The sequence below is a fragment of the Actinomadura parmotrematis genome (assembly GCF_019458805.1).
GTDB classification, from domain to species: domain Bacteria; phylum Actinomycetota; class Actinomycetes; order Streptosporangiales; family Streptosporangiaceae; genus Spirillospora; species Spirillospora parmotrematis.
Genome location: NZ_JAIBOA010000001.1, coordinates 1 through 112622, shown reverse-complemented (window position 1 = coordinate 112622; position 112622 = coordinate 1). Strand labels below are relative to the sequence as shown.

Below are 112622 nucleotides of genomic sequence, written 5' to 3'. Positions count from 1 at the left end.
TCCAGCGGCGGCCCCGCGTCGGGGATCGCGAACAGGCGGTCGAGCGTCGGCGGCCCGGGGCGGCGCCCGGCGCGGCGGCTCATGCCCCCGCTGCCAGCCGGCGGGCGACCGTCAGGAGCCGGGCGCGGCGGTCGGCGACCGGCGGGTGGCTCGCGGTGAGGGCGGCCGGCACCACGCAGAGGGTGCTGACGGGCCGCAGCGTGCGGCGCCCGGCCGGCCCGGCGCCCGGCCCGGCTCCGGCTTTCCCGCCCGGCCGGGCGCTGATCTTGGCGAGGGCCTCGGCGAGGTCGCCCGGCCGCCCGGTGAGCAGCGTGCCCGCCTCGTCGGCGCGCAGCTCCCGGCGGCGCGACAGGGCCATGGCGGCGAGCGTCCCCGCCCCGTACAGCAGGGCCGCGACGGCCGCGAGCGGCGCCAGCAGGACGGCCGCGAGGGCGCCGAGCGGGCCGCCCCGCCAGAGCAGCGCCCAGCCGTCCAGGACGAGGCCCGCGCAGAGCGTCGGGAACGCGGCGACGCAGCCGGCCAGCACGTCCCGGCCGGCGACGTGCGCCATCTCGTGGCCGAGGACCGCGGCGAGCTCGGCGGGCCCGAGCCGCTCCCGCAGGCCCTCGGTCACGCAGACGACGGCGGAGCCGGGCCCCGAGCCCGCCGCGAACGCGTTCGGCTCCCGCGCCGCCGACACCGCGACGCGCGGCTTCGGCAGGCCGCTGGACAGGCAGAGCCGCTCGACGACGGCGTGCAGCTCGGGCTCCTCGTCCGCGCCGACGGGCCGGGCGCCGGCCGCCCAGAGCACCCACCGGTCCATGGTGCGGCAGAGCACGGCGGCGGCGGCGAGCAGCGCGGCCACCGCGGCGAGGCCCCACCAGGGGCCGAGCAGGAAGGCGGGCGCGACCGTCGCCGCGTACACGAGCAGGACGGGCGCGAGCGCGGCCGCCGTCCGGCGCGCCGTCGCCGGTTCGGGTGCGAGGTGCGGAGCCGCCATCTGGATCCCCTGCCGCCGGTGTGGTCACGACGGTAGGACGTTCCGCGCGGCCGTTCGGTGTCCTATGACACAGAGCGGCCGCGCGTCGGCGGTTCCGGTGGTCCCGGCTCAGAGGCCGGGCGCGCCCCAGACGGGGAACCAGCGGGACAGGTCGTCCTCGAAGGGCAGGTCGGCGCCGACGGCGCCCTTGACCTGGATCTCCAGGGCGTTGTCGCGCTTGTCGCCGGGCAGCGGCGCGAACGGGTAGAAGGTGCCGCGCTTGTACAGGTAGACGAGCGCGAGCCGCTGCCGCTCGGGGCCGGTGAAGCTGACCAGCGAGCAGAGCAGGTGCGGCCCGAACCCGCCGCCCTCCAGCGTCGAGTTCACCGCGTGCAGGTCGGTGACGAGCCCGGGAACGTCCTGCGGATCGTGCTGGGCGAGCAGCCAGGTGTAGCCGTAGGAGTCCTGGCTGATCTCGACCTGGGGGCCCCGGTCGGCGTCCAGGAGCTCCTGGACGTCCTGCTGGAGGCGGGCGAACGCCCCGCCCTCGGCGGCGCGGAAGCACACCGACCCGAGGCCCGTCGGGGTGAAGCCGGCGGCGGCCTCCAGCGTGAGCGCGGCGGTGGACAGCGCGAACAGCCGGTCCAGGTCGGGCGGCGCCGGCTTGGACCGGCCGAGCAGGGTGTCCAGGAACCCCATCGTCACTCCCCTCGGCCGAGCTGGGCGGAGATCTTCTGCAGCTGCGCCAGCCGCTTGTCCAGCGACGGGTGCGTGGAGAACAGGTTGGAGACGCTGAACCCCTTGGTGAACGCCGGGGCGAAGAAGAAGGCGTTGAACGGCTCGGCCGAGCGCAGGTCCCGGCTCGGGATCCGGGCGATCTCGCCCGAGACCTTGGTGAGCGCGCTCGCCAGCGCCGACGGGCGGCCGGTCAGCAGCGCCGCGGCGCGGTCGGCCGACAGCTCCCGGTACCGCGACAGGGCGCGGGTCAGCAGGAAGCTGATCGCGTAGGCGACGGCGCTGACCGCGACCACCGCGAGCAGGATCAGCCCGGTGTTCTGGTCGTTGGAGTCGCGCCGGTTGAAGCCGCCCCACAGGCCCCACTCCAGCCCGAAGCGGGTGATGAGGCCGGCGCAGACGCCGAGGAACGAGGCGATCGTCATGACCGCGACGTCCTTGTGCGCGACGTGCGCCATCTCGTGCGCGAGGACGCCCTCCAGCTCGACCGGGTCGAGGCGGCGGAGCAGCCCGGTCGTCACGCAGACGACGGCCTTCTTCTGGTTGCGGCCGGTCGCGAACGCGTTCGGCACGTCGGTGTCGGCGATCGCGACGCGCGGCTTCGGCGCGTCCGACAGCGCGATGATGCGGTCGATGACGCCGTGCAGCTCGGGCGCCTCCTCGGCGGAGACCTCCCGGCCGTGCATGGCGAACAGCGTGAGGCGGTCGCTGAAGAAGTACTGCGCGAGCAGGAACACCACGGCGACCGCGAGCGCGACCCCGCCCCACTTCGGCGCGATCACGAAGAACGCGCCGACGAAGACGACGTACACCAGCCCCAGCAGGAACATCGTCAGCAGCATGCGCGATGTCAGCCCGCGATCCGACGCGTAGCGCGTCCGGGCCATGTCGAACCCCCTGTCCCCAACCCTGAGTGAATCCACCCACTAGAACGATCTAGGCGGGGTGTTTGTGCCCGGGACGCAGGTGGCGGGCGGTGTCCCCGCCCGCTCCCCCCGCGCCGTCGCGCCCGGTCGCGCCCGTGCGTCCCCCCGCTAGTCGGGGATGAGCCCCTCGTCGCCGAGCATGTTCTTGACCTCGTCGATGTCCGCGTCCACCGGCGGCAGGATCAGCTCCGACGGCACGAGGCTGTCGGGCGCCACCGGCTTGCCGACCCGGCGGACGTCCTCCAGCAGCCCGTGCAGGGCGGCGCGGAAGGCGGTCTCGTCGCCGGTGCCGATCGCCGACTCCAGCTCGTCGTCGAGGGTGTTGAGGGCGTTCAGGTCGTCGTCGGCGACGTCGTACTGGCCCTCCCCCATGATCCGGACGATCACTGGTGGCCTCCGGGCTGCTGCGGCCACTGGGCCTGCTGGGGGGCCTGCTGCGGAGCGCCGTGGTGCTGGCCGCCCTGCTGGCCGGGGTTCAGCTCCTTGGGGGCGCCGCCCTGGCCGAGCTCGGCCTTCAGCCGCTCCAGCTCCAGGTCGACGCCGGGACCCGAGCCCATGCGGTCGAGCTCGGCCTGGATGTCGTCCTTCGGGCCGGAGAAGTCCTCCAGGGCGCCGGACGCGAGGAGCTCGTCGATCGCCCCCGCGCGGGCCTTCATGTTCTCGGTCTTCTCCTCGGCGCGCTGGATCGCCAGGCCGACGTCGCCCATCTCCTCGGAGATGCCGCTGAACGCCTCGTTGATCTTGGTCTGCGCCTCGGCGGCCGTGTAGGTCGCCTTGATGGTCTCCTTGCGGGTGCGGAAGGAGTCGACCTTGGCCTGCAGCCGCTGCGAGGCCAGGGTGAGCTTCTCCTCCTCGCCCTGGAGCTGCTGGTACTGCGCGCGCAGGTCGTTCAGCTGGGAGTCCAGGCCCGAGCGGCGGGTCAGCGCCTCGCGGGCGAGGTCCTCGCGGCCGACCTGGAGCGCCTTCTTGCCCTGCTCGGTCAGCTTGTTCTGCTGGCCCTCCAGCTGGTTGATCTGCAGCTCGAGGCGCTTGCGCGAGGTCGCGACGTCCGCGACGCCCCGCCGGACCTTCTGCAGCATCTCCAGCTGGCGCTGGTAGGAGTAGTCCAGGGTCTCGCGAGGGTCCTCCATGCGGTCCAGGGCCTTGTTCGCCTTGGACTTGAAGACCATCGACATTCGCTTCATCACGCTCATCGCGCCGGCGCCGGTCCCTTCGTGTGCTGTCGCTCAGTCGCAAACTGGGCTCAATGACCACTGCTGGGGTTCTTATCACCCTACGCGGTAACGCGCGACGGCGGCGAGATGTTGCCGGCAGGCTGTTGCACCCCGCGCGAACCCCGGTGGAGACGTCCCATTCTGTCAGTGGGACGCGCCCTCGCCCGGTCCCCGTTCCCCCTCCTTCGCGGACCTTTCCGTCCTCGCAGGTCAGCGGCGTGAGATCGTCCTACCCATCCCGGCGCGTTCCCTCACCCCCGCACCGCGCCGGGCCGCGCTAGCGTGCGGGGATGCCGTCCCGCACCGAGATCGACGGGCGTCCCCCGGACGCCGCGGACCTGCTCGTGCCCGCGCAGGTCAACCACGGCCACCTCACCGTCATGCAGGTGCGCGGCGGCGCCGCCCGCGGCCTCGGCCTGCACCTGGAGCGGCTCGACGCCGCCAACCGGGAGCTGTACGGCGAGGGCCTGGACGGCGGCCTCGTCCGCGACCGGATCCGGCACGCCCTGGACGGCGCGGCGGACGCGTCCGTCCGCCTGGTCGCCTTCCGCGACGGCGACCGGGTGCGGATCATGGTGGCGGTGTCGGCGCCGCGCGGCGCCGTTCCCGGCCCCGTCGCGCTGCGCACCGCCGCCTACCGGCGGCCGTTCCCGCACATCAAGCACGTCGGCGCGTTCGGGCAGCTCCGGCACCGGGAGCTGGCCGCCCGCGACGGGTTCGACGACGTCCTGCTGGTCGACCATGCCGGGGTCGTCGCCGAGACGGGCATCGCCAACCTGCTCTGCCACGACGGCACCGGGTTCGTCTGGCCGGACGCGCCCGCGCTCGCCGGCGTCACCATGCGGGCCCTGGACCGGGCGGGCCTCGGCGCCGCCCGCCGCCGCGTGCACCGCGACGACCTGCCCGGCTGCGCCGCCGTCTTCGTCACCAACTCCGGCGGCGTCACCCCCGTCGGCCGCCTGGACGACCTGGCGATCCCGCAGGACGGCGCTCTCACCCGCGATCTGCTGGCCCGCTACGAGGCCGTCCCCTGGGAGGCCCTCTGAGGGCCTTCGCTTCGGGGCGGTGGCCGCGATCTGGGCGGGGGGTAGGCTGAACGCGTGTTTCGACGTAACGCCGAGGACGCCCCCGCGGCTCCCGAACCGGTGGCCAAGCCCGGAGGCAAGGGGCGTCCGACGCCCAAGCGCAGCGAGGCCGAGAAGCGGCGCCGCAAGCCGATCACGGCTCCGGCCAGCCGCAAGGAGGCCTACGCGCGCATGCGCGAGCGGCAGGCGTCCGACCGCGTCAAGGTGCGCGAGGGCATGGCGCGCGGCGACGACAAGTACCTGCTGAAGCGGGACAAGGGCCCGGTGAAGCGGCTCGCCCGCGACTTCGTCGACTCGCGGCGCACGCTCAGCTCCTACCTGATGATCGTGCTGTTCGTGGTGATCGTGCTGTCGGTGACGCCGCTGCCGCCCGCGGTGCAGTTCCTGTTCACCCTGCTGCCGATGATCATGCTGGTGGTCGTGGTGGTGGAGGGCTTCTGGATCAGCCGGCGGGTGGGCCGCCTGGCCGCCGAGCGCTACCCCGACGAGGACCGGAAGGGCGCCGGCTTCTACGCGGCGATGCGCGCCGCGCAGATCCGCCGGCTGCGCCAGCCCGCCCCGCAGGTCAAGGTCGGCGACAAGGTCGGCGGCGCCGCCGCCTGAGCGGCCGCCCGGGGGCGGGCGGCGGGACGCCGGGGCGTCCCGCCCGCACCCGCCCGCGCGCTCACTGCGGGTCGTCCAGGCTCATCGGGTAGACGGTGCGCTCACCGTCGACGAGCACGACCTGCGCGATGCCCTCGGCGCGCAGCGCGCGCCAGTTCTCGCCCAGCCACGACTCCGCGTCCGCCTGGGTGGAGAACGACTCCTCGGACATGCCGGCCTCCTGGCCGCCGTCCTTTTCCAAACGCCAGATCCACGCCATGGTCCGCCCTCCTTGTCGCGGTGAGACTAGCCGGTGGCGGGTTCCCTCACCCCGCCGACTCGATCGCGGCGCGCAGCGCGTCCGCCGAGGACGTCCGGTCCGACGTCAGCCACGTCCCGTCGAGCCGCACCGACGGGGTGCCCTGGAGGCCGGACGCGACGTAGCCGCGGCTCACGTCCAGCACCGACCGCGCGTACCGCTGCGAGGTGACGCACGTGCGGAAGTCGGCGCCGGTGATGCCGAGCGGCGCCGCGTAGGACACCAGGTCCTCGACCCGGAAGCCGGGCGTGTCCAGCGTCGCGGGCTGGTGGGCGTACAGGGCGTCCTGGTAGGCGAGCCAGCGGGCGCCGTCGCCGAGGCAGCGCTGCGCGGCCGCCGCGCGGACCGAGTTGTCGTAGGCGGGCCGCTGGGAGGTCCCGAACACCACCATCGGGCGGAAGACGACCTTGGCGCGGCCCGCGACCGCCAGCTCCTTGAGCATCGGGTCGTGCATCTTGTCGAAGGTCCCGCAGTGGTCGCAGGCGAAGTCCTCGAAGATCTCCACGAGCGGGCGCTCGACGCCGGGGCGGGCCATCGCGAGGCTGCCGTCGCTGCCGGGCACGGCCTGCGCGCCGCCCGCGATCTCGCCGGTGCGCAGCTCCACGGCGGCGCCTCCCCCGCCGCCGCCGCCGTCGTCGTCGTTCTTGGTGAGCGCGACGATCCCGATGACGGCGACGGCCAGCACCACGACGCCGGCCGCGATCAGGCCGATGACCAGGCCGGGGCCTCGCTTGCGCGGCGGGACCGGGGGCGGCCCGTAGGGGCCGCCGGGCATGCCCGGGGGCGGTCCGGCGGGCGGGCCGCCGGGGTTCCAGGGGGTGCCCGGCGGCGGCCCGTAGCCACCGGGAGGCTGCTGACCGGGCCATGAGGGGTTGCCCACGTCCACTCCTCTTCGTGCGATCCCTGCGAACGTACCGCCCTGCCTGGTGAAGTGGACGTTCGCGGGCGTCCTAGAGTTGGCGCTCACGATGGACATCCACCTCTCCCCCGCCGGCCCGGTGACCGTCGAGGGCGTCCCGCTGGAGCGGCTGCCGCGCCGCGACGTCCCCGGCGGGTTCCGGGCGACGGCCCCGGGCGGCGGGCGCCTGCTGGTGGCGGGCGGCCCCGGCGCCCGGCCCGAGCCGGTCGCCGGCACCGTCTACGACGCGGTCCTGCTCGACCTGGCCGCCGCCCCCGACCACCTCGGCCTGCTGCGCCGCCGCGGCGCGGTGTCGGCCGCCACCGACGTCCGCGACCTGCACGGCGCCCTGCGCCCCGCCGAGCTGGAGCGGCGCCTGCGGCTCTGGCGGCCCGCGCCGGACGCCCCGCACCGCACGCTGCTGCTGGGCGGCTCGCGGTCGGGCAAGTCCGCCGAGGCCGAGCTGCGGCTCGCCGCCGAGCCGCACGTCACCTACCTGGCGACCGGGCCGGACGGCGCGGGCGACGCCGAATGGGCCGCGCGCGTCGCCGCGCACCGCGCCCGCCGCCCCGCCTGGTGGGACACGGTCGAGACCGCCGACGCCGCCGCCGTCCTGGCCTCCCATCGCGGGACGCTGCTGCTGGACGGCGTCGGCACCTGGCTCGCCGCCGCGATGGACCGCACCCGCGCCTGGGACGACCCGGACGCCCTCGCCCCCTGCGTCGACGAGCTCGTGGACGCCTGGCGGGCCACCGCCGCCCGCGTCGTCGCCGTCACCGACGAGGTCGGGCTGTCGCTGGTGCCCGGCACCCGGGCCGGGCGGCTGTTCCGCGACGCGCTCGGCACCGTCAACCAGCGGCTCGCCGCGCACGCCGAGGACGCCGCGCTGGTCGTGGCGGGCCGCGTGCTGGAGCTGGCGTGATCGACGGGATCCGGCTCGCGGTCAGCCTGCTGACGGTCGTCCCGGTGCCGGTGGGCGCGGTGGACCGGCGCGCGGCCCGGTGGGCGATGCTGCTGGCCCCGGCGGTCGGGCTGCTCGTGGGGGGCGCCGCCGCGCTGGTGCTGCTCGCGGCGGGCGCGCTCGGCCTGCCGGGGACGCTCGGGGCGGTCCTCGCGGTCGGGTCGTCGGCCGCCCTCACCCGCGCGCTGCACCTGGACGGGCTCGCCGACCTCGCCGACGGCCTCGGCAGCCGGAAGCCCGCCGCCGGCGCCCTGGCGATCATGAAGCGATCCGACATCGGGCCGTTCGGCGTCGTGACGCTGCTGCTGGTGCTGCTCGTCCAGGTCGCGGCGGTCGCGGGGGCGCCGCATCCGGCGCTCGCGGTGCTCGTCGCGGCGGCCGCCGGGCGGCTCGCGCTGCCGTGGGCGTGCCGGGCGGGCGTGCCGTCCGCGCGGTCCGGCGGCCTCGGCGACCTGGTCGCCGGCACCGTCCCGACCGCGGGCGCGGCCGCCGCGACGGCGGCGGTCCTCGCCTTCGGCGCCGTCGCGGGCGTGCCGGGCGTCCTCGCCGTCGCGGCGGGTCTGGCGGCGGCTCTGGCGATGCTCGCGCACGCGCGCCGCCGCCTCGGCGGCATCACCGGCGACGTCCTCGGCGCGCTGGTGGAGATCGCCGCCACGGCCGCGCTCGTCGTGCTCAGCGCGCGGTGAGCGGGGTGCTCAGCGCGCGCTGAGCGGGGCGCTCAGCGCGCGCTGAGCGGGGCGCTCGGCGCGCGGTGAGAGGGGCGCTCGGCGCGCGGTGGGCCCCGTGACCAGCCCCGGCGGCGCGCGGGCCGAAGGCAATGCTTGATCCAAAAGGGCGAAACCGGTCACCGGGAGGACTAACATCGAGGAACGTGACGACCATCAGCCTTGACAGCGCAGTCCCGGCCGGCCTCGACGCCGACGCCATCGTGATCGGGGTCGTCCCCGGCCCGGAGGGCGCCGTGCCCGCCGCGGGCGCGGACGGCGTCGACCAGGCCCTCGGCGGCACCCTCGCCGCCTCGCTCGCCGCGCTCGGCGCCACCGGCAAGGCCGGCGAGGTCGTCAAGCTGCCCACCCTCGGCGCGCTCCCCGCCAAGGTCGTCGTCGCCGCCGGCCTCGGCGCCGAGCCGGGCGCCGAGGAGCTGCGCCGCGCCGCCGGCGCCGCCCTGCGCGCCCTCGCCGGCACCGGCCGCGCCGTCGTCGCGCTGCCGATCGCCGACGCGGCCGACACCGAGGCCGTCGCCCTCGGCGCGCTGCTCGGCAACTACGCCTTCGACACCTACCGCACCGGCGAGCGCAAGGGCCTCGTCGAGGAGATCACGCTCACCGGCGCGGACGGCCACGACGCCGCCGTCGAGCGGGCCGGCGTCCTCGCCCGCGCGGTCGTCCTCGTCCGCGACCTGGTCAACACCCCGCCCTCCGACCTCACCCCCGAGGACTTCGCCGGCGTCGCCGAGCGCGTCGCGGGCGAGTCCGGCCTCGCCGTGGAGATCCTGGACGAGAAGGCGCTCGTCGAGGGCGGCTACGGCGGCATCGCCGGCGTCGGCCAGGGCTCGGCGAACCCGCCGCGGCTCGTCCGCCTCGCCTACACCCACCCCGAGGCCGCCAGGACCCTCGCGCTGGTCGGCAAGGGCATCACCTTCGACTCCGGCGGCCTGTCGCTGAAGCCCGCCGACTCCATGGACTGGATGAAGTCCGACATGGGCGGCGCCGCCGCCGTCCTCGGCGCGCTCGCCGCCATCGCCGCGATCGGCCCGAAGGTCAACGTCGTCGGCTACCTGGCGATGGCCGAGAACATGCCGAGCGGCTCGGCCCAGCGCCCCTCCGACGTGCTGCGCATCTACGGCGGGAAGACCGTCGAGGTCCTCAACACCGACGCCGAGGGCCGCCTCGTCATGGCCGACGCCCTGGTCCGCGCCGGCGAGGACGACCCCGACCTCATCGTGGACGTGGCGACGCTCACCGGCGCCCAGCTCGTCGCGCTCGGCACCCGCACCACCGGCGTCATGGCCAACGGCGACGAGGTCCGCGAGAAGGTCGTCGCCGCCGCGCTGCGCGCCGGCGAGGCGTCCTGGGGCATGCCGCTGCCCGAGGAGCTGCGCAAGGGCCTGGACTCGGCCGTCGCCGACATCGCCAACATCTCCGGCGAGCGCTGGGGCGGCATGCTCGTCGCCGGCGTGTTCCTGAAGGAGTTCGTGCCGGCCGGCGTCCGCTGGGCGCACCTGGACATCGCGGGCCCCTCCTTCCACAAGGGCGAGCCCTACGGCTACACCCCGAAGGGCGGGACCGGGGCCGCGACGCGTACGTTGGTGCAGATCGCGGAGGACGTCGCCGCCGGCGTCCTCTGACGCCGGCCGGCCGGTCCGGCCGCCCCCGCGGCGGCCGGGTCAGGCCGCACCGGTGCCGCGGGTTCGGTGCGGCGGGGGGCGGCGGCCGAATAGATTTGTGCCGGGGCGGGCGACGGGGCCCGTCCCATGGGAGGAGCGTCCAGTGGCCAACAGCGGCCCTTACGACATCGTCGTCCTCGGCGGCGGCAGCGGCGGGTACGCCTGCGCGCTGCGGGCGTCCGAGCTGGGCAGGCGCGTCGCCCTCGTCGAGGGCGCCGAGCTCGGCGGCACCTGCCTGAACCGCGGCTGCATCCCCACCAAGGCGCTCCTGCACGCCGCCGAGATCGCCGACCAGACCCGCGACGCCGCCCGGTACGGGATCCGGGCGTCCTTCGAGGGCGTCGACATCGCCGGCGTCAACGCCTACAAGGACGGCATCGTCGCCGGCACCGTCAAGGGCCTCACCGGGCTGATCAAGTCCCGGGGCATCGAGGTCGTGGCGGGCTGGGGCCGCCTCGCCGGCCCGACGACCGTGCGGGTCGCCGGCGCCGACGGGTCCGAGCGCATCCTGGAGGGGCAGCACATCGTGCTCGCCACCGGGTCGCGGCCGAAGTCCCTGCCCGGCCTGGACATCGACGGCGAGCGCGTCCTGTCCAGCGACCACGCGCTCCGCCTCGACCGCGTCCCCGCCTCGGTCGTCATCCTCGGCGGCGGCGTCATCGGCGTGGAGTTCGCCAGCGTCTGGCGCTCCTTCGGCGCCGAGGTCACCATCGTCGAGGCCCTCCCCCGCCTGCTGCCGCTGGAGGAGGAGTCCAGCTCCAAGCGGCTGGAGCGCGCGTTCCGCAAGCGCGGCATCCGCTTCGAGCTCGGCACCCGCTTCCAGGGCGTCAAGACCACCCAGGGCGGCGTGTCGGTCACCCTGGCCGGCGCGGACGGCGCCACCCGCGACGTCGACGCCGAGCTGATGCTCGTCGCCGTCGGCCGCGGCCCCGTCTCCGACGACATCGGCCTGGACGCCGCCGGCGTCGCGACCGAGCGCGGGTACGTCACGGTCGACGAGCACTGCCGTACCAGCGTCCCCACCATCTCGGCGGTCGGCGACCTCATCGCGACCCCGCAGCTCGCCCACGCGGGCTTCGCCGAGGGCATCCTGGTGGCCGAGCGGCTCGGCGGGCTGGCCCCGCCGCCGATCGACTACGACGGGGTGCCGCGGATCACCTACTCCGACCCCGAGGTCGCCTCGGTGGGCCTCACCGCCCGGGCCGCCCGCGACCGGGGTTACGAGATCAACGAGGTCGCCTACGACCTGGCCGGCAACCCCAAGAGCAAGATCCTGGGGACGCAGGGCGAGATCAAGGTGATCGCCGCCGTGGACGGTCCCGTCCTCGGCGTCCACATGGTCGGTGCGCGTGTCGGCGAGCTCATCGCCGAGGGACAGCTCATCTACAACTGGGAGGCTCTGCCGGACGAGGTCGCCCGGCTGATCCATCCCCACCCGACCCAGTCCGAAGCGGTCGGCGAAGCCCACCTGGCCCTCGCCGGCAAGCCACTGCACGTGCACGGCTGAACCACGGCCGCACGTTTCATCGTTAGAAGGAGTCGCGAGAGACATGCCGGTCTCCGTCACCATGCCCCAGCTCGGCGAGAGCGTCACCGAGGGCACCGTCACCCGCTGGCTGAAGAAGGAGGGCGAGCGCGTCGAGACCGACGAGCCGCTCCTGGAGGTGTCGACCGACAAGGTCGACACCGAGATCCCCTCCCCGGCCTCGGGCATCCTCACCAGCATCACCGTCGCCGAGGACGAGACCGTCGAGGTCGGTGCGGAGCTGGCCGTCATCGGCGACGAGGGCGACGCCCCCGCGCCGCAGCAGGACGACGAGCCCGCCCAGCAGGAGGAGCCCGCCGCCGAGCAGGAGCGGGAGGAGGCCCCCGAGCAGGAGGAGGCCCCCGCCGCCCCCGCCGCGCAGCAGGGCCCGCCGCCCTCGGCGTGGCCGCCGCCCGCCCAGCAGCAGCAGTCGCAGCCGCAGCAGCCGGCGCCCCAGCCGGCGCCCGCCGAGCAGCAGCCCGCCGCCCAGCCGCAGCAGGAGCAGCAGGAGTCCGCTCCCTCCGGCGACGGCCCGTACGTGACGCCGCTCGTCCGCAAGCTCGCCGGCGAGCACAACGTCGACCTCACCTCGATCGAGGGCACCGGCGTTGGCGGCCGCATCCGCAAGCAGGACGTCCTGGAGGCCGCCCGCGCCCAGCAGCAGGCCGCGCAGGCGCCCGCCGCCCCGGCGCAGGCCCCCGCGGCCGCCCCGGCGGCGCAGGCCCCGGCCCCGTCCGCCCCGCGGCACGCGGCGCCGGCCCCGGCGGGCGCGCCCGCCGAGCAGCTCGCGCTGCGCGGCAAGACCGAGAAGATGACCCGCATCCGGCAGACCATCGCCCGCCGCATGGTCGAGTCGCTGCAGGTCTCGGCGCAGCTCACCACGGTCGTCGAGGTCGACATCACCAAGGTCGCCCGGCTGCGCGACCGCGCCAAGGCCGACTTCCAGGCCCGCGAGGGCGTGAAGCTGTCCTTCATGCCGTTCTTCGCGCAGGCCGCGATCGAGGCGCTGAAGGCGCACCCGAAGCTGAACGCGGTCATCGACACCGAGAACAACGAGGTCACCTACCACGACGTGGAGAACCTCGGCATCGCGGTGGACGTGCCCGAGCGCGGCCTCATGGTCCCGGTCATCCACAACGCCGGCCAGCTCAACCTGGGCGGCCTCGCCCAGCGCATCGCCGACGTCGCCGACCGGACCCGCACCAACAAGGTCAGCCCGGACGAGCTGTCCGGCGGCACCTTCACGCTGACCAACACCGGCAGCCGCGGCGCCCTGTTCGACACCCCGATCCTCAACCAGCCGCAGGTCGGCATGCTCGGCACCGGCGCCGTCGTCAAGCGCCCCGCCGTCATCGACGACCCCGAGCTCGGCGAGGTCATCGCGGTCCGGTCCATGGTCTACCTCGCGCTGACCTACGACCACCGCCTGATCGACGGCGCGGACGCCGCCCGCTTCCTCGCCACGATCAAGCACCGGCTGGAAGAGGGCAACTTCGAGGCCGAGCTCGGTCTCTGAGCCCGCCGAGCCGGCGCGAAGGCCCCGCCCTTTCGGGCGGGGCCTTCCCCGTCGCGGGTCCGGGTCTCCTCTTCGGCGGCGCGGCGGCGTACGCTGGCGGCAAGGCGGTCGCGTGCACGCCCCCGTCCCTCCCGGCTCCGGCCGGCGACCGCGCGCGTCCGCGGTGGGTGATCGCCCCGGACCCGGTGGCTCCTGCGTCCCTCGATCCGGCGGGCCGAACCCTCATGCGCGACCTTCCTCTCCCTGCCGACGGGGCCGACGACCGCGCCCTCGCCCCCGACGGCGTCGTACCGATCTCCCTGACCGCCGACCAGCGCACCGTGCTCGAACGGGCCGCGGCCCTCGCGGACGTCAGCATGCAGTGCTACCTCGAACGGTCCGCGCTCGACCGCGCCCGCCGGGACCTGGCGGCCGCCTCCGGCGAGGCCCCCTCCCGCGACGGCCACCTGACCGGCGCGCTGTCCTGGCGCTGGATCCTGGACGGGCCGGAGCGGGCGCGCTACCCCTCCGAGGCGCGGCGGCTGGTCCGCGCGGCGCTGCGCGCGCGGGCCCCGGCCCTGCGCGACGACGCGAGCGCGGTGCTGGTCAGCGAGCTGGTCGGCAACGCCGTCCAGCACGGCGGGCCCGGCCCCGTCACCCTGCAGATGGCGCTGGACGGCGTCGACCTGGTGTGCGGGGTCGGCGACCGCGGCACGGCCCCGCCCATCCCGGTCCGGCCCGGCCTCGGCGACGAGAACGGGCGCGGCCTGCTCCTGCTGCTCGGGCTGTCCGACGCGTGCGGCTGGTACCCGACGCCGGCCGGCAAGACCGTCTGGTTCAGCCGGCGCCTGTTGAGGGACGGCTTCCCGGCGGGCGAGCGCGCCGGCTCCCTCCTGCCCCGCTGGTCCCACCCCTTCCTGCACGGCGGCAACGACGCGTGGTCCCCGACCCGGGAGCCCTGACGGCTCCGGGCGCGGGGCGGCCGCCCGGCATCGCGCGCCCTCGGGCATACGGTGGGTGGCGGCGCTTCTAGGTGGCGGGGGGGACGCTCGGATGATCAGCGATGACGGGGACCGGGTCTGGCGGCTGATCTCCGCCAGCGCCCGGGACCGGGGCGAGCCGATGTCGGCGTGGGACGTCTGCGCGGTCTGCGCGCGGGGGCTGCCGGCGGGCGGGGCGGGCGTGTCGCTGCTCGCCGGCGACCGGCTGGAGCCGACGCACGCCTTCGGCGCGCTCGGCCGCGGCCTGCTGGACGCCTCGATGGTCAGCGGCGACGGGCCCTGCGTGGAGGCCGTCCGCACCGGCGTCCCGGTGCTGGCGGCCGACCTGGACGGCCGCGCGGCCGGGGGCCGCTGGCCGCTGTTCAGCGCGCTCGCCCAGGCCGCCCGGGTCGCGGCGGTCTTCGCCTTCCCGCTGGTGAGCGGCCGGTCCCGGGTCGGCGTCCTGACGGCCTGCCGCGACCGGCCGGGCGGCCTCGGCGCCGCCGGGTACCGCGACGGGCTGCTCCTCGCCGACGCCGCGGTGGCGCTGCTGCTGCGGGAGCAGGAGGAGGCGGCGGCCGACCCGGCGGCGCCGGCCGACTGGCTGGCGCTCGGCGCCGAGATCCACCAGGCGGCCGGGATGGTCTCGGTGCAGCTCGACTGCACCGTCGAGGACGCCCTCGCCCGGCTGCGCGCCCACGCCTTCGCCAACGACCTGACGGTGAGCCGGGCGGCGCTGCTGGTCGTGGAGCGCGCCCTCCGCTTCTCCCCCGACCGGCGGCCCGGCGGCCCGTGAGCGCCCGCGGGACGGCACCGCGAGCGTAGGGTGAGGGGATGGCGAGGACCCCGGCTCGAGAGCCGGACCGACGGGTGGCGGCGGCTTTCATCGCGCTGGCGGACACCCTGGTCACCGACTTCGACGTCATCGAGTTCCTCCAGCAGATGGCCGAGCGGAGCGTCGACCTGCTCGGCATCGACGCCGCGGGCCTGCTCGTGACCGATCAGAACGGCCGGCTCCGCCTCGTGGCCACCTCCAACGACCAGACGCGGATGCTGGAGCTGTTCCAGCTGCAGAACCGGCAGGGCCCCTGCCTGGACGCCTTCACCACCGGCCGGGCGGTGCACTGCGCCGACCTCGGCGACCCGGCGGAGGCCGCGGCGTGGCCGCTGTTCGCCGCCCGCGCCGGGGACAGCGGGTTCGCCGCGGTCAGCGCGCTGCCGATGCGCCTGCGCGACCAGGTGATCGGCGCGCTGAACCTGTTCCGCAACGACTCCGGGCCGCTCGCCGAGGACACCGTCCGGCTCGGCCAGGCGATGGCCGACATCGCCACCATCGGGCTGCTGCAGGAGCGCACCATCCGCCACGGCCAGGTCCTCACCGACCAGCTGCAGACGGCCCTGACCAGCCGCGTGGTGATCGAGCAGGCCAAGGGGGTGCTGGCCGAGCGCCACGGCTGGACGATGGACCAGGCCTTCACCGCCCTGCGCGGCCACGCCCGCGACAACGGCCGGCCGCTCACCGCGCTGGCCCAGACGGTCGTCTCGCGTGGACTGGGCGAGGCCGAGAGCGCCGCGCTCGCCGGGCGCGTCCCGCGGTCCCCGCAGGCGGACCGCTAGCCGGCGCGCCCCCGGAACCGCGCGCGAAGCCCGCCGAAATGGGGGAACGGGTGACCTCCTGCGCACAGAGCGGGTACTTTCTGTACACGGGCGTTCGCCTTAGGTGGTCATCTCCGCCGCCGGCGGCGCCCCACCGAGAGATCTTGCGTGACGCCCAGACCTCGCGCCGCGTCGGATCCGGCTCGGCCCGCCGTGCCCGCACCGTCTCCGCGGCACGGGACCGGCGGCCGGTGACCCGACCGATCACCAGCGTGAGGACCCGCCTCATGGAAACGCTCCACCTGTCCGCCCGCCGGACCGCGGACACCGCGGTCCTCTCGGTGGCCGGCGAACTGGACATGGCCACCGCGCCGCACCTGCTGGCGCGCGTCGACGGCACGCTCGCCGACGGCCGGCTCCCCCGCGTCCTGGTCCTGGACGTCGGGGCGACGGTGTTCATCGACGCCGCCGGCCTCGGGGCGCTGCTCGCCGCGCAGCGCGCGGCGCGCCGCCTCGACGTCCCCCTGCGGCTGTCAGGGGCGTCGGAGGCGGTGGACCGGCTGCTGTCGATCACCCGCACGCGCCACTGCTTCACCTACGCGGAGGCGGACGGCGACGCCCCCGGCGCTCAGCCGGACCGGCGGTCGGAGACGGCGTAGGCCGTCCCGGCCGACAGGGCCGCCGCGCCGAGCACGGCGGGCCAGGCGCCGACCTTCTTCGCCAGCGGGTGCGACCCGCCGAAACCCGCCAGGTAGACGGTGAGCAGCCCCGCGGCGCCCGCCGGGCCGCTCGTGCGGGCCCACTCGCGGGCGCACCAGGCGCCGGCCGCGGCGAGGACGGCGCCGCCGAGCTCGCGGCGGCGGGTGAAGCGGGCGGCGGCGTACCCGCCGACCAGGCCGGACGCGGCGACGGCCGCGGTGGGGATCCTCATGGACGCATCTCCTGAGAGGCGGTGGACGTGCGGTGGGCGCGCGGCGGCGCGCCGTCCGCGCCCCGCCCCCCGATCCTACGGACCGGCCCGCCGGCCGCCGCGCCGGGACGCCCGGGGCCGCGCGGTGACGGGGGAGCACCGTAGGGTGACGGTATGAAGGTGACGGTGACGGGCTCCACGGGACTGATCGGGACGGCCCTCGTCCGCTCCCTGCTGGCCGACGGGCACGAGGTGGTCCGGCTGGTGCGCCGCGCCCCCGCGGCGCCCGACGAGGCCCGCTGGGACCCGGCCGCGGGGCACGTGGACGCCGCCGCGATGAAGGGCGCCGACGCGGTCGTCCACCTCGCCGGCGCCGGCGTCGGCGACCGGCCCTGGACGGCCGCCTACAAGCGCCGCATCCGCGACAGCCGCATCGACGGCACCCGCACCATCGCCGCGGCGCTGGCGGCGTGCCCGAGCGGCCCGCGGATCCTCGTCTCCGGCTCGGCGGTCGGCTACTACGGCGACACCGGCGGCCGCGAGGTCGACGAGTCCTCCCCCGCCGGCGCGGGCTTCCTCGCCGCCCTCACCCGCGACTGGGAGGACGCCGCCCGGCCCGCCGCCGACAGCGGCGTCCGCGTCGTGCACCCGCGCACCGGCATCGTCCTGGACGCCCAGGGCGGCCAGCTCGGCAGGACGCTGCCGCTGTTCCGGCTGGGCGCCGGGGGGCGCCTCGGCGACGGCCGCCAGTGGATGAGCTGGATCACCCTGGACGACGAGGTCCGGGCGCTCCGCTTCCTCATCGACGGCGACCTCTCCGGCCCGGTCGACCTCACCGCCCCGAACCCGGTCACCAACGCCGAGTACACCAGGGCCCTCGGCGAGGTGCTCGGCCGCCCGACGGCGCTGCCGGTGCCGGCGTTCCTGCTCCGCGCGGCGCTCCGCGACTTCGCCGACGAGGGGCCGCTCGTCAGCCAGCGCGTCCTGCCGGCACGGCTCCTCGACGCGGGCTTCACCTTCCGCCACACCGGGATCGGCGAGGCGCTGCGCGCCGTCTTCGGCCGCTGACGCCGCGCGGCCGGGGCGGGCCGCGCGGCCGATGCCAAGAATCGCCAAAATCGCGCCCGCCCGGCGGCCCGGCCCGTAGCGTGACCTGCACAGGACCTGGAAGTGGGAGATCTCATGAGCACCGACGGGCAGCCGCACATCCTCGCCATCGGCGGGGGCAGCTTCATCTCCGATCGGCGGGACGTGCGCGAGCCGTCGCCGCTGATCCGCTACGCGGTGGACCTCACCGGCCAGGACCGGCCGCGCGTCTGCTTCCTCACCACCGCCGTCGGCGACGCCCCCGACTACCTGGCCTACTTCTACGCCGGCTTCGCCAAGCTGGACGCCGACGTCAGCCACCTCGCCGTCTACCCGATGCCGAACGTCGACGACATCCGCGAGCACCTGCTCGCCCAGGACCTCGTCTACGTGTCCGGCGGCAGCGTCGCGAACCTGCTGGCGCTCTGGCGGGTCCACGGCATCGGCGACGTCATGCGCGAGGCGTGGGAGGCGGGCGTGGTCCTGTCGGGGCAGAGCGCGGGCGCGCTCTGCTGGCACGTCGGCGGCAACACCGACTCCTACGGCCCGGCGCTGCGGCCCCTCACCGACGGGCTCGCGTTCCTGCCCTACTCGTGCGGGGTGCACTACGACTCCGACCCGCAGCGCCGCGAGCTGCTGCACGCCTCGGTCGGCGACGGCACCCTGCCGCGGGGCTACGCCGCCGACGAGTCGGTCGCGCTGCACTACGTCGGCACCGAGTTCGTCCAGGCCGTGTCGTTCCGCGAGGGCGCCGGGGCGTACCTGGTCGAACCGGACGGGTCGGGCGGCGCCAAGGAGACCCGGATCGAGCCGCGGCTGCTGACCGCCCCCTGACCGGGGGCCGTAGGCTGGGCGCCGTGAGCGACGTGGACACAATCGAGGCGGGCACGCGCGAGCTGGTCGTCGTGCACGCGGGGTTCGGCACCGCGGCGGTGCCCTACGAGGCGGGCTGGGACCTGCAGCGGCGCACCCAGGAGCGCCGCATCGCCGACGAGATCGGCGACACCGTCCTGCTCCTCGAGCATCGGCCGGTCTACACAGCGGGCAAGCGCACCGAGCCGCTCGACCGGCCGGTCGGCGACCCGGGCGCGCCGGTCGTCGAGGTCGACCGCGGCGGGAAGATCACCTGGCACGGGCCGGGGCAGCTCACCGGCTACCCCATCGTCAAGCTCGCCGGCTCGACCGGCGGCGTGGCGTTCGTCCGGCTGCTGGAGCGGATGATGATGGACGTCTGCGCCGAGTTCGGCCTGGAGACCAAGTTCGTCGACGGCCGGAGCGGCCTCTGGGTGCCCGGCGCCCCCGACCGCAAGCTCGGCTCGATCGGCCTGCGGGTCCGCCGGAACGTGACGATGCACGGCTTCCAGCTCAACTGCGACTGCGACATGTCATGGTTCGACCGGATCATCCCGTGCGGGATCCGGGACGCCGGGTCGACGAGCCTGTCGCAGGAGCTCGGCCGGCCCGTCCCCGTCGCCGAGGTGGTGCCGCTCGTCGAGCGGCACCTCGCCGAGCGGCTCGGCGTGCCCGGCGTCCTGCACCGCACCGTCGCCCAGCTCGCCTGACCGCGCCGCCGGCGAGTCGCGCGGGAACCTCGGCCGTCACGCGAGTGCGCTACCTGACCGGTGGGGCGATGCCGCAGGCGAGTCCCCGCCGGTCAGATCGCGAAGCGATGTCGCACTCGCCCCAGGCGCGGCCGAGTGCGAGCCGCCAGGCGAGTGCTCGGGCCGGGGCTGCGCTCAACTGGGGATCATGGCCTTGTAGACGGTGCGGCCCTCGGCGGCGGCGTCCTGGTAGAAGCGGCCGAGCGCGCCGTAGGCGGGCCGCAGGACCCGGTCGCGGACGCCGGGGTCCATGCGGTCCGCGTCCTGGACGCCCGCCCCGGCCATCGCGGCGAGGTCGAAGCGGCCGGCGACGGCGTCGAAGGGCGTGGCCGCCAGGTGGTCGGCGGCGGTCTTGACCCGGCCCGCGTCCAGGTAGATCACGTCCAGGCCGAGCTCGGCGGCGCCGTCCTCGGTGAGCAGCCGGCCGCCGCACACCACGTCGGCCTCGGGCTGGCGGCCGTCCCAGGCGTCCCCGGTGATCAGGTAGTGCAGCGCCTGCCAGGCGCCGCCGAGGTCCAGGACGGGCCGGCCGGCCCGCCAGTCCGGCGTACCGAACAGGCCGCGGGCGATCCGGGCCGGGTCCTGCCCGCCCGCCGGCGCCATCAGGTACGACATTGCCAGACCCACGGTGGTCCTCCTGCTGAACTTGCTGCTCGCAACGACAGGGAGTCACCCTAGGAGAGATCAACCGCTACGCACGGTGGAACGGCCGAACCGCCTCCGTTTCGTCACCGAATCGTCCTCCGTGGGCCGCGCGGTCCGCCGATGTGCCGAGCCGGGTGATCCGGACGTAGGCTGGCGTCCGTGACGACGGCGACACCCGAGGGGCGCAAGCTCCTCCGCATCGAGGTCCGCAACAGCCGGACGCCCATCGAGCGCAAGCCCGACTGGATCAAGACACGGCTGAAGATGGGGCCGCAGTACCGCGAGCTGACCTCGCTGGTGAAGTCCGAGGGCCTGCACACGGTGTGCCAGGAGGCGGGCTGCCCCAACATCTACGAGTGCTGGGAGGACCGCGAGGCCACCTTCCTCATCGGCGGCGACCAGTGCACCCGGCGCTGCGACTTCTGCCAGATCGACACCGGCAAGCCCGCCGAGTTCGACCGCGACGAGCCGCGCCGCGTCGCCGAGTCCGTCGCCTCCATGGGGCTGAAGTACGCCACCGTCACCGGTGTGGCCCGCGACGACCTGCCCGACGGCGGGGCCTGGCTGTACGCCGAGACGGTGCGGCGGATCCACGCGGCGGTCCCCGGCTGCGGGGTCGAGCTGCTGATCCCCGACTTCAACGCCGTCCCCGAGCAGCTCGCCGAGGTGTTCGCGTCCCGGCCCGAGGTGCTCGCGCACAACGTGGAGACCGTCCCGCGGATCTTCAAGCGGATCCGGCCGGCGTTCCGCTACGAGCGCTCCCTGGACGTGATCACGCAGGCCCGCGCGGCCGGCCTGGTCACCAAGTCCAACCTGATCCTCGGCATGGGCGAGACGCGCGCGGAGGTCGCGCAGGCGCTGCGCGACCTGCACGCGGCGGGCTGCGAGCTGATCACCGTCACCCAGTACCTGCGGCCGACGCCCCGCCACCACCCGGTGGAGCGGTGGGTGAAGCCCGAGGAGTTCGTGGAGCTGGCGGCCGAGGCCGAGGAGATCGGCTTCGCGGGCGTCATGTCGGGCCCGCTCGTGCGCTCCAGCTACCGGGCCGGGCGGCTCTACCGGCAGGCCGTGGACGCCCGCCGGGGCTGACCCGCGCGGCCCGCCGGGGCCGGCCGGAACGGTCCGCCGGGGGTGACCGACGGACGGGTGACACCCGACTATCCTTGGCAACATGTCGAAAAAGCCCACGGACGGGGCCCAGGAGCGTCCGGGCCGCCTCAAGCAGATCCGCATGGTCGCGCAGGTCCTCAAGCAGGCGGACCCGAAGGCCCTGCCGATCGTCTTCGCCGCCGCGCTCGGTTCCCTGGTCGTCGTCATCCTCATCGGGCTGCTGATCGACCAGCTGTGGTTCTTCATCCCCCTCGGCATCCTGGTCGCGATCGCGGTGGGCATGATCACCTTCGGGCAGCTGGCGCAGCGCGCCCAGTACAAGGTGATCGCCGGGCAGCCGGGCGCCGCCGCGGCGATCATGAAGAACACGCGGGGCGGCTGGACGGTCACCGAGGCCGTCGCCGGCAACCGCAACCTCGACATGGTGCACCGCGCGGTCGGGCGCCCCGGCGTCGTCCTCGTCTCCGAGGGGCCGAGCAGCCGGGTCGGGCCGCTGCTCGGCGCGGAGAAGAAGCGGATCTCCCGCGCCGCGCAGCAGGTGCCGATCTACGACGTGCAGGTCGGCACCGAGGAGGGCCAGGTGCCCGTCGACAAGCTGCAGCGGCACCTGATGAAGCTGCCGCGCAACCTGACCAAGGCGCAGGTGTCGGAGCTGAACGGCCGCCTCCAGGCGCTCCCGCGCAACATGCAGATGCCGAAGGGCCCGATGCCGCGCGGCGCTCGGATGCCGAAGGGCCCGAAGCCGAAGACCCGCTAGGGCGCTCCGCGCCCGCACACGCGCGAAGGGCGCCTCCCCGCGCGGGGAGGCGCCCTTCGCGCGTGTGCGGGCGCGTGCGGGCGGCGTCAGCGGTTGACGACGACGGTGTCGGCGGCGCGGTCGTGCAGGCCGCGGTAGTCCCGGTCCCAGATCATCGCGGGGACGACGAGGACGAGCAGCACGGCGCGCACCAGCGCCCAGACCGGCCCGACGGGGCCGCCGCCGAGGCGCGCGACGCGGATGCCGGTGACGCCCTTGCCGATGGTGACACCGGCCGTCCCGACGAGGATCCACGACATCAGCGCGAACACCGCCAGCGTCGTCAGGCTGCGCTGGGAGGGCGTCCAGTCGAGCACCCGGGTCAGCAGCGTGGAGATGAGCAGCGCGATGACCCAGTCGATGAACAGCGCGCCGAGGCGCCGCCCGTAGCCGGCGGCGGACCCGCTGCCCTCGGCGGGCAGCCCGAGCCGCTCGCCGGGCCTGCCGAGGTCGACCCCGGCCGAGCGGGCGCCGCCCAGCCATGTCTGCGTCCACCGCTGGCCGCCCGGCCCGCCCTGCTTTCCGCTGCTCATGCGCATACGTTATCCGCTGCGCGGGTAGGGGTGTCCGTCGTGGTCTCCCCCGCCGCCCGGCCGGGTGTGAGCGACGCCACGACGTGATTCGTAACACAGGCGAAACATATGGGACACGGTCGGGAAACCGCCCCTCCATAGCCTGCCCCGAAGCCCACGAAGCGCCCCGAGGAGGCTGGATGTTCAGCAGCGCCGATGAGGTCCTGCGCTACATCGAGAACGAGAACGTCCGATTCGTCGACTGCCGGTTCGTCGACCTGCCCGGCAAGATGCAGCACTTCACCTTCCCGGTGGAGAGCTTCGGTGAGAACGTCTTCACCGACGGGCTCATGTTCGACGGGTCGTCGGTCCGCGGATTCCAGGAGATCCACGAGTCGGACATGCTGCTGCTGCCCGACCCCGCCACCGCGGTCCTGGACCCGTTCCGCCAGCACAAGACCCTGAACCTGAACTTCTTCGTGCACGACCCGCTGACCGGCGAGCCCTACAGCCGCGATCCCCGCAACGTCGCCCGCAAGGCCCAGGACTACCTGCGCGGCACCGGCATCGCCGACACCGCCTACTGCGGGCCCGAGGCCGAGTTCTACATCTTCGACGACGTGCGGTTCGAGACCAAGCAGAACGCCGGCTACTACTTCCTCGACTCGATCGAGGGCGCGTGGAACACCGGCCGCGAGGAGGAGGGCGGCAACCTCGGCGCCAAGCCCCCCTACAAGGGCGGCTACTTCCCCGTCCCCCCGATGGACCACTACACCGACCTGCGCTCGGAGATGGTGGCCCAGCTCCTCGGCGTCGGCATCCACGTGGAGATGCAGCACCACGAGGTCGGCACCGCCGGCCAGTCGGAGATCGACTTCCGCTTCGACACGCTGCTGAAGACCGCCGACAACCTGATGCTCTACAAGTACGTCGTGAAGAGCGTCGCGCGCGCCGCGGGCAAGTCGGTGACGTTCATGCCGAAGCCCATCTTCGGCGACAACGGCTCGGGCATGCACGTCCACCAGTCGCTGTGGAAGGACGGCTCGCCGCTGTTCTACGACGAGGTCGGCTACGCCGGGCTGTCGGACAACGCCCGCTACTACATCGGCGGCCTGCTGAAGCACGCCCCGTCGCTGCTGGCGTTCACCAACCCGACGGTGAACTCCTACCACCGCCTCGTCCCCGGCTACGAGGCGCCGGTGAACCTGGTCTACTCGCAGCGCAACCGGTCGGCGTGCATCCGCATCCCGATCACCGGTTCCAACCCCAAGGCCAAGCGCGTCGAGTTCCGCGTCCCGGACCCGTCCTGCAACCCCTACCTCGCCTTCTCGGCGATGCTGATGGCGGGCCTGGACGGCATCAAGAACAAGATCGAGCCGGCCGAGCCGGTCGACAAGGATCTCTACGAGCTGCCGCCCGAGGAGGCCCGCGCCATCCCGCAGGTCCCCGGCTCGCTGGAGGCGGTGCTGGACGCCCTGGAGGCCGACCACGACTTCCTGCTGGAGGGCGGTGTCTTCACGCCGGACCTCATCGAGACCTGGATCTCGATGAAGCGCGAGTTCGAGATCGACCCGATCCGCCTCCGCCCCCACCCGCACGAGTTCGAGCTCTACTACGACATCTAGGCCCCTGCCGCGGCCCCGACGAGGCCCCGCCCGCCCCGTGCGCGCGGGGCCTCGTCACGCCCGCCCGAAGCGGCGGCGGTAGGCGGTGGGGGTGAGGCCGGTCGCGCGGCGCAGCACCGCGCGCAGGTTGGCGGCGGTGCCGAGGCCGCTGCGGCGGGCGACGACCTCCAGGCGCGGCTCGCCGCGCTCGATGAGGCGGCAGGCCAGCGCCGCGCGCTCGCCGGTCAGCCAGGCGAGGGGCGTCGTGCCGAGCTCGGCGCGGAAGCGGCGGTGCAGGGTGGCGGGGCTGACGGCCGCGCGGGCGGCGAGGTCCGCGACCGTCAGCGGCTCGTCCAGGCGCTCCAGCGCCCAGGCGAGGACGGGCGCCAGGGACGCGTCGGGGACGGCGGGCACCGGCCGCTCCACGAACTGGCGCTGGCCGCCGTCGCGGTGCGCGGCGAACACCAGGCGGCGGCTCACCGAGGCGGCGATCTCGGCGCCGTGGTCGCGGCGCACCAGGTGCAGCCCGAGGTCCAGCGCGGCGGCGCTGCCGGCGGCGGTGAGGATGTCGCCGTCGTCGACGAACAGCACGTCCGCCCGCATCTCGACCTGCGGGAAGCGGGCCCGGAACTCGTCCGCCCACTGCCAGTGCGCGGTGGCGGGGCGGCCGTCCAGGACGCCCGCCTCCGCCAGCGTGAACGCGCCGCTGCAGAAGCCGACGAGCCGCGCCCCGCGCGCGTGCGCCCGCCGGACCGCGTCCAGCACCGCCGGACGCCGCGGCACCCGCACGTCGGGGCGGTTCGGCACGATCAGCGTGTCCGCTGAATCGGCCGCCTCCAGGCCCGCGACGCCCGTCAGGGTGTAGAAGCCGTCCCGCATGAGCGTGCGGGGCTCGGGCGAGCAGAGCCGGAAGTCGTACAGGTGGCCGCCGACCTCGGGGCGGTGCAGCCCGAACACCTCGGTCGCGCAGCCGAGTTCGAACGGGTTGGAGTTCTCGTCCACGATGACGACGACGCGGTGCGAGGATCCTTGCGGCATGTGCCATTCCTAGCACTCGCCGGACGGCCGCCGCCCCGCCAGGATCGGCCCGTGAACACCGAACCGATCGCTCTCGCCGACGCCCTGGCCTCCTTCGACGCCCTGTGGAGCCCGCGCATCGTCGCCCGCGTCAACGACTACGACGTCCGCGTCGCCAAGGTCGAGGGCGAGCACCTGTGGCACGCCCACGACACCACCGACGAGTTCTTCCTCGTCCTGTCGGGCGAGCTGCGCATCGCCCTCCGCGAGGACGCCGGCGAGCGCACCGTCCACCTGCCGCGCGGCGCCGTCTTCACCGTCCCGAAGGGCGTCGAGCACAAGCCGTCCGCCGCCCCGGGCACCACCCTGCTGCTGTTCGAGCCCACCGGCACCTCCACCGTCGGCGACCGCCACGCCCCCGTCCCCGCCCACGTCGACGCCACGACGGGCCACGCCCTCGAAGCCTGACTCAGGGGATGCCGGCCTCGGTGAGGATGGCGTGCACGGCCTCGGCGGGGAGGGCCGGGTTGCTCGCGGCGGCGCCCGCCAGGTCGGGATCGTGCAGGAGCTCCAGGATGCGCGGCTGCGGGAGGCGGGGGTCGGCGGCCATGGTGAGGCGGACCAGGTCGTCGGGGTCGGTCAGGAGGCGTTCGACGGTGGCCGGGGGGCAGCGCGGGTCGTGGACGATCAGCGTTCTCAGGAAGGGGTCGTCGGAGTCGGCCAGGCGGGACAGGGCCTCGCGGGGGAAGGCCGGGTGGTCCAGGAGCGTCCAGCGGGCGGGAAGCGGGGATTCGAGCAGGGTTCGCAGGAGGAGGTCGGCAGGGGCGTCCGGGTGGTGCTCGGCGAGCAGCGCGCGGACGACCGTGTCGGGGTCGCGGGCGAGCGTCTCGACGAGGTCGGGCGGCAAGCGGGGACTGCGGGCGGCGGCCTGGCGGAGGACGGGGTGCGCCGAAGTCGCGCAGCGGCGCAGGACGCCGGGGCCGGCCGTCCAGCGAGGCGGGTCGAGGACGGTGCCCGGCTCCACGGCGTAGTCGATCGCCGCGCGTTGCTCTTCGGTGAGTTCGGGGCGCAGTGACGCCGCCAGGCGGACGGCGGGGTCGGGGTCGCGGGACAGCTCGTCCGCCAGGTCGGCGGGCAGGTGCGGGTTGGCGGCGACGGCGGCGCGCAGGGACGGGTCGGGGCTGCGGGCCAGGCGGGTGGCGTCGGGGCGGTCGAGCGGGGCGTCCGCCGCGACCTCGGCGGCGCCGGGGCCGTCCAGGAGCGCCGCCGCCAAGGGCGGGCGCGTCCGGTAGCCCGCGCGAGCCGCCGCCTCGCGGACGTGCGGGGACGGGTCGGTGAGCAGAGCGTCGATGACGTCCTCCGGCGGGTCCTCCCACCAGGCGACGGCGATCGCGCGCACGTCGGGCTCCGGGTCGGTGACGAGGACGGCGCGGGCCTCGGCGGGCGTGCGGCGGCAGAGGGCCAGCTCCTCGCGCACCGCCGGATCGGGATCGCGGGCGAGCACGACGCACGTCCCAGCGGGCAGCGGCTCGAACGGGACCTCCGCGTGGAAGGGGTTCGGCCCGGCCGCGACGGCGGCGCGGACGGCCGCCGACGGGTCCGCGGCGAGAAGGGCGCGCCGCGCCGCCGGCACGTACCAGTTGTCGGCCAGCAGCAGACGGACGCCCGCGTCCGGATGGGACGCGGCGGCGGCGTGGACCTCCGCCGGCACCCCGGGACGCCACAGCAGCGCGCGCCGGACGTCGTCGTCGCCGGACGCCAGGATCCGCAGCAGGATCCCGGCCGGCGCGCCCGGGTTGCGCGCCAGCCCGTGGAGCCTCCACCGCGCGCCGGACATCCCGCCGACGCTACTCCGCGCCGGTGTGATCGGATCGAGGCGGGGAAGGGCACCGGCGCTGTCGTACTCCGGTGGCATCATGTGCTGCGGACGCGGGCGGGAGGGCACGGACGGCATGGCGCACGGCACCCTGACGGAGCGGAGCGGGCAGCGCAGGAGCCCCGGCGAGCTGCTGCGCGACGCGCACCGGCTGCTCGACGCCGCGCACGCCCTGCAGGCCGACCACCAGCGCGCGCGGGCCGGGGTGCACCGGGCGCTCGAACCGCTGCGCGACGAGCAGGCCCGCGAGCAGCTCACGGCGATCCCGCTCGGCCGGCTGAAGGACGTCACCGGCGGCCGCGTGCGGATCGCCGCCCTGGAGAAGGGCGGCTACACCAGCGTCCTCGACGTCCTCGACTCCTCCCCCTACAGGCTCCAGCTCCTGCCCGGCGTCGGCGCGCAGACCGCGCAGCAGATCCACAGCGCCGCCCGGCAGATCCACGAGGCGGCGCGCCGCGCCGCGACCGTCCGCGTCGACGTCGACCGCCGCGACGAGGTCGCCGACGGCCTGGTCGGCGCCCTCTACCCGCTCGTGCACGCCGGCAGCGACCTCGGCAAGGCGCGCCGCGCCGCCGACGGCTTCGACGAGACGCTGAGCCCGCTGCTCGCCGACGCGCGCCCCGCCCGCAACTGGTGGCGGCGCCTCATCGCGACGCGCGCGCAGCGCGACCGGGCCCGCGTCGCGCTCGGCCGGATCGCCGAGGTCATGGCGGCCGAGGACGCCCGCACGGCGCCGCTGCTGCTGAACCAGGCCTCCGCCGACCTGCTGCGCCCCGCCGCCCGCGACGAGGCGTGGATCGACTACGAGCTGCGCGCCGCCGAGTACCAGACGCTGCTCGCCGAGATCGCCTCGACCACGCCCGACCACGAGGCCGCCGAGGGGTTCCTGCCCGGCGACCTCGCCGCCAAGGTGAAGGCGCAGCCCCTCGACGACGAGCAGCTGCGGGTGTCGCTGCGCGGCTACCAGTCGTTCGGGGCGCGGTTCGCGCTCGCGCAGGAGCGCGTCGTCCTCGGCGACGAGATGGGCTTGGGGAAGACCGCCCAGGCGATCGCGGCGATCGCGCACCTGCGGGCGCGCGGCGCGACGCACTTCCTCGTCGTCTGCCCGGCGAGCGTGCTCATCAACTGGGTGCGGGAGGTGGAGGCGCACAGCGCCGTCCCGGTGAACGCGGTGCACGGCTCGGGGCGCGCGGGCGCGCTGCGCGAGTGGGCGGCCGACGGCGGCATCGCGGTGACGACGCTGGACAGCCTGCACACCTTCCGGGCGCCCGACGGCGTCGACGTCGCGATGCTCGTGGTGGACGAGGCGCACTACGTGAAGAACCCCGAGACGCGCCGGTCGGAGGCGGTCGCGGCGTGGTGCCGGCGGGTGCCGCGGGTGCTGTTCCTCACCGGCACGCCGATGGAGAACCGCGTCGAGGAGTTCCGGACACTGGTGCGCTACCTGCGGCCGGAGCTGCTGGCCGAGGTGCGGCAGAGCGACGCCGCGCTCGGCCCGAAGGCGTTCCGGACCGCCGTCGCGCCCGTCTACCTGCGCCGCAACCAGCGGGACGTGCTGGTGGAGCTGCCCGACGTGGTGCACGTGGACGAGTGGGAGGAGTTCTCCCCGGCGGACGCGCGGATCTACAAGCGGGCGGTGCGGGAGGGCAACTTCATGGCGATGCGCCGCGCCGCCTACGCCGACCCGAAGCGGTCGGCGAAGCTGCGGCGGGTCGTCGAGCTCGTCGGCGAGGCGAACGAGAACGACCTGAAGGTCGTGGTGTTCTCCTACTTCCGGGACGTGCTGGACGCCGTCGGGGCCGCGCTCGGCGGCCGGGCGCACGGCCCGATCTCGGGGAGCGTGCCGCCGGACCGGCGGCAGGAGATCGTGGACGCGTTCTCCGGCGAGCCGGGGCACGCGGTGCTGCTCGGGCAGGTCCAGGCGGGCGGCGTCGGGCTGAACCTCCAGGCCGCGTCGGTGGTGATCCTGTGCGAGCCGCAGGTGAAGCCGACGATGGAGACGCAGGCGGTGGCGCGGGCGCACCGGATGGGGCAGGTGCGGGCGGTGCAGGTGCACCGGCTGCTGACGCCCGACAGCGTCGACCAGCGGATGCTGGACATCCTCAGCGTGAAGGCGAACCTGTTCGACTCCTACGCGCGGCGGAGCGATCTCGCCGAGGCGACGGCCGACGCGACGGACGTGTCGGAGGGGGCGCTGGCCCGCCGGATCGTGGAGGCCGAGCAGGAGCGCCTCGCGGGCTGACGCGCCCGGCGGGAAGATCCGGCGGGCCGCCGGTGTTGCGCTGGCGGACCGTTACGGCGAGCGAAGGAGTGCAGATGCCCTCGGTGAACGTGGAGCGCACCGGCGACGGCGGCTTCCGGGCCACCAACGACCGCGGCGCGAGCGTGGCGATCGGCGGCGCCGACGACGAGGGGTCCTTCTCGCCCGTCGAGCTGCTGCTGGCCGCGCTCGGCGGCTGCGAGCTGGTGACGGTGGAGCCGCTGACGGCGCAGCGCGGCCACCGGATGGCGCGGCTGGCGGCGACGGTGTCGGCCGACAAGGTCGCCACCAGCAGGCTCGGGACGATCACCGTCGCCTACGACGTCGAGCTGCCCGCGGGCGACGGCAAGGCCGCCGAGGTGCTCGCCGGCGTCGCGCACCGCGTCCACGACCGGTACTGCACCGTCGGCAACGCGCTGAAGGAGCCGATGACGGTCGAGCAGGAGCTCTGACCCCGTGGCGGGAGCGGGCCGCTAGGAGCAGGACGCTCCGCGCGCCGGGACGGCGCCGTCCAGCAGGTAGGCGTTCACCGCCTTCTGGACGCAGGCGTTCCCGGTGTCGTAGGCGCCGTGCCCCTCGCCGTTCAGGGTGAGCAGGGTGGCCTTCCCGCCGATCTCCCGGGTCAGCGCGGGCGCCCACGCGTAGGGCGCGGCCGGGTCGCCGGTGTTGCCGACGACGACGATGGGCGCGGCGTCCGGTGCGGACACGTCCTGCCCGGCGTCGTCGCCCGGCACCTTCCAGTCGCTGCACGCCAGCAGGCCCCAGGCCATCGACGGGCCGAAGACGGGCGAGGCGGCGCGGAAGCGCGGGAGCTGCTCGCGCACGTCGTCGACGCTGTAGCGCTGCGGCGCGTCGGCGCAGGTGACGGCCGTGTCCGCGGCGATCAGGTTGGTGTAGCGGCCGGTGTCCTGGCGGCCGTTCTGCGCGTCGGCGAGGACGAGCAGGTCGCGGCCGTCGCCCCTGGCGGCCGCCGCCAGGGCCTGCGCGAGGTAGGGCCAGAGGTCTTCGGAGTACAGGGCGGCGCCGACGCCGGTCGTGGCGAGGCTCTGGGTGAGGGCGCGGTCGCCGCCGGCCGGCAGCGGCGCCGCGTCCAGGCGGTCCAGCAGGTCGTGCACGCCCTGCGCGACGGCGGTGCCGTCGGCGCCGAGCGGGCAGGCGGCGGCGCCCGTCTTCGCGCAGGCGTCCGCGAAGCGGCCGAGGGCGCGCTGGAACGCGGCGGCCCGCTGGAGTGCCAGGTCCATGGGGCCGGTCCCGGTGCCGACGGCGCCGTCGAGGACGGCCCGCCCGACGCGCTCGGGGAACCGGTGGGCGTAGCCGCCGCCGAGCCGCGTGCCGTGGGAGATGCCGAAGTAGTCGAGGCGGGTCTCGCCGAGGGCGGTGCGGACGACGTCCATGTCGCGGGCGGCGTTGGCGGTGCCGACGAACGGCAGGACGGTGCCGGAGCGATCCGCGCAGCCCTGGGCGAAGGCCGCCAGCGACGCCCGGTAGGCGTGCTCCTCGGCCCCGGTGTCGGGCGTGGCGTCGGCGGCGGTGATCCGGTCCATGTCGGCGTCGCTCGCGCAGCTCACCGGCGCGCTGCGGCCGACGCCGCGCGGGTCGAACGCCACGAGGTCGTAGCGGGCGCCGAGCGCGGCGTAGTCGGCGGCGGACTGCGCGAACGTCTGCAGGCCGGAGGCGCCGGGGCCGCCGAAGCCGAGCAGCAGCGAGCCGATGCGGTGCGCGGTGTCGGCGGCCTTCAGCCGGACGAGCGCCAGATCGATCCTCTCGCCGGCGGGCCGTGCGTAGTCCAGCGGCGCCTGCACGGTGGCGCACTGGAAGTCGGTGCGGCCGCCGCGCTGGCTCGGCGGCAGTCCCGCGCACGGCCCCCAGCGGGCCGCCGCGACGCCCGTCACCGCGGGCCGGACGGCGCGGGCGTCCTCGTTCCCGCACGCGGTCAGCGCGAACGCGGACAATCCGCATGTGATGATCGCCGTCATCGCGGGCACCGGACCCCACCGTGACATCGCCCCTCCTTGACACGCCCGTCGGCAGCGGTGGGGGGCGTGACGTGATCTACCCATCGGCTCATAGGCTGACTCCTGCTCGGGCCGGTCCGCGGGCGCCTCCCCCAAAGGTCCGGACGCCGGTGGCACGGCGTACTACTCAAGTCTGAGATGAAGACCATTCGTCGCGGTGATCTCAAAGAGGTGGCCGCGCGGCAAAGATAGGTAGCATGGCCCAAACCGCCCCACCAGCTCCCCGCGGCCAGAGCGAACCGGCGCCCGCGGGCGCCCGTCCCGGCTCAGGCCGATGGCCGCGCGCGCTGACCGCTCCCCCGCTGTGGCGCGAGCTCCTCCTCATCGCGCTCTTCTACGCCGGATACACGCTCACGCGCATCGTGCTGGTCCAGGACGGGACGGGCCCGGCGTTCGCGCACGCGCACACCATCCTCGGGTGGGAGCGGGCGCTCGGCATCGACGTCGAACTCGACCTCAACCACACGCTGCTGATGGTGCCGTGGCTCGCGCGCACCGCGAACTTCTTCTACGCGACGGCGCACTTCGCGGTGACGCTGGCTCTCGTGGCGTGGCTGTACCGGTACCGGCCGCAGCACTACCGGTGGCTGCGCACCGCGCTGATGGCCGCGACCGCCGTCGCCGTCCTCGGCTTCTGGCTGTACCCGCTGGCCCCGCCGCGGTTCCTGCCCGACCAGGGGTTCGTGGACCCGGTCACCGCGCTGCACTCGTTCGGCCTGTACGCCAGCGACGCGTCCGGCAGCCTCACCAACCAGTACGCGGCGATGCCGTCGATGCACGCCGGCTGGGCGCTGTGGTGCGGGGTCGTGCTGGTGCGGGTGGCGACCCAGCGGTGGGCGCGGGTGCTCGGGGTGCTGTACCCGACGACGACGGTGCTGGTGATCCTGTCGACCGCCAACCACTACCTGCTGGACGCGGTGGTCGGCATGGCCATCATCGGCGCCGCCCTCGGCCTGTCGTGGCTGGCCTACCACCGCTGCCCGGACGGGGTGCGCCGCCGGCGCGCCCGCATCGGGGAGCGGGTCGCCGAGCGGCTGCTCTGGCGCGGCGCGCCGCCCGACGGCGCCCCCGCCGGTCCGGGCCGCGCCGTGACGGTGGCCCCCGGCGCCCCGCGCCCGCGTCAGTCGGCGCCGTAGAAGAGGCGCTCGACCACCGCGCGGGCGCGGCGGGCGTGGCGCCGGTAGTCCTCCAGCAGCTCCCCGGTGGCGGGGTAGCCGAGCACCTGGGTGACGGCGCTGCGCTCGTGGTGGTGGTCGGTCGGCAGCAGGTCCGAGGGGCGGCCGCGGACGAGCATGATGGCGTTGCGGATGCGGGTCGCCAGGCGCCACGCCTCGGCCAGCACCTCGGCGTCGGCGGCGTCGAGCAGGCGCGCGCCGACGGCGGCGTCCAGGGTGGCGAGGGTGCGGGTGGTGCGGAGCGCCGGGACCTCGGCGGCGTGCCGCAGCTGCAGGAGCTGGGCGACCCACTCGACGTCGGACAGGCCGCCGGGGCCGAGCTTGGTGTGCAGGCGCCGCTCGACGCCGCGGGGCAGCCGCTCGGACTCCATGCGGGCCTTCAGGCGGCGGATCTGGCGGAGCGCGTCCTCGCCGATGCCGTCCTCGGGCCAGCGGACGGGGTCGATGAGGGCGCGGAACGCCGCGCCGAGGCCGGGGTCGCCGATCATCGGGTCGGCGCGCAGCAGCGCCTGCGCCTCCCAGGGCGCCGACCAGCGCTTGTAGTAGGCGGCGTAGGACGCCAGGGTGCGCACGAGCGGCCCCTGCCGGCCCTCGGGCCGCAGGTTCGGGTCGATCCGCAGCGCCGGGTCGGGGGCGGGCAGCGCGAGCAGGCGGCGGAGCTCCTCGGCGACGGCGTGCGCGGCGCGGCCGGCGTCGCGCTCGTCGGCGCCGGGCCGCGGGTCGTGCACGAACATCACGTCGGCGTCGCTGCCGTAGGACAGCTCGTGGCCGCCGAGCCGGCCCATCGCCACGATCGCCATGCGGGTGGGCAGCGGTGACCGCCGCTCCATCTCGATCTTGGCGGTGGCGATGGCGAGCGCGGCCTCCAGGGTCGCGGCGGTGATGTCGGTGAGGGCCTCGCCGACGGCGCGCACGTCGGTGAGGCCGAGCAGGTCGGCGACCGCGACGCGGAGCAGCTCGCGGCGCCGGATGCCGCGCACCGCCTGCACGGCGACCTCGGCGGGCGCGGCCGCGCCGGTGTCGGGCTGGGCGTGGCGGCGGACGGCGGCGAGCGTCTCGCCGCGCAGGGCGGCGGCGCCGCGCGGCTCCAGCTCGGCGGCGGTGGCGAGCATCCCGACGGCCTCGGGCGCGCGCAGCAGCAGGTCGGTGGCGTAGCGGCTGGACCCGAGCACCCACGCCATCCGCTCGGCGACGGTGACCTCGTCGCGGAGCAGCCGCAGGTACCAGGGGGTGGTGCCGAGCGCGTCGCTGACCTGCCGGAAGCCGAGCAGGCCCGCGTCGGGGTCGGGGGCGTCGGCGAACCAGCCGAGCATGACCGGCAGCAGCGTCCGCTGGATGGCGGCGCGCCGCGACACCCCGGCGGTGAGGGCCTCCAGGTGCCGCAGGGCGCCCGCCGGGTCGCCGTAGCCGAGCGCGACGAGGCGGGTGCGGGCGGCCTCGGGGGTGAGGCGGGCCTCCTCCTCGGGCAGCCGCGCGACGGCGCGGAGCAGCGGCCGGTAGAACAGCTTCTCGTGGATGCGGCGGACCTCGCGGGCGTGCCGCCGCCAGAGCGCGGTGAACTCGGCGACCGGGTCGCCGCGCAGGCCGAGGGCGCGGCCGAGGCGGCGCAGGTCGCCCTCGTCGTCGGGCACCAGGTGGGTGCGGCGCAGCCGGTGCAACTGCACCAGGTGCTCGACGCGGCGCAGGAACCGGTACGCCGAGGCGAGCGCGGCGGCGTCGTCGCGGCCGACGTAGCCGCCCTCCGACAGGGCGTCCAGGGCGTCCAGGGTGGTGGGGCTGCGCAGCGCCTCGTCGTAGCGGCCGTGCACGAGCTGCAGGAGCTGGACGGCGAACTCGACGTCGCGGAGGCCGCCCGGCCCGAGCTTCAGCTGCCGCTCGGCCTCGGCGGTGCGCTGGTGCAGGTCGGCCTCGACGCGGCGGCGCATCGCCTGGACGTCCTCGACGAAGTGGTCGGCCTCGGCGGCGTGCCAGACGAACGGGGTGATCATGTCCAGGTAGGCGGCGCCGAGCGCGGCGTCGCCGGCGATGGGGCGCGCCTTCAGCAGCGCCTGGAACTCCCACGTCTTGGCCCACCGGTCGTAGTAGGCGCGGTGGCTGGCGAGGGTCCGCACGAGCGGCCCGGCCTTGCCCTCGGGGCGCAGCGCGGCGTCGACCTCCCAGAGGGAGCCCTCGACGGTGCTGGCCGAGCAGGCCCGCATCATCGCCGACGCGAGGCGCGTCGCGGTGCGGAGCGCGGCGTCCTCGGGGCGGCCCTCGCGGGCCTCGGCGACGAAGACGACGTCGACGTCGCTGACGTAGTTCAGCTCGCGGCCGCCGGCCTTGCCCATGCCGATCACCGCGAGCCGGCAGTCGGCGTGGCCGGGGACCTCGGCGCGGGCGACGGCGAGGCCGGCGTGCAGGGCGGCGGCGGCGAGGTCGGCGAGCTCGGCGGCGACCTCGGCGACGCCGGCGGCGCCGGTGAGGTCGCGGCCGGCGAGGGCGAGCACGTGGCGGCGGTAGGCGGCGCGCAGCGCGACGAGGGTGCCGGGGCCGGCGTCGCGGGCGACCGGCTCGGCGCCGGCCGGGTCGGCGCCGACGGCGCGCAGCAGGTCGGCGCAGAGCTCGCGGCGGCGCGTCTCGCCGCCCGCGCCCGCCTCGTCCCCGTCCGCGCCCGTCTCGTCCGTCTCGTCCGTGTCCGTCTCGTCCGCGGGCTCCGCGGCGCGCAGCACCCGCCAGTGGCCGGGATGCCGGGCCAGGTGGTCGCCGAGGGCGTCGCTGACGCCGAGGACGGCGAGGAGCCGCGCGCGGGTGGCGGGCTCGGCGGCGAGCGCCGCGCGCAGCGCCTCGTCCTCGCCCGCCTCGCGGGCCGCCTCCAGCAGCCGGACGAGGCCGCCGAGCGCCAGGTCGGGGTCGGCGGCGCCGCCCGCCGCCTCCAGCAGGTCGGCGCCGGGGGCGGCGGCCGAGTCCAGCAGCCGCTCCGCGCGGGCGGGGTCGGTGAACCCGAGCCTCGCCAGGCGGCCGGTCAGGGAGGGGCGGCGGTCGGACGTCCAGGGCTCGCTCACGGCTTCCAAGCGTAATCCGCCGGAGCCGCTCCGGGGCCGGATGCGGGCACGAGAAGATCTCGATCATGGGGGCGGGGCGGGGCGGTTCGTCGCCGCGACGGCCCCGGCGTCCGGTTCGGCGGCCGGTCGCGGAACGCCGGGTAAACCACTGGTGATCAAGAAGCGTCCTCTTCCGGACACCCCCGACCGAGGAGCCGCCCATGGCCTTCCGCACCCTCACCACGGCCGCCGCGGCCGTGACCGTGGCGCTCGGCGCCCTCGCCGTCCCGGCGAGCGCCGCCGCGCCGCGCAAGCCCGCGCTGCCGGGCGACTTCAACGGCGACGGCCGGCGCGACGTCGCGACCGGCGCGCCGAACGCCGCCGTCGGCGGCCTGCGCGGCGCCGGCCTGATCGCCGTCGCCTACGGCTCCGCCAAGGGCGCGAACCCCAAGCAGCACCAGGTGCTCACGGCCGCCGGCCCCGGGCTGCCCGGCTCGCCCGAGGACGACGCCGGCTTCGGCCAGCGGCCGTCCTCGGCCGACTTCGACAAGGACGGCTACGCCGACCTCGTCGTGTCCCAGGGCAACGGCAACGGCACCGGCATCGTGTACGGCGGCCCGAAGGGCCTCACCGGGCGCACCGCCACGCTGCCCGGGACCACCTACGGCGACGGCGGCACCGTCGGCGACTTCGACGGCAACGGCACCGCCGACGTGATCGTCCGCCAGGGCGACGCGCTGCTGGTCTACCGCAACCCGGGCGCGAAGCCCGGCACGCCGCAGACCATCGCGCTCGTACCCGAGAACGGCGAGTTCGTCCGGACCAAGGCCGTCGCCGCCGACTTCAACGGCGACCACCGGACCGACCTCGTGCTGCTCGCCAACGACGACATCGACGGCGAGCCGCAGGCGCCCCGCATCGAGCTGCGGCTCGGCACCGCCTCCGGCCTCGGCGCGCGCCAGGTCGTCGCCCGCCGCATGGTGGACGGCGGCGCGGCCGGCGACGTCAACGGCGACGGCCGCGCCGACCTGGTGTACGCCCGCGACGGCGACGACGCCTCCGGCGCCCGCTCGATCGGCATCCGCTACGGCACCGCGAAGGGCCTCGGCCCCGAGCACGTGGTGACCCAGGCCGCCAAGGGCGTGCCCGGCTCGCACGCCGCCGGCGACGGCTGGGGCCGGTCCCTCGCCGTCGGCGACACCGACCACGACGGGCGCGCCGACATCGCGATCGGCGCTCCCACGGCCCCGGTCGGCAAGGTCGAGCAGGCGGGCACCGTCACCGTCCTGCGCGGCGCCAAGGGCGGCTGGACCGCCACCGGCGCCAAGCTGATCAGCCAGGCGACGGCCGGGGTGGCCGGCGCGGCCGAGAAGGGCGACCTGTTCGGCTACGACGTGGCGTTCACCGACGCCGACGGCGACGGCCGCGCCGACCTGGCCGTCGGCAACCGCGGCGAGAACAAGGCCGAGGGGCGCATCTACGTGTTCCCCGGCGCCAAGGCCGGCCTCACGGTGAAGGGCCTGGTCCAGTTCGGGCCCGACTCCCTCGGGATCGGCGGCCGCCAGGCCGAGCTCGGCGCCTACCTGCTGCACTAGGCGCGCACGCGGAAGGGGCCGCCCCGGCGTCGAGCCGCCGGGGCGGCCCCTTCCGCACGCCTACAGGACGGCGATGAGGCGCTGGCGCTCGTAGGCGCTGACCTGGCGCCGGTAGTCCTCCCACTCCTGGCGCTTGTTGCGCAGGAAGAAGTCGAACACGTGCTCGCCGAGCACGTCGGCCATCAGCTCGCTCCGCTCCATCGCGTGGATCGCCTCGTCCAGGCTCTGCGGCAGCGGCTCGATGCCGAGCGCGCGGCGCTCGGCCGAGGTGAGCGCCCACACGTCGTCCTCGGCGCCCGGCGGCAGCTCGTAGCCCTCCTCGATGCCCTTCAGGCCCGCGCCGAGCATCGCCGCGAACGCCAGGTAGGGGTTGGCGGCGGTGTCCAGCGAGCGGAACTCCACCCGCGTCGCGTGGCCCTTGTGCGGCTTGTACATCGGCACCCGGACGAGCGCGGAGCGGTTGTTGTGGCCCCAGCAGATGTAGGACGGGGCCTCGCCGCCGGCGCCCGCGGTGGACCCGACGCCGCCCCACAGCCGCTTGTAGGAGTTCACCCACTGGTTGGTGACCGCGGTGATCTCGGCGGAGTGGCGCAGGATGCCGGCGATGAACGCGCGGCCGACCTTCGACAGCTGGAACTCCGCGCCCGGCTCGTAGAAGGCGTTGCGGTCGCCCTCGAACAGCGACATGTGGGTGTGCATGCCCGAGCCGGGGTGGTCGGTGAACAGCTTCGGCATGAACGAGGCGTAGACGCCCTGCTCCAGCGCGACCTCCTTCATGACCAGGCGGAAGGTCATGATGTTGTCGGCGGTGGTGAGCGCGTCGGCGTAGCGCAGGTCGATCTCCTGCTGGCCGGGGCCGCCCTCGTGGTGGCTGAACTCCACCGAGATGCCCATGGCCTCCAGCATGGTGATCGCGTTGCGCCGGAAGTCGTGCGCGGCGCTGTGCGGGGTGTGGTCGAAGTACCCGCCGGAGTCGACCGGGGCGGGCTCGCCGCCGTCCTCGGGGCGGTCGTTCAGCAGGTAGAACTCGATCTCGGGGTGGGTGTAGAAGGTGAACCCGAGGTCGGCGGCGCGGGCCAGCGAGCGCTTCAGCACGTACCGCGGGTCGGCGAAGCTCGGCGTGCCGTCGGGCATGAGGATGTCGCAGAACATGCGGGCGACGCCGGGCGCCTCGCTCCGCCAGGGCAGCACCTGGAACGTCGACGGGTCCGGCTTGGCGATCATGTCGGCCTCGTGCACCCGGGCGAAGCCCTCGATGGCCGAGCCGTCGAAGCCGATGCCCTCCCCGAAGGCGCCCTCCAGCTCGGCGGGCGCGACGGCGACCGACTTCAGGAACCCGAGCACGTCGGTGAACCACAGCCGGATGAAGCGGATGTCGCGCTCCTCCAGCGTGCGGAGCACGAACTCCTGCTGACGGTCCAAGGCCTTCTCCCTCGTGGTGCGTGCCGACCGGCCGGCCGGTGCCGTTCGCTCGGCGCCCGCGGACGCCTCGTGTTCCGGCCCATGCCCGCCCCGGGCGTGGTCTAACGATGTCGGACCACCCGCGCGCAGGCGCCGACAGGTGCGGCTCCTCCGCAGTATGCCCCGCCGCTGTTACCGGGACGTTACGGAGGCCGCCGGGGCGCCGCGGGCGCCGCCCGCAGAAACCCCCGACATCAGGGCAAACTCTGCCATACGTCCGGCGATGCCACAGCAGCGAACCGGCGACCGGCCCCTTACTCCCCGCTCCTCACTCCCCGACGCGGGCCGCCGCCGGGTTCAGCACCCGGGACAGGAAGGCGCGGGTCCGCTCGTGCTCGGGGGCGCCGATGACGCGGGCCGCCGGGCCCTCCTCCACGACCACGCCGCCGTCCATGAACACCACCCGGTCGGCGACCTCGCGGGCGAAGCTCATCTCGTGCGTGACCACCAGCATGGTCATGCCCTCGGCCGCCAGGTCCCGCATCACCCCGAGGACGTCCCCGACGAGCTCGGGGTCCAGGGCCGACGTCGGCTCGTCGAACAGCATGACCGCCGGGCCCATCGCGAGGGCGCGGGCGATCGCGACGCGCTGCTGCTGGCCGCCCGACAGCCGGTCGGGGTAGGCGTCCACCTTGTCGGCGAGGCCGACGCGCGCCAGCCCCTCCCGGCCGATCCGCTCGGCCTCGGCCCTCCCCCGCCCGAGCACCTTGCGCTGCGCGACGGTGACGTTGCCGAGCGCGGTGAGGTGCGGGAACAGGTTGAAGGACTGGAACACCATGCCGATGCCGCGGCGGATCGCGTCGATGTCGGCGTCGGGATCGGTGACCTCGGCGCCCGCGACCCGCACCGTCCCGCCCGTCGGCTCCTCCAGCAGGTTCACGCACCGCAGCAGCGTCGACTTGCCCGAGCCCGAGGGCCCGATGACGCAGACGACCTCGCCCGCCGCCACGGCGAGGTCGATGCCGCGCAGCACCTCGTGGTCGCCGAACGCCTTGCGCAGCCCGGCGATCTCGATCGCCGGGGCGGGCGCGCCGCCCTCAGGGTCCGCCGCGCTCATCGCCGCTCCTTCCGCTGCCGGTCCTCCAGCCGCCGGGCCAGGTAGCCGAGCGGGATCGTGATCGCCAGGTAGCAGACGCCGGCGACGACGATCGGGGTGGAGTTGCTCTTCTGGTTGGCCAGGTCCTGGCCGAACTTGCTGAGCTCGCGCTCGGTCAGCGTGACGCCGATGAACAGCGCCAGCGAGGAGTCCTTGATCCGCGACACCAGCTCGTTGGTGAGCGGCGGGATCACCATCCGCAGCGCCTGCGGGACGACGATCGTGCGGAGCGCGCGGGCGTGCGACATGCCGAGCGAGCGCGCCGCCTCGGTCTGGCCGCGCGGCACCGCCTCGATGCCGGCCCGGATGATCTCGGCCATGAACGCCGCCGACACCAGGCCGAGCGCCACCGCGGCCTGCCCGTAGACGCCGCCGGGCAGCTCGCGGCCCGGGTAGGCCAGCGGCACGCCGACCGCAACGAAGATGAAGATCAGCAGCGCCGGCAGGCCGCGGAACACCTCGATGTAGGCGGTGGCGAACCAGCGGTAGGGCGCCGCGGACGACAGCCGCATGAGCGCGAGCACCAGGCCCGCGGCGAGGCCGAGCGCCGAGCCCGACAGCGCGTAGACCAGGGTGTTGAACAGCCCGACGGTGATCATGTCGGGGAACAGGCCGCGCGCCGTGGCGGGGTTCAGGAAGTTCTGCTGGATCGAGTGCCAGTCCGCCAGCAGCGCGAGGACCACGACCGCGACGACGAAGGCCGCGTACTGGCCGCCGCGCACGAGGCCGCGGCGCCGCCGCCGGGACAGCCGCGGCGCCCCGGCGGGCGGGGCGGTTCGCAGGGCCGCCACGTCAGGACCCCGCCGGCATCGGGCCGATCCACTTCTCGTAGATCCGCTTGTAGGAGCCGTCGGTCCGGGACGCCGCGATCACGTCGTTGAGGATCTTCAGCAGCCCGGGGTTCTTGCCCTTGCGCACCGCGAACCCGTACCGCTCGCCGGTGTTGAAGTTGCCGAGCATCCCGTAGGCGGCGTTCGCCGGGTCCTTCAGCCAGCCCTGCAGCACCGGGTAGTCCTCGACGATGACCTGCACCTTGCCGGTGCGCAGCCCGTTCAGCAGCGCCTGGGAGTCCTTGAACGAGACCGAGTCGATCTTCTTGGAGTGGGTGTAGTCCTCGCCGGTCGTGGACGCCTGGGTGCCGACCTTCAGCCCCGCGGCCCTGACCTCGTCCAGGCTGGCGTAGGTCTTGCCCTTGCGGCCCATGAGGCCCTGGGTGGCGTCGAAGTAGGGGGCGGTGAAGTCGATGTACTGCGCCCGGTCCGGCTTGATCGTCATGCCGGCGGCGGCGACGTCGCACTTGCCGGCGTTGAGCGCCGACCCCGTCTTGATCGTCTCGAACGGGGTGTCGACGATCTCCTGGGTGACGCCGAGCTTCCTGGCGGCCAGGTCGATCAGGTCGACGTCGAAGCCGACGACCTTGCCGCCCTGCTCGGACTGGAACGGCGGGTAGGGCAGGTGCGTGCAGGTGGTGATCTTGCCCTTCTTCACCAGCGTGGCGCCCTGCACGGTGGACGAGCCGCTGCTGCTGCAGGCGGCCGCGGCCAGGAGCAGGGCGGTGGCCGCTGCGGCCGTGAGGGTTCGGCGGGGGGTCGTCGCGGGCACGGGGGTCCTCCAGGGTCGTCCGCTCGATCATCGAGACCGCCCCATGGTGCCCTATCGCGGGCCGCGCCGGGCCGATCGGGGGCACGGTCCCGCCGTTCCCCGTTTCCCGAGACTTGACGTGGCGTTCCCCCGGCCGCCGCGCGGCGGGCGGCTAGCGTGGGCGGACCGTGGACGTCTCGCTGCTGCTCTCGCTGACCGACCGGGTGCCCCTGCTCGCCGCGCGCCCCGGCCCCGCCGCCGTCCCGGCCACCGCGCCGGACGCCGCGCCGGACGCCGCCCGCGCCGACCGGCTCGACCGCTGGGCCCGCGCGGCCGGCCTCGCGCCCGGCGCGGCCCGCTGCGACCTGCTCGCCGCCCGCCTGTTCCCCGGCGCGCCCGCCGGGCGCGTCGAGCTGCTCGCCCGCTGGCTGGTCTGGGCGCTGGCGCTCGACGACGCCCTGGACCGGCCGCCGCTCGGCGACAGCGGCACCGGCGTCCGCGCCCTGTACGACGACCTGCTGGCGGCGCTCCGGCGCGGCCGGCCGAGCCCGGGGGCGCGCCCGCTGGAGTCGGCGCTCGTCGCGCTCTGGCACGCGACCGTCCGCGCGCCGGACGGCCCCGAGCTGAGCCGCGACTGGCGGCGCCGGTTCCTCCAGCACCTCGGCGAGCACCGCGACGGGTGCGCCGAGGAGGCGGTGAACCGGCGCACCGGCACCGTCCCGGGCCCGGCGGGCTACCCGGCGCTCCGCCGCCGGGCCGCCGCGCCCTACCTGTTCGACCTGGCCGAGCCCGTCCTCGGCGCCGAGCTGCCGCCCGCGCTCGCCGCCGCCCCGGCGTGGCGGGCGCTGCTCGACGGCGTCGCCGACATCCTCGCCTGGTGCAACGACCTGGCGTCCTACGACGCCGAGCGCGAGCGCGGCGACCGGCACAACCACGTCGCGGTGCTGGGCGAGGCGTACGGCTTCGGCGCGGCGAACGCGGCCCGCTCGGTCGCCGACCGCATCGCCGAGCGGGCGGGCGACGTCGCGGCCGCCGCCCGGACCCTGCCGGCGACGCTGGAGCGGCTCCGCTTCACCGCCGCCGAGCAGGCCGTCACGGAGCGCACCGTCCAGGCCCTGCTGGACGCGCCGCGCGTCCACCTGGACTGGCTGCGCGAGTCCGGCCGGCACGCCGCCCTCGCCGGGGCCCGCTGAGCGGCCCCGCACCTGCTTATCGTCAGATTGACGATACGCGGGGGCGATCGTCTACGCTGGTGACCGTGGCACAGCTCAGGATCGCTCTCGCGCAAGTGAACCCGACCGTCGGCGACCTCGACGGCAACGCCGACCTGATCGTGGAGTGGACCCGCCGGGCCGCCGCGGCCGGCGCGCACCTGGTCGCCTTCCCCGAGATGATGCTGACCGGCTACCCCGTCGAGGACCTGGCGCTCCGCACCTCCTTCGTGCAGGCGTCCCAGCGCGCCCTGGCGGACGTCGCCCGCCGCCTCGCCGCCGAAGGCCTCGGCGACCTGCCCGTCGTCACCGGCTACCTGGACCGGCGCACCGTCAGCCTGGTGCGCGCCGGGCAGCCCGCCGGCTCGCCGCTCGACGCCGCCGCCTGGCTGCACGGCGGCGAGGTCCTGGTCCGCTCGGCCAAGCACCACCTGCCGAACTACGGCGTGTTCGACGAGTACCGCATCTTCGTGCGCGGCGACCGGCTGCCGGTCGTCCGCGTGCACGGCGTGGACGTCGCCACCGCCGTCTGCGAGGACCTCTGGCAGGACGGCGGCCCGGTCGGCGTCACCGGCGAGGCGGGCGCCGGGCTGCTGCTGGCGATCAACGCCTCGCCCTACGAGAGCGACAAGGACGACGTCCGGCTGGAGCTCTGCGCCCAGCGCGCCCGCGAGGCCGGCTGCGCCGTCGCCTACGTCAACATGGTCGGCGGCCAGGACGAGCTGGTCTTCGACGGCGACTCCATCATCGTCGGCGCCGACGGCACGCTGCTCGCGCGCGCGCCGCAGTTCACCGAGCACCTGCTCGTCGCCGACCTCGCGCTGCCCGGCGCGAGCGCCCGCGTCCCCGAGGGCCTCACCCCGATCGACGCGCTCGACGGCACCACCATCACCGTCGACCGGCGCGTCCTGTCGGCGGACCCGCTGCCCGCCTACCCGGTCGAGCCGCAGGAGTGCGCCGAGCCGCTGGACGACCTCGCCGAGATCTACGGGGCGCTGGTGCTCGGCACCCGCGACTACGTCCGCAAGAACGGGTTCCGGTCGGTCATCCTCGGCCTGTCGGGCGGCATCGACTCCGCCCTCGTCGCCACCATCGCCTCCGACGCCATCGGCCCCGACCGCGTGCACGCCGTGCTGCTGCCGAGCCGCTACTCCAGCGACCACTCGGTGTCGGACGCCGAGGAGCTGGCCAAGCGGCAGGGCCTGCACGCCCGCACCGTCCCGATCGCCGGGATGGTGGAGGCGTTCGAGGCCGAGCTCGACCTGCACGGCCTCGCCGCCGAGAACCTCCAGGCCCGCATCCGCGCCAACGTGTGGATGGGGCTGTCCAACGAGGAGGGCCACCTCGTCCTCACCGGCGGCAACAAGAGCGAGCTCGCCACCGGCTACTCCACCCTGTACGGCGACTCGGCGGGCGGCTTCGCGCCCATCAAGGACCTGGTGAAGACCACGGTGTGGGACCTGGCCCGCTGGCGCAACGCCGCCGCCGGCGCCGGCGCCGGCCTGCCGTTCCTGCACCCCTTCGCGACCGCCCCCATCCCCGAGGCGATCATCGTGAAGGAGCCGTCGGCCGAGCTCAGCCCGGGCCAGAAGGACAGCGACAGCCTGCCGCCCTACAGCGAGCTCGACCCGCTGCTCGTCGACTACGTCGAGCACGACATGGGCCGCGACGCCCTGATCGCCGCGGGCCACGACGCGGCCCTGGTGGAGCGCGTCATCCGCCTGGTCGACCTCGCCGAGTACAAGCGCCGCCAGTACCCGCCGGGCCCGAAGGTCACCCCGAAGAACTTCGGCCGCGACCGCCGCGTCCCCATCACCACCCGCTGGCGCGAACCCGCCGCCGACTGACCCCACCCGCCGCCCGCCCCGAGCCGCCCGGCCCCGAACACCCCGGGCGGCTCGGCGGGCCCGCCCCGCACCCGAGTTCGCGTTCCCCTCGCGGATACCGCTCGCCATGGCGGCGCCCCCCTTTTCGGTCCCCCAGCCCTTGTGCACCATGCGGAACACGATTATCCAACGGCCCTGCACCCACAAGCGAGCCTCCATATAATTGCGCGAGGCAGGAATTGCGAAGGGCGCCGATGACCAGCTATCTTCCGCCGTCCAGCATCTGCAGCGCCTGCACGCATCTGCGAAAAATGGTCAACCCCGACTTCGATTCGGACAACGACGAACCGACAGAGGTCACCACCTGGTTCTGCCAAGCCTTTCCAGAGGCGATCCCCAGCGACCTGAAGACAGGTGGGTTCGACCACCGCAACCCCTACCCCGGGGATCACGGCATCCGCTTCGAGCTCGACCCCTCGAAGGAAGACCTGCTCGTCTACTTCATCAACGAGCATCCTGCAGGAAAGCGCAATAGAGACGTCACTCAGAGCGCCCGCTCCTGGGGAGCCCGGATGCGGAAGGAGTACATGAGGCGCGCCGAGGAGGTTTCCCGCCTCGTCCACGCGACCATCTGGGCCCCCTTCAACGAAGCAGGAGGAATTTTCCTCTACCGCGAAAGCCACATCACCTGGCTTCCCGCCTCAACCGACCCCGCCCGTCGCCCCGATCTCGGTGACGAGAAGGTGCGCTGGGCGAAGATCTCTTTCGATGAACTGGTGGAGCGGCTGCCGGATAACAGCATGATCCTCCCCGACGAGCGCGGCCCACTCATTCCTGCGGACCAGGCAAGAGAGGTGGACGCGACAGTGCTGAGACTGGCCGCTTCGCGCCACGGCGCGGGAATGAGCAGGCCGGAGTTCGCCGAATATTTTCACACCGGCGAATTCTTCTGCCCGACACCGTTCCCGTCAGTGGTCGAGGGCTCTCCGCTTCCCGTCTTCACCTCCACCGTGGCTCTTTACGGATCCCGCGGGCCGGCGGACTGGACACGGCTGTCCGCGGACGCACTTCTCAAGAGGGTCGGTCCCGATGCGGCGATCGTTCTCGATCCCGGATCGGCGCACTCCATCGAGATACATTGAACCTTTTTCGATGGCCTCGCGGGGCCGCTGGTCTCAGCATGGCCACCCGCGCCACCACGAAGCCGCTATCGTGGTGCGAATGAAGGCAGATGTGCTGCAAATTGTTCTCGGATGCATCATCCTGGGTTTCGGATGCGCCTGGCTGGCCTTCATCGAGCGTTACCTCATCTTCACCGCCAAGATCACCCATCGATGGCGGGCCGGCTCCGGGGAGGAGCCCTACGCGGTGGCGCGCTGGGGCGGCGCCTGCGTTCTCTTCTTCATCGGTGCCTTCGCGGTGATCGCGGCCCTGGTCAGGATGCTCGCTTGACCGGCGGGCTTCTCAAGAAGAGCGAGGGCATCGGCGATCGGGGTGAAGAGGCGGTCCCCGGCCGGTGGGGTGGGTTACTCGCGGTGGTGGGCCTCGCCGGGCCAGGCGGCCTCGGGCTCCTCGGGTTCGGGGTCGACGCCGGGGATGATCTGCTCGCACCAGACGACCTTGCCGGTCGGGGTGCGGCGGGTGCCCCAGCGGCGGGTGAGCTCGCTGACGACGAGCAGGCCGCGGCCGTTCTCGTCGTCGTCGGAGGCGTGCCGGAGGCGCGGCAGGGCGGCGGACCGGTCCAGCACCTCGCAGACGAGGGTGCGCTCGCGCAGCAGCCGCAGCTCGATGCCGGGCGGCGCGGCGCGCAGGTCGCTGCCGCCGGTGGCGTAGCGGATCGCGTTGGTGATGAGCTCGGAGGCGAGCAGTTCGGTGGCGTAGGTGAGCTCCGACAGGCCCCACTCGTCGAGCTTGCCGCGGACGAAGCCGCGGGCGCGGCGGACCGCGGCCGGGTCGGCCGGCAGCGTCCAGGACGCGACGCGGTCGGCCGGCAGGCGCTTCAGCCGGGAGATGAGGACGGCGATGTCGTCGCGGTGGTGGTCGGCGTAGACGCCGGCGAGCGTCGCCTTGGCCATGTCCTCCATCGACCGGGTGGCGGTGTCCTCGCCGAACACCGCCTGGAGGCGGTCCAGGCCGTCGTCGATGTCGCGGCCGCGGTTCTCCACCAGGCCGTCGGTGTAGATGACGAAGACGCTGCCGTCCTCGACGGCGAACTCGCGGCTCTCGATGGCGGCGCCGCCGACGACGCCGAGCGGCGGCGCGGGCGGGACGCGCAGGTACTCCTTGGTGCCGTCGGGGCCGACCAGCAGCGGCGGCAGGTGCCCCGCCGAGGCGATCTCCAGGCTGCCGGTGGTGGCGTCGTAGACGGCGTAGACGCAGGTGGCGAAGTGCGGCTCCTGCTCGCCGAGCTCGATCATCAGCTCGTGCATGACGTGCAGCGCGTCGGCGGGCGGCAGCTCCAGGTTCGCCAGCGTGTGCAGCGCGGTGCGGAGCCGGCCCATGGTGACGGCGGCGCGCACGCCGTGGCCGGCGACGTCGCCGACGATGAGCGCGGCGCGGGCGCCGGGCAGCGCGATCGACTCGTACCAGTCGCCGCCGACCTCGACGAGCTTGCTGCCCGGCAGGTAGCGGTGCCGGACCTCGACCGAGGACGGCGCGGTCAGCCGGTTCGGCAGCAGCGAGCGCTGCAGGGCGAGCGCGGTGGCGCGCTCGCGGCTGAACAGCCGGGCGTTGTCGATGACGATCGCGGCGCGCGCGGCGAACTCCATGCCGATCTCGACGTCGTAGGCGTCGAAGCGGCGGAAGCCCGGCACGCGGGTGCAGGCGATGAAGCCGAGCAGGGTGTCGCGGGCGATGAGCGGCAGCAGCACCATCGACACGCCGTCCAGCAGCGTGCCGGCCGGGCCGCGCCGCCACTTGCCGGCGATGTCGCCGGCCGCCTGGGTGCTGACGTGCGGCAGGTGGACGGGCCGGGCGGTGTCGAGCACCTCGCGGTAGGGGGTGCCCTCGGGGTAGATGAGCACCTCGCCGACCGGGAACGTCGCCGTCCAGCGCGGGTCGTTGTCGTCGGAGGTGACCGCGATGCGGCGCAGCACCGCCGAGCCGGACTCGGCGTGCACCTCGTCGGCGGCGACCAGGCTCTCCAGCACCAGCACCGACGCGGTGGTGCAGTAGTGCGGGACGATGACGTCGACGAGGCCGCGGGCGGACTGGTCGAGGTCCAGGGAGGCGCCGAAGCGGGTCAGCGGGTCGTCCATGAGGGCGCGGCGCATGAGCGCCGGGTCCTGGTACCGCTCGCTCGGCGGCAGCGCGACGCGGACGAACAGCAGCGCGCCGGCCGGGCCGGCGACCTCGCCGACCATCGGCTGCGCGGTGACCACGGCGTCGTCGGTGCCGCCGTCGCCGCGGCGCACCGGCAGCACGGCGGTGCGCTCCTGGCCCTGGGAGATCGCCTCCAGCAGGGCCTCCAGGTCGGCCTTGGCGTCCTCGGTGACCAGGGCGGCCGCGGGCCGCCCGATGAGGTCGCCGGGGGCCCGGCCGATCACCGCCTCGGCGTTCGGGCCGCACTGCACGACGCGGTGCGCCCCGTCCACTCCCAGCACGAGGGTGCGGGAGGCGGAGTCCCGAACCGGTGCATCGCCACGCGGCGCCATCACGGATCTCACCTGACGCGCTCCAGACAGACGGTCGTCATACCACTCCCCTGCGCCAGTATGGAGCATGCCGGGCCGGTCCGGGGGGAAGATCACGTATACCGAACCGGAATGGCCGAGATGATCCGTCAAAGGGCGATTCCGTGCAGCAGCGTGGCGACGACCTGCTCGGGCCAGTCCGCGGGCAGCACCTCTTCGGCGGTCTTCAGCGTCGCCGCCCCGACCAGCAGCGTGACGACGACGTCGAGGTCGAGGTCCGGCCGGAACTCGCCGCGCTCGACCCAGCGCCGCAGCACGCCGCGCATCAGCTCGCGGCGCGGCTCGATGACGTCGTGCTGGTAGCGCTCGTAGAGCGCGGGGAACTTCTCCGCGCCGCCGACCACGTTGTGGAAGCAGCGGCCGTGCGGCCCGTTCCGCCCGGCCGCCAGCGCGCGGACCAGCTCCAGCAGGTCGGCGCGGGCCGAGTGGCCGGGCGGCTCGGGCAGCGGATCCTTGCCGTAGGCGAGGGCGCTGACGATCAGCGCCTCCTTGTTGGCCCACCGGCGGTAGATCGTGGTCTTGCCGACGCCCGCCCGCGCGGCCACCGCCTCGATCGAGACGCCGGCCACGCCGGACTCCTCGCCGAGCAGGTCGAGGGTGGCCTCCAGGATCGCCTTCTCGGCGCGCTCGCTGCGCGGGCGTCCGGGCGGGCGGGCTGTCGTCTGCGTCATGTCTCGCTCACCTTGTCACACGTCCGCCGTCACCTCGGCGGGCCGTTCGGCGGCCGCCGGCGCGGGCTTCGGGCGGCCGGGCAACCATTTCAGCACGACGAGGGCGCCGGCGAACGCCACCACGGCCGAGATGAGGGCGGCGAGGTGCATCCCGTGGACGAACGCCCCGTCGGCGGGCCCGACGAGGCCCCGCCCGGCCGCGCCGAGCCGGTCGGCGACCGCGTGCGCCCCGGTGATGGACTGCCCGGCGGCCTCGCGCGCACCGGCGGGCAGCGCGGCGAGGTGGTCGTGCATCCGGTCGCGATAGGACGAGCCGACGATGGAGCCGAGGACGGCGACGCCCATGGCCGTGGCGACCTGCCGGGCGGTGTTGTTGATCGCCGAGCCGGCGCCCGCCTTCTCGCGCGGCAGCGCCGACATCACCGACTCGGTGACCGGCGGCATGACGTTGGCCATGCCGGCGCCCTGGACGAAGAACACCGCGCCGACGAACCAGAGCGAGGTGTCCGCGTCCACCTCGTGGAATCCGAAGAGCGCGGCGGCGACGAGCAGCAGCCCGGCGGTGCAGACGGCCTTGGCGCCAAAGCGCCGCACGAACCCCGCGCTGAGCGGGGAGAAGGCGAGCTGGGCGACGGCGAACGGCAGCATCATCGCGCCCGACTCCAGCGCCGACATGTCCCGCACCGACTGCAGGTAGAAGCCGGAGAAGAAGAACACGCCCGCGGCGGCGAAGAAGCAGAGCGCGATGGCGGCGACGGCCGCGGCGAGGCGCGGGTCGCGGAACAGCTTGACGTCGAAGGCGGGGTCGGGGGTGCGGGCCTCGTGCCAGGCGAACAGCGCGAGCATCGCGACGCCGCCCGCGATCGGGCCGAGCACCGCCGGGTGCAGCCAGTCGGAGCGGTCGCCGCCCTGGATGATGCCGTAGGACAGCCCGACGAGGCCGATCACCGACAGCAGCACGCCGAGCGGGTCGAGGCCGCCGGGGGCGGGGTTGCGCGACTCGGGCACGAGGACGGCCATCAGCGCGATGCTCACCACGACGATCGGCACGTTGATGAGGAACACCGACCCCCACCAGAAGTGCGCGAGGAGCAGGCCGCCGGTGACCGGGCCGATCGCGACGGCGAGGCCGACGGCGCCCGCCCAGATGCCGATGGCGCGCCCGCGCTCGGCGGGCTCGAAGACGTTGGTGATGATGGACAGGGTCTGCGGCATCACCGCGGCGCCGCCGAGCCCCATCAGGGCGCGCGCCCAGATGAGCTGGTCGGGCGACTGGGCGTAGGCCGAGGCGAGCGAGCCGAGGCCGAAGACCACCATGCCGGCGACGAGCACGCGCCGGCGGCCGAAGCGGTCGCCGAGGACGCCGAAGGTGAACAGCAGCCCGGCGAAGACCAGCGTGTAGGAGTTGATCGACCACTCCAGCTGGCCCTGCGTGGCGCCGAGGCCCTGGCGCGGGTCGGCGATGGTCTTGAGGGCGACGTTGAGGATGGTGTTGTCGAGCACGACCACCAGCAGGCTGAGGGTCAGCACGCCGAGGATGATCCAGCGGCGCTTCTGGATGCTCTGCGGGTCCAAGGAAGACCTTCCGGGAGGGAGCGGATCCGATACGAGAACGTACCGTATCGACGGTACGCCGTCCCGCACCGATACGCAACCGTATCGTTTCGTTCGGAGCGCGGGCCGCGGAATGACCGGGGTATCCGAATCGTTCAGGAAGTGGCACGATCGTTGGGGTCTGGGTACGCCACCGTGGCGCCTCAAGACGTCGGAGGTTCCTCATGTCTTCTTCCGCAGCGTCCGCACAGCCGACCGCCCTGTACGGCGGCAAGGGCGGCCGCAGGGTCACCGTCCGTGACATCGCCGCCGCCAAGGAGCGGCACGAGAAGTGGCCGATGCTGACCGCCTACGACGCCCTCACCGCGCGGGTGTTCGACGAGGCCGGCATCCCGGTCCTGCTCGTCGGGGACTCGGCCGCGATGGTCGTCTACGGGTACGACTCCACGATCCCGGTCACCGTCGACGACCTGCTCCCCCTGACGGCCGCCGTGGTGCGCGGCTCGCAGCGCGCGATGGTCGTCGCCGACCTGCCGTTCGGCTCCTACCAGTCGGGCGTCGCCGAGGCGCTCGCGTCGGCCGCCCGGTTCATGAAGGAGGGCGGCGCCCACGCGGTCAAGCTGGAGGGCGGCCGCCGGGTGCTCCCCCAGGTCGAGGCGCTCGTCGCCGCCGGCGTCCCGGTGATGGGCCACCTCGGCCTCACCCCGCAGTCGGTGAACGCCTTCGGCGGCTACCGCGTGCAGGGCCGCGGGCAGGCGGGCGACGAGCTGATGGCCGACGCCAAGGGCCTGGAGGCCGCGGGCGCGTTCGCGGTCGTGCTGGAGTGCGTGCCCGAGGAGCTGGCCGCCAAGGTCACCGCGTCGCTGTCCATCCCGACGATCGGCATCGGCGGCGGCAACCAGACCGACGCGCAGGTGCTGGTCTGGCAGGACATGGCCGGGCTCACCCCGCACACCGCCAAGTTCGTCAAGAAGTTCGCCGACCTGAACACCGTCCTCGGCGACGCGGCCCGCGCCTACGCCGACGAGGTCGTCGGCGGCGCCTTCCCGGCCGCCGAGCACACCTACCGCTGACGATCGCCGCGACGGGCGCCCGCGCGGGTCAGACCCGCGCGGGCGCCCCGCGCTCTCCGGGAGCGCGGTCGCCGGCGGGCGCCGGCGGGGGCTCTCCGTCCCCGCCGTTGCTGCGCAGGGTCTCGACGGCGGCGCCGAGCACGTCGGGACCGGCCACGTTCATGAGCAGCAGGCCGAGGCTCAGCGACTTGTGCTGCGGCGACATCGGGCTGGCCGACAGGGCGTCCACCGCCGTGCGGAGCGCCGCCTGGTCCTCCGCCGAGACGTTCTGCAGCAGCCCGAGGACGTAGGTCGGCAGCGCGAGCGAGACCTCGTCGAACTCCACGCCCTGCATGATCTGCCCGGCCTCGCGGGCGCGGGTCTTGGCCTGCATCCGGTCGACGCCGCGGTCGGCGGCGGCGAGCAGCGAGGTGAGCAGGGTGGACGGGCCGACCGCCACGTCCTCGTCGCCGACCCGGACGGTGAACACCGCGCTGCGGAACACCATCATCGAGCCGAGGCTCGCCACCAGCACCTGCGTCGCGGCGGCGGTCGCCTCGGACTGCACGCCGAACCGCCAGCCGAAGGTGTGCAGCAGCATCAGCGAGCCCGCGCCGGCCGCCGCGTTGATCATCACGTAGGCCCAGGTGCTCGGCACCCGGACCAGCGTCGCCGGCCGGTCCCGGTAGCGGCTGACCAGCTCCGCGACGCCGACCAGGCAGGCGATCGCGACGGTGACGGCGTAGCCGATCATCCGGCGGTCCCGTCCGCCGTCAGGCGGACCGCCTCCTCGGGGCCGTCCTCGACCCGGGCGAGCCCGCGGTCGCGCAGCAGCTCGACGGCGTCGGCGATCTCCAGCAGGCCGAGCCCGGTGCCGTACCGGATCTGGTCGAAGGTCTGCGGGCCGTGCGCGGCGTGCAGCTGGTCGAGGACGCGGCGGCAGGCGTCGGAGGGGTCGGGGCCGAGCGTGCGGCGGGCGCCCTCGGGCGGCGGCTCCCGGCGCGCGAAGCGCGCCGAGCCGGTACCGGCGGCGTCGTCCCTCCCCGACGTGAGGAACGTGCTCCACGGGTCTGCCGAGCGGATCTGCCTCATGTTCACCTGCCCTGTCCCAGCTCGATCATAAGCCGCGTCCGGGTCGGGTGGTATGAAGTCCGCGAATCCCCCGGCACATGCGTTCAGACGCACCGGGAGCGGCGAACGATCCGCTCGGTTCCCCTGTTTTCGGTTCCCTTCTCCCCCGCCCGCCTCAGCGGTCCCCGGCGTCCCCGCCGTCGTCGGCGGCGCCGTCGTCGTCCTCCTGCTCGCCGAGGCTCCAGGGGCGCAGCCGCGGCGACGAGGTCGCCACGACCACCCGGTCGCCCTCGCGCAGCACCGCGCAGGCCCGGTCGTCGTAGGGCAGCAGCCGCCCGTCCCGCACGAGCGCGAGCGCGGGCTGGCGGGTCGCGGTGATCGGCCCGCCGACCTCGCCCGGGTGCACCGGCCGCTCCCGCAGGTCCAGGCCGCTGCCCTGGTCCAGCAGGTCCTCGATGATCTCGCTGACGTGCGGGTGGGTGGTGGACATCCCGAGCATCCGCCCGGCCGCCTCGGAGGAGGTGACGACGTGGTCGGCGCCGCTCTGGCGGACCAGCGGCGCGTTCTCCGACTCGCGCACCGACGCCTGGATGCCCGCCCCCGGGTTCAGCTGGCGCGCGGTCAGCGTGACGAGGACGGCGGTGTCGTCGCGCGCGGTGGCGACGACGACCTGGCGGGCCGTCGGCACGCCCGCCCGCTTCAGCACGGCGCTGCGGGTCGCGTCGCCGACGATGCCGACGAACCCCTTCTCGGCGGCGTCGCCCACCGCCCGCGGGTCGGGGTCGACGACGACGATGAGGTCGTGCCGCACCCCCATGTGCAGGAGCGCCTTCACCGCGCTGCGGCCCTTGGTGCCGTACCCGGCCACCACGTAGTGATCCCGCACCCGGTTCCTCCAGCGGTTCTGGCGCAGCTCGTCGCGGGTGCGCTCGGCCAGCACCTCCAGCGTGGTGCCGACGAGGACGATGAGGAACATCACCCGCAGCGGCGTGATGACGACGATGTTGACCAGCCGCGCCGCCGGGGACACGGGCGTGATGTCGCCGTAGCCGGTGGTCGAGGCGGTCACCGTGGCGTAGTACCAGCAGTCCAGCATCGACAGCGGGCCGCCGGCGCCGTCGCGGTAGCCGCCGCGGCCGGCGTAGACCACCAGCACGATGACGAGCAGCAGCAGGTTCGCCGCGAGCACCCGGCCGAGGACGGCCTGGAACGGGCCGACCCGGCGGCGCGGCAGCAGGACCCGCGGCGGCCGGGCGCCCTGCCTGCGATCGCTCACGGAGGGTGAGCGTAGCAGGACGTGATCACCGCGGCGGCGCGCCGGCTCACACGTCGGTGACGCGCAGCCCCGCGTGCGCCTTGTAGCGCCGGTTGATGGAGATCAGGTTGGCGGTGAGCGCCTCCACCTGGTGGGCGTTGTGCAGCCGCCCGCCGTAGACGCCGCGCATCCCGCCGATCCGCCCGGCGAGGGCCTGCACGGTGTCGGTGGCCTCCCGGTCGTCGCCGAGCACGAGGACGTCCAGCTCCATGGCGTCGACGGCCGGGTCCAGCAGCAGCTTGGCCGACACGTGGTGGAAGGCGGCGACGACGCGGCTGCCGGGGAGCACGGCGGCGGCCTGCTGCGCGGCGCTGCCCTCCTCGACCGGCAGCGCGAACGCGCCCTTGCCCTTCTCGAAGCCGAGCGGGTTCACGCAGTCCACGACGATCTTGCCGGCGAGCTCGGCGCGCAGCGACTCCAGCGTGGCCTTGTGCCCCTCCCACGGAACGGCGATCACCACGACGTCGGACTCCCCGGCCGCGACCGCGTTCTCGGCGCCGCGCACCGGCAGGCCGGCGTCGGTGGCGCGCAGGTCGTCGGCGGCCTCCTGGGCGCGCTCGGCCTTGCGCGAGCCGATGGCCACCTGGTGGCCGGCGAGCGCGAAGCGGCGGGCGAGGCCCTTGCCCTGGTCGCCGGTACCGCCGAGGATGCCGATGCGCAGGCCGCTCACGTCCGGCAGGTCATAGGGGGTCTTCTGCTGCTGTTCGCTCATACCGCCGAGTGTGCCAGGCGGGCATCCGGCCGAAAGCAGGTGCCCCCGGCGTCCGCTGGGGCACCATGGTGACCCGTGGACGGCGAACAGGTGACGATGCTGCGCGAGGTGCTCGCGACCACCGGATGGCTGGAGCGCACCCGCGAGTTCGCGCGGGCGCTGCGCGTCTCGGCGCGCACGCCGGGCGGGCTGATGCTCGTCGGGACGCCCGCGGAGGAGCCCTGGCACCTGGCCGCGCACCTGGACGACGAGAGCCGCCTCGCGGCCCTGCCCGGCCTCGCCCCGACGCTCGTGCGGTGGGCGCCGCCGCCGGGCGCGCCCGCCCACCTCGCCGTCGGCCTGGAGCGGCTGGAGGCGGCCCGGCGCGGCGAGACGCTGTTCGTCGTCGCCGAGGGCGAGGCGCCCGTCCCGCTGCTGGAGCGGGTGGACGACGCGCGCCGCACCGGCGCGGTGATCCTGTCCCTGGACGGCGGCGACCGCGAGCTGCGCGGCCTCGCGCACGAGGCGCTGTCGGTGCCGGCCGCCGACCCGCTGGTGACCTTCGACGGCGCCCAGCACCTGGTCAGCGCGGCGGCGGCGGACGCCGGGTCCGCCGCCGCGCGGGGCCGCACCGGGCTGCGCGCCCGCCTCGCCAGGGTCCTGGAGACGATCAGCGGGCCCGTGGTGGACTGACGCCGTGGTCGACTGACGCCGGGATCAGTCGTCGTCGTCCTGGGCCCGCCACGCCTCGTTGCGCTGCCGGGCGAGTTCGAGCGCGTTCGCCGCGTCCGCTTCGGAGGCGTAGGGGCCCATCCGGTCCTTGTTCGGGCAGCCGGCGCCGTGCTCGACCTTCTTATGGGTGAGGCAGAACCACCAGTCGCCGTCGTTGTCGCTCATCGTTCCTCCTCTGATCTTCCCGCCGCCCCGGATCGTGCCCCGATCGGGCTGACTAAACTCCTCGGTATGACGACCCACCTCCTGGAGCCCGGACACGTCTCGCCGATGCGCAAGGTCCCGGCGCGCATCCCGCGCCCCGAGTACGTGGGCAAGGCGCGGCCGAGGACGAGCGAGCCGGACGTCAAGGACGCCGACACGATCGCGCGGATGCGGGTGGCCGGGCGGATCGCCGCGCAGGCGCTCCAGGAGGTCGGCCGCAACGTCCGCCCCGGGATCACCACCGACGAGCTGGACGCGATCGGCCACCAGTTCCTCATCGACCACGACGCCTACCCGTCCACGCTCGGGTACCGGGGGTTCCCCAAGTCGCTCTGCAGCTCGCTGAACGAGGTGATCTGCCACGGCATCCCCGACGACACCGTGGTGCGCGACGGCGACATCGTCAACATCGACATCACCGCCTTCGTCGACGGCGTGCACGGCGACACCAACGCCACGTTCCTCGCCGGCGACGTCGACGAGGAGTCGCGGCTGCTGGTGGAGCGGACCCGCGAGGCGACGCTGCGCGGCATCCGCGCGGCCCGCCCCGGCCGCGCGCTGAACGTCGTCGGCCGGGTGATCGAGTCCTACGCCAAGCGGTTCGGGTACGGCGTGGTGCGCGACTTCACCGGCCACGGCATCGGCACCACCTTCCACTCGGGCCTGGTCGTCCCGCACTACGACGACCCGAACGCCACGAAGGTGATCGAGGCGGGCATGACCTTCACCGTCGAGCCGATGCTGACCCTCGGGACCTACGAGTACGACATGTGGGACGACGGCTGGACGGTCGTCACCAAGGACCGCCGGCGCACCGCGCAGTTCGAGCACACCATCCTGGTGACCGATGACGGCCACGAGATCCTGACACTGCCCTAGCCCGTTCGCGGGAACGTCCTCGCCAGAGTCTTCGTCGCAGAGTCACCCCGATCCCCCCGCCGGGAGTACGCCTCGATGAACGTGCCAGCGCCGTACGAGCCCCGCGTCCCCTCCGACAGCATGCCGCCGGGCCGGGCCGCGATCAGCGTGACGTGGGCCGCGCTGCCGTTCCTCAGCCTGGGCTTCGCGACGCCGTTCACGTTCGCGGCCGCGGCCCTCTGGCGCCGGTCGGCGCACCTGCTGGTGTCCGCGGCCGTCTACATCGGCCTGTTCGCGCTGCTGATGACGGTGCTGCCGGACGTGCGCGCCGGCGACCGCTCGCAGACCACCGCGGGCGTGCTGATGTTCCTGCTCGCGATCGGCGGGTCGGCGCACGCGTTCGTCGTCCGCCGCCGGGTGTTCGACCCCCACGGCCTCGCCGGCATCGGCAACGACGCGGTGGTGGAGCGGGTGCGGCAGCAGCGGCTGCTCCGGCAGAAGGCGCGGGCGCTCGCCGCGGGCGACCCCGGCCTCGCCCGCGAGCTGCGCATCGGGCGCCCCGACCTGCCCCGCCAGTACAGGGACGGCGGCCTGGTCGACGTCAACCACGCGCCCGCCGAGGCGCTCATGACGCTGCCGGGCATCACGGCCGAGCTCGCCGAGCGGATCGAGCGGGTGCGCGCCGAGACGGGCGGGTTCGTGTCCGCCGAGGAGCTGTCGGCGGTCGCCGGGCTGCCGCCCGCGATCACCGGCGACGTCGCCGACTACGCCGTCTTCATCCGCTGACCGCCGCGCCCCGCCCGCGGAACGCGGTGATCGGGCGGGACGTCCAATCCGGACCAACCGCCGCCATCGGCGCGCCGCCCGCGAAAGCGATCATTACCGGGCTAGAGTCCGGGGCGGCGGGCGGCCGCACGGGGACGGCGACCGCGGGTCTGCACTTCGGGGAGCGCACGCGATGATGGGGAAGACGCACGCGATGAGCGGCGCGCTGCTGTGGCTCGGCGCGATGCCGCTGCTCAGCTCGGACCGCCTGCTCGGGACGCACGCCGTCCACCTGGACGCCCAGCAGCTGCTGGCGGGCGGCGTCGTCGCGGCGGGGGCCGCGCTGCTGCCCGACATCGACCACCACAGCGGCCGCATCGCCCAGACCTACGGGCCGATCACGCGGGTGTTCTGCAAGTACGTCGGTAAGCTGTCGGGCGGGCACCGGCACGCCACCCACTCGCTGCTGTTCGCGGCGGCGATGGGCTACGCGATGGACTGGCTCGCCACCCACGCGATCTACGGGTGGTGGGTCGCGCTGTTCGTCATCGTCGGGTTCGGGCTGCGCGGCATCGGCTTCGACTTCGAGGGCCGGGAGCCGCAGTCGGCGATCGCCGACTGCGCGCTCGCGCTGATCGCGGTCTGGCTGATGCACGGCCTGGACATGACGTTCGTCGGGTTCGCGGTGTTCCTCGGCTGCCTCGCGCACATCCTCGGGGACGCGCTCACCCCGCGCGGGGTGCCGGTCCTCTGGCCGGTGCCGTGGCGGGTGGAGATCCCGCTGATCCCGCGCACCGACGGCAAGGTGGAGCGCTGGGTCGTGGTGCCGCTGCTCACCCTCGGCGTCGCGATCCTCGCGGTCCGCTCCGCGCTCGGCGACGTCGGCGCGGAGTGGCTCACCCGCACCTGACCCGGGCGGCGCGGGGCGAGGGGGCGAGATCCCGGGGGCGGTTCCGGGATCCCGCCGTGTACGGCGCTAGAAGCGCACCACCAGGGCGATCCGGTCGTGGTCGACCAGGAACCCGTCGGAGACGAAGGTGACCTCTCCGCCGTACTCCAGGGTGGTCTCGATGATGTCGTCCACCACGTCGTCGACGACGTCGGCGCCGCGCAGCGCGCCGAGCCGCCCGTCCACCGGGATGAGCTCGCCGGTCCCGGTGCGGACGGCGGGCGCGTAGTAGCCGCGCTCGACGACGAGGTGCTCGCCGCGGCCCTCCCCGACGAGCTCGGCGACGCGGCGGACGCCCGCGACGTAGCGCTGGAGCCCGCGGGCCGCCTCCAGCTCGGTGAGCACCGCGACCTCGCGGAGGTCCTCGTAGGCGTCGAGGGCCGGGCGGGCGAGCTCGGCGAGGGTGCTCGCGGGGGCGCCCTCGTAGGCGCCGTCCACCCGGCCGGCGACGGTGACGGCGGGCCCGGCGGCCTCGTCGAAGAACGCCTGGTGCCGGGTGACGCCCGCGACGACGACGGGCCGCCGGTCGCCGGCGAGGACCCCCTCCAGGGCGGACACGGCCTCGCGCATCAGCTTGCGGTGCCGCTCGTCGCCGTGCTGGGCGCCGCGCGGGGACGAGCGGGTGCCGTTCGGCTCGTCGCCGGGTTCGGGCTCGATCGGGAAGCCGTCGGCGGCGTGCTCGGCGAGCTCCTCGCCCTGCCCGTCCCAGAGCCGCACGGCCTGGTCCGACAGCGACAGCAGCCAGTACTTGGTGCTGCGGGTGTAGGCCGCGACGAGGTCGCGGGTGGCGAAGGTGGTGTCCACCACGACGCGCTCGTCGACGGGCTGGGCGACGGTGAACGCGTGGTGCTCGCCGTCGCCGGTGGCGAACAGCACCAGCCCGTCCTCGGCGTGCCGCAGGTCCACCTCGCCGGCGGCCCGCTCCAGGCCGCGCAGCACCTCGTCGGCGGCGGCGTCGGCGACGCCGGGGTCCTGCCGGAGGCGGCGGCGCACCTCGGCGAGCAGGTTCCGCAGCCGGATCTGGTCCTGCTGGTTCTGCGGCGGGCGGCGGTGGGTCGGCATCAGCACCGAGACCGCCGGGAAGGTGCGCGGCTTGCGCAGGTCGGACAGAGTGACGGCGTCCATGATCCCCCGATCGGCGAGCTGTCCCTGCTGTCTCATTTCTAACGAACCGCAGGTAAACGAGGCGTAAGAGGCGATTGATGAACGCGGCGGGTCATGCCGGGACCGCCGGAAATTCAAGATCACGCCGGGTCGGCCGGTCCCGCGTGTGCGGGACCGCCCGCGGTGGGCAGGGACCAGTCGGAGGTGGGCTCGGTGGACAACAGGATCGGCATCGGCGTCCGGGCGGGCGCCGTGGTGCTCGCGGGCGCGCTCGCGCTGGCGGCGTGCGGCGAGGACAGCAGGACGGCGGCGCGGACGGGCGCGAGCGCCTCCGCGACGGCGTCGTCCGGCGCGGCGGGCGGTGCGGCGGCGGGCGCGCCGGTGGCGCAGACCGAGGCGCAGTACGAGAAGGTCGTCAACGAGGTGCTGCCGTCGGTCGTGCAGATCAAGACCGACGAGGGCGAGGGGTCGGGCGTCGTCTACGACGACCAGGGCGACATCGTCACCAACGCGCACGTGGTGGCGGGCGCCAAGCAGATCACGGTGACGGCGGCGAGCGGCGGGCAGGCCCTGGACGCCGAGCTGGTCGGCTCGTTCAACGCCGACGACCTCGCCGTGGTCAAGGTGAGCGGCGCGAACCTGAAGGCCGCGCGGTTCGCGGACTCGGGCAACGCCAAGGTCGGCCAGATGGTGCTGGCGATGGGCAACCCGCTCGGCCTGGCGGGCAGCGTCACCAACGGCATCGTGTCGGCGCTGAACCGGACGGTGTCCACCCAGCGCGAGGGCGCCTTCCCGGGCGCCACCATCGGCAACGCGATCCAGACGAGCGCGGCGATCAACCCCGGCAACAGCGGCGGCGCGCTGGTGGACATGAGCGGGCAGGTGCTCGGCATCCCGACGGCCGCCGCGTCCGACCCGCAGATGGGCGGCGCCGCCGTCGGCATCGGCTTCGCCACCCCGAGCAACACGGTGAAGTCGATCGTGCCGCAGCTCATCAAGGACGGGAAGGTCAGCAACACCGGCCGCGCCGCGCTCGGCGTGACGGTGCGCACCATCATCGACCAGAGCGGTGAGGAGACCTCGGTCGGCGTCGTGTCGGTCACCAGGGGCGGCCCGGCGGACGCGGCGGGCATCAAGGCCGGCGACATGATCGTGTCGGTGAACGGGACGCGGACGCCCAGCCAGACCGAGCTCGCCGAGGTGCTCGCGCAGCTCAGCCCGGGCGACACCGCCAAGGTCGAGATCAAGGACACCGGCGGCGCGACGAGGACCGTGGACGTCAAGCTCGGCGAGCTGCCCGGAAGCTGACCCGGCCCGGCCCGGCCCGCTCCGGCCGGGCGTTCAGCGGGCGCGCAGGCCGTCCAGCAGGACGGTGGTGAGCGCGTCGCCCGCGCGGACGCCCGGCCGGCAGACGACCGCGCTCAGCACGGCGACGGCGTCGGCGGGCGCGAGGTCGGCGCGGAGCGCGCCCGCGGCCTGCGCGGCCCCGACCATCCGCAGCATCAGCGTGTCCACCTCGCCCTGGAGCTCCTCGCGCTCGGGCGGCGCGGGCACCGTCTCGGCCAGGGCCTTGATGAGGGCGAGCGGCCGCCCGGCGCAGTGCGCGACGAAGCCCTCGACCGCCGCCCAGGGCGGGCCGCCGGCGTCCAGCAGGGCGCGCGCGGCGTCCCGCAGGTCCACCAGCCCGGCCACGGAGATCTCCTCCAGCAGCGCGCCGCGATCGGGGAAGTGCCGGTACAGGGTGCCGACGCCGAGGCCGGCGGCGCGGGCGATCTCCTCCATGGGCACCTCGGGGCCGCGCTCGGCGACGAGCGCGAGCGCGGCGGCGGTGATGCGGTCGCGGTTGCGGCGCGCGTCGGCGCGCATGGCGCCCCCTATCCGGAATCGGCGGTTCACGTTAGTCTAGCCGCACGGAACCGGAAGATCCGGTTCACCTTAATCGGAGGTGCCATGCGGATCGGACTGTTCCTCGGCGCCGGCGGCGCGCCGCTGGACGCGCTCACCGGCCAGGTCGAGGCGGCCGCCGAGGCGGGGCTGGCGAGCGCCTACTTCGGCCAGTTCGGCGAGTGGGACGCCATCACCGTCGCGGCCCTCGCGGGGCGGGCGGCGCCCGGCGTCGAGGTCGGCACCGCCGTCGTCCCGACCTACCCGCGCCACCCGCTCGCGCTCGCGAGCCAGGCGCTCACCGCCCAGGCCGCGACCGGCGGCCGGTTCGTGCTCGGCGTCGGGCCGAGCCACCGGTGGTACATCGAGGACTCCCACGGCTACGACTACGCGCGCCCGGCGCGGCACGTCCGCGAGTACCTGACGGCCCTCCGCCCCCTGCTGCACGGCGAGGCCGTCGACTACCACGGCGAGACGCTGACGGCCGTCGGGCAGGTCGCCCCCGCGGGCGTCGCTCCCCCGCAGCTCGTGGTGGCGGCGCTCGGGCCCGTGATGCTGCGCGTCGCGGGCGAGCTCGCCGACGGCGTCGTCACGACCTGGACGGGCGCCGCCGCGCTCGCCGGCCACATCGTGCCGAAGGTGACGGCGGCGGCCGAGGCGGCGGGCCGCCCGGCGCCGCGCGTGCTCGCCGGGACCGTCATGGCGCTCACCGCCGACCCGGACGCCGCCCGCGACGAGCTCGCCGCGCGGCTCGGTTTCGCCGGCGACCTGCCCGCCTACCGCGCCCTGCTGGACCGCCAGGGCCTGGCGGGCGTCCACGAGACCGTCGTGGCGGGCGACGAGGCCCTCCTGGAGCGCGAGATCGCCCGGTTCGCCGACGCCGGGGTCACGGACCTGCTCGTCAGCCCGCACGGCGGCGAGCCGGCCCGCACCCTGGAGTTCCTCGGCGGCCTCGTCAGAGCCGGTCGCGCAGCTCCCGCTTGAGGATCTTCCCGGCCGCCGACACCGGGATCTCGTCCACGAACCGCACCTCGCGCAGCTTCTTGTAGTGGACGACCTGCGCGTTCACGTACGCCAGCAGGTCGTCCTCGGCGAGGTCGCCGGCGCGCACGACGAACGCCGTCGGCAGCTCCCCCGCCGCCTCGTCGGGGCGGCCCACCACGGCCGCCCCGGCGACCGCCGGGTGGGCGAGCAGCTTCTCCTCCAGCTCGCGCGGATAGACGTTGTAGCCGTTGTAGATCAGCATGTCCTTCTTGCGGTCCACGATGGCCAGGTAGCCGTCCTCGTCGAGGACGCCGATGTCGCCGGTGCGCAGCCAGCCGTCGTCGCTCAGCACCGCGGCGGTCTCCTCGGGCCGGTTCAGATAGCCGGCCATGACCTGCGGGCCCTTGACGCACACCTCGCCCTCGGCGCCCGCCGGCAGCCCCGGCGTGGCGTCGGTGACCTCGGGCTCGCCGGCGTCCACGACCTTGACGAGGGTGTCGGCGACCGCCGGGCCGACGGTGCCGGCCTTGCGGACGCCCGAGACGTTGCCGGGGTTCGCGGTCGCGCCCATGCTGACCTCGGTGAGCCCGTACGCCTCGACCACGATCGCGCCGGGGAAGGTCGCCTCCAGCCGGGCGATCATGTCGTGCGACAGCGGCGCCGCGCCCGACCGGATGGCCTGCACGCTCGACAGGTCGCGCTCGGCGAAGGTGGGGTCGGCGAACAGCGCGGAGAACAGCGCGGGCGCGCCGCCGAGGGCGGTCGCCCGGAACTTCTCCAGGTCGGCGAGGAACGCCGGGACGTCCAGCCGCGGATGCACGACGATCGTGGAGCCGGCGAGCAGCGGGTTGCTGAGGTAGCCGATCGTGCCCATGGCGTGGAACCAGGGCGCCACGTTGACCAGCACGTTCTCGCCGAGCGGGATGGGGAAGTCGGGGTCGCCCGCCGGAGCGTCCAGGACGAGGCCGCCCGCCTCGTCCACGGTCGCGGTGCCGCCGGTCGCGCCGTGCGAGAACTGGATCACGTTCACCACGACGTTGCGGTGCGGCAGCATCACGCCCTTGGACCGGCCGGTGGTGCCGCCGGTGTAGGCGATGTGGGCGAGGTCGCGGCGGGTGTCGATGTCCACGGCGGGCGGCTCGTCCGGCCGCCCGGCGCCGACGTCCTCGAACGCCGCGCCGCGGCCGGCGAACGCGCCGTCGCAGACCTGTGCCGCGTCCACCGGCCCGAACGCGCCCGCGACGATCACCGTGGCGACCTGGGTGCGGGCGAGCGCCGCCGCGACCGACGGGGCGACGAGGTCGACCGTGACCACCGCGACCGCGCCGCAGTCGGCGAGCTGGAAGGCCAGGTCGTCGACCGGCAGCAGCGGGTTGCAGGGCGAGAAGGTCGCCCCGGCGAGCAGCGTCCCGTAGTAGGCGACGGCGAACTCGGGGATGTTCGGCAGGTGCAGCGCGACGACGTCGCCGCGGCCGATGCCGCGCGCCCGCAGTCCGTGGGCGAAGCGGGCCGCGTCGGCGGCGAGCTCGGTGTAGGAGATGTCGCGGCCCTGGTAGTGCAGGGCCGTCCGGCCGCCCCACCGCCGGGCCGCGCCGGTCAGGATCGCGCCCACGGGGACGTCGGGGTACTCCAGGGTGACAGCGGGAGACGTCGCGCCCTTCGCCATCCGACACCGTCCTTCCATGATGGTGGTGCAGGTCACCCCCATAGAATCGCGTTCGGTGGCGGGGGCGCAAGCGACCCCTTACCCCGGCCGCGTCAGCCGGGGACGATGAAGCCGGTCTCGTAGGCGAGGATGACCGCCTGCGTGCGGTCGCGCGCCGCCAGCTTGCCGAGGACGTTGCCGACGTGCGTCTTCACCGTCTGGGTGCTGACGAACAGCTCGGCGGCGATCTCGGCGTTGGAGCGGCCCTTGGCCATCAGCCGCAGCACGTCCGCCTCCCGCTCGGTGAGCCGCGCGTGCCAGCGCGCCGCGCCGGGCCGCGCGCCCGCCGGGCCGTGCGCGGCGGCGAGCGCGCGGATCGCCGCCGGGAACAGCAGGCTCTCCCCGCCCGCGACCAGCCGGATCGCCTGGACGATCTCCTCGGGCCTGGCCCGCTTCAGCAGGAACCCGTGCGCGCCCGCCTTCAGCGCCGCGTACACGTACTCGTCGTTCTCGAAGGTCGTGACGACGATGACGCGGGGCGGGTCGGCGTGCGCGGCGAGCAGCCGCCGGGTCGCCTGGAGTCCGTCCACCTCGGGCATCCGCACGTCCATCAGCACCACGTCGGGGCGGAGCCGCGCCACCTGGCCGGGCACCTCCGAGCCGTCGGCGGCCTCCCCGGCCACCGCCAGGTCGTCCTCCGCCGCGATGATCGCCGCGAGGCCGGCGCGGATGAGCCGCTCGTCGTCCACCAGGAGCACCCGGATCGTCATGAGGCGGACCTTAGCGGCAGCGACACCCCGACGCGCCAGCGGTCGCCGTCCGGCCCGGCGGTGAGCGCGCCGTGCAGGACGAGCACCCGCTCGCGGACGCCGCCGAGGCCGCGCCCGCCGCCCGGACCGGGCGCCGGGCGGCCGGACCCGAGCGGGTTGGAGACCTCCAGGGCCAGCTCGCCGTCCGCGACCGCGACGCGCAGCCGCACCGGGACGGGCCCGGCGTGCTTCAGCGCGTTGGTGAGGGCCTCCTGGACGATCCGGTACGCCTCGCGCGACACCGCCGCCGGGACCCGGTCGAGGCCGGGGCCGACCTCGGCGTCCAGCTCCACCCCGGCGAGGCGGGCCTGGTCCAGCAGCCGGCCGAGGCAGGCGAGCGTCGGCTGCGGCGCGGTGCGCGCGGCGTCCTCGCGGAGCAGGCCGAGGACGTGGTCGAGGTCCTCCAGCGCGGCGCGGGCCGACTCCTCGATGGCGCCGAGGGCCTCGCGCGCGAACGCCGGGTCGGCGTCCAGGACGCGGCGGGCCGCGCCCGCCTGGAGGGTGACGACGCTGAGGGCGTGCCCGACCGAGTCGTGCAGCTCGCGGGCCAGCCGGTTGCGCTCGGCGAGGCGGACCGCGCGCGCCTCCAGCGCGGCGAGCCGCTCGGCGGGCGCCGGGCCGAGCAGGCGGGGCGCGAGGCGGGCGAGCAGCGCCCCCGTCCCGATGATCAGCGCGAGCAGCGCGGCGAGCGCGAGGAGCGCGGCGGGCGGGACGAGCCAGGGCCAGGGGCCGCGCGTGAAGCGCCCCGTCCCGGGCTCGCCGGCGCCCCAGCGCAGCAGCGGGTAGAGGGCGCCGGCCGCCGCGACCGCCGGCACCGCCAGGCTGAGGGCGCCGACGGCGACCCCGGCGTGCAGGTGCAGGGTGAACCAGGCGCCCGTCCGCACCCGGCTCCGCCAGCCGCGCGCGGGCGCCGCCGGCAGGTCCGCGGCGGCGCCGCCGAGCAGCTCCTTGGCGGCGGTGCCCTCCAGCACCCGGACCGTCGGGACGAGGCCGGTCACGAACGTCCCGGCCACCGGCAGGACGAGCAGCACGAGCGGCGCCTGGAGGGCCGCCGCGTGCGGGACCGGCACCAGCGACGCGGCGGCCATGCCCGCGATCCAGTACGGCAGCAGCAGGGCGCCGCCGGCCACCAGGTAGGACCAGCGGCGCCAGGTGGTCCGCGCGATCAGGACCCGCAGGGTTCGGCGCACCCCCCGATCCTGGCAGGGCCGGGCGTCCCGGGCCTCCCCCGCCGGGGGGAGGCGCCCCCGCTAGCCGCGGCCCGTCTCGTCGCGCTCGGCGAGCCTGGCGAGGCGGGCGTTGTAGGCGGCGAGCTCGTCGTCCTGCGCGCCCTTCTCGCCGCGCGCGGCGGCGCGGTCGGCGCGCCGGTCCTCGCGGCGGGCCTGCCGCCGGTCGTCGAAGAACCACTGGAAGCCGAGCACGATCAGCACGATGAAGGTGGGGATCTCGCCGAAGCCCCAGGCGATCGCGCCGCCGGTGTGGACGTCCTTCAGCACCGAGGTGCCCCACTCGGGGCGCACCGCCTCGTACCAGCCGGCCGCGACCGGCTGTGACAGGTTCATCAGCGCGATGCCGAAGAAGGCGTGGAAGGGCATGGTGACGAACAGCAGCAGCAGGCGGCCCGGGTAGGGCAGCCGGTGCGGCGCCGGGTCCACGCCGATCAGCACCCAGAAGAACAGGCAGCCGGCCAGCAGGAAGTGCACCGTCATCGCGATGTGCCCGAGGTGGTTGCGCATCGCGCTCTCGAACAGCGGCGTGAAGTACAGCGCGAAGGTGCTCGCCACGAAGATGATCGTGGCGACCGCCGGATGCGCGACGAACGACGTGTACCGGCTCTGCAGCACGGCCGTCAGCCACTCGCGCGGCCCCCGGTCGCCGCGGATCCGCGCGGGCTTCAGCGCCCGCAGCGCCAGCGTGACCGGCGCGCCCGACACCAGGAAGATCGGCGTCAGCATGTTCAGCACCATGTGCTGGATCATGTGCATGCTGAACAGGACGGGCGCGTACCGCGCCATCCCGGTCTCGGTGACGGCCACGATGGTGGCCAGCCCGGTGAACCAGGCGACGGTCCGCAGCACCGGCCAGGCGTCGCCGCGGCGGCGCAGCCGGACGAGCCCGGCGATGTAGAGGCCGCCGAGCGCGAGGACGAGCGCGGCGAAGAAGAAGTCGAACGTCCAGAGGCCCGCCAGGCGCCCGAAGGTGAGCTGCGGCGGCGCGTCGTAGCCGGTCAGCGCCTTGACGGGGGTCTCCTCGCCGGCCGGGGCGGGCGGCGCGGTGCGGGCGAGCGCGACGGCGAGGCCCATGGTGGCGCCCATTACCGCGATCTCGACGGTGGCGAGCCGGGCGAACGCGCCGGGGCGCCGGTCCGCGACGGCGGGCAGCGTCCGCCGGCGGTGCCACCAGCCGAACCAGCCGAGCAGCGCGAACGCCACGATCTTGCCGAGGGCGAGGCGCCCGTAGTCGGTGCTCAGCAGCTCGGCGGGGTCGGGCAGCCGGGCGATGACGTTCACCAGGCCGCTGGCGCCGACGACGACGTAGCACCACAGCGCCATCCGGCTGTACCGCTCGGCCATGACGCCGAGCCGGTCGCGGCCGAGCAGCGCGTGCGCGCAGACGACGGCGAGGCCGCCGACCCAGGGCGCGACGGCCGCCACGTGCAGGGCGACGCCGGTGACGGCGACCGAGTGGTTGGCGGCCGAGGCCGAGTGGCCGGTGAGCGGCGGCGGCAGCAGCGCGATCCCGGCGAGGACGAGCAGCCCGGCGGTGGCGCCGGGCGTGGTGGTGGTGCGGCCGAGCAGCGCGACGACGACGGCGAGCAGCACGACCAGCATGAGCGCGGTGCCCTGCGGGAGCTGCCCGACGTAGCCGCTCAGCTCGCTGCCGGTCAGCACCTCGCCGACCGGCTGGCCGAGCACGTCGGCGACGGTGAACACCAGCGTGGCGGCGGCCGCCGCGGCCCACGCCGCGGCGGCCCAGGACGCGGCCCGCACGTAGCCGGCCGCGTCGTCGCCGAGCCGCACGGCGCCCTTGGCGCCGGTGAGCGGCAGCAGGAACACCCCGGCCAGCAGGCCGCCGACGGTGGCGGCGGCGCTCAGGTCCATCAGCGTGCGCGCGACCGGCAGCCCCCAGCGGGTCGCGGTGCCCGCGTCGCCGAGCCCGGGGATGATCTTCTCGGCCACCGCGCCGCCGAGCACCAGCGCCGCCGCGAGCACGATGATCGAGGCGGCCACCGCGACCGCGGCGGCGCGGACGACGGCCAGGGCGTTCCTGCTCATGGGCGCATCACTTCCGGGCCGCGTCGTCCCCGGCGGCCGCGTCGGTCCGGTCGGCGCCGTCGCCGTCGCCGGCGGCGGGCGCTGCGGGCGCTGCGGGCGTGCCGGCCTTGGCGGCGGGCTTGCGGCGCTTGGCGAAGGCCACGATGCCGACGCCGATGCCGATGCCGACCAGCGCCCCCACCCCGATCATGATCCACTTGGTGGTGCCGGAGCCGCCCTCCGCCTTGTCGGCCTTCTCGTCCACCTCGGCCGGGACGGTGTCGGTCGGCGCCGTCACCGGCACCGCCGCGGCGGCGCCCTCCGACGGGGCCGCCTCGGCGCCCGCGGCGGCGGGCGCGGCGGTGAAGGACAGGTCGTCGCCCTGCACGCGGTGGCCGTCCTCGCCGACGACGGCGTAGGCGACGGTGTACTGCCCGGCGGGCAGCGCGCCGGTGAGGCGCTGGGTGACCTTGGTGCCCTCGTGGGCGGCGGCGCCGGACTGGAAGGTCTTGCCGTGCCCGTCCTTGACCACCACCTTCGCGACGCTGATCTTGTCGCTGAACACCAGCTCGATCCGGGTCACCCCGGCGGCCGTCGCGTCCTTGCCCGGCGTGCTGCTGACGAGGCGGGTGTGGGCCAGGGCGGGGGTGGCGGTGCCGAACAGCACGGCGCCGGACAGCGCGGCGAGGGCCGCGGCCACGCCGGCGCGGCGCAGGGGGCGGAAGGTGGGGCGCTTCATGGGAGGCCGGATTCTCCAGTAGGGAAGGGCGTTATGGGAAAGAAGGCGCGTCCAGCCTACTGAGCCCGCGCACCGTTGCGGCACCGGTACGGCTCCGGCTCGCCGCCGCGTCCCACCGCCGGGCGCCCTACCAGGAGCCGAGGACGTGCCCGCGGCCGTGGGCGGCGAACCGGCCGTCGAGGGCGGCGGCGTCCTCCGCGCCGAGCGGCCGGTAGGCCAGGTCGCGGCCGGGCCGCCACCAGACCGGGTCCGGGCCCGCCCAGTACAGGCGGCGGAGCGGCCGCTTGTCGACCTTGCCGGTGGCGGTGAGCGGCATCGCCCCGACGATCCGCACGAACCGGGGCGCCCACTTGGTGCCGAGGTCGGGCTGGGCGGCCAGGAACGCGGCGAACGCGGCCGGGTCGAAGGCGCCGCGCAGCTCCAGGGCCGCCATCACCTGGTCGCCGGTGCGCGGGTCGGGCACCGGGTAGACCGCGCACATGACCGCTTCGGGCCAGCGCGACAGGATCCGCTCGACGGGCGCGGCGGCGAAGTTCTCGCTGTCGACCCGCAGCCGGTCGGCGCCGCGCCCGGCGAAGTAGAAGAAGCCCTCCGCGTCGCGGTAGCCGAGGTCGCCGCTCCAGTAGCGGCCGTCGTGGACGCGCTCGGCGTCGGCTTCGGGGTTGTTGTAGTAGCCCTCGAAGGAGCCGGAGGTGTTGAGGCCGACGAGCTCGCCGATGGCCGCGCCGGGGTTGGCGAGGCGCCCGGCGGCGTCGAACTCCGCGCAGGCGCACTCGTCGCCGGTCGCGGGGTCCAGGACGGCGACGCGGACGCCGTCCGGGGGCAGGCCGAGCGCGTCGGGCGGCGTGCCGGGGACCTTGTTGATCGAGATGGCGCCCTCGCTGGACCCGTAGCCCTCGATGATGCGGCAGCCGAACCGGCGCGCGAACCCGGCCATGTCCTGCGCGGACGCCTCGGTGCCGAAGACCGCCTCCAGGGTGGTGGCGGCGTCGCCGTCCCGCTCGGGGGTGGCGAGGATGTAGGCGAGCGCGCGGCCGACGTAGTTGAAGTAGGTGACGCCGTAGCGGCGCACGTCGGGCAGGAACCCCGACGCCGAGAACCGGCGGCGGAGCACGACCGTCGCGCCGGCGTGCAGGGCCATGGCGAGGTTGGCCATCACCGAGTTGCCGTGGAAGAGCGGCATCGCGCAGTAGGTGACGCTGCCGCGCCCGATGCCCATCCGGGCGCCGCCCGCCGCGATGGCGGCGAGGCGCCCCTGGCTGCAGACGACGGCCTTCGGGGCGCCGGTCGAGCCGGAGGTGAACAGCAGCAGGAGCCGGTCGCCGGGGGCGAGGCCCGCGACGTCGGGGACGGGCGGGTCGGCGGGCAGCGCCGCCCGGTACTCGGCCGAGTCGGTGAGCAGCACCGGCGCGCCGGCCGGGCCGGTGCCGAGCAGCCCGGCGTGCGCGGTGTCGGTGACGATGAGGTCGCAGTCGGTGTGCGCGACGTCGGCGGCGAGCTCGGCGCCGCGCCGCGTCGGGTTGATGCCGACCACGGTGGCCCCGGCGAGCGCCGCCCCGAGGATCCAGTACACGTACTCGGGCACGTTCTCCAGCAGCACCCCGGCGTGCCGGGGCCGCCCGGCGGGGGCCGGGAAGGCGTCCAGCAGGGCCGCGCGGGCGCGGGCCTCGCGCACCACCTCGGCCCAGCTGCGGACCTCGTCCTCGAACAGCAGGCCCGGGTGGGCGTCGCCCGCCCGGGCCAGGACCAGTTCCGCGAAGATCCCGCTCGCCATGGCGCGAGCGTGTCACCCAAGCGGTCGCTTGGTCAAGAGCAGCCGCAGTCGCAGCACGAGCAGCAGTCGCAGCAGTCGCAGTCGCAGTCGCAGCTCCCGTCGCAGTGCCGGGTGCACCAGCAGCGGTCGGCGCAGTCCGCGCCGCGGTGCTCGCTCCACTCGGGCTGGTAGACGCCGCAGGTCACGCAGACGACGCCGCCCGCCAGGCACGGCAGCGGGAAGCCCGGACGCGGCGTCCCGCCCTTGCCGTGGAAGCCGTCCCCGCCGTGGCCGCCCCAGCCGCCGCCCCCGCCGGGATGGGACGGCGGCGGCCCCTGCGGCGGGTACGGCCCCTGCGGCGGGTACGGCTGCTGCGGCCCGTAGGGCCGCTCCCACCGGCCGGGGCCGCCCTGCCCGGAGTGGGCGGCGAAGGCGCGGTCCACCGAGCGCCGGACCTCGCGGTCCAGCAGGGCGCGGACGAGGCGCGGCTCCGCCAGCTCCACGTCGGCGAGGGCGAGCCGGAGGCCGTGCAGGGCGTCGTCGCAGCGGCGCCGCGCCTCGGCGGGCGCGGTGCCGGTCGCGACGAGCGGGTTGTAGGCGCCCGCGGCCAGGTCGGCGGGGGCGTCCTCGACGGCGTCGAGGAGGTGCGCGAGCCGCCCGAAGGAGCGGCCCGCCTCGGCGAGCGCCGCGGCGTTGCCCGGGCGGCCCGCGAGGACGGCGGTGTGCGCGAAGACCGCCGCGACGGCCGTCTCGGTCGGCTCGGTCAGCTCCGGCAGCGTCCGCCCGCCCGCGGCCTCCAGCAGCGGCTGGCGGGCCACGGCGTCGCGCAGCACGGCCGGGTCGAACCCGACGGCGGCGCCGGTGCGGCCGCCCGCCGCGTCCCAGCGCCCGGCCATCCGCCCGGCGGCCGCCGCGACGAGCCGGCGCCCGTAGGGGCCGTCGCCGTCGGCGACGTGGTCGCGGGCCTTGCCCGCGGCGAGCAGCAGCGACGCGGCGGCGGCGAGCCGGGCGCCCTCGGCACGGGCCGCCACGACCTCGGCGCCCTTCATGCCGCGCAGCGCGCACGGCCCCGCCTCGCGGCGCGGCGAGCGGTCCGGCGCCTGCGCCTCGACCAGCACCGACACGAGCAGGCCGTCGTAGTTGGTGGCGAGCCGGGCGGCCTGGCCGTGCTCGGCGCGCAGCGCCAGGCAGAGGCCGCACAGGTGCGCCATCCAGTCCTTGAACAGCGTCCCGCAGAGCCCGTGCCTGCACGGGCGGACGACTCCGAACATCCGGTCAGACGCCCGCGCAGGTGAGGGCGCGCTGGTAGGCGGCGAGCCGGGAGTCCTCCTGGCCGCCGGTCTCGGCGAGCAGCTCGGCGAGATCGAACCAGGTCTGCGCGGCCTCCCGCGCGGACTCCATCCGCTCCAGGTGGGTGGCGGCGCCGGTCAGCGCCTCCACCGCCCGGTTGCGGTGGCCGAGGCGGACGTGGGCCTCGCCGAGCACGGTGAGCGCGCTCGCGGCGGCGCGGCGCGGCGCGTCCCCGAGCAGGTCCAGGGCCTCCTCGGCGAGCGCGACGGCCTCGCCGGGGCGGCCGAGGGCGGTCTCGGCGCGGGCCAGCTCGGTCAGGCAGAGCGCGGTGTCGATCTCGCCGGCGGCCTGCGCGGCGCTCTCGGCCCGCACCCGGCCGAGCAGGTCCAGGGCGTGCGCGGCCTGGTCGGGGTGGGCGCGCAGCAGCAGCCCGGCGTAGGAGACGCGCAGCCGGTTCAGCTCGCGCGGGTCGGGCAGCTCGCCGGCGAGCAGCAGCGCCCGCTCGATCAGCGCGACGCCCTCGTCGTACTCGCCGCGGACCTCGGCGACGGCGGCGGCCTGCCAGTAGGCGACGACGCGGGCGCTCGCGGTGCCGACGCGCTCGGCCCGCTCGACGACCTGGGCGGCGAGCTGGCGGGCCCGCACGAGGTCGCCGCGCTCGACGAAGGCGCCGAGCAGCGCGGCGCCGAGCCGCACCGCGGCCTCGGTCGAGTCGGCGCCGGTCGCGACCAGGTGCCGCTGCGCCTCCTCGGCGACCTGCACCCCGGCGGTGGCGTCGCCGCGCTCGCGCAGGCACCGGCTGAGCGCGATGTGCACCCGGGCCCAGTGGTCGAGGTCGGCCTCGGCGGACGCCTCGGCGGTGAGCGTGCGCAGCTCGCCGATCGCCTCCTCCAGGCCGCCCGCCGCCTCCAGCGCGAGCGCGTGGCCCCAGCGGGCCTGGTGCAGCATGTCGGGCAGCGCGACCGCGTCCGCGCTCGCCAGCACCTCGGCGAAGCGGGTGCGGGCCTCGGCGGCGGCGCCGTTGCGCAGCGCGATCTCGGCGTAGTCCAGGGTGACGCGCAGCTCGTCGACCACGTCCTCGCTGACGCCGCTCACCAGGTAGGTCGCCGAGCAGCTCAGCTTGCCGGCCAGCAGGTCGATCACGCTCGGGGCCGGCACCCGCTTGTCGCTCTCGATGAGCGAGATGTAGCTGTCGGACAGTTCGGGGAAGGCCAGCTGGGCCTGGCTGATGCCCTGGCGGATGCGCAGCGCGCGGATGCGCTGTCCCAACGTCTCGCGGTCCATCGTTCGTCCACCCACCTAGGAGGTACCCGCCGGGCGCGCGGTGCGCAGGGCGAGGAAGAAGTCGACTCGGTCCTCCAGTGTGCCGAGGTCCCGGCCCGTGAGCTCCTCGATCCGCCTGATTCGGTATCGAAGCGTGTTCACATGGACATGCAGCCGGGACGCCGTCCGGCTCCAGGACCCCGAGCAGGCCAGGAAGACCTCCAGGGTGTGCACGAGGTCGGCGTGCCGGCCGGCGTCGTAGTCCTCCAGCGGGCCGAGCAGCCGGCGCCGGAAGTCCCCCCGCACCTGCGCGGGCACCGAGGCCAGCAGCAGCGCGTAGGAGTCGACGCGGCGGCCCGCGTCGCCCGTCGTTCCCGCCAACTCTCGCATTCGCACCAAGGCAGGCTATTACGGACCGCCCGCCGGGCGCCGCGCCGGACCTCCCCCACCCCGCCGGGCGCCGGCTGCTGTACTAGCGCCATGACCGTTTCCACGCACGTGCTGGACCAGCAGCTGGGCCGGCCCGCCGCCGGCCTGCCCGTCCGCCTGGACCGCTACCGTGACGACACCTGGGAGCCGCTGGCCGAGGGCGCGACCGGCGACGACGGCCGCTGGAGCGCCCCGGCGGCGCCCGGCGCGGCCGCGGACGACCCGACCGGGCCCGGCACCTACCGGCTCCGCTTCGGGTCGGGCAGCTACTTCGCCGGGCGGGGCGCCGCGACCTTCTACCCCGAGATCAGCGTGATCTTCACGGTGGCGGACGGCGGCGAGCACCACCACGTGCCGCTCGCGCTCGGCGCCTTCGGCTACTCCACCTACCGGGGCGGCTGACCGGCCGGGCCGCGGGGCCGGCCGGGGGGGCACCGGTTCACCGACGGGTGATCACGGGCAGTTAGGCTGAGCTGGCCTTATTCCCAGGCCGGCCCCTGACCGGCCGAACACCACCGGAGCCGAATCCGATGTCCCACCCCACCACCGCCACGGCCGAGGGCACGCCGCCCGGCGAGCCGCGCGGCGCCCTGGACCGCTTCTTCCACCTCACCGAGCGAGGCAGCAGCGTCCCCCGCGAGCTCCGCGGCGGCGTCACCACCTTCGTGGCGATGGCCTACATCATCCTGCTCAACCCCCTGATCCTCGGCGGCGCCAAGGACGTCAACGGGATGCAGCTGTCCATCCCGCAGCTCACCACGATGACCGCGCTGTCGGCCGCGGTCACCACGATCGTCATGGGCCTCGTCGGCAACGTGCCGATGGCGCTCGCCTCGGGCCTCGGCATCAACGCCGTCGTCGCCTTCCAGGCCGCGCCGCACATGACCTGGCCGCAGGCGATGGGCCTGGTGGTCATCGAGGGCGTCATCATCGTGATCTTCGCGCTGACCGGCGTCCGGCAGCTGATCATGGACGCCATCCCGCTGGCGCTCAAGCACGCCATCGCGGTCGGCATCGGCGCCTTCATCGCGCTCGTCGGCCTCTACGACGGCGGGTTCATCTCCTCCAGCGCCGCGAGCCCGCCGCTCGCGCTCGGCATCGGCGGCAAGCTGGCGACCTGGCCGAGCGCGGTGTTCGCGCTCGCGCTGGTCCTGATGATCGTGCTGTACGTGCGGCGGGTGCCCGGCGCCATCCTGATCAGCATCGTGGTGGCGACGATCGTCGCGATCGTCATCCAGTCCAACGCCTCCATCCCCAAGCAGGGCGTCGGCTCCTGGGGCATCGTGACCCCCGAGCTGCCCGACAAGTTCTTCGCCGTCCCCGATTTCGGGCTGTTCGGCGAGGTGAGCCTGTTCGGCGGGTTCGCCGAGGCGGGCGTCCTCACCGCGCTCGTCGTGCTGTTCACGCTGGTCCTGTCGGGGTTCTTCGACGCGATGGGCACGATCCTCGGCCTCGGTGACGAGGCCGGCCTCGTCGACGAGCAGGGCCGCCTGCCCGGCCTCGGCCGCATCCTCACCGTGGACGGCGTCTCGGCCGCCTTCGGCGGCATCACCTCGTCCTCGGCGAACACCGTGTTCGTGGAGTCGGCGGCGGGCGTCGGCGAGGGAGCGCGGACCGGCCTCGCCAACATCGCGACGGGCGCGCTGTTCGTCGTCACGCTGTTCCTCACCCCGCTCGCCGCGGTCGTCCCGGCGCAGGCCGCCGCGCCCGCGCTGGTGCTGGTCGGCGCGCTGATGATGGCGCAGGTCGCGAAGGTGGAGTGGGCCGACCTGGACATCGCGATCCCGGCGTTCCTCACCATCGTGTTCATGCCGTTCACCTACTCGATCACCAACGGCATCGGCGCCGGCCTGGTCGCCTACACGCTGATCAAGGTGAGCCGCGGGCGCCCGCGCGACGCGGGCTGGCTGCTCTGGGTCGTGTCGGTCGTGTTCCTGCTCTACTTCGGTTTGAACGTCGTGGAGGACGTTCTGGGTGTCAAATAGTGCCGACATGGCGTAAGCAGAAGGTAGGGCCTTACCCCCCGGCGCGAAAGGCGTGGCTGTGGTGTCCGCGGACTCTCCCCCCGACCCCCGCCTCGACGCCCGCCCGCGCGGCCACGTGCTGCTGGCGCCCGACCGGTTCGCCGGCGCGCTCAGCGCCGCGCGGGTCGCCGGGCACCTGGCGGCCGGGCTCGGCCGCGTCCGCCCCGACGTCCCGCTGGTCGCGCTGCCGGTCGCCGACGGCGGGGACGGCACCGCCGAGGCCGCCATCGCGGCCGGCTGGCGCCGGGTGGAGGTGCGGGTCTGCGGGCCGACCGGGCGCCCGGTCACCGCGGCGCTCGCGGTCCGCGGCGACACCGCCCTCGTCGAGATGGCGGAGGCGTCGGGGGCGCGGCGGGTGCCGGACGGCCGCCCGCAGCCGCTCACCGCGACGAGCGCCGGCACCGGCCAGTTGCTGGTCCACGCCGTCCGGATGGGCGCCCGCCGCATCGTCCTCGGCCTCGGCGGCGCCGCCGGGGCCGACGGCGGCGCCGGGATGGTGCAGGGCATGGGCGGGCGGCTGCTCGACGCGCTCGGCAACGACCTGCCGCCCGGCGGCGCCGCGCTGCGCGCCCTGCACGCCCTGGACCTGCGCGGGCTGCCCGACCTGTCGGGGGTGCGGGTGGTGATCGCCGGGGACGCGGGCGGGCCGCTGCTCGGCCGCGCCGGCGTCGCCGCCGCGGGCCACCGGAGCGGCGGGGGCCGGGAAGAGGCGCGGCTGCTCGACGCGGGGCTGCGCCGCTGGGCCGACCTCGCCGAGGCCGCGTCCCGCCGGGCCGCCCGCGACCTGGCGGGCGCCGGGGCGGCGGGCGGCGTCGGCTTCGCCGCGCTCGCCTTCCTCGGCGCCACCGTGGAGCCGGGCACGCCGTTCCTGCTGGACCTGCTCGGCTTCACCGAGAAGGCCCGCGGGGCGCGGCTCGTCGTCACCGGCGAGGCGACGCTCGACGCCGCGTCGCTGCGCGGCGGGACACCCGCCGGGGTGGCGCGGGCGGCGGCGCGGGCGGGCGCGCAGGTCGTCGCGGTCGCCTGCCGGCGGGGGCTCACCGGCGAGCAGCTCCGCCGGGCCCGCATCCAGGCGGTCTACGCCCTGGAGGACATCGAGCGCGATCCGGCCCGCCGCACCCGGCGGGCCGGATCGCTGCTGGAGGAGCTCACCGTCGCGATCGCCGCCGAGTGGCTGCCCCCGGCGCCGGCCGGGCGCTGACGCCCCCGCTCTTACATAGTGTCAATTTATCGGGGAACGACCGTACATGTTGGACATGGCACGTCCGGGGCCGCCCGGCCCACCCTGAAGTCGTAAGGCCAGGCGAGCGCCCTGGTCGGCGACTCCGGAGGAGATCATGAAGGTCGGCGTACCCCGCGAGATCAAGAACAACGAGTACCGGGTGGCCATCACGCCGGCGGGGGTGCACGAGCTGGCCCGGCACGGCCACGAGGTCGTCGTCGAGCGCGGCGCGGGCGCCGGCTCGGCCATCCCCGACGAGGACTACACCGCCGCCGGCGCCAAGATCGCCGACACCGCGGACGCGGTCTGGGCCGAGGGCGAGCTGATCCTGAAGGTCAAGGAGCCGGTCGCCGACGAGTTCCACCGCATGCGGCGCGGCCAGACCCTGTTCACCTACCTGCACCTCGCCGCGTCCCGCGAGTGCACCGACGCGCTGCTCCAGGCGGGCGTCACCGCGATCGCCTACGAGACCGTCCAGCTGCCGAACCGGTCGCTGCCGCTGCTCGCCCCGATGTCGGAGGTCGCCGGGCGCCTCGCGCCGCAGGTCGGCGCCTACAGCCTGATGCGCTCCAACGGCGGCCGCGGCGTGCTGCCCGGCGGCGTCCCCGGCGTCGCCCCGGCGAAGGTCGTGGTGATCGGCGGCGGCGTGTCGGGGCTGAACGCCGCGCAGATCGCCGTCGGCATGGGCGCCGAGGTGGCGATCCTGGACGTCAGCGTCGACCGGCTGCGGCACATCGACGCCATCTACCAGGGCCGGTTGAAGACGCTGGTCTCCAACGCCTACACGATCGAGCAGGAGGTGCGCGCCGCCGACCTCGTCATCGGCGCGGTGCTGATCCCCGGCGCCAAGGCGCCGAAGCTCGTCACCAACGACCTGGTCGCGCACATGAGGCCGGGCTCGGTGCTGGTGGACATCGCCATCGACCAGGGCGGCTGCTTCGAGGACTCGCGCCCGACCACGCACGACGACCCCACCTACCGGGTGCACGAGTCGATCTTCTACTGCGTGGCGAACATGCCGGGCTCGGTCCCGAACACCTCCACCAACGCGCTCACCAACGTGACGCTGCCCTACGCGGTGCAGATCGCCGACCTCGGCTGGCGGGACGCGCTGCGCGCCGACCCCGCCCTCGCGCTCGGCCTGAACACCCACGCCGGGGAACTGGTGTACGCGCAGGTCGCCGAGGCGCACGGCCTCGCGCACACCCCGCTGGAGGACGTCCTCGCCGGGTGACCGGGCGGCCCGCGGGCGGCGCCGCGCCGCCCGCTAGGGTGACCCCATGGGGGAACTGATCCTGCTGCGGCACGGCGAGACCGAGTGGAGCCGCGCCCGCAGGCACACCGGCCGCACCGACCTGCCGCTCACCGAGGAGGGCGAACGGCAGGCCAGGGCGCTCGCGCCGCTGCTCGCCGACCGGCCCGTCGCGCAGGTCGTCGCGAGCCCGGCCGAGCGCGCCCAGCGCACCGCGACGCTCGCCGGCCTCACCCCCGACGCCATCGACCCCGACCTGTGGGAGTGGGACTACGGCGGCTACGAGGGGATCACCACCGCCGACATCCAGCGCGAGCGCCCCGGCTGGTACCTGTGGGACGACGGCGTCGTCCCCGGCGCCGAGGGCCACCCCGGCGAGACCGTCGAGCAGGTCGGCGACCGCGTGGACCGGGTCATCGCCCGCGCCCGGCAGCGGCTGGAGGGCGGCGACGTCGCGCTCGTCGCGCACGGGCACGTGCTGCGCGTCCTCACCGCCCGCTGGCTCGGCCTGCCCGCCGCCGGCGGGCGGCTGTTCGCCCTCGGCACCGGGACGCTGTCCACGCTCGGCACCGAGCACGACCGCGACGTCATCACCTCCTGGAACGTCCCGGCGCGCTGACGTCCCGGGCCTCCTCGCCGGCCGGCGGCCGACTCCCGGTCGGCGCCCGGCCGAGGACAGAACGGGCCATATAGAATACCCCTCCGGGGGTTTCCCCCCGGGGCTACTCAGGAGGGGACCGACGATGGCCGGCAGCGACACCCCGACCCGCGGCTACACCGCCACCAAGGACCAGCTCCAGACGCGGCTGCGCCGCATCGAGGGCCAGGTGCGCGGGATCGAGCGCATGGTCGAGGACGACCGCTACTGCATCGACGTCCTCACCCAGATCAGCGCCGTGCAGGCCGCCCTGGACAAGGTCGCGCTCGGGCTGCTGGACGGGCACGTCCGGCACTGCGTCGTCGAGGGCGCCGAGGAGGGCAAGAGCGAGGAGATGTCGACCGAGCTGATGGCCGCCGTCGGCCGCCTCATGCGCCGCGGCTGACCGCCCCGCCCCTTTCCGGCCCGCCCCCCTCCGGCCCGCCCCGCGTCAGCCGCCGTCCGGCGGGCCGCAGAGGCCGTGCCCGCCGGAACCGGGCCCGGTGCCGAGCACCTCCTCCTGCATCCGCACCAGCAGCTCCCAGCCGCGCAGGAACGCCGCCCGGTCCTCGGGCGCGAGCCGCTCCATCGTCATGCGCATCGGCGCCAGCCGGCTCTCGACGAACCGCTCGGCGTCGGCGCCGTAGTCGGGGTGGACGCTGACGATCGTGCGCCGCCGGTCGGCCTCGTCGGGACTGCGCACGACGAACCCCGCGCGCTCCAGCTCGCCGGTGAGCTGGCTGACCGTCGCCGGGCTCAGCCCGACCTCCGCCGCGAGCGCCCCGACGGGCGCGGGGCCGCCCATGACCAGCGCGAACATCACCGGCATGTGCCGGGGGCCGAGGCCCGCGTCCTTGACCCGCTCGATCAGCCGGCCGCCCCCGTGGCTCTTGACGTTGCGCACCATCCGCCCGAGCAGCCGGACCAGGACGGCGACGTCCGTCTCCGCGCCGTCCCCGATACCGTTTCCGCTCATGTCTTGAATTTCAACACATCTTCGTGATGGACTCAAGAACGTTGAACTTCAAGCTATCTCATGGCGAGGGGACCCGACCATGACCGACCACCCGACCACCGACGCGCCCGCGGCACCGGGGGCGGCTCCCCCCGCGCCCGCGGACGCCCCTTCCGACCGGCTGGACCGCTCCCTGATCGTGCTCGGGCTGGTCATCGTGTCCGGCACCGTGATGGCGGTGCTGGACACCACGATCGTCAACGTCGCGCTGCAGACGCTCGGCCGCGACTTCAGCACCGACCTGTCCACCATCCAGTGGGTGGTCACCGGCTACCTGCTGGCCCTCGGCACCGTCATCCCGCTCACCGGCTGGGCCATCGACCGCTTCGGCGGCCGCCGGGTGTGGATGACCTCCATCGTGCTGTTCGTGCTCGGCTCCGCGCTCACCGGCCTCGCCTGGAACGTGGAGTCGCTGATCGCCTTCCGGGTCGTGCAGGGACTCGGCGGCGGCATGCTGATGCCGACCGGCATGGCCATCCTCACCATGGCCGCCGGGCCGCGCCGGATGGGCCGGATGATGTCGATCATCGGCGTGCCGATGCTGCTCGGGCCGGTGCTCGGCCCGGTCATCGGCGGCTACCTGGTGGAGAACGCCGACTGGCGCTGGATCTTCTTCGTGAACCTGCCGGTCGGCGCGCTCGCCCTCGCGCTCGCCTGGTGGAAGGTGCCGGGCGAGGCGCCGCACGAGGCGCGCGCGACGCTCGACCTGCGCGGCCTCGCCCTGCTGCCGCCGGGGTTCGTGCTGCTGATCTACGGGCTGTCCACCGCCAGCGGCAACGGCGGGTTCGGCGAGCCGTCCACCCTGGCCTGGATCGCGGGCGGCGCCGTCCTCATCGCGCTGTTCGTCGCGCACAGCCTGAGCCGGCGCGAGAAGGCGCTGATCGACGTGCGGCTGTTCAAGGACCGCACCTTCGCGACCGCCTCGTTCATGGTGTTCCTGGTCGGCATCGCGCTGATCGGGTCGCTGCTGCTGCTGCCGCTGTACTACCAGATCGGCCGCGGCGAGGGCGCCCTCGCGGCCGGCCTGCTGCTGGCCCCGCAGGGCCTCGGCGCGGCGTTCGCGATGCCCGTCGGCGGCCTGCTCACCGACCGGCTCGGCGCCGGGCGCGTCGTCCCGTTCGGGGTGGTGCTCATCGTCCTCGGCACCGTCGCCTTCACCCAGGTGGAGGCCGGCACCTCCTACTGGCTGCTCAGCGCCTCGCTGTTCGTGCGCGGCATGGGCCTCGGCTGCACGATGATGCCGACGATGTCGGCGGCGCTCACCACGCTGCCGCGCGCGGCGGTGTCGCGGGCGAGCAGCTCGCTCAACATCATCATGCAGCTCGGCGGCTCGTTCGGCAGCGCCCTGCTCGCCGTCATCCTGACCCGGCAGATCAGCGGCAACCTGCCGCAGCAGCCGGGCGGCGGCGGAGGCGAGAGCCACCTCGGGCAGATCCCCGAGTCGGTGCGGGTGCACGTCGCGCCGCAGCTCGCCGACTCCTTCGGCACCACCTTCTGGGTGGCGCTCGGCATCACCGCGGTGCTGATCCTGCCCGCGTTCCTGCTGCCGCGGAAGGGCAGCGCGCACAACGCGGTGCCCGTCGAGCCCCCCGTCTGACGGCCCGCCCCCGGGTGCCGCACGCCGGCGCCCGGGGCGCGTCAGGAGGCGATCGACAGGGCCGCGGCGCCGTCGCCGTTCTCGCGGGTGAGCCGCAGGGCGCGCTGGGCGTCCGGGGAGTACCGGTACCGCTCGGGGATGACCCGGGTGGTCCGGTACAGGCCCTTCAGCGTCAGCGTCGCGGCGAGGTCGGACGTCGGCAGGCCCGGCAGCCCGTACATGCGGCGCGCCCAGCGCGGCAGCGTCGACACGACCAGCGCCCCGACGGCGGGCGCGGCGAGCTTCAGCGGCACGAGCTTGGCCGGCACCGCCGGGTTGAACATGCGGCGCAGCCCGAGGCGGGCCTCGTCGCAGGCCCACACGTGGCGGCGCATGTCGCGGTAGTAGTCGCGCATGTCCTGCACCGACGCCGGGACGTTCGCCGGGTCGAGCCCGACGACCTCGGCGGCGCGGCGCTGCTCGTCGACGAACGCGTCGGCGTCGGCGCGGCTCAGCGGGACGCCGGAGCGGCGCGCCACGTCGAGGTAGGAGTCGACCTCGCCCATGTGCACCCAGAGCAGGTTCTCCGGCTCGTCGAGCGGGAAGGTCTCGCCGGTCCGCAGGTCCACGCCCGACATCTTGGCGTGCAGCTTGCGGACGCGCCGCCCGACCCGCTCCACCTCGTCGCGGGTGCCGTAGGTGCGGACGCGGACGAACTCGACGGTGCGCGCGAGCCGCGACCAGGCCGCGCTCGGGTCCATCAGCTCGGAGTTCTGCGCCGTCCCCCACATGGTGTGCGGATGCAGGGACTGCAGCAGCAGCGCCCGGACGCCGCCGACGATGAGGACGGGCTCGCCCATCACCCGCCAGGTCACCGAGCCCGGACCGAACAGCCCGTAGTCCTGCCCCGCCACGACCCCTGCCACGACCGGCCCCCTCTCGCCCGGCGGCCCGCGCCGCCGCTCACTCCAGGGTAATCACCCACTTATCTACCCGGTATGGCGCAGGTCACACGCCCGCCGGGCCCGGCGCGTCCGGGTCGGCCGGGTCCCCCGGCCCGGCCGGGTCGGCGTGCTCGGCGATCCAGGCCAGGTAGTCCAGGCTGCCCGCGACGACGGGCGTCGCGATGATCTCCGGGGTGTCGTAGGAGTGGTTGTCGCCGATCAGCGCGGCCAGCTCGTCGAACCGGCCGGCGGTGGTCTTGAACAGCACCAGCCACTCCTCGGCCGACTCGATCTCCCCCTCCCACCAGTAGGTGCTGGCGATCGGGCCGACGAGCTGGGCGCAGGCGGCGAGGCGCTCGGCGACCGCCGCCTTGGCGATGGCGGCGGCCTCGGCGCGCGAATCGGTCGTGGTGGTCACCTGGACGTATGCGGACGCCATGCCGGGCTTCCTTCCCCGCCGCGGCCGTTTCCACCGCGCCGGCCGCCGGTCCTAGCGGGCGGGCCGCACCACCAGGGCGCTGCCGCCACCCCGGCGGGACGGTTCGGCGACGGCCTGGACGACGCCCGGACGCACGAACTCCAGCGCGGTGGCGGCCCCGATCACCCCGGCGGGCGGGCCCGCGAACAGCGCGAACTGGTGCCCCCGGGCGCCGAGCGCCGCCCCGTACCGGTCGATGAACGCCTGCTCGGCCTGCACCTGCGGGGTGTTGCGCTGCGTCGCGCGGGGCGCGGCGAGCGCGGCGGGCAGGCTCATCCCGAGGTCGAGGCGGTTCAGCAGGATCTGCAGGACGGTGGTCGGGATGGTGGACCCGCCGGGGCTGCCGAGGGCGAGCCTCGGCCGGCCGTCCTTCAGCAGCAGGGTCGGCGCCATGCTGCTGCGCGGCCGCTTGCCGGGCGCCGGGAGGTTCGGGTCGGGCGCCGCGCCGGGCGCGGGCGGCTGGAGGGTGAAGTCGGTCAGCTCGTTGTTCAGCAGGAACCCGCGCCCCGGCACCGTGATGCCGCTGCCGCCCCACTGCTCGATCGTGAGGTTGTAGGCGACGACGTTCCCCCACTTGTCGGCGACGACCATGTGGGTGGTCTGCTGGCCCTCGTAGGGCAGCGCCTGCCCCTGCGCGGCGGGCGCGCAGCCGCCGTAGCGGCCGTCGGGCTCGCCGGGCGCGACGGGCGCGGTGAGCGCCTTGGCGGGGTCGATGAGGCAGGCGCGCTCGCGGGCGAAGCCCCTGGACAGCAGCTCGCGCGTCGGGACCTTCACGTAGGCGGGGTCGCCGACGTAGCGGGCGCGGTCGGCGTAGGTGAGCTTGGACGCCTCCAGGTAGGTGTGCAGGGCGCCGACGGTGTCCTTGGCGCTCAGCCGGAAGTTCCCCATGATGTTGAGGGCCTCGCCGACGGTGGTGCCGCCCGAGGAGTCCGGCGGCATCCCGTAGACGTCGAGGCCGCGGTAGCTCACCCGCGTCGGCTTCGGCGACAGCGCCCGGTAGGCGGCGAGGTCGCCGGCCTGCATGAGGCCGGGACGCACGGTGCGGGTGGCGTCGGCGGCGACCGGCGGCTTGCGCACCGTCTTCACGATCTCCTGGCCGAGCCCGCCGCCGTACAGCCAGGACGGCCCCTTGCGGGCCAGCTCCCGGTAGGTGTTCGCGAGGTCGGGGTTGCGGAACACCGACCCGACGGGCCGGGGCGCGCCGCCGGGCAGGAACAGCCGCCGCGTCGGCTCGATCGCGCTGAACCGGGCCTGGTTCAGCACGGTCTCGTCGTAGAACTCCTGGTCGACGACGAAGCCGCGGTCGGCCAGCGCGATCGAGGGCTGGAGCAGCGTGCCGAGCCGGCGGCTGCCGAACGCGTCGAGCGCCCGCTGCCACTGGGCGACGGTGCCGGGGACGCCGACGCTGAGGCCGCTGGTCACCGCCTCGTCGAACGGCAGCGCCTTGCCGGTGGCGGGGTCGACGAACGAGTCGGCGCGCATCGCGCGCGGCGCGGTCTCGCGGCCGTCGAAGGTGGACACGCGGTGCGTGCGGGCGTCGTAGTAGGTGATGTACCCGCCGCCGCCGATCGCCGCGACGTAGGGCTCGCTGACGCCGAGGGCGGCGGCGGCCGCGACGGCGGCGTCCATCGCGTTGCCGCCCTCGGCCAGCACCTCCAGGCCGATGCGGCTGGCGTCGGGGTCCACCGTGGAGATCGCGCCGCCCGAGCCGGTGGCGACCGGCTGCCGGGCCGGTGCCGGGGCGGCGAGCGCGGACGCGGGCGCGGCGGCCGCGGCGGACAGCCCGGCGGTGAGCGCGAGGGCGGCGGCCAGCGGCCGGCGGAGCGGCCTGTTCGGGCGCGTGCTGCGGAACACGGGACCTCCTGGGGAACGCGGCGCCACCACCGTGCCACCGAACTTCACGCGGCGCCACGTTCCCGTCCGGCCCCGGCCGAAACGGCGGCATACGGACGGTACAGATCGCGAATTAGCGCCTTCTCTATCGCCGCGGACCCCTTCCCGCAGGCCAATACGGGGCCGCGGACCGACGAATACCGGCGAAATTCTTGCGAATTTACCTATTCATGGGGAATTGTTGGGGACTCCCATACCTCCGCCGCGCGGCCGGCGCGCGAGCCAGGCCAGGGGGGCTCCCGCCGATGACCTGGAACACCCGCGCGCCCCGGCCCGCGGACCGCAACACCGTCTTCCGCCGCCTGCCCGTGGAGCTGGCGACCGGGCAGCGCTACGGCGGGCGGCACCGGCTGCGCGTGCTGTACCGGACCCGCGACCTGGTCGTGCTCGGCCTCGGCGTGATGATCGGCTCGGGCATCTTCACGATCTCGGGGGCGCAGGCGGCCGGCACCGCCGGGCCCGCGGTGATCGTGTCGTTCGTCCTCGCGGGCGGCGCCTGCCTGCTCGCCGCGCTCGCCTACGCCGAGCTGTCGTCGATCGTCCCGGTCGCCGGCAGCGCCTACTCCTTCACCTACGTCGCGTTCGGCGAGGTGTGGGCGTGGATCGTCGGCTGGGCGCTGATCGCCGAGCTGCTGCTCGCCGCGTCCGTCGTCGCGCGGGCCTGGTCGCTGTACGCCGCGCAGGCCCTCGCCGACTTCGGCGTGCCGGTGCCGGCCGCGGTCGCCGGCGTGATGGGCCGCCAGACCGGCCCCGACGTGCCCGCGCTGGTCCTGCTGCTCCTGCTCGTCGCGCTGCTCGCCACGGGCGGGCGGCTCGGCCTGCGGACGCTGCGGGTCATGGTGGCGGCCAAGCTGCTGGTGATCGCGCTCGTCATCGGCACCGGGCTGCGCTACTTCCGGCCCGCCAACCTCGTCCCGTTCGTGCCGCCGGCGCGGCCCGCGCCGGCGTCGGGCGGGCCCACCGTGCTGAACGCCGTCGCCGGGCACCTCACCGGCGGCTCCCCGCAGGTGTTCGGCGTGTGGGGCGTCCTCGCCGCCGCGCCCGCGATCGCCTTCGCCTACATCGGCTTCGACCTCGTCGCGACGGCGTCGGAGGAGACCGAGGACGCGCCCCGCAAGGTCCCGCGCGGCATCCTGTACGCCCTCCTGGCCGCCGTCGTGCTCTACCTCGGCGTCGCCCTCGCGATGGTCGGGATGGTGTCCTACCGGCGCCTGGATCCCGCCCGCCCGGCGCTCGGCGCCGCGTTCGCGATGGTCGGCGCGGGCGCGATGGGCAAGGTCGTGGACGTCGGCGCGGTGCTCGGGCTCACCTCGGTCGTGCTCGTCGTGCTGATCAGCCTGACCCGGGTGGTGTTCTCGATGTCGCGCGACGGGCTGCTGCCGTCCGCGCTGTCGGGGATGAGCCGCTTCCAGGCGCCCTCGCGCGCGACCGCCGTCGCGGGCGGCGCGGCCGTGGTGATGTCGCAGGTCCTCGACGTGTTCACGCTGCAGGAGCTGGTGGTGGTCGGGACGCTGTTCGCGTTCCTGTTCGTCGCCGCCGCCGTGCCCGTCCTCCGCCGCGACCGGCCCGACCTGCACCGGCCGTTCCGGATGCCGGCGGCGACGGCCCTGTCCACCCTCACCCTCGTCGCCGTCGGCTGGCTCCTGCTGAACCTGAAGGTGCGGACCTGGGCCTGCTTCGGCGCCTGGATGGCCGCCGGCCTCGCCGTCTACCTGCTGTACGGGCGGCGCCGCAGCCGCATGCGGGCGCTGCTGGACGAGCCGCCGCCCGCCGCCGTCCGGCTGGACGCCCCGCCCCCGGCCGCCCCGCCGCCGGTGCCCCTGGCGGCGCCGCCGCCCTCCCCCGGGGGCCGCCACCGGCGCTGATACCTTGGCGCCATGGACGCCGGGCGGGAGGAGCTCGCGGGCTACGACCCGAGGGACTACGACCCGGTCGCGGTGACCGTGGACGTGGTCGCGCTCACCATCCGCGGCGGGGCGCTGCACGTGCTGCTCGTCCGCCGCGGCCACCCGCCCTACACGGGGATGTGGGCGCTGCCGGGCGGGTTCGTGCACGCCGTCCGCGACGCCGAGGACCTGCCCGCGGCGGCGGTCCGCGAGCTGGCCGAGGAGACCGGCCTCAGCGCGGGCGACGGCGCGCTGCACCGCGTCCACCTGGAGCAGCTCGGCACCTACGGGGCGCCCGGCCGCGACCCGCGGATGCGCGTCATCTCGGTCGCCTACCTGGCGTTCGCGCCCGCGCTGCCCGACCCGCGCGCGGGCGGCGACGTGTCGGACGCGGCGTGGACGCCGGTGCGCGAGGTCCCCGAGCTGGCCTTCGACCACTCGCGCATCCTCGCCGACGCCCTGGAGCGCGCCCGCGGCAAGCTGGAGTACACCCCGCTCGCGACCGCGTTCTGCGCCGCCGAGTTCACCATCCCCGACCTGCGCGCCGTCTACGAGACGGTGTGGGGTGAGGAGCTGCACGCCGGGAACTTCCACCGCAAGGTGCTGTCGGTGCCCGGCTTCGTCGTGGACACCGGCCGCACCGCCGGGCCCGGCGGGCGCCGCGGCGGCCCGCGCCCCCGCCTCTACCGGGCGGGCGGCGCCGCCCTGCTGCATCCCGCGTTGCTCCGCCCCGGCCGCGAGGAGCCCCCGCCCGGCCCTTGACGTGCGCGCGGGCGCGGGGGCGGGCGGGGGCCGGTGGGAACCCACAACACCCGGTGTGCGAACCGTGATTGACCCCCGCAGGCGGTCGGCGGTCTGATCTCGGGGAGTCTCCGGGAGGTCTGCCTTGCGTGTTCGCGTCACGGTGCCGGTCGCCGCGCCCCTCGTCCTGGCCGCGCTACTGGGCGGGCTGCTGGGCGCCCCGCCCGCCCGCGCGGCGGCGCCCGACCCCGGCTGCGACCCGATCGACCCGGCCTCGTGCCTGCTGCCGTTCCCGAACGACTACAACACCGTCGCCGACCCCTCGACGCCGACCGGCCGCCGGATCCACTTCACCACGACGCTGAAGAACTCGGTCGGGCTGCCGATCCGGCCCGCCGCCTGGAACCGCTCCGACGGCTTCTCCCCCGGCTCGCCGCTGCTCACGCGGGTCGCCGGGCTGGACCTGGCGCGGACGGGCGCCGCGCCGATCACCGACATCGGCGCGTCGCTGGACCCCGCCGCGCCGATCGTGATCGTCGACACCGCCACCGGGAAGCGCTGGCCCTACTGGGCCGAGCTCGACGCCAACGCCACCGACCCCGCCCGCCGGGCGCTCATCGTGCGGCCCGCCCGCAACTTCCTGGAGGGCCACCACTACGCCGTCGCGCTGCGGAACCTCAAGGACTCCGCGGGCGCCGCCCTCGCCCCGAACCCCGCCTTCGCCAAGATCGCGGGCGCGGCGCTGCCGGCGTCCGACCCGCTCGCCGCGCGCCAGCGCGCCGCCCGCCCCGTCCTGGACGCGCTGGCCCGCAACGGCGTGTCCAGGACGGGCCTCTACCTGGCCTGGGACTTCACCGTCGCGTCCCGCCAGAGCCTGTCGGGGCGCGTCCTGAAGATGCGCGACGAGTCGCTGAAGCAGCTCGGCGGGAAGTCGCCCGGCTTCGTCGTCACCAAGGTCACCGACAACGCCGACGGCGCCATCGCCCGCGAGGTGCAGGGCACCCTCGCCGCGCCCAGCTACCTGAACCTGCCCGGCGGCATCCCCGGCTCGGCGTTCAACTACGGCAAGGACGGCCTGCCCGCGCGGCCCCTCGGCAACGTGCAGCCGGTGACGTTCCAGTGCGAGATCCCCCGCTCGGCGCTCACCGCGCCCGCCAAGCCAGCCCTCTACGGCCACGGCCTGCTCGGCGGCGAGGGCGAGGTCGGCGCGGGCAACGTCAAGGCCATGGCGGCCGAGCACGGCTTCGTGTTCTGCGCGACCAAGTGGGTCGGGATGTCCAGCGAGGACGTCCCCAACGTCATCACCGCGCTCGCCGACCTGTCGCGGTTCGAGACCGTCGCCGACCGGCTCCAGCAGAGCCTGCTGGACTTCGTCTTCCTCGGCCGCGCCATGACCACCGGGTTCGGCAGGGACAAGGCGTTCCAGAACGCCGGCGGGAAACCCGTCATCGACACGTCCGCCCAGCTCACCTACGACGGCAACAGCCAGGGCGGCATCATGGGCGGCGCCCTCACCGCCGTCTCCCCCGACGTCCGGCGCGCCGTGCTCGGCGTCCCGGCGATGAACTACAGCACGCTGCTGAACCGCAGCGCCGACTTCCCCGAGTACGCGCAGGTCCTCGACCTGTTCTACCCCGACAAGCTGGACCAGCAGCTCGGCCTCGCGCTCATCCAGATGCTCTGGGACCGCGGCGAGGCCGACGGCTACGCCCAGCACCTGACCACCGACCCGCTGCCCGGCACCCCCGCGCACCGCGTCCTGCTGCACACCGCGTTCGGCGACCACCAGGTCGCGACCGTCGCCGCCGAGGTCGAGGCCCGCACCATCGGCGCCCGCCTGCACGCCCCGGCGCTGGTGCCCGGCCGCAGCGCCGACAAGGTCCCCTTCTGGGGCATCCCGGCGATCACGTCCTACCCGTACGCGGGGTCGGCGCTGGTCATGTGGGACTCGGGCGCCGCCGCGCCGCCCCTCACCAACACCCCGCCGACCACCGGCCGCGACCCGCACTCCGACCCGCGCAACAACGCCGACGCGCGCCGGCAGAAGGCGGCGTTCCTGGAGACCGGTCAGGTCGTGGACGTGTGCGGCGGCGCGCCCTGCGTGATCACGCCCTGATAGGCCAGCGCCCACCACAGCTCGGCGAGCGTGCCGTGGTCGCGCAGGTCGGCGCCGGTCAGCTCCTCGAACCGGCGCAGCCTGTTGCGCAGCGTGTTGGGGTGCACGTAGAGGGCCCGCGCGGTGTCCTCCACGTGCATCCCGCCCGCCAGGTAGGCGACGAGGGTCCGCTCGATGTCGGGCAGCGCGCGCAGCGGCGCGAGGTAGCGCTCGTGCAGCAGCGCGCCGACCTCCCGTTCGGCGACGACGGCGGCGCGCAGGCCGAGCCCGGCGAGGTCGTGCACGCCGGTCAGCCCGAAGCGGGCGGCGGCGTCCAGCGCGCGGGACGCCTGCTCGAACGCCGGGCGCGCGGCGGCGGGCCGCACGGCCGGGCCGACGCCGACGACGACGCCCTCCGGGAGCGCGGCGGGCCGGCGGGCGAGGAGCCCGGCGACGTCGCCGTCCAGCAGGGTGACGGGCGGCGCGGTGTGCGGCAGGTAGGGGACGAGCGCGGTGACGATGGCGCGCGCGTCGCCGGGGCCGCGCGCCCGGAACGGCACGTACGCGCGGTCGGGGTCCAGGCCGAACGCGGCGGCCTGCGCGGGCAGCGACTCGGGGCTCTGCGTCCCCGACAGGACGGCCCGGATGAACGCGCCGCGCCGCCGCTGCGCGTCGAGCGCGGTCTCCAGCTCGACGCGCCGGTGCTCGCGGGCGGCGCGGACCATGACGTCGTCGGCCCACTCCCACACCCGCTCGGCCAGGGCGAGGATCTCGTCGGGGTCGGCGGACCGCCGCCGGGCCTCCCCCGCGAACCGCTCCCACACGGTGCGGACGCCGACGCGGTAGGCGCGCAGCACGTCCTCGACGGGGATGCCGCGGGCCGCCCGGTCGGCGCCGGCGGCCGCCGCGTCCAGGCCGCGGCCCTCGCCGTCCATGAGGAAGGCGATGCCGTCGCGGACGCTCGCGGCGACGCCCGGCCGCAGCAGGGCGCGCGGGACGCGCGCGTAGGAGGGGATCTCGGCGGCCACCCGGTCCAGCACCAGGTCCACGACCGCCTCGGCCTCGCGCACCAGGCAGCCCAGGGTCTCGGCGACGGCCGCGGACCTGGCCACCGGGCGCCTCCAGACGGGATCGGGCCGAACGGGTCGGGGGCTGCCAGGCTACGAAGATCCTCCCGCCCGGTACAGCCCCCGCCGCCCGCCCCGGCCCGCCGCCCTACTCCTCGCCGCCCGACACGTAGGCGAGCGTGAGGACCGAGCGGGCCGCCTCGGTCCACCGGTCGATGGCGGCCGCGGTGAGCGCGCCGCCCGCCGGCGGCAGCCAGGCGATCAGCCCGGTGACCGCGGGATCCAGCTCCTTGCCCGTCATGACCTGCTGCCCGGCGTAGGTGGCGCCGGCCATGCCGGGATCCCCGGGGTTGCCGGCGAAACGCCCCGCCAGCCGGGCCTGCGCCGGGGACATCTCGTGCGCCGCGTTGTTCGACATGGGCAGCAACCTAGCCAGCGCCGCCCCGCCCGCGACCGGTGATCTCCAACGCCTTTGCCGCACACCGGCGGGTTCATTGCGGGCCGCCCGGCGGGCTCACTCCGCGGCGAGGTGCCGCTCGACCGTCTCGACCTTCGCCGTCAGGGCGTCCCGGACGCCGGGCCGCAGGTCGGCCTTGACGACGAGGCTGACGCGCGGCGCCCGCGCGGCGACGGCGTCGGTGGCGGCCTTGACGACCGCCATCACCTCGTCCCACTCGCCCTCGACGGTGGTGAACATGGCGTCGGTGCGGTTCGGCAGGCCGCTCGCCCGCACCACCCGGACCGCCTCCGCGACGATCTCCCCGACGTCCTCCCCGGTCCCGAGCGGCGTCACCGAGAACGCGACCAGCATGGCCTCCCCCTCTCCGCGGTCCCCCCTACGGCTGGACCACCTGCCGCACCACGATCTCATCCAGCCGGCGTTCGACGATGACCCCCACCGGCCAGTCGCGGACGAGGGTGCGCAGGGTGGCCGCCTCGTGCTCGGCGTAGGAGGGGTCGTAGCCCTGCTGCTCCAGGCTGCTGCGGATGGCCTCGCGGTAGTCGGCCTCGGTGAAGCCGGGGACCTCGCGGACCATCGCGGTGGTGGTGGCGCGGTGGGAGTTCAGCCCCGCGAACGCGCGGCCGCAGCCGCAGCCGCCGTCGGGGTCGTCGCGGTCGCGGGCGCACACGACGCCGATGTGGACGAGCTCGCCCTCGACGCACCAGTCGAAATCGTTGTCCCGGTAGCCCTGAGTCGTGTTGGTGGCGGTCAGCAGCTTCACGGCAGGCCCCTTCTTCCCCTGACGGCCTTACCGTACTTCGCGGGTCGGACACCGCACGCCGGAACGGGCGAGCGCGCGGGCGCGACGACCCTCCTCATACCGGGACGGGCTCCCTAGAATCGGGCCTGAACCGAGGAGCCCGATGACCGAGACCGACGACACCGTCCGGACCGATCCCGCCGCGAGCGGCGGCCCGGAGGGGACCCCGCCGCGCCGCGCGCGGCGCCTGCTCTGGGTGGTCGCTCTGCTGCTCCCGCCACTGCTGGCGGTGGCGCTCTGGCCGATCGTCGCCGCGAACATCGCGATCGCCGTCGTGCTGCTGCTCTGCTACGCGGTGGTGGCGGCGTTCATGGCCGCGCCGGGGCGCCGCGAGCGGCGGCGGGACCGGGCCGAGCGCAAGCTGACCCGCAGCTCCGGCCGCTTCGGCGAAGCTTACGCGCGGTCGCTGGCCGCCGAGCTGCGCGGCGACGCGCGCCAGGCCGCGCCGGCGGCGTTCGCGGCGCCGCTGCTGGAGGACGTCGCGGTGGACGTCACCCCGCGCGACGGCGGGCCGGGCGAGCGGGTGCCGCTGTCGTCGCTGATCGGCGGCGCCGAGCCGTGCGTCCTCGCGCTCGTCGGCGAGCCCGGCGGCGGCCGGACAGCGCTGCTGCGGCGGACGGCGCTGCGGCTCGCCCTGTCCCCCGACGGCGCGCGCCGCCCCGTGCCGGTCCTGCTCTGCCTGCGCGACCACGCGGCGCGGATCGTCGCCGAACCGGGGACGGGCCTCGCCGAGCTGGCCGCCGCCTCCGCCGGCAAGGTCCCCGCCGACCGCGCGCCGGACTGGTTCGCCGAGCGGCTGGCCGCCGGCGCCTGCACCGTCCTGCTCGACGGCCTGGACGAGGTCGCCGATCTCGCGGACCGCCGCGCCGTCGCCGCCTGGATCGCGCGGCAGGCCCGCGAGCTGCCCGGCAACGACGTCGTCGTCGCCGCCCGCGCCGCCGCCTACCGGGCGGCCCCCGTCGAGGGCGCGCGGGTGGTGGAGACGCGCGGGCTGACCGGCGAGCAGGTCACCGCGTTCCTGCGCGGCTGGTACCGAGCGGTCGAGCCGGCCGGGCGCGGCGCGGCGCCCGTCGAGGACGCCCCCGACCGCGCGGCGGGCGAGCTGCGCGAGCGGCTGCGCGCCGCGCCCGCCCTGGACGGCGCGATCGCCGCCCCGCTGTCCCTCACCATGATCGCCAACCTGGACCGGCGCGGCGCCGTCCCGCCCGCCGACCGCCTCGCCCTGCTCGCGGCGGTCTGCGACGTCCCCGGCGCGCCGGACGCCGCCGGGCCGCTCCGCGAGCTGGCCTACGCGATGATGCGCGACCGGGTCCGCGACGTGCCCCGCGACGGCCTCGACCCGGTGCTGCGCGGCGGCGCGGGCGGGCTGCTCGCCGAGCGGCCCGGCGACCGGGCGGCGTTCGCGCAGCCGGCGTTCCAGGAGTACCTGGCCGCCGAGCGGATCGCCGCCGACGGCCCGGTGGACGCGCTCACCGGGTCGGTCACCGACGACTGGTGGCGCGAGTGCGCGCTGATGTACGCCGCCCGCTCCGACGCCGGGCCCCTCGTCCGGGCCTGCCTGGACGCCGCGCACGGCGCGGGCGGCGCGGTCGCGCTGGAGCTCGCGCTCGCCTGCGCCGACGAGGGCGACGAGCTCGACCCGGCCCTCCGCGCCGAGCTGAACGCCCTGCTGGCGCCCGGCTCGGACCTGGACCCGGCCCGCCGCGCCGAGGCGGGCGCGGCGGCGACGGCGCGGCGCCTCCGCCAGACGTTCCCGGTGGCGAGCGGCGGGCGGCTCTGCGTCCAGCCGGTGTCGGAGGCCATGTACGCGCAGTTCCTCGACGCGCGGCCGGGCCACGACCCCGACCGCGCGCCCGGCGACCGCGACCCCGACGCCGCCGTCACCGGCGTGCGCGCCGAGGACGCCGTCGCGTTCGTCGACTGGGTGAACGGGCTGACCGGCGGCCGCCACCGGCTGCCCTACCGCGCCGAGGTCGAGGACCGCCGGGTCCGCGACCTGCTGCCGCCCGGCGGGCACTGCCTGTGGGTGCGGCCGGACGCCGCCGCCGAGGCGCCCGTCCTCTGGCGGCCGCCGGACGCCCCCGACCCGCACGCCCTGTCGCCGGGCCTCGTCGCGCGGTCCCTGGACGCCGACCTGCCGCGCATCCGCGCCTCGCTCGCCGCGATGTCGCTGCTGTGGGCGCGGACGGTCGCGGTGTTCGCGCAGCGGCTCGCCGAGGAGTCCGGCGACCCCGAGGCGGCCCGCGCCCTCGCGCGGCTGCCCGCCGTCGCCGCCGGCCTCGGGGAGGTCCGCGGCTCGGGGCTGCTCGACGGCACCGTCCCCGAGCTGCGCCTCGACCTGGCCTACGACCTGGAGGAGCAGCGGGTCCGCGACGCGCTGCCGTCGCTGGCGGGCAACCTCAAGCCCGGGCAGGCCGCCGCGCTCGCCCGCGTCCTCGGCGCCGAGCTCGTCGCCGGCCTGTCGTCGCTGCTGGACGCGCCGGACGGCCCGCCCGCCGGGCTGCCCGACCTCGGCCCGGCGCTCCGCGACCTCGCCGCCGGGCTGCGCCGCGACCGCCGCCGCCACCCGGCGGCGTACGCGGGGACGGGCGAGACGGCGCCGGTGCGGCTCGCCCGCGCCACCGTCGACGACGTCGCGGTCGGCGAGCGGCTGCGCCGCGCGTTCCGCACCGTCCCGCACCGCGCCGAGACGCTGATCGACGGCGTGACCGCGGCGTGGCCGACGGCGGCGCAGCTCACCGGCCTGCCGCACCTGCTCGGGATCTCCTGGACGCCGCTGCTGCTGCCCGACCGCGCCGGCCAGCCCGAGCGCCCGTACGCGGCGCGCTGGTCGCAGACCGTCAACGAGGAGGTGGTGCGGCTCGCCGGCGAGGTGTTCGACCGGTCCACGCCCTTCGACGCGCGGGCGGCGCGGACGCTGCGGCTGGTCGCGCTCGCCGTGCCGGGCGCGTCGGTGGCCGACAAGGTCTACATCGACATCGCGGCGGCGGCCGTGTGGGTGGAGCGCCGCCGGACGGGGCGGACGCAGCCGGTGGAGTCGATCGTCCTCGCCACCGGCTGACCTCCCGCCGTCACCCGGCGGGCAGGGCGGCGATCTCGGCGCGGACCTCCCCGGCGAGGAGCCGCTCGCCGACCAGCTCGAACCCGCCGACGGCCTCGCCGAGCGCCGCGCGGGCCTCGGCCCAGCGCTCCAGCCGGGCGAGGGCGCCGCCGAGCAGGCGCTGCACGGACGGCACCGCCGCGAGGATGCGCTGGTCGCGCAGCGGCGGGACGGCCCGCGCGTAGTACGCGGCGGCCTCGTCCCAGCGGCCGAGGGCGGCGCTGCACTCGCCGAGGCGCCGCAAGGTGAGGCCGAGGGTCTGCTCCCGCACGCTCGGCGTCCCGGCGTAGGAGGGGTCGGTGAGGACGGCGATGAGGGCCAGGTGGTCGCGGAGGGCCTCCTCCGGGCGGCCGAGGTGGCGGAGCGCGTCGCCGCGGACGTTGACCGCCTGCGGGTAGCCGTCCCAGTCGCCGAGCCGCTCGAACATCGCGGCGGCCCGCCCGGCGTGGTCGGCGACCCGCTCCCACTCGCCGAGGTGGCGGAGCGCGAACGCCACGTAGGCGAACGACCACGCCTCCTGGCGGGCGTCGCCCGCCGCGCGCGCCAGGTCCAGGGCGGCCAGGGCGTGGTCGACGCCCTCCCGGTGGCGGCCCTCGGCGACCGACGCCGCCCACGACAGGTAGTTGAGGTGGGTGGCCTCCAGGGCGGGGTCGCCGAGGGCGCGGCCGGCGGCCGCGGCGAGCCCGAACACCTCGGTCCAGTGTCCCCAGTGCGTCCAGCGCTCGGAGAACCAGTGCATGGCCTCGGCGGTGTCGGCGACCCGCCGGTGGCGTCCGGCGGCCGCCGCCGAGCGCAGCGCCGGCAGCCAGTGGACGCTCTCGGCTTGCAACCAGGCCAGCGCCTCGGCGGAGGTCTCCAGCGGGGCGAGGCCGGGGTCGTCGGGCGGGGCGCCGTAGCCGGGCTCGAACCAGCGCCCGGCCTGGATCGCGGTGTGCAGGAGGCGGTCCTCCATCTCCTCGCGCAGGCGCCGCCGCGCGCCGCCGTCCTCCTCGGCGGTGAAGCGGTCGCGGGCGAACAGGCGGACGAGGTCGTGCAGCCGGTAGCGGCCGTGGTCGGGCATCTGGAGCAGCCCGAGCTCGACCAGCTCCTCCAGCGCCTCCTCGCACTCGGCGGTGCCGGTCCCGGCGAGGAGCGCGGCGAGGGGCGCGCCGAAGTGCGGGCCGGGGATCGGCGCGAGCCGCCGGAACGCCGTCCGGGCGCCCTCCGACAGCTGCCGGTAGGACAGCGCGAACGCGGCGGCGATGTGCAGGTCGCCGGCCGACAGCGCCTGGAGCCGCCGCTCCTCGCCGGCGAGGCGGGCGGCGAGGTCGGCGACGCTCCAGGCGGGGCGGCTGAGCAGCCGGTTCGCGGCGATCCGCAGGGCGAGCGGCAGGTTGCCGCAGAGCCGGGCGATCCCGGCCAGCTCGGCGTCGCCGGCGGTGCCCGGCCGGACCGCGGTGAGGATCGTGCGCAGCAGCGCCACCGCCTCGCCGGAGGTCATCTCCGGCAGCGGCAGGTGGTGCACGCCCTCCAGCCCGGCCAGGGTGCGGCGGCTGGTCAGCAGCACCATCCCCGGGCCGTCGCCGGGCAGCAGCGGCCGCACCTGCGCCTCGTCCGCGGCGTTGTCCAGGACGATCAGCGCCCGGCGGTCGCGCAGCAGCGTCCGGTAGAGGCCCGCGCGCTCCTGGAGGTCGCGCGGGACGTGCCGGTCGGCGACGCCGAGGCCGTGCAGGAGGCGGGCGAGCGCGTCGCCCGGCGCGAGCGGCGCCTCGTCCATGCCGCGCAGGTCCACGAACAGGCTCCCGCCGGGGAAGGCGGGCGCGAGGTGCTCGGCCGCGCGGACCGCGAGGGCGGTCTTGCCGAGGCCGGGGCCGCCCGACAGGGCCGCGACCACCACCGGGCCGGGGCCGCCGGCCGCGCCCGCCAGCCGGTCCAGGACGCCGAGCTCGGCCGCCCGGCCGGTGAAGTCGCGGACGCCGCGCGGCAGGCCGGACACCCCGCTCACCCCGCCCGGCGCGGCGGGGGCCGGGCGGCGCCCGCCGCGCGCGGCGTCCGCCAGCTCCTCGCGCGCCCCGGCGGGCAGCCCGAGGGCGGCCGCGAGCGCGGCGACGCTCCGCCGCTGCGGCGAGCGGCTCCGGCCGCGCTCCATGTCGCCGATCGCGCGGACGCTCACCCCGGACGCGTCCGCCAGCCCCTCGATCGTCAGGCCCGCCGCCAGGCGGTGGTCCCGCAGCAGCTCCCCGAACCCGACCGGTCCGCCCACCGATCCCCCCAAGAACGATGTACCGCCCCAGAACGGCACGAAGTGATCTTACCGGCGGTTTCCGCACTTCTGCCTGTGGTTCTGCCTGGTCCGGACCGCCCGCCGCTGGTTGCCTGGTCCGGTACGACCGAGCGCCGCCCCCACCCCCGCCGGCGGCGCCGGGAGGTTCCCGAGCAAGGAGTGGCATGGCGCTGATCGGCCGCGGGGCGGAGCTGGACCGCGTCCTGGAGGTGACCGGCTCCGGCGGCGACGGCGCGCTGCTGGTCCTCGGTGAGGCGGGGGCCGGCAAGAGCGCCCTGCTGGACGAGGCCGCCGCGCGGCTCGCACGGGCGGGCCGCCTCGTGCTCCGCGCCGAGGGCGGCGAGTCGGAGGCCCCCTACTCCCTCGCCTGCCTGCATCAGCTCCTGCTCCCCCTGCACCCGCATCTCGCCGGCCTGCCCGCGCACCTGCGGACCACGCTGGAGGCGGCGTTCGGCCTGGTGCCCGCCGAACGCGCCCCCGACCCGATGCTGCTGCGCATCGCGGTGCTGACGCTGCTCACCGGCGTCTCGCGGGGACGTCCCGTCGCGCTCGTCGTCGACGACGTGCACCACTGCGACCGCGACTCGGCGGAGGTGCTCGGCTTCGTCCTCCGCCGCCTCGCGGGCGCCGACGTGGCGGTGCTGCTCGCCGCGCGCGGCGGGCAGCCCGGCCGGGACGCGCTCAGCCCCGCCCTGCACGGCCCGCCGGTGCTCGCGCTCGGCCCGCTCGGCGCGCCGGACGCCGCCCGGCTGCTGGACCGCCAGCCCCTGCCCCCGGCGGGCCGCGCCCGGCTGGAGCTGCTGGAGCAGGCCCGCGGCAACCCGCTGGCGATCGTCGAGCTGTGCCGGGCCGCCCGACGGCGCCCCGCACCGGACGCACCGGACGCGGCGGACGCCTCGCGCGTGCAGGAGCTGTACGCCGCCCGGCTGCGGGCGCTGCCCGCCGCGACCCGGCGGGCGGTGCTGTACGCGGCCGCCGGCGAGCACGAGGACCTGGCGACGGTGATGCGGGCCGCCGGGCACGGCTCGGACCTCGCGGTGTGGCAGCCCGCCGAGGAGGCCGGGCTCGTCGCCGTCGGCGAGGACCGCGTCCGGTTCCGGCACCCGCTGGCCCGCACCACCGCCTACCGGACGGCGACCGCGCGGCTGCGGCAGGAGGCCCACCACGCCTTCGCGGAGGCGCTCGGCGGCGACCCCGAGCGGCGCGCCTGGCACCGGGCGGGCGCGGGCGTCGGGCCGGACGAGGCGATCGCCGCCGACCTGGAGGCCGCCGCCGCGCTCGCCGAGGGACGCGGCGACTGGTTCGCGGCGGGCCGCGCCCTGGAGCGCGCCGCCGAGTCCAGCCCGGCCGCGCCCGACCGCGCGCGCCGCTACGCCAGGGCGCTGCACGCCGCCGACCGGGCGGGCGACCGGTCCTGGGTGCTCGACCTGCACGCCCGGGTCACCGCGCTCACCGGCGACACCGACCTGCTCGGCCCCACCACCGGCGGCGCCGCGCTCGCCCTGTCGCTGGCGTCCCGGCAGCGTGAGGCCGGCCGGCTCGTCCTCGGCGCGCTGGAGGACGCCCCGCCGCGCGACGGCCGCACCGCCCTCGCGCTCGTGTCGGTGCTCGGCGCCGTCGCCTACCAGTCCGGGCTGCCGCGCTTCCGGCGGCCGCTCGCCGGCCTGCTCGGCCGCATCCCGCCGGGGGCGGGCGGCGCGCCCGCCGACCTCGACGACGAGACGTGCGCGGCGATGCGGGACGTCGTCCTCGCCACCGCCGACCCGGCCGCCAACGCGCGCGTCCTGCTCGACCGCGCGCGCCCCGGCGGCACGGCGACGGAGCTGCTCTGCGCCGGCTCGGTCGCCTGGTTCGCCGACGAGTCCGAGCGCTGCGCCGACGCCCTGCGCCGCGCCTTCGACGCGCTGCGCCCGGCGGGCGCCATGGGCAGCGCGGCCACCTGCCTCGTCCCGTTCGCCGCGTCGCTCATCGACACCGGCCGCTGGGCGGAGGCCGCCACCGCCCTGGAGGAGGCGGCGGCGCTCGCCACCGTGCACCACCTCACCCACATCGAGGTCGACGCGGCCGCGCTCGGCGCCGTCCTCGCCGCGCTGCGCGGCCGCCCCGCCGAGCTTCCCGGCGCGTCCTGGACGGCGGTGGACCTGAACGAGAACCGCGCCACGCACGCCCTGCTGCTCCGCGCCGCCGCCGCGCGGGCCGAGGCCGCCGGCGACCTGGACGAGGCGTTCCGCCTCCTGCGCGCCCTGTTCGCCGACGACGGCGAGCCGCTGCACTACGTCCTGTCGGGCCGGTCGATCGCCGAGCTCGCCTCGCTCGCCCTGCGCACCGGCCGCCAGGGCGAGGCCGCCGCGCCGCTCGCGGCCGTCCGGGAGGCCGCCGGGCCGCGGCCGTCCAAGCGGGCGACGCTGCTGCTGCACCACGCGTCCGCGCTGCTGGACGACGCCCCAGACGGTCTCGCGGAAGGTTCCGCCGCCGAGCGCGCGTTCCGGCTCGCGGCCGTCGATCCCGCCGCCGAGCAGTGGCCGCTCGACCGCGCCCGCGCCCGCCTGGACTACGCGCGCTGGCTACGGCGCCGGCGGCGTCCCCTGGACGCCCGCCCGCTCCTGGCCGCCGCGCTGGACGCCTTCACCCGGCTCGGCGCCGCCCCGCAGGCCGCCGAGGCCGCCGCCGAGCTGCGGGCGAGCGGCGTGCCGACGGCCGCGCCCGCCGGGCCGTCCGGGGCCGGCCCGCTGGCGGCGCTCACCGCCCAGCAGCAGCAGATCGTGCGGCTCGCCGCGACCGGCCTCAGCAACCGCGAGATCGCCGACCGGCTCACCCTGTCGCCGCGCACCATCGGCTCGCACCTGTACCAGGCGTACCCGAAGCTCGGCGTGAGCAGCCGCCACCAGCTCCGCGACATCGTCGCGGGCGGCTGAAACACGCCTGGTGGGCGGCGGCTACAGTGTCCCGACCATCGACATCGTCACGCGGGCCAGGTGCGCATGAGCAGTCCGACGCCGCCCGGCGGGCGCGCCCGGCGCCCGCCGCCGGTCGTGCTCGACCCCGCCGCGCGCCGCCTCGTGGACGCCTCGGCCGCGCCGCCCCACCTGCACGACATCGGGCCCGTCGACGGGCGGCTCGCGCTGCGCGCCGCGCAGGACCACGCCGGGGACGGCCCGGACGTCCGCACCGAGTTCCGCGCCGCGCCCGTCGGGCCGTCGGGCCTCGTCGGGTTCCAGCTCGTGCGGCCCGCCGCCGCGACCGGCCCGCTGCCCGCCGTCCTCTACCTGCACGGCGGCCGCTGGACGCTCGGCGACGCCGGCACCCACCGGCTCCTCACCGGCGCGCTCGCCGAGCGGGCGGGCGCCGCGCTGCTCGTCCCCGAGTACAGCCGCGCCCCCGAGGCCCGCTACCCCGTCGCCGTCGAGGAGTGCTACGCGCTGCTGGAGTGGGCCGCCGCGAACGCCGCCGGGCTCGGGCTGCGCGGCGACCGCCTCGCCGTCGCGGGCGACTGCGCGGGCGCCACGATGGCGGCGGCGCTCGCGCTCCTGGCCGCCCGGCGCGGCGGCCCGCGGCCGCGCGCCCAGCTCCTCTACTACCCGATGACCGACCCCGGCTGCGGCAGCGCCTCGCAGCGCCGGTTCGCGACCGGCTACCCGCTGACCCGCCGGGCCCTGCACCGGTACTGGCGCGAGTACTGCCCCGACGAGCGGCGGCTCGCCGAGCCCGCCGCCGCGCCGCTCCGCGCGACCGCCGCCGACCTCGCGGGCCTGCCGCCCGCCCTCGTCGTCTCCGCCGAGGCCGACGTCGCCCGCGACGAGGCCGAGGAGTACGCGCGCCGGCTGCGTGCCGCGGGCGTCGCGGTCACCTGCGTCCGCTACCTCGGCGCGGTGCACGACTTCGCGTCCCTGACGGCGCTGCGCGACAGCCCGCCCGCGCGGGCCGCCGTCCGCCAGGGCGCGGCGTTCCTCGCCGCCGCCCTGCACGGCGGCGAGGAGCCGGGGACGCCGACTTAGCCGCCGCGACGGCCCTGCCAGTCATCCGACCGATGTACATCCGCGCAGGCCACGGCAGGCTTGCCGGCATGACCGACATCAAGCCCGTTCTGGAACCGGCCGCGCAGGACTTCGTCGAGGCCACCGCGAACCCGCCCTACCTGTACGACCTCGGGCCCGTCGAGGGCCGCAAGGCCGTCGACGGCGTGCAGGACGGCGACGTCCCCGTCCCGGCCGCCGACGTGCGGGACCTGACGATCGCCGGCCCCGCCGGCGACGTGCCGATCCGCGTCTTCCGCCCCGCCGGCACGACCGGCCGGCTGCCGGTGCTGCTCTACACCCACGGCGCCGGCTGGGTGTTCGGCAACGCCCACACCCACGACCGGCTGGTGCGCGAGCTGACCGTCCGCGCCGGGGCCGCGACCGTCTTCGTCGACTACGACCTGTCGCCCGAGGCCAGGTACCCGGCCGCGCTGGAGCAGGTCTACGCCGCGCTGGAGTGGATCGCCGAGGAGGGCGCGGAGCACGACCTGGACGGCACGCGCATCGCCGTCGCGGGCGACTCGGTCGGCGGCAACATGACCGCCGCCCTCACCCTGCTGGCCAAGCGGCGCGGCGGCCCGTCCATCGCCGCGCAGCTCCTGTACTACCCGGTGACCGACGCCGCGTTCGACACCGGCTCCTACGAGCAGTTCGCCGAGGGCTACTTCCTGCGCCGCGACGCGATGCGCTGGTTCTGGGACCAGTACACGACCGACCCGGCCGAGCGGGCGCAGACCACCGCGTCGCCGCTCCGGGCGTCGCTGGAGGAGCTGGCCGGCCTGCCGCCCGCGCTCGTCATCGTCGCCGAGGCCGACGTGCTGCGCGACGAGGGCGAGGCGTACGCCGCCAAGCTGCGCGCGGCGGGCGTCCCCGTCACCGCCGTCCGCTACCAGGGCATCATCCACGACTTCGTGATGCTGAACGCCCTCCGCGACACCCACGCCGCCAGGGCCGCCACCCAGCAGGGCGGCGAGTTCCTGCACGACGCCCTGCACGCCTGACCGCCCGCACGCCTTCCGAGAGGAACGATCATGACCGAGAGCACCGTCCCCACCGTCGTCCTCGTCCACGGCGCCTTCGCCGACTCCACGAGCTGGTCGGGCGTCATCGCCGACCTCCAGGAGCGGGGCATCCCCGTCGTAGCCCCGGCGAACCCGCTGCGCGGCCTGGCCGGTGACGCCGCTTACATCGCCTCGGTGGCGGCCCAGATCGACGGGCCCGTCGTGCTGGTGGGCCACTCCTACGGCGGCGGCGTCATCACCGTCGCGGGCGCGGCCGACAACGTCGCCGGCCTCGTCTACATCGCCGCCTACGTCCTGGAGGAGGGCGAGAGCCTCGGCGAGCTGCAGGGCCGCTTCCCCGCCTCCCCGCTCGGCGACAACCTCGTGGCGGCCTCCTACCCGGTCGAGGGCGGCGAGCCCGGGACCGAGTTCACCATCGCCCCCGCCAAGTTCCCGGAGATCTTCGCCGCGGACGTGCCCGCCGCCACCACCGAGGTCCTCGCGGTCGCCCAGCGCGCCCTGTCGGCGAAGGCGTTCGCCGAGACCGCGTCCGTCGCGGCGTGGAAGACCAAGCCGTCCTGGGCGCTCGTCGCGGGCGCCGACCTGGCGATCAACCCCGATGTCGAGCGGTTCGGCGCCGAGCGCGCGGGCGCCAAGGTCGTCGAGGCCGACGGCGCCTCGCACGCCGTCGCGGTGTCGCGGCCGAAGGACGTCGCCGCCCTCATCGCCGAGGCCGTCGCCGCCGTCGCCGCCTGACCCGGACGATCTTTCCCGGCCGCCGCCCCAACCCGGACGTGCGTTTCCGCATCTACTGGGACACAAGGCCCGGACGGGGGTCCGGGCCACGGCGGAAGGACGACCGCATGTCCCTTCGGGGGAGATGGGCGCGCGGCCTCATCGGGGCGGGAACGGCACTGGCGGCGTGCGCGGTCCTCACCGGCACCGCGCACGCCGCCGCCTACCAGGAGGTCCGCAACTACAACAGCAGCAAGTGCCTGGACGTGATGTCCGAGGACGGCTACTACTCCGACGGCGCCCGCGTGCAGCAGTACCACTGCACCGGCGTCGCCGAGCAGCACTGGAACGTCAAGCCCGTCAACCAGGACGGCAACGGCGAGACGGTGTACGTCCTCATCAGCCGGCGCAGCGGCAAGTGCATGACGGTCTTCCGGGACGCGAGGTTCGCGGGGGCGCAGGTCGTGCAGGGCGCCTGCCGGGGTCACATCGACCTCGGCGGGGCCGCCGGCGAGCTCTGGTACAAGCGGACCAACTCCCACGGACCGACGCTGGTGAACTACGGCAGCGGCCTCTGCCTGGACATCTCCGGCGCGTCGAAGAACGACCACGCCAAGGTCCAGGTCTACTGGTGCAACGACAGCTCGGCCCAGGCGTTCACCGCCTGAGCATCGTCCCGGCCGTCCGGGCGCCTCGCGGCGCCGGGACGACCGGGGCGCCGCCATTTCAGCGCCCGCCCACGGCCGCGGCGAGCTCCGCGCGCGCTCGGGCCGCCCACGGTCCGGCGCCGATGCGGTCGAGCTCGGCGAGGGCCGGCCGCAGCGTCGCCTCCGCCTCCGGCCGCCGCCCGAGCCGCCGCAGCCGCCCGCCGTACGCCAGGTGCGCGCAGGCCGCGGGCCAGGGCCACCCGGTGAAGTCCTGATCCACCAGCCCGGCGGCCACCGCCGCGTTCGCCTCCAGCTCGTCGGCGACCCCGTCGTCGGGACCGACGATCGGCTGCCCCCGGTGCCAGGCGCGCCGGTAGGGGTCGGCGTCCAGCACGGCGGCGGCGACGGCGGCGTGGGCGGCGTGCCGGCGCTCCAGCGTCTCGGCTTGCAGGACGCCCGACCGCACCAGCGGGTGCCGCAGCTCCAGGCGCCCGCCCTCGATCCGGACCAGGCCGGCCGCCACGGCGCGGCGGAGGTCGGTCGCGGTGACCGGCGCGCCGCGCAGCACCGCCGTGGCGGCGAGGATCTCGGCGAGGTCGTCGACCGGGTCGAGGGCCGCGACCAGCAGCGCGTCGCGGGCGGCCGGGTCCAGCTCGACGACCCGGTCGCCGAACGCCCGCTCCAGCCGGGCGGTGAGCGGCTGCCAGTCCGGGGCGTCGGGGCGGGCCGCCCCGGCGAGGGTCGCGGGCAGCTCCAGCAGCGCCAGCGGGTTGCCCTGCGCCTGCTCCCGGATGCGGCCCCGGTCGGCCGCGCCGGTCACGCTCGCCGGACCGCGCAGGATCTCCTCAGCGGCTTCGCCGTCCACCCCGGTGACCGCCAGTTCGGGCAGCCCGGCGGCGACGAAAGGACCCGGGTAGCCGGGGCGGGCGGTCGCGAGCAGGGCGATCCGGAGCGGCGCGCGGCGGTGCGCGACGAACGCCAGCACCTCCTGGCTCTGCGCGCCCAGCGCGACGCCGAACAGGTCGGGCCGCTCCCCCTCGGCCAGACCGAACGCCGTCAGCAGAGCCTGCCGCCGCTGGCCCGGCGGCCCGCCCGCCCGGCGCAGCAGCGGCCGCAGCACCTGATGCAACCCGGCGAACGGAAGCCGGGCCTCCGCCTGCACGCCCGCGGCCGCCAGGACCCGGAACCCCGCGCGCCGCGCCGCGTCCCGGGCCGCGCGCAGCAGCGCCGTCTTGCCGATGCCGGGATCGCCGGTGAGCACCAGGCACCGGCCCGCGCCGGCGGCCCGGCCGATCATCTCCGTCAGGGCCCGGACCTCGTCGTCCCGGCCGAACAGAACGCTCGTCATCAGCGCAAACTAACCGCCCGTGCCGCCGGGGCGGATGCGTCGAACGACTGCACCCGCGACTAGCGGACCACCCGGTGGCGGAGGTGGACGATGCCCGAGGCGAAGGTACGGCTGTCCAGGAGTTCGAGCTCCACCTTCTTCTCGTCGCGGGCGAAGAACGGGACGCCGCCGCCGACCAGCACCGGGAACACCCGCAGCCAGTACTCGTCGATCAGGCCGGCCTCGGCCACCTGATGGGCCAGCTCCGCGCCGCCGATCGCGATGTCGCCCTCGCCCGGCTCCGCGCGCAGCCGCGCGATCTCCTCGGCCGGGCTCCTCGAGGCCAGGCGGGCGTTGCCGCGCACCTCCGTCAGGGTGCGGGAGAACACCACCTTGGGCAGCGGCTTCCACAGCGCGGTCCACTCGCGCTCGTCGGCGTCGAGCTTGGGATCGTCCTCCTCGACCTCCCAGTACAGCATCGTCTCGTAGAGCCGCCGCCCCATCAGGTGGACGTCGACCCGGCGGATCTCCTCGATGCTGAACCGGAAGACCTCCTTGTCGGGCGCCCCCCAGTCGAACCCGCCGTCCGGCCCCATCACGAAGCCGTCGAGCGAGACGCCCATCGAATAGGTCACCTTGCGCATCACGAACCCTCCTCGCCACCGTTGTCGACGTGACGACCGCCGCGCCCCGCGAAACTCATCGCCCGCTCTCGGCGACGAGCGTCCCGCTGTGTGCTTGGACGATGCCCCGGGCGATCGACACTCACCGCATGGCGAAGACCGTTGGCATTTCGGCCCCCGTACATCGTCGCCCGGCTCACGGCGTCGCTCTTGAAATGCGCTCATGGACGGGCAGGATCAAGCGGCTCGGCGGCGCGTTGAGCAGGCACTACGCGACGGCGGCCGCTGAGTTTTCTAGGCACGTATTGGGCACGGACGGCCGTTCAGAGCCGGTGACGGCCGGACACAGCCGGACAGCGGGGAACGGCCCTTGACTCGATGAAGCCAGGTCAGGGGCCGTTTTCCGGGGTCACAGAAGTGGGGCGGGCGGGGCTCGAACCCGCGACCGATGGATTATGAGTCCACTGCTCTGACCGGCTGAGCTACCGCCCCGAGACGGCGCGGGCCAGGTGGTCGCGGCCCGGCGCGTCGGTGGTCATGATAGCCGTGGCCCGCTGACGTGGGCCACCGCGCGGCGATCTCATCCCTGCGGGCGATCCGGGTCATCCCCGGTACCGAGTGACGGACGTGGTGACCGGTCGGTAAGGTCCGCCTATGTCTCGACGCCGATACCTCGCCGCGCTGCTCCCCGCCGTCCTCGCGCTGTCCGCCGTGTCGGGCTGCGACGACGGCGGCGGCAAGGGCGGCGGCTCGGGCTCCGGCTCGGGCGCGTCCGCCCCCCGCCAGGACGCCGGCACCACGCTGAAGCAGGCCTCGGACGCGATGGCGAAGCTCAGCAGCGTGCGGTTCAACCTGTCGACCGAGGACAACCCGCAGATCACCGTGAAGTCCGGTGACATGAAGCTGCTGAAGAACGGCGACGCCGACGGCACCGTCCAGGTCGCGCAGTCCGGCAACACCGTGGAGCTGAAGCTGGTCTCGCTCGGCGACAGCGTCTACATCGACGCCGGGACGGGCGGCTGGCGCAAGGTGCCGAAGATGCTCGCCGCCACGATGTACGACCCGAGCGCCGTCCTCGACCCGGACCGGGGCATCGCCAAGCTGCTCACCTCCGTGACGTCCCCGAAGGCCGAGGCGACCGAGAAGGTGAACGGCGAGGAGGCCGACCGCGTCGCGGTGGTGCTGCCGAAGACCGCGATCGGCGGCGTCATCCCGGGCGTCACCCAGGACATCCCCGGCAAGGTGTGGGTGGGCACCGCCGACCACCGGCTGCTGAAGGTGCAGGGGCGGCTGCCGCGCCAGGGCGGCGGCGGGACCGGCACCGTCACCATCGACTTCACCGAGTTCGACAAGCCCTACAAGATCGTCGCGCCGAAGTGAGCACCGCCCTGGACGCGCCGCCCCGCCCGGCGCGGCGCGGCCTCGCGCTCGGCGTCGGCGGGACCGTCGTGCTGCTCGCCGCCCTCGACGCCTACGTGGTGACGACCGTCCTCACCACCGTCGTCAAGGACCTGGGCGTCCCGATCAACCGGCTGGAGCGCATCACCCCGATCATCACCGGGTTCCTGCTCGGCTACGTCGCGGCGATGCCGCTGCTCGGCCGCCTGTCGGACCGGTTCGGGCGGCGCCCGGTGATCGAGGCGTGCCTGCTGCTCTTCGCCGCCGGGTCCGTCGTCACCGCGCTCGCGGACGGCGTCCCGGCGCTGACGGCCGGGCGCGCCGTCCAGGGCATGTCCGGCGGGGCGCTGCTGCCGGTGACGATGGCGCTCGCCGGCGACCTGTGGGACGAGCGGCGCCGGCCCGTCGTGCTCGGCGCCGTCGGGTCGGCGCAGGAGCTCGGCAGCGCCCTCGGCCCCCTGTACGGGGCGGGGATCGCCGCCGCCCTCGGCTGGCGGTGGATCTTCTGGATCAACGTGCCGGTCGCGGTGCTCGCCATGGTCGCCGTCTGGTTCGCGGTGCCCGGCGGCCGCCCGGCGGGCGAGCGGCCCCGCATCGACGTCGCCGGCGGCCTGCTCCTCGCGCTCGGCCTCGGCCTGCTCGTCGTCGCGGTCTACAACCCCGACCCCGGGACGTCCGCGCTGCCCTCCTGGGGCCTGCCGGCGCTCGCCGCCGGCGCGGCGGTCCTCGCCGCGTTCGTCGCCTGGGAGATCCGGTCCCGGACGCGGCTGCTGGACCTCACCGGGACGCGCCGCGGCCCGCTGCTCGCCACCCTCGGCGTCGCCCTGCTGTCGGGCGTCGCGCTCATCGCCACGCTGGTGGACGTCCAGCTGGTCGCGCAGACCCTGCTGGACGAGGACGCCGTCGGCGGCGCGCTGCTGCTCGCCTGGTTCCTCGTCGCGCTGCTGGTCGCGGCCGTCCTCGGCGGCCTGCTCGCCACCCGCACCGGCGAGCGCGTCCCGCTGGTGATCGGGATGCTGGTCGCCGCGGGCGGCTACGCCCTGATCGCGACGTGGCCGGCCGACCTCGCGGGCGCCTCCTACGGGCCGCTGCCGCGCATGGACGCCGACCTCGTCGTCACCGGCCTCGGCCTCGGCCTCGTCATCGCGCCGGTGTCGGCGGCGGTGCTGCGGACGGTGCCCGCCGCGCAGTTCGGGATCGCCTCGGCGGCCGTGGTGGTGGCCCGCATGATGGGGATGCTGCTCGGCGTCTCGGCCCTGTCGGCGTGGGGCTTCCACCGCTTCCACGCGCTCACCGCCGACCTGAGGCCGCCGCTGCCGTTCCTGATGTCCAAGAGCGCGTTCGACCGCGAGTTCGCGGCCTACACCGCCGCCGTCCAGGACGCGCTGCGCACCGAGTACCAGGAGCTGTTCTGGATCACCGCGGGGCTCTGCCTGCTCGGCGCCGCGGTCGCTCTCGCCACCCCCGGCCGCCCGAGTGACCCTTGACACACTGATCACCGCGGCGTCAAGCTGACCTCCCGATCGAGCGGACGACCGCCCGGTCACACCGCTGTCCGTGCGTCCCGCCCCGGAAGACGCGCACGGGGGGAGGTCGCGGACATGGAACCGTCGCTGGAGCTGCGCCCGGGTACATCGGTGCGAGCCAGGCTGGCCGCGCAGGGCCTGCGCGCCACGATCCGGCCGGTGCTGACGCACTGGCCGCTGTCGGCGCGGGCGCTCCGCCCCGCCTTCGCGATCGACCTCGCCGCGCCGCTGGCGCTGCCCGCGCCCCGCTGGGCGCGCGTCGAGCGGGTCGCCTTCGACGGCTTCTGCGCCGAGTGGGTGCGCGCCCCGGGCGCCGACGAGAGCCGCGCCGTCCTGTACTTCCACGGCGGCGGGTTCTTCTCCTGCGGCCTGCGCACGCACCGCCGCATGGTCGCCCGGCTCGCGGCGGCGGCGGGCGCGCCGGTGCTGTCGGTCGGGTACCGGCAGCTGCCCGCCGCGCCGCTCGCCACGTCGGTCGCCGACTGCGCCGACGCCTACCGCTGGCTCCTGGGCCAGGGCGTCGACGCGTCCCGGATCGCCGTCGCGGGCGACTCGGCGGGCGGGTTCCTCGCCTTCGCCGCGCCGCTGCGGGCCATGGCGGCGGGCCTCCCGGCGCCCGGCGCGATCGTCGCGCTCTCCCCGCTCACCGACCTGGACCACACCGCCAAGGTCGCGCACGACAACGCCCGCCTGGACGCCTACCTGCCGGCCCGCCGCGTCGAGCGCCTCGCCGGGCTGCTCACCGAGGGCGCGGTGCCCCTCGACCCGCTCGTCTCCCCGGTCAACGCCGACCTGGCGGCGCTGCCGCCGGTGCTGATCCAGGTCGGCTCCACCGAGATGCTGCTGCCCGACGCCGAGCTGATGGCCGAGCGCCTCGCCGCCGCCGGGGTGCCGTGCCGCCTCCAGGTGTGGGAGGGCCAGGTGCACGTGTTCCAGGTCCTCGCCGACCTCGTCCCCGAGGGCGTCGCGGCGCTGCACGAGGCGGGCGCGTTCGTCCGCGAGCACACCCTGCCGCGCGCCGAGCCGCCCGCCCGGCGCCGCCCCCGCCGCCGGCGGCGGGCGCTCGCCGCCTGACCCGCCCGGCTCCAATTGGTGCCCGTTCGTCCGATTGCATCGGGATCTGTCGGGAAGCCCTTACGTACTCTTCCCTCGGCCAGACACGGGCGGTGCGGCACACATGGAGCGCTTGAGCGGCCTCGACGCGGGATTCTTCTTCGCCGAGTCCGAGGACAACCCCCTGCACATCGCGTCGGTGACCATCTTCGAGGGCCCGGCGCCGGCGTACGGGGAGGTGGTCCGCGCCGTCCTCGCCAAGCTCCCGGACGTGCCCCGCTACCGCCAGCGCGTCCGGACCGTGCCGCTCAACCTCGGCAACCCGGTGTGGGTCGACGACCCGCACTTCAACATCCTCTACCACGTGCGGCACACCGCCGTCCCCGCGCCCGGCGACGACGACAAGCTGCGCAACCTCGCGGGCCGCGTCCTGTCGCAGCGCCTGGACACCAGCAAGCCGCTCTGGGAGATCTGGCTCGTCGAGGGTTTGGCGGGCGGCCGCTGGGCGGCGATCACCAAGGTCCACCACAGCGTCGTGGACGGCGTCGGCGGCGTGGACCTGCTCACCACCCTGTTCGACCTGTCCCCCGACTACGAGCTGCCCGACCGCGTCGAGCTGCCCGAGCCCGAGCCCGCCCCGTCCGGCGCCGGGCTGCTCGCCGCCACCGCGCGCGAGCGCGCCGCCGCGCCCGTCCGCGAGGCGCTGCGGCTGCCCCGCCAGGCGCGCGGCCTGGTCAGCAGGCGGACGCTGCGCACCGTCGGCGTCGAGGTGCCGAGGACCCTCGGGCGGCTCGCGCGGCCCACCACCGGGTCGCTGAACGGGCCGATCGGGCCGCACCGCAGGTGGATGTGGGCGCACTCGGACCTGGACGAGATCCGCCGCATCCGCAAGGGCCTCGGCGGCACCGTCAACGACGTGATCCTCGCCGCCGTCGCGCGCGGCTTCCGGGAGGTGCTCGCCGGGCGCGGCGAGCTGGAGGACGGCGTGTACGTCCGCACTCTCGTGCCGGTGTCGGTGCGCACCGACACCGAGAAGGGCGAGCTCGCCAACAAGGTGTCGGGCGTCCTGGTGAACCTGCCCGCCGGGGAGCCGGACGCGCGCCGCCGCCTCGCCGAGGTCCGCCGGCAGATGGACGACGTCAAGCGCACCGGCGAGGCCGCGAGCGGCGAGGCCCTCGCCGCGCTCGCCGGGTTCGCGCCGACGCTGATGGCGCTCGGCTCGCGGTACGCCCTCAGCAGCAGCCAGCCGCTGCTCCAGACGGTCGTCACCAACGTGCCGGGGCCCGATTTCCCGCTCTACGTGCTCGGCCGCGAGCTCGTCGAGCTCTACCCCTACGTCCCGCTCGCGCTCGGCATGCGGGCGGGCGTCGCGATCTTCTCCTACCGGGGCCGGCTGAACTTCGGCCTCACCGGCGACTTCGACGGCATGCCCGACCTGGACGTCCTCGCGGGCGGCATCCGGATCGGCTTCGACGAGCTGACCAAGGCCGCCGAAGGCGCCTGATCCCCCGTCCCGGCCGGATGTGGCCGTCCGGCACGACATCCCTCTTTTCGATCGTTAACACGTCCGAAATATCCGTTCCGATTCCCCATCCACCCAGCTCACGAGCATTTCGACGGCGCCGCCCGGCGGACCCGCCGACCATGACCGGCAAGTCAAGCGGAGTCAAGGGCCTTGTCGAGCCCTTCCCCCCGCTGTTGGCTGAAAGGCGACCCCCTGTCCCCGATCCCCCTGGACATCTGCAGAAAGGAAACGGTGAGGCCGTGCATCGGATGAGCGGACTGGACGCAAGCTTCTACCTCCTGGAGGACGAGAACACCCCCCTGCACGTGGCGTCGGTGGTGGTCTTCGAGGGCCCCGCCCCCACCTACGGCGACGTGGTGCGCCACCTCGCCGCCAAACTCCCCCAGGTGCCGCGCTACCGGCAGCGCGTGCGGACGGTGCCCCTGCACCTCGGCCGCCCCGTCTGGGTGGACGACCCGCACTTCACCATCCTCTACCACGTGCGGCACACCGCCGTCCCGGCGCCGGGCACCGACGAGCAGCTCCGCAACCTCGCCGGGCGGGTGCTCGCCCAGCGCCTCGACCCGGGCAAGCCGCTCTGGGAGGTCTGGCTCGTCGAGGGCCTGGCGGGCGGCCGCTGGGCGCTCATCGCCAAGGTCCACCACTGCATGGTGGACGGCGTCGCCGGCATGGACCTCGCCACGATCATGTTCGACCTGTCGCCCGACTACGTCCCGCCGGCCGAGACCGAGCCGTGGGCGCCGGATCCGGTCCCGTCCGGGCTGCACCTGCTGCGCGACAGCGCGCAGCGCGGCGTCACCCAGCCGGTCCGCCAGCTCGCCGACGTGGCGCGCGGCCTCGGCGTGGTGCGCGAGCTCGGCCGGCTGCGCGCGTTCGCGGCGGGGTTCGGGCGCAGCACCGCCCGCTTCGTCCGCCCCTCGGCGGGCGGCCTCAACGGGCCGATCGGCCCGCACCGGCGCTGGTGCTGGCAGACCGTGCCGCTGGACGAGGTGAAGGAGATCCGCAAGGCGCTCGGCGGCACCGTCAACGACGTCGTGCTCACCGCCGTCACCGCCGGCTACCGCGACCTGCTCGCCGGGCGCGGCGCGCTGGAGCCCGACACCGTGGTGCGCACCGCCGTCCCGGTGTCGGTGCGCGACACCGGGCAGCGCGGCGAGCTGAACAACCGCGTCGCCGCGGTGTTCGTCAACCTCCCGGCGGGCGAGCCCGACCCGGTGGAGCGGATGATCCTCGTCCGCGAGCAGGTCGACGACGTCAAGCGGAGCGGCCAGGTGGCGAGCACCCGCACGCTGACCCGGCTCACCGACGCCGCCGTCGCGCCCGCGCTGCTGTCGCTCGGCGCCCGCATCCCGGTGCGGCTCCGCCAGGACCTCGTGCAGACGGTCACCACCAACGTCCCCGGCCCCGACTTCCCGCTCTACGTGATGGGCCGCCGGGCCGTCGCGCTCTACCCGTACGTGCCGCTGACCGGCGGCATCCGGGTCGTCACCGCGATCATCTCCTACTGCGGCACGCTGCACTTCGGGATCTCCGGCGACTTCGACGCGATGCCGGACCTGGACGTCCTCACCAAGGGCGTCGCGGCGGGCTTCGACGAGCTGCTGGCCGAGGCCCGGCGCTGATCGGCGGGCTCTCCGGGCGGCCGCCCAGCGGGCCGCCCGGACGCCGCACCGATCGAGGCCGATAGGACCCGCCAGGGTCTACCCGATATCAACATTTCGGGAATATTCTGGATAAAAGGGCAACCAGTGGCCTTCTGGCGGGAGCGGATCCCCGGGGAGGTGGGGACGGATGCGCAGGCTGTGGCGGCGGCTCGGCCTCGAACGCAACCCGTTGCGCCGGCGGATCGACCGGCTCCAGCGCGGTTTCGCGCTCGCCCTGCTCGCCCTGCTCGCGGCGCTGGCCGTGCCGGCCGCGCTGTGGTGCGGCGGCGGCGCCTACCAGGGCGGCACCCGCGCCGAGCGCGCCGAGCGGGCGTCCCGCACCCAGGTGACGGCGACGGTCGTGGCGAGCGGCGGCGTCGGCGTCGCGGGCGACCGCTACATCCACGAGACCGTCCAGGCCGAGTGGCCGGGCCCCGGCGGCGAGACCCGCGTCGGCCCGCTGCCGACCTGGAAGAACGCGCGGCCCGGCTCCCGCGAGCCGATCTGGGTGGACGCCGCCGGGCGCCCGGCGCCGCCGCCCCGGCGGCACAGCCGGACGGTGACCGACGCCGTCTACGCCGGCGCCGGCGGCGCGCTCGCCGCGGGCGCGCCGGTGCTCGCCGCCTACCTGCTCGTCCGGCGCCGCTGCGACCGCCACCGCGCCGACCTGTGGGAGGCCGCCTGGGCCCGCATGGACGCCGACGCCGGCCGCAACCGCCCCTCCTGACCCCGCCCCGCTCGCCCCCCGCCTTCCTCCGGCCGACGCGATGACCCCCCGGTCGCCTTCCGTTGAGTTGCGGCGTGTTGGCCTGTGGGAGCGCTCCCAGAGGCCAACACGCCGCAACTCAACTGCAAACGCCCCGGGGGGTACCCCTTGTAGCCCCCCGGCCCCCGGGGGGCCGGGGGGC

General features: G+C 75.5%; 103 protein-coding genes, 1 tRNA gene and 1 pseudogene (1 of these 105 running past the window's edge). 55 read left to right on the top strand and 50 right to left on the bottom strand.

Annotated features, from left to right (window positions below; genetic code table 11):
- From pspAB (K1Y72_RS00520) to K1Y72_RS00495, 6 genes are all read right to left on the bottom strand, one after another.
- Nucleotides 1–83: the start of a PspA-associated protein PspAB gene (pspAB, locus tag K1Y72_RS00520; RefSeq protein ID WP_220162118.1), read on the bottom strand. Its footprint begins 496 nt before the window's first position; only the first 83 of its 579 coding nucleotides appear in the window; its start codon is at nt 81–83; the stop codon falls past the left edge of the window.
- Entirely contained in the window at nt 80–979 is a 900-nt protein-coding gene (locus K1Y72_RS00515; RefSeq protein ID WP_220162117.1) for a M48 family metalloprotease, read from the bottom strand. Before K1Y72_RS00515 ends, pspAB (K1Y72_RS00520) begins: the two co-directional genes overlap by 4 nt.
- Nucleotides 980–1087: 108 nt before the next feature.
- Complete coding sequence (gene pspAB, locus K1Y72_RS00510; protein ID WP_220162116.1) at nt 1088–1657, bottom strand: PspA-associated protein PspAB; 570 nt, start codon at nt 1655–1657, stop codon at nt 1088–1090.
- A 2-nt stretch (nt 1658–1659) separates the two neighbouring features.
- Nucleotides 1660–2580, bottom strand: coding sequence for a zinc metalloprotease HtpX (htpX, locus tag K1Y72_RS00505; protein ID WP_220162115.1), 921 nt, complete (start codon nt 2578–2580; stop codon nt 1660–1662).
- A gap of 147 nt (nt 2581–2727) precedes the next feature.
- Nucleotides 2728–3006, bottom strand: a complete 279-nt coding sequence (gene pspAA / locus K1Y72_RS00500; protein WP_220162114.1) for a PspA-associated protein PspAA — start codon at nt 3004–3006, stop codon at nt 2728–2730.
- Entirely contained in the window at nt 3003–3812 is an 810-nt protein-coding gene (locus K1Y72_RS00495; protein WP_220162113.1) for a PspA/IM30 family protein, read from the bottom strand. The genes pspAA and K1Y72_RS00495 overlap by 4 nt, the downstream gene beginning before the upstream one ends.
- Nucleotides 3813–4123: 311 nt before the next feature.
- On the opposite strand from K1Y72_RS00495, the gene K1Y72_RS00490 reads away from it, so the two are divergent.
- Entirely contained in the window at nt 4124–4879 is a 756-nt protein-coding gene (locus K1Y72_RS00490) for an aminotransferase class IV (protein ID WP_220162112.1), read from the top strand.
- A 54-nt stretch (nt 4880–4933) separates the two neighbouring features.
- Nucleotides 4934–5521, top strand: a complete 588-nt coding sequence (locus tag K1Y72_RS00485; RefSeq protein ID WP_220162111.1) for a DUF3043 domain-containing protein — start codon at nt 4934–4936, stop codon at nt 5519–5521.
- 61 nt (nt 5522–5582) lie between these two features.
- Here K1Y72_RS00485 and K1Y72_RS00480 read toward each other — a convergent pair whose 3' ends face one another.
- Together K1Y72_RS00480 and K1Y72_RS36940 are read right to left on the bottom strand one after the other, a co-directional pair.
- Nucleotides 5583–5780 carry a hypothetical protein gene (locus K1Y72_RS00480; RefSeq protein ID WP_220162109.1) on the bottom strand — a complete coding sequence of 66 codons (198 nt, stop codon included), beginning with the start codon at nt 5778–5780 and terminating at the stop codon, nt 5583–5585.
- A gap of 46 nt (nt 5781–5826) precedes the next feature.
- Nucleotides 5827–6699, bottom strand: coding sequence for a DsbA family protein (locus tag K1Y72_RS36940; protein WP_220162107.1), 873 nt, complete (start codon nt 6697–6699; stop codon nt 5827–5829).
- 88 nt (nt 6700–6787) lie between these two features.
- Here K1Y72_RS36940 and K1Y72_RS35860 point away from each other — a divergent pair, with 88 nt between their 5' ends.
- The 9 genes from K1Y72_RS35860 to K1Y72_RS00435 all read left to right on the top strand — a co-directional run bounded on the left by K1Y72_RS35860 (nt 6788) and on the right by K1Y72_RS00435 (nt 16319).
- Nucleotides 6788–7639: a bifunctional adenosylcobinamide kinase/adenosylcobinamide-phosphate guanylyltransferase gene (locus K1Y72_RS35860; protein ID WP_258571726.1), complete on the top strand. Its 852-nt coding sequence runs from the start codon at nt 6788–6790 to the stop codon at nt 7637–7639.
- Nucleotides 7636–8364: an adenosylcobinamide-GDP ribazoletransferase gene (locus K1Y72_RS35855; RefSeq protein ID WP_308286822.1), complete on the top strand. Its 729-nt coding sequence runs from the start codon at nt 7636–7638 to the stop codon at nt 8362–8364. The genes K1Y72_RS35860 and K1Y72_RS35855 overlap by 4 nt, the downstream gene beginning before the upstream one ends.
- 131 nt (nt 8365–8495) lie before the next feature.
- Complete coding sequence (locus K1Y72_RS00465; protein WP_220162103.1) at nt 8496–10025, top strand: leucyl aminopeptidase; 1530 nt, start codon at nt 8496–8498, stop codon at nt 10023–10025.
- Between the two features lie 142 nt (nt 10026–10167).
- A complete protein-coding gene (lpdA, locus tag K1Y72_RS00460) occupies nt 10168–11571 on the top strand; it encodes a dihydrolipoyl dehydrogenase (protein WP_220162101.1) in 1404 nt (467 codons plus the stop codon).
- A gap of 43 nt (nt 11572–11614) precedes the next feature.
- The gene (sucB, locus tag K1Y72_RS00455; RefSeq protein WP_220162099.1) at nt 11615–13105 is read left to right on the top strand and encodes a 2-oxoglutarate dehydrogenase, E2 component, dihydrolipoamide succinyltransferase; all 1491 of its coding nucleotides are present in this window, start codon (nt 11615–11617) and stop codon (nt 13103–13105) included.
- A gap of 224 nt (nt 13106–13329) precedes the next feature.
- Nucleotides 13330–14046 carry an ATP-binding protein gene (locus K1Y72_RS00450; RefSeq protein ID WP_220162098.1) on the top strand — a complete coding sequence of 239 codons (717 nt, stop codon included), beginning with the start codon at nt 13330–13332 and terminating at the stop codon, nt 14044–14046.
- Nucleotides 14047–14137: 91 nt separating this feature from the next.
- A complete protein-coding gene (locus K1Y72_RS00445) occupies nt 14138–14860 on the top strand; it encodes a GAF domain-containing protein (protein ID WP_220162096.1) in 723 nt (240 codons plus the stop codon).
- Between the two features lie 74 nt (nt 14861–14934).
- Nucleotides 14935–15681, top strand: a complete 747-nt coding sequence (locus tag K1Y72_RS00440) for a GAF and ANTAR domain-containing protein (protein WP_220162093.1) — start codon at nt 14935–14937, stop codon at nt 15679–15681.
- Between the two features lie 266 nt (nt 15682–15947).
- Nucleotides 15948–16319, top strand: a complete 372-nt coding sequence (locus K1Y72_RS00435; RefSeq protein ID WP_220162091.1) for an STAS domain-containing protein — start codon at nt 15948–15950, stop codon at nt 16317–16319.
- On the opposite strand, the gene K1Y72_RS00430 is transcribed toward K1Y72_RS00435, so the two are convergent.
- Complete coding sequence (locus K1Y72_RS00430) at nt 16289–16591, bottom strand: hypothetical protein (protein ID WP_220162089.1); 303 nt, start codon at nt 16589–16591, stop codon at nt 16289–16291. The genes K1Y72_RS00435 and K1Y72_RS00430 overlap by 31 nt on opposite strands.
- A 153-nt stretch (nt 16592–16744) precedes the next feature.
- On the opposite strand from K1Y72_RS00430, the gene K1Y72_RS00425 reads away from it, so the two are divergent.
- The 3 genes from K1Y72_RS00425 (at nt 16745) to lipB (ending at nt 19218) form a co-directional block, all read left to right on the top strand.
- Nucleotides 16745–17638, top strand: a complete 894-nt coding sequence (locus K1Y72_RS00425; RefSeq protein WP_220162087.1) for a TIGR01777 family oxidoreductase — start codon at nt 16745–16747, stop codon at nt 17636–17638.
- Between the two features lie 114 nt (nt 17639–17752).
- Nucleotides 17753–18490 (top strand): Type 1 glutamine amidotransferase-like domain-containing protein, encoded by a 738-nt coding sequence (locus K1Y72_RS00420; protein ID WP_220162085.1) that lies wholly within the window; start codon nt 17753–17755, stop codon nt 18488–18490.
- Nucleotides 18491–18522: 32 nt separating this feature from the next.
- Nucleotides 18523–19218, top strand: coding sequence for a lipoyl(octanoyl) transferase LipB (lipB, locus tag K1Y72_RS00415; protein WP_220162847.1), 696 nt, complete (start codon nt 18523–18525; stop codon nt 19216–19218).
- A gap of 174 nt (nt 19219–19392) precedes the next feature.
- Here the strand turns inward: lipB and K1Y72_RS00410 are convergent, their stop codons facing one another.
- Nucleotides 19393–19884 carry a DUF1877 family protein gene (locus K1Y72_RS00410; protein ID WP_220162083.1) on the bottom strand — a complete coding sequence of 164 codons (492 nt, stop codon included), beginning with the start codon at nt 19882–19884 and terminating at the stop codon, nt 19393–19395.
- A gap of 177 nt (nt 19885–20061) precedes the next feature.
- Between K1Y72_RS00410 and lipA the strand changes: the two genes are divergently transcribed.
- Nucleotides 20062–20991, top strand: coding sequence for a lipoyl synthase (gene lipA, locus K1Y72_RS00405; RefSeq protein WP_220162081.1), 930 nt, complete (start codon nt 20062–20064; stop codon nt 20989–20991).
- An 82-nt stretch (nt 20992–21073) separates the two neighbouring features.
- Nucleotides 21074–21769, top strand: a complete 696-nt coding sequence (locus tag K1Y72_RS00400; RefSeq protein ID WP_220162078.1) for a DUF4191 domain-containing protein — start codon at nt 21074–21076, stop codon at nt 21767–21769.
- A gap of 86 nt (nt 21770–21855) precedes the next feature.
- Here the strand turns inward: K1Y72_RS00400 and K1Y72_RS00395 are convergent, their stop codons facing one another.
- Entirely contained in the window at nt 21856–22341 is a 486-nt protein-coding gene (locus K1Y72_RS00395) for an RDD family protein (RefSeq protein ID WP_220162076.1), read from the bottom strand.
- 179 nt (nt 22342–22520) lie between these two features.
- On the opposite strand from K1Y72_RS00395, the gene glnA reads away from it, so the two are divergent.
- Nucleotides 22521–23945 carry a type I glutamate--ammonia ligase gene (glnA, locus tag K1Y72_RS00390; RefSeq protein WP_220162074.1) on the top strand — a complete coding sequence of 475 codons (1425 nt, stop codon included), beginning with the start codon at nt 22521–22523 and terminating at the stop codon, nt 23943–23945.
- Nucleotides 23946–23999: 54 nt separating this feature from the next.
- Here the strand turns inward: glnA and K1Y72_RS00385 are convergent, their stop codons facing one another.
- The gene (locus K1Y72_RS00385; protein WP_220162072.1) at nt 24000–24962 is read right to left on the bottom strand and encodes a GlxA family transcriptional regulator; all 963 of its coding nucleotides are present in this window, start codon (nt 24960–24962) and stop codon (nt 24000–24002) included.
- A gap of 51 nt (nt 24963–25013) precedes the next feature.
- Between K1Y72_RS00385 and K1Y72_RS00380 the strand changes: the two genes are divergently transcribed.
- Nucleotides 25014–25409: a cupin domain-containing protein gene (locus K1Y72_RS00380; protein WP_220162070.1), complete on the top strand. Its 396-nt coding sequence runs from the start codon at nt 25014–25016 to the stop codon at nt 25407–25409.
- Nucleotide 25410: 1 nt separating this feature from the next.
- Here K1Y72_RS00380 and K1Y72_RS00375 read toward each other — a convergent pair whose 3' ends face one another.
- Nucleotides 25411–26778, bottom strand: coding sequence for an amino acid adenylation domain-containing protein (locus K1Y72_RS00375; RefSeq protein ID WP_220162068.1), 1368 nt, complete (start codon nt 26776–26778; stop codon nt 25411–25413).
- A gap of 115 nt (nt 26779–26893) precedes the next feature.
- Between K1Y72_RS00375 and K1Y72_RS00370 the strand changes: the two genes are divergently transcribed.
- A complete protein-coding gene (locus K1Y72_RS00370) occupies nt 26894–29059 on the top strand; it encodes a DEAD/DEAH box helicase (RefSeq protein WP_220162066.1) in 2166 nt (721 codons plus the stop codon).
- A gap of 74 nt (nt 29060–29133) precedes the next feature.
- Complete coding sequence (locus K1Y72_RS00365; protein ID WP_220162064.1) at nt 29134–29529, top strand: OsmC family protein; 396 nt, start codon at nt 29134–29136, stop codon at nt 29527–29529.
- 21 nt (nt 29530–29550) lie between these two features.
- Here K1Y72_RS00365 and K1Y72_RS00360 read toward each other — a convergent pair whose 3' ends face one another.
- The gene (locus K1Y72_RS00360) at nt 29551–31080 is read right to left on the bottom strand and encodes an alpha/beta hydrolase (protein WP_220162062.1); all 1530 of its coding nucleotides are present in this window, start codon (nt 31078–31080) and stop codon (nt 29551–29553) included.
- A gap of 209 nt (nt 31081–31289) precedes the next feature.
- Here K1Y72_RS00360 and K1Y72_RS00355 point away from each other — a divergent pair, with 209 nt between their 5' ends.
- The gene (locus K1Y72_RS00355; protein ID WP_258571723.1) at nt 31290–32228 is read left to right on the top strand and encodes a phosphatase PAP2 family protein; all 939 of its coding nucleotides are present in this window, start codon (nt 31290–31292) and stop codon (nt 32226–32228) included.
- Here K1Y72_RS00355 and K1Y72_RS00350 read toward each other — a convergent pair.
- Nucleotides 32213–35308, bottom strand: a complete 3096-nt coding sequence (locus K1Y72_RS00350; RefSeq protein WP_308286820.1) for a bifunctional [glutamine synthetase] adenylyltransferase/[glutamine synthetase]-adenylyl-L-tyrosine phosphorylase — start codon at nt 35306–35308, stop codon at nt 32213–32215. The genes K1Y72_RS00355 and K1Y72_RS00350 overlap by 16 nt on opposite strands.
- Nucleotides 35309–35508: 200 nt before the next feature.
- On the opposite strand from K1Y72_RS00350, the gene K1Y72_RS00345 reads away from it, so the two are divergent.
- Nucleotides 35509–36882: an FG-GAP and VCBS repeat-containing protein gene (locus tag K1Y72_RS00345; protein WP_220162058.1), complete on the top strand. Its 1374-nt coding sequence runs from the start codon at nt 35509–35511 to the stop codon at nt 36880–36882.
- Nucleotides 36883–36942: 60 nt separating this feature from the next.
- On the opposite strand, the gene glnA2 is transcribed toward K1Y72_RS00345, so the two are convergent.
- From glnA2 to K1Y72_RS00325, 4 genes are all read right to left on the bottom strand, one after another.
- Nucleotides 36943–38304, bottom strand: coding sequence for a gamma-glutamylpolyamine synthetase GlnA2 (gene glnA2 / locus K1Y72_RS00340; protein WP_220162057.1), 1362 nt, complete (start codon nt 38302–38304; stop codon nt 36943–36945).
- 307 nt (nt 38305–38611) lie between these two features.
- Nucleotides 38612–39400: an amino acid ABC transporter ATP-binding protein gene (locus K1Y72_RS00335; protein ID WP_220162056.1), complete on the bottom strand. Its 789-nt coding sequence runs from the start codon at nt 39398–39400 to the stop codon at nt 38612–38614.
- On the bottom strand, nt 39397–40230 hold the full coding sequence (locus K1Y72_RS00330; protein WP_220162055.1) for an amino acid ABC transporter permease: 834 nt from the start codon (nt 40228–40230) through the stop codon (nt 39397–39399). Before K1Y72_RS00330 ends, K1Y72_RS00335 begins: the two co-directional genes overlap by 4 nt.
- A 1-nt stretch (nt 40231) precedes the next feature.
- Nucleotides 40232–41041 carry an ABC transporter substrate-binding protein gene (locus tag K1Y72_RS00325; RefSeq protein WP_220162054.1) on the bottom strand — a complete coding sequence of 270 codons (810 nt, stop codon included), beginning with the start codon at nt 41039–41041 and terminating at the stop codon, nt 40232–40234.
- 167 nt (nt 41042–41208) lie between these two features.
- Here K1Y72_RS00325 and K1Y72_RS00320 point away from each other — a divergent pair, with 167 nt between their 5' ends.
- The 4 genes from K1Y72_RS00320 to K1Y72_RS00305 all read left to right on the top strand — a co-directional run bounded on the left by K1Y72_RS00320 (nt 41209) and on the right by K1Y72_RS00305 (nt 45509).
- Nucleotides 41209–42213 carry a terpene synthase family protein gene (locus K1Y72_RS00320; protein WP_308286819.1) on the top strand — a complete coding sequence of 335 codons (1005 nt, stop codon included), beginning with the start codon at nt 41209–41211 and terminating at the stop codon, nt 42211–42213.
- Nucleotides 42214–42278: 65 nt separating this feature from the next.
- Nucleotides 42279–44078, top strand: a complete 1800-nt coding sequence (locus K1Y72_RS00315; protein ID WP_220162053.1) for an NAD+ synthase — start codon at nt 42279–42281, stop codon at nt 44076–44078.
- Between the two features lie 233 nt (nt 44079–44311).
- Entirely contained in the window at nt 44312–45199 is an 888-nt protein-coding gene (locus K1Y72_RS00310; RefSeq protein WP_220162052.1) for an SseB family protein, read from the top strand.
- 79 nt (nt 45200–45278) lie between these two features.
- The gene (locus K1Y72_RS00305; RefSeq protein WP_220162051.1) at nt 45279–45509 is read left to right on the top strand and encodes a hypothetical protein; all 231 of its coding nucleotides are present in this window, start codon (nt 45279–45281) and stop codon (nt 45507–45509) included.
- 74 nt (nt 45510–45583) lie between these two features.
- On the opposite strand, the gene K1Y72_RS00300 is transcribed toward K1Y72_RS00305, so the two are convergent.
- From K1Y72_RS00300 to K1Y72_RS00290, 3 genes are all read right to left on the bottom strand, one after another.
- Entirely contained in the window at nt 45584–47659 is a 2076-nt protein-coding gene (locus K1Y72_RS00300; protein ID WP_308286818.1) for a SpoIIE family protein phosphatase, read from the bottom strand.
- 179 nt (nt 47660–47838) lie between these two features.
- The gene (locus K1Y72_RS00295; RefSeq protein WP_220162049.1) at nt 47839–48420 is read right to left on the bottom strand and encodes a TetR/AcrR family transcriptional regulator; all 582 of its coding nucleotides are present in this window, start codon (nt 48418–48420) and stop codon (nt 47839–47841) included.
- Nucleotides 48421–48435: 15 nt separating this feature from the next.
- A complete protein-coding gene (locus K1Y72_RS00290) occupies nt 48436–49995 on the bottom strand; it encodes an MFS transporter (RefSeq protein WP_220162047.1) in 1560 nt (519 codons plus the stop codon).
- A gap of 203 nt (nt 49996–50198) precedes the next feature.
- Here K1Y72_RS00290 and panB point away from each other — a divergent pair, with 203 nt between their 5' ends.
- Complete coding sequence (panB, locus tag K1Y72_RS00285) at nt 50199–51047, top strand: 3-methyl-2-oxobutanoate hydroxymethyltransferase (RefSeq protein ID WP_220162045.1); 849 nt, start codon at nt 50199–50201, stop codon at nt 51045–51047.
- Nucleotides 51048–51075: 28 nt separating this feature from the next.
- Here panB and K1Y72_RS00280 read toward each other — a convergent pair whose 3' ends face one another.
- The 4 genes from K1Y72_RS00280 to npdG form a co-directional block, all read right to left on the bottom strand.
- Nucleotides 51076–51780 (bottom strand): hypothetical protein, encoded by a 705-nt coding sequence (locus tag K1Y72_RS00280; protein ID WP_220162043.1) that lies wholly within the window; start codon nt 51778–51780, stop codon nt 51076–51078.
- Complete coding sequence (locus tag K1Y72_RS00275) at nt 51777–52118, bottom strand: hypothetical protein (RefSeq protein ID WP_220162041.1); 342 nt, start codon at nt 52116–52118, stop codon at nt 51777–51779. Before K1Y72_RS00275 ends, K1Y72_RS00280 begins: the two co-directional genes overlap by 4 nt.
- A gap of 154 nt (nt 52119–52272) precedes the next feature.
- The gene (locus K1Y72_RS00270) at nt 52273–53373 is read right to left on the bottom strand and encodes a potassium channel family protein (RefSeq protein WP_220162039.1); all 1101 of its coding nucleotides are present in this window, start codon (nt 53371–53373) and stop codon (nt 52273–52275) included.
- A gap of 46 nt (nt 53374–53419) precedes the next feature.
- The gene (npdG, locus tag K1Y72_RS00265) at nt 53420–54124 is read right to left on the bottom strand and encodes an NADPH-dependent F420 reductase (RefSeq protein ID WP_220162037.1); all 705 of its coding nucleotides are present in this window, start codon (nt 54122–54124) and stop codon (nt 53420–53422) included.
- Nucleotides 54125–54199: 75 nt separating this feature from the next.
- Here npdG and K1Y72_RS00260 point away from each other — a divergent pair, with 75 nt between their 5' ends.
- Nucleotides 54200–54796 carry a hypothetical protein gene (locus K1Y72_RS00260; protein WP_220162034.1) on the top strand — a complete coding sequence of 199 codons (597 nt, stop codon included), beginning with the start codon at nt 54200–54202 and terminating at the stop codon, nt 54794–54796.
- A 24-nt stretch (nt 54797–54820) separates the two neighbouring features.
- On the opposite strand, the gene K1Y72_RS00255 is transcribed toward K1Y72_RS00260, so the two are convergent.
- Entirely contained in the window at nt 54821–55000 is a 180-nt protein-coding gene (locus tag K1Y72_RS00255) for a hypothetical protein (protein ID WP_220162032.1), read from the bottom strand.
- Between the two features lie 66 nt (nt 55001–55066).
- On the opposite strand from K1Y72_RS00255, the gene map reads away from it, so the two are divergent.
- From map to K1Y72_RS00240, 3 genes are all read left to right on the top strand, one after another.
- Nucleotides 55067–55918, top strand: a complete 852-nt coding sequence (gene map, locus K1Y72_RS00250) for a type I methionyl aminopeptidase (protein ID WP_220162030.1) — start codon at nt 55067–55069, stop codon at nt 55916–55918.
- 75 nt (nt 55919–55993) lie between these two features.
- On the top strand, nt 55994–56683 hold the full coding sequence (locus K1Y72_RS00245; protein ID WP_220162028.1) for a ComEA family DNA-binding protein: 690 nt from the start codon (nt 55994–55996) through the stop codon (nt 56681–56683).
- A gap of 172 nt (nt 56684–56855) precedes the next feature.
- Nucleotides 56856–57572 carry a metal-dependent hydrolase gene (locus tag K1Y72_RS00240; RefSeq protein ID WP_220162026.1) on the top strand — a complete coding sequence of 239 codons (717 nt, stop codon included), beginning with the start codon at nt 56856–56858 and terminating at the stop codon, nt 57570–57572.
- A 66-nt stretch (nt 57573–57638) separates the two neighbouring features.
- On the opposite strand, the gene K1Y72_RS00235 is transcribed toward K1Y72_RS00240, so the two are convergent.
- Entirely contained in the window at nt 57639–58772 is a 1134-nt protein-coding gene (locus K1Y72_RS00235) for a baeRF3 domain-containing protein (protein ID WP_258571722.1), read from the bottom strand.
- A gap of 156 nt (nt 58773–58928) precedes the next feature.
- On the opposite strand from K1Y72_RS00235, the gene K1Y72_RS00230 reads away from it, so the two are divergent.
- Nucleotides 58929–60023 carry a S1C family serine protease gene (locus K1Y72_RS00230; RefSeq protein WP_308286817.1) on the top strand — a complete coding sequence of 365 codons (1095 nt, stop codon included), beginning with the start codon at nt 58929–58931 and terminating at the stop codon, nt 60021–60023.
- Nucleotides 60024–60056: 33 nt separating this feature from the next.
- Here K1Y72_RS00230 and K1Y72_RS00225 read toward each other — a convergent pair whose 3' ends face one another.
- Nucleotides 60057–60581, bottom strand: a complete 525-nt coding sequence (locus tag K1Y72_RS00225; protein WP_220162022.1) for a TetR/AcrR family transcriptional regulator — start codon at nt 60579–60581, stop codon at nt 60057–60059.
- 84 nt (nt 60582–60665) lie between these two features.
- Here K1Y72_RS00225 and K1Y72_RS00220 point away from each other — a divergent pair, with 84 nt between their 5' ends.
- A complete protein-coding gene (locus K1Y72_RS00220) occupies nt 60666–61583 on the top strand; it encodes a TIGR03564 family F420-dependent LLM class oxidoreductase (RefSeq protein ID WP_220162020.1) in 918 nt (305 codons plus the stop codon).
- On the opposite strand, the gene K1Y72_RS00215 is transcribed toward K1Y72_RS00220, so the two are convergent.
- From K1Y72_RS00215 to K1Y72_RS00175, 9 genes and pseudogenes are all read right to left on the bottom strand, one after another.
- Nucleotides 61555–63249 (bottom strand): AMP-binding protein, encoded by a 1695-nt coding sequence (locus tag K1Y72_RS00215; protein WP_258571721.1) that lies wholly within the window; start codon nt 63247–63249, stop codon nt 61555–61557. The two genes, K1Y72_RS00220 and K1Y72_RS00215, sit on opposite strands and share 29 nt — an antisense overlap.
- 92 nt (nt 63250–63341) lie before the next feature.
- Complete coding sequence (locus K1Y72_RS00210; RefSeq protein ID WP_220162018.1) at nt 63342–63998, bottom strand: response regulator; 657 nt, start codon at nt 63996–63998, stop codon at nt 63342–63344.
- Entirely contained in the window at nt 63995–65227 is a 1233-nt protein-coding gene (locus K1Y72_RS00205) for a sensor histidine kinase (protein ID WP_308286816.1), read from the bottom strand. Before K1Y72_RS00205 ends, K1Y72_RS00210 begins: the two co-directional genes overlap by 4 nt.
- A 60-nt stretch (nt 65228–65287) precedes the next feature.
- Nucleotides 65288–67312 (bottom strand): bifunctional copper resistance protein CopD/cytochrome c oxidase assembly protein, encoded by a 2025-nt coding sequence (locus K1Y72_RS00200; protein WP_220162016.1) that lies wholly within the window; start codon nt 67310–67312, stop codon nt 65288–65290.
- 7 nt (nt 67313–67319) lie between these two features.
- A complete protein-coding gene (locus K1Y72_RS00195) occupies nt 67320–68030 on the bottom strand; it encodes a copper resistance CopC family protein (RefSeq protein ID WP_220162014.1) in 711 nt (236 codons plus the stop codon).
- A gap of 127 nt (nt 68031–68157) precedes the next feature.
- The gene (locus K1Y72_RS00190; protein WP_220162011.1) at nt 68158–69804 is read right to left on the bottom strand and encodes an AMP-binding protein; all 1647 of its coding nucleotides are present in this window, start codon (nt 69802–69804) and stop codon (nt 68158–68160) included.
- Nucleotides 69805–69836: 32 nt separating this feature from the next.
- Nucleotides 69837–71054 (bottom strand): DUF5685 family protein, encoded by a 1218-nt coding sequence (locus tag K1Y72_RS00185; RefSeq protein ID WP_220162009.1) that lies wholly within the window; start codon nt 71052–71054, stop codon nt 69837–69839.
- A 4-nt stretch (nt 71055–71058) separates the two neighbouring features.
- Nucleotides 71059–72357 (bottom strand): helix-turn-helix domain-containing protein, encoded by a 1299-nt coding sequence (locus K1Y72_RS00180; RefSeq protein ID WP_220162007.1) that lies wholly within the window; start codon nt 72355–72357, stop codon nt 71059–71061.
- 15 nt (nt 72358–72372) lie between these two features.
- Nucleotides 72373–72729: pseudogene (locus K1Y72_RS00175) on the bottom strand (PucR family transcriptional regulator); the annotation flags it as partial.
- Between the two features lie 87 nt (nt 72730–72816).
- Here K1Y72_RS00175 and uraH point away from each other — a divergent pair.
- From uraH to K1Y72_RS00145, 6 genes are all read left to right on the top strand, one after another.
- Complete coding sequence (gene uraH / locus K1Y72_RS00170; RefSeq protein ID WP_220162002.1) at nt 72817–73167, top strand: hydroxyisourate hydrolase; 351 nt, start codon at nt 72817–72819, stop codon at nt 73165–73167.
- 128 nt (nt 73168–73295) lie between these two features.
- The gene (locus K1Y72_RS00165) at nt 73296–74750 is read left to right on the top strand and encodes an NCS2 family permease (RefSeq protein ID WP_220162001.1); all 1455 of its coding nucleotides are present in this window, start codon (nt 73296–73298) and stop codon (nt 74748–74750) included.
- 61 nt (nt 74751–74811) lie between these two features.
- Complete coding sequence (locus K1Y72_RS00160) at nt 74812–75990, top strand: glycerate kinase (RefSeq protein WP_308286815.1); 1179 nt, start codon at nt 74812–74814, stop codon at nt 75988–75990.
- Between the two features lie 136 nt (nt 75991–76126).
- The gene (gene ald, locus K1Y72_RS00155) at nt 76127–77245 is read left to right on the top strand and encodes an alanine dehydrogenase (protein WP_220162000.1); all 1119 of its coding nucleotides are present in this window, start codon (nt 76127–76129) and stop codon (nt 77243–77245) included.
- Nucleotides 77246–77291: 46 nt separating this feature from the next.
- Nucleotides 77292–77882, top strand: a complete 591-nt coding sequence (locus tag K1Y72_RS00150; RefSeq protein ID WP_220161999.1) for a histidine phosphatase family protein — start codon at nt 77292–77294, stop codon at nt 77880–77882.
- 124 nt (nt 77883–78006) lie between these two features.
- Nucleotides 78007–78306 carry a metal-sensitive transcriptional regulator gene (locus K1Y72_RS00145; RefSeq protein WP_220161998.1) on the top strand — a complete coding sequence of 100 codons (300 nt, stop codon included), beginning with the start codon at nt 78007–78009 and terminating at the stop codon, nt 78304–78306.
- Between the two features lie 45 nt (nt 78307–78351).
- Here the strand turns inward: K1Y72_RS00145 and K1Y72_RS00140 are convergent, their stop codons facing one another.
- Nucleotides 78352–78876: a MarR family winged helix-turn-helix transcriptional regulator gene (locus K1Y72_RS00140; RefSeq protein WP_220161997.1), complete on the bottom strand. Its 525-nt coding sequence runs from the start codon at nt 78874–78876 to the stop codon at nt 78352–78354.
- Between the two features lie 79 nt (nt 78877–78955).
- On the opposite strand from K1Y72_RS00140, the gene K1Y72_RS00135 reads away from it, so the two are divergent.
- Nucleotides 78956–80512 (top strand): DHA2 family efflux MFS transporter permease subunit, encoded by a 1557-nt coding sequence (locus K1Y72_RS00135; protein ID WP_220161996.1) that lies wholly within the window; start codon nt 78956–78958, stop codon nt 80510–80512.
- 41 nt (nt 80513–80553) lie between these two features.
- On the opposite strand, the gene K1Y72_RS00130 is transcribed toward K1Y72_RS00135, so the two are convergent.
- From K1Y72_RS00130 to ggt, 3 genes are all read right to left on the bottom strand, one after another.
- Entirely contained in the window at nt 80554–81417 is an 864-nt protein-coding gene (locus tag K1Y72_RS00130; RefSeq protein ID WP_308286814.1) for an oxygenase MpaB family protein, read from the bottom strand.
- 82 nt (nt 81418–81499) lie between these two features.
- Nucleotides 81500–81874 carry a divalent-cation tolerance protein CutA gene (cutA, locus tag K1Y72_RS00125; protein WP_220161995.1) on the bottom strand — a complete coding sequence of 125 codons (375 nt, stop codon included), beginning with the start codon at nt 81872–81874 and terminating at the stop codon, nt 81500–81502.
- Between the two features lie 51 nt (nt 81875–81925).
- Nucleotides 81926–83767, bottom strand: a complete 1842-nt coding sequence (gene ggt / locus K1Y72_RS00120; protein WP_308286813.1) for a gamma-glutamyltransferase — start codon at nt 83765–83767, stop codon at nt 81926–81928.
- 284 nt (nt 83768–84051) lie between these two features.
- Between ggt and K1Y72_RS00115 the strand changes: the two genes are divergently transcribed.
- The 3 genes from K1Y72_RS00115 (at nt 84052) to K1Y72_RS00105 (ending at nt 88549) form a co-directional block, all read left to right on the top strand.
- Nucleotides 84052–85671 (top strand): APC family permease, encoded by a 1620-nt coding sequence (locus tag K1Y72_RS00115; RefSeq protein WP_220161993.1) that lies wholly within the window; start codon nt 84052–84054, stop codon nt 85669–85671.
- A 12-nt stretch (nt 85672–85683) separates the two neighbouring features.
- Complete coding sequence (locus tag K1Y72_RS00110) at nt 85684–86454, top strand: NUDIX hydrolase (protein WP_220161992.1); 771 nt, start codon at nt 85684–85686, stop codon at nt 86452–86454.
- A gap of 124 nt (nt 86455–86578) precedes the next feature.
- Complete coding sequence (locus tag K1Y72_RS00105) at nt 86579–88549, top strand: hypothetical protein (RefSeq protein ID WP_220161991.1); 1971 nt, start codon at nt 86579–86581, stop codon at nt 88547–88549.
- On the opposite strand, the gene K1Y72_RS00100 is transcribed toward K1Y72_RS00105, so the two are convergent.
- The 4 genes from K1Y72_RS00100 to K1Y72_RS00085 form a co-directional block, all read right to left on the bottom strand.
- The gene (locus K1Y72_RS00100) at nt 88501–89640 is read right to left on the bottom strand and encodes a PucR family transcriptional regulator (RefSeq protein WP_220161990.1); all 1140 of its coding nucleotides are present in this window, start codon (nt 89638–89640) and stop codon (nt 88501–88503) included. The genes K1Y72_RS00105 and K1Y72_RS00100 overlap by 49 nt on opposite strands.
- A gap of 103 nt (nt 89641–89743) precedes the next feature.
- Nucleotides 89744–90013: a hypothetical protein gene (locus K1Y72_RS00095; protein WP_220161989.1), complete on the bottom strand. Its 270-nt coding sequence runs from the start codon at nt 90011–90013 to the stop codon at nt 89744–89746.
- A 96-nt stretch (nt 90014–90109) separates the two neighbouring features.
- Nucleotides 90110–90406, bottom strand: a complete 297-nt coding sequence (locus K1Y72_RS00090; RefSeq protein WP_220161988.1) for an MTH1187 family thiamine-binding protein — start codon at nt 90404–90406, stop codon at nt 90110–90112.
- A 25-nt stretch (nt 90407–90431) separates the two neighbouring features.
- Nucleotides 90432–90818: a DUF7715 family protein gene (locus K1Y72_RS00085; RefSeq protein ID WP_220161987.1), complete on the bottom strand. Its 387-nt coding sequence runs from the start codon at nt 90816–90818 to the stop codon at nt 90432–90434.
- 142 nt (nt 90819–90960) lie between these two features.
- On the opposite strand from K1Y72_RS00085, the gene K1Y72_RS00080 reads away from it, so the two are divergent.
- Complete coding sequence (locus K1Y72_RS00080; protein WP_220161986.1) at nt 90961–93918, top strand: NACHT domain-containing protein; 2958 nt, start codon at nt 90961–90963, stop codon at nt 93916–93918.
- A gap of 10 nt (nt 93919–93928) precedes the next feature.
- Here K1Y72_RS00080 and K1Y72_RS00075 read toward each other — a convergent pair whose 3' ends face one another.
- A complete protein-coding gene (locus K1Y72_RS00075) occupies nt 93929–96199 on the bottom strand; it encodes an ATP-binding protein (protein ID WP_220161984.1) in 2271 nt (756 codons plus the stop codon).
- Nucleotides 96200–96384: 185 nt separating this feature from the next.
- On the opposite strand from K1Y72_RS00075, the gene K1Y72_RS00070 reads away from it, so the two are divergent.
- The 5 genes from K1Y72_RS00070 to K1Y72_RS00050 all read left to right on the top strand — a co-directional run bounded on the left by K1Y72_RS00070 (nt 96385) and on the right by K1Y72_RS00050 (nt 102640).
- Nucleotides 96385–99135 carry a helix-turn-helix transcriptional regulator gene (locus K1Y72_RS00070; protein WP_220161982.1) on the top strand — a complete coding sequence of 917 codons (2751 nt, stop codon included), beginning with the start codon at nt 96385–96387 and terminating at the stop codon, nt 99133–99135.
- Between the two features lie 66 nt (nt 99136–99201).
- Nucleotides 99202–100215 carry an alpha/beta hydrolase gene (locus tag K1Y72_RS00065; RefSeq protein ID WP_220161980.1) on the top strand — a complete coding sequence of 338 codons (1014 nt, stop codon included), beginning with the start codon at nt 99202–99204 and terminating at the stop codon, nt 100213–100215.
- A gap of 68 nt (nt 100216–100283) precedes the next feature.
- Nucleotides 100284–101237 carry an alpha/beta hydrolase gene (locus tag K1Y72_RS00060; RefSeq protein WP_220161978.1) on the top strand — a complete coding sequence of 318 codons (954 nt, stop codon included), beginning with the start codon at nt 100284–100286 and terminating at the stop codon, nt 101235–101237.
- A 30-nt stretch (nt 101238–101267) separates the two neighbouring features.
- Nucleotides 101268–101993 (top strand): alpha/beta hydrolase, encoded by a 726-nt coding sequence (locus K1Y72_RS00055; protein WP_220161976.1) that lies wholly within the window; start codon nt 101268–101270, stop codon nt 101991–101993.
- A gap of 107 nt (nt 101994–102100) precedes the next feature.
- Nucleotides 102101–102640: an RICIN domain-containing protein gene (locus K1Y72_RS00050; RefSeq protein WP_220161974.1), complete on the top strand. Its 540-nt coding sequence runs from the start codon at nt 102101–102103 to the stop codon at nt 102638–102640.
- Nucleotides 102641–102698: 58 nt separating this feature from the next.
- On the opposite strand, the gene K1Y72_RS00045 is transcribed toward K1Y72_RS00050, so the two are convergent.
- The 3 genes from K1Y72_RS00045 to K1Y72_RS00035 form a co-directional block, all read right to left on the bottom strand.
- Entirely contained in the window at nt 102699–103967 is a 1269-nt protein-coding gene (locus K1Y72_RS00045; protein WP_220161972.1) for an AAA family ATPase, read from the bottom strand.
- A 59-nt stretch (nt 103968–104026) separates the two neighbouring features.
- Nucleotides 104027–104590 carry a dihydrofolate reductase family protein gene (locus K1Y72_RS00040; protein WP_220162827.1) on the bottom strand — a complete coding sequence of 188 codons (564 nt, stop codon included), beginning with the start codon at nt 104588–104590 and terminating at the stop codon, nt 104027–104029.
- Nucleotides 104591–104987: 397 nt separating this feature from the next.
- Nucleotides 104988–105061 (bottom strand) — tRNA-Ile (locus tag K1Y72_RS00035).
- 162 nt (nt 105062–105223) lie between these two features.
- On the opposite strand from K1Y72_RS00035, the gene K1Y72_RS00030 reads away from it, so the two are divergent.
- The 6 genes from K1Y72_RS00030 to K1Y72_RS00005 all read left to right on the top strand — a co-directional run bounded on the left by K1Y72_RS00030 (nt 105224) and on the right by K1Y72_RS00005 (nt 112441).
- On the top strand, nt 105224–105949 hold the full coding sequence (locus K1Y72_RS00030; protein ID WP_220161970.1) for an LppX_LprAFG lipoprotein: 726 nt from the start codon (nt 105224–105226) through the stop codon (nt 105947–105949).
- Nucleotides 105946–107454 carry an MFS transporter gene (locus K1Y72_RS00025; protein ID WP_308286812.1) on the top strand — a complete coding sequence of 503 codons (1509 nt, stop codon included), beginning with the start codon at nt 105946–105948 and terminating at the stop codon, nt 107452–107454. Before K1Y72_RS00030 ends, K1Y72_RS00025 begins: the two co-directional genes overlap by 4 nt.
- A 114-nt stretch (nt 107455–107568) precedes the next feature.
- Nucleotides 107569–108567, top strand: a complete 999-nt coding sequence (locus K1Y72_RS00020; protein ID WP_220161968.1) for an alpha/beta hydrolase — start codon at nt 107569–107571, stop codon at nt 108565–108567.
- A gap of 103 nt (nt 108568–108670) precedes the next feature.
- Entirely contained in the window at nt 108671–110050 is a 1380-nt protein-coding gene (locus K1Y72_RS00015) for a WS/DGAT/MGAT family O-acyltransferase (RefSeq protein ID WP_258571720.1), read from the top strand.
- A 269-nt stretch (nt 110051–110319) separates the two neighbouring features.
- The gene (locus K1Y72_RS00010) at nt 110320–111693 is read left to right on the top strand and encodes a WS/DGAT/MGAT family O-acyltransferase (RefSeq protein ID WP_220161966.1); all 1374 of its coding nucleotides are present in this window, start codon (nt 110320–110322) and stop codon (nt 111691–111693) included.
- Nucleotides 111694–111862: 169 nt separating this feature from the next.
- Nucleotides 111863–112441, top strand: a complete 579-nt coding sequence (locus K1Y72_RS00005; protein WP_220161964.1) for an Rv1733c family protein — start codon at nt 111863–111865, stop codon at nt 112439–112441.
- Nucleotides 112442–112622: the final 181 nt, after the last annotated feature.

Coding starts and splice junctions, on each gene's coding strand:
- K1Y72_RS00515 (WP_220162117.1), bottom strand. CDS start 979: ATGGCGGCTCCGCACCTCGCACCCGAACCGGCGACGGCGCGCCGGACG.
- pspAB (WP_220162116.1), bottom strand. CDS start 1,657: ATGGGGTTCCTGGACACCCTGCTCGGCCGGTCCAAGCCGGCGCCGCCC.
- htpX (WP_220162115.1), bottom strand. CDS start 2,580: ATGGCCCGGACGCGCTACGCGTCGGATCGCGGGCTGACATCGCGCATG.
- K1Y72_RS00495 (WP_220162113.1), bottom strand. CDS start 3,812: ATGAGCGTGATGAAGCGAATGTCGATGGTCTTCAAGTCCAAGGCGAAC.
- K1Y72_RS00490 (WP_220162112.1), top strand. CDS start 4,124: ATGCCGTCCCGCACCGAGATCGACGGGCGTCCCCCGGACGCCGCGGAC.
- K1Y72_RS00480 (WP_220162109.1), bottom strand. CDS start 5,780: ATGGCGTGGATCTGGCGTTTGGAAAAGGACGGCGGCCAGGAGGCCGGC.
- K1Y72_RS35860 (WP_258571726.1), top strand. CDS start 6,788: ATGGACATCCACCTCTCCCCCGCCGGCCCGGTGACCGTCGAGGGCGTC.
- K1Y72_RS00465 (WP_220162103.1), top strand. CDS start 8,496: ATGCTTGATCCAAAAGGGCGAAACCGGTCACCGGGAGGACTAACATCG.
- sucB (WP_220162099.1), top strand. CDS start 11,615: ATGCCGGTCTCCGTCACCATGCCCCAGCTCGGCGAGAGCGTCACCGAG.
- K1Y72_RS00450 (WP_220162098.1), top strand. CDS start 13,330: ATGCGCGACCTTCCTCTCCCTGCCGACGGGGCCGACGACCGCGCCCTC.
- K1Y72_RS00445 (WP_220162096.1), top strand. CDS start 14,138: ATGATCAGCGATGACGGGGACCGGGTCTGGCGGCTGATCTCCGCCAGC.
- K1Y72_RS00435 (WP_220162091.1), top strand. CDS start 15,948: ATGGAAACGCTCCACCTGTCCGCCCGCCGGACCGCGGACACCGCGGTC.
- K1Y72_RS00430 (WP_220162089.1), bottom strand. CDS start 16,591: ATGAGGATCCCCACCGCGGCCGTCGCCGCGTCCGGCCTGGTCGGCGGG.
- K1Y72_RS00425 (WP_220162087.1), top strand. CDS start 16,745: ATGAAGGTGACGGTGACGGGCTCCACGGGACTGATCGGGACGGCCCTC.
- K1Y72_RS00420 (WP_220162085.1), top strand. CDS start 17,753: ATGAGCACCGACGGGCAGCCGCACATCCTCGCCATCGGCGGGGGCAGC.
- K1Y72_RS00400 (WP_220162078.1), top strand. CDS start 21,074: ATGTCGAAAAAGCCCACGGACGGGGCCCAGGAGCGTCCGGGCCGCCTC.
- K1Y72_RS00395 (WP_220162076.1), bottom strand. CDS start 22,341: ATGAGCAGCGGAAAGCAGGGCGGGCCGGGCGGCCAGCGGTGGACGCAG.
- glnA (WP_220162074.1), top strand. CDS start 22,521: ATGTTCAGCAGCGCCGATGAGGTCCTGCGCTACATCGAGAACGAGAAC.
- K1Y72_RS00385 (WP_220162072.1), bottom strand. CDS start 24,962: ATGCCGCAAGGATCCTCGCACCGCGTCGTCGTCATCGTGGACGAGAAC.
- K1Y72_RS00375 (WP_220162068.1), bottom strand. CDS start 26,778: ATGTCCGGCGCGCGGTGGAGGCTCCACGGGCTGGCGCGCAACCCGGGC.
- K1Y72_RS00370 (WP_220162066.1), top strand. CDS start 26,894: ATGGCGCACGGCACCCTGACGGAGCGGAGCGGGCAGCGCAGGAGCCCC.
- K1Y72_RS00365 (WP_220162064.1), top strand. CDS start 29,134: ATGCCCTCGGTGAACGTGGAGCGCACCGGCGACGGCGGCTTCCGGGCC.
- K1Y72_RS00360 (WP_220162062.1), bottom strand. CDS start 31,080: ATGTCACGGTGGGGTCCGGTGCCCGCGATGACGGCGATCATCACATGC.
- K1Y72_RS00355 (WP_258571723.1), top strand. CDS start 31,290: ATGGCCCAAACCGCCCCACCAGCTCCCCGCGGCCAGAGCGAACCGGCG.
- K1Y72_RS00345 (WP_220162058.1), top strand. CDS start 35,509: ATGGCCTTCCGCACCCTCACCACGGCCGCCGCGGCCGTGACCGTGGCG.
- K1Y72_RS00335 (WP_220162056.1), bottom strand. CDS start 39,400: ATGAGCGCGGCGGACCCTGAGGGCGGCGCGCCCGCCCCGGCGATCGAG.
- K1Y72_RS00310 (WP_220162052.1), top strand. CDS start 44,312: ATGACCAGCTATCTTCCGCCGTCCAGCATCTGCAGCGCCTGCACGCAT.
- K1Y72_RS00305 (WP_220162051.1), top strand. CDS start 45,279: ATGAAGGCAGATGTGCTGCAAATTGTTCTCGGATGCATCATCCTGGGT.
- K1Y72_RS00295 (WP_220162049.1), bottom strand. CDS start 48,420: ATGACGCAGACGACAGCCCGCCCGCCCGGACGCCCGCGCAGCGAGCGC.
- panB (WP_220162045.1), top strand. CDS start 50,199: ATGTCTTCTTCCGCAGCGTCCGCACAGCCGACCGCCCTGTACGGCGGC.
- K1Y72_RS00280 (WP_220162043.1), bottom strand. CDS start 51,780: ATGATCGGCTACGCCGTCACCGTCGCGATCGCCTGCCTGGTCGGCGTC.
- K1Y72_RS00275 (WP_220162041.1), bottom strand. CDS start 52,118: ATGAGGCAGATCCGCTCGGCAGACCCGTGGAGCACGTTCCTCACGTCG.
- npdG (WP_220162037.1), bottom strand. CDS start 54,124: ATGAGCGAACAGCAGCAGAAGACCCCCTATGACCTGCCGGACGTGAGC.
- K1Y72_RS00255 (WP_220162032.1), bottom strand. CDS start 55,000: ATGAGCGACAACGACGGCGACTGGTGGTTCTGCCTCACCCATAAGAAG.
- map (WP_220162030.1), top strand. CDS start 55,067: ATGACGACCCACCTCCTGGAGCCCGGACACGTCTCGCCGATGCGCAAG.
- K1Y72_RS00245 (WP_220162028.1), top strand. CDS start 55,994: ATGAACGTGCCAGCGCCGTACGAGCCCCGCGTCCCCTCCGACAGCATG.
- K1Y72_RS00240 (WP_220162026.1), top strand. CDS start 56,856: ATGATGGGGAAGACGCACGCGATGAGCGGCGCGCTGCTGTGGCTCGGC.
- K1Y72_RS00235 (WP_258571722.1), bottom strand. CDS start 58,772: ATGAGACAGCAGGGACAGCTCGCCGATCGGGGGATCATGGACGCCGTC.
- K1Y72_RS00225 (WP_220162022.1), bottom strand. CDS start 60,581: ATGCGCGCCGACGCGCGCCGCAACCGCGACCGCATCACCGCCGCCGCG.
- K1Y72_RS00220 (WP_220162020.1), top strand. CDS start 60,666: ATGCGGATCGGACTGTTCCTCGGCGCCGGCGGCGCGCCGCTGGACGCG.
- K1Y72_RS00215 (WP_258571721.1), bottom strand. CDS start 63,249: ATGGCGAAGGGCGCGACGTCTCCCGCTGTCACCCTGGAGTACCCCGAC.
- K1Y72_RS00210 (WP_220162018.1), bottom strand. CDS start 63,998: ATGACGATCCGGGTGCTCCTGGTGGACGACGAGCGGCTCATCCGCGCC.
- K1Y72_RS00200 (WP_220162016.1), bottom strand. CDS start 67,312: ATGAGCAGGAACGCCCTGGCCGTCGTCCGCGCCGCCGCGGTCGCGGTG.
- K1Y72_RS00195 (WP_220162014.1), bottom strand. CDS start 68,030: ATGAAGCGCCCCACCTTCCGCCCCCTGCGCCGCGCCGGCGTGGCCGCG.
- K1Y72_RS00190 (WP_220162011.1), bottom strand. CDS start 69,804: ATGGCGAGCGGGATCTTCGCGGAACTGGTCCTGGCCCGGGCGGGCGAC.
- K1Y72_RS00185 (WP_220162009.1), bottom strand. CDS start 71,054: ATGTTCGGAGTCGTCCGCCCGTGCAGGCACGGGCTCTGCGGGACGCTG.
- K1Y72_RS00180 (WP_220162007.1), bottom strand. CDS start 72,357: ATGGACCGCGAGACGTTGGGACAGCGCATCCGCGCGCTGCGCATCCGC.
- uraH (WP_220162002.1), top strand. CDS start 72,817: ATGACCGTTTCCACGCACGTGCTGGACCAGCAGCTGGGCCGGCCCGCC.
- K1Y72_RS00165 (WP_220162001.1), top strand. CDS start 73,296: ATGTCCCACCCCACCACCGCCACGGCCGAGGGCACGCCGCCCGGCGAG.
- ald (WP_220162000.1), top strand. CDS start 76,127: ATGAAGGTCGGCGTACCCCGCGAGATCAAGAACAACGAGTACCGGGTG.
- K1Y72_RS00150 (WP_220161999.1), top strand. CDS start 77,292: ATGGGGGAACTGATCCTGCTGCGGCACGGCGAGACCGAGTGGAGCCGC.
- K1Y72_RS00145 (WP_220161998.1), top strand. CDS start 78,007: ATGGCCGGCAGCGACACCCCGACCCGCGGCTACACCGCCACCAAGGAC.
- K1Y72_RS00140 (WP_220161997.1), bottom strand. CDS start 78,876: ATGAGCGGAAACGGTATCGGGGACGGCGCGGAGACGGACGTCGCCGTC.
- K1Y72_RS00135 (WP_220161996.1), top strand. CDS start 78,956: ATGACCGACCACCCGACCACCGACGCGCCCGCGGCACCGGGGGCGGCT.
- cutA (WP_220161995.1), bottom strand. CDS start 81,874: ATGGCGTCCGCATACGTCCAGGTGACCACCACGACCGATTCGCGCGCC.
- K1Y72_RS00115 (WP_220161993.1), top strand. CDS start 84,052: ATGACCTGGAACACCCGCGCGCCCCGGCCCGCGGACCGCAACACCGTC.
- K1Y72_RS00110 (WP_220161992.1), top strand. CDS start 85,684: ATGGACGCCGGGCGGGAGGAGCTCGCGGGCTACGACCCGAGGGACTAC.
- K1Y72_RS00095 (WP_220161989.1), bottom strand. CDS start 90,013: ATGTCGAACAACGCGGCGCACGAGATGTCCCCGGCGCAGGCCCGGCTG.
- K1Y72_RS00090 (WP_220161988.1), bottom strand. CDS start 90,406: ATGCTGGTCGCGTTCTCGGTGACGCCGCTCGGGACCGGGGAGGACGTC.
- K1Y72_RS00080 (WP_220161986.1), top strand. CDS start 90,961: ATGACCGAGACCGACGACACCGTCCGGACCGATCCCGCCGCGAGCGGC.
- K1Y72_RS00070 (WP_220161982.1), top strand. CDS start 96,385: ATGGCGCTGATCGGCCGCGGGGCGGAGCTGGACCGCGTCCTGGAGGTG.
- K1Y72_RS00065 (WP_220161980.1), top strand. CDS start 99,202: ATGAGCAGTCCGACGCCGCCCGGCGGGCGCGCCCGGCGCCCGCCGCCG.
- K1Y72_RS00060 (WP_220161978.1), top strand. CDS start 100,284: ATGACCGACATCAAGCCCGTTCTGGAACCGGCCGCGCAGGACTTCGTC.
- K1Y72_RS00055 (WP_220161976.1), top strand. CDS start 101,268: ATGACCGAGAGCACCGTCCCCACCGTCGTCCTCGTCCACGGCGCCTTC.
- K1Y72_RS00050 (WP_220161974.1), top strand. CDS start 102,101: ATGTCCCTTCGGGGGAGATGGGCGCGCGGCCTCATCGGGGCGGGAACG.
- K1Y72_RS00045 (WP_220161972.1), bottom strand. CDS start 103,967: ATGACGAGCGTTCTGTTCGGCCGGGACGACGAGGTCCGGGCCCTGACG.
- K1Y72_RS00040 (WP_220162827.1), bottom strand. CDS start 104,590: ATGCGCAAGGTGACCTATTCGATGGGCGTCTCGCTCGACGGCTTCGTG.
- K1Y72_RS00030 (WP_220161970.1), top strand. CDS start 105,224: ATGTCTCGACGCCGATACCTCGCCGCGCTGCTCCCCGCCGTCCTCGCG.
- K1Y72_RS00020 (WP_220161968.1), top strand. CDS start 107,569: ATGGAACCGTCGCTGGAGCTGCGCCCGGGTACATCGGTGCGAGCCAGG.
- K1Y72_RS00015 (WP_258571720.1), top strand. CDS start 108,671: ATGGAGCGCTTGAGCGGCCTCGACGCGGGATTCTTCTTCGCCGAGTCC.
- K1Y72_RS00010 (WP_220161966.1), top strand. CDS start 110,320: ATGAGCGGACTGGACGCAAGCTTCTACCTCCTGGAGGACGAGAACACC.
- K1Y72_RS00005 (WP_220161964.1), top strand. CDS start 111,863: ATGCGCAGGCTGTGGCGGCGGCTCGGCCTCGAACGCAACCCGTTGCGC.